Raw genomic sequence first — 109381 nt, 5'->3', positions numbered from 1 at the left:
AGATGAGGGCGCCGGCCACGCCGTCGCCGGGCTCGGTGAGACACGACCACACTGCGGCGGCGTGATGTCGGGCGACGGCCTGGGCGTCCTCGAGCACCGCGGCGGGCACGAGGCCCGCCAGACGACCGCGCCAGGCGGTGAGGTCGGAGCTCATCGCGGCGACGCTCCTCTCTTGAGGTACAGCGCACCGCCGATGTCCGCAGCATTCGGACGGCCCCGACCGGCGAGGTCGGCGAGCGTCCACGCCACCCGGAGGACTCGGTCGTAACCGCGCAGTGTGAGGGAGCCACGGTGCAGCGCGTCGTCAAGCGGGCGCGTGATCGACGGCTCGGGGCGAAGCGGGCCGGATCGGAGCCATGTTCCCTCCACCTCGCTGTTGGTGCGCCAGGGGGTGTCGGACAGGCGGTGACGTGCGCGGTCGCGTGCACCCGAGACTCGCTCGCGCGCCTCGTCCGTCGTCATCCCTGCGACCACGCTCTGCGTCGCGGACACGCGCTGCAACCCGAGTTCGATGTCGATCCGGTCGATGAGGGGACCCGACAGTCTGCCGAGGTAGCGCCGGATGGCGAGCGAAGGGCAGGAGCAGGCACCTCCCGGGACGCCGTAGTTGCCGCAGGGACACGGGTTCGTCGCCACCACGAGTTGGAACCGCGCGGGCAGAACCGCGCGGAAGCCGACCCGGTGGATCTCGATGCGGCCCGACTCGAGGGGCTGGCGGAGGGCGTCCAACGCATGCCCGCTGAACTCTCCCGCTTCGTCGAGGAACAGGACTCCCCCACTCGCTCGAGCGATCGCCCCCGGCTGCAGGATCCGACTCCCCCCGCCGACGAGAGCAACGGCCGACGCGGTGTGATGAGGCGCTTCGAACGGCGGTCGACGACGAAGCGTCGTGACGGGCAGACCTGCGAGCGAGCGGATCGACGCCACTTGCAGGGCCGTCTCGTCGTCGAGGTCGGGCAGGAGGCCTGGCAGACGCTTGGCCAACATCGTCTTCCCCGCCCCCGGCGGGCCGCTCATCAGCAGGTGATGGCCTCCGGCCGCGGCGACGATGAGGGCCTCGACGGCGTCGCGCTGGCCGATCACGTCCGCGAGATCGGGCGTCGCCACCTCATCGGTCTCGACGTCGCCCGGGCCTGCGACCGGCTCGGTCTCGACGTCGGGCACGTCCAGTCCGTGCGCCCGTGCGACATCGCGCAGGCTGACGGCGCCTCGCACCTCGATCCCCTCCACGAGCGCCGCCTCGGCGAGGTTGCCGTGGGGGACGATGACTCGGCGGAAGCCAGCCCGCGCGGCCGCCAGGACGGCCGGGAGGATCCCCGAGACGGGGCGTAGTCTGCCGTCGAGACCCAGTTCGCCCAGGTGGACCGTCTCAGCGAGCGACTGCCGATCCAGCGGGGCCTCGGTCGCCACCGCAGCGATGGCTACGGCGACGTCCAGGGCCGAACCCCGCTTGGGAAGGTTCGCGGGCGACAGGTTCACCGTCACATGACGACGAGGCAGCGCGAGGTCGCTGTTGGCGCAGGCGTTGTGGACCCGCTGCTGCGCTTCGCCGAGCGCCTTGTCCGCCAGACCGATGATGGAGAAGCCGGGGATCTGGTTCGAGAGGTCCGCTTCGACCTCCACGATGTCTCCCACCAGTCCGGTGAGGACGACGGACCACGTACGGCCGAGGCTCATCGGAGGTCCTCCAGGTGCTCCACGACCGCCGACTCGGGATCGGGGCCTGTGACGCCGATCACATCGAGCCGCAGTCGCCTCCCCCGAGCTGCGTCAGGGTGAGCGACGACCCAGGCGGCACCCAGGCGCCAAAGGCGATCCCGCTTCCTCGCATCCACGGCGGCGAAGGGATGGCCGAACCATTCGCCGCGTCGCGTCTTCACCTCGACGACGACGAGGTCCCTTCCGCGGGCGGCGACGATGTCGATCTCGCCGCTGCGGCTTCGCCAGTTCCTGTCGAGGATGCGGTAGCCGTGGGTGCGAAGGTGCCTCGCGGCACGCTCTTCGCCCGCTCGGCCGAGGTCGTCTTTCGCTGCCATTCCCCCACTGTCGAGGGCGCGCGATCCGATTCCCGCTGCCACTGCCAGACCCGTGGAGCCTCGTGACGGAACCCGACCTGGGGAGGAGGCTCAGCCGTCGAGCGACAGCTCTTCAGGGAGCTGGAAATCCCGACGCTGCAGTTCCTCCACGTTCACATCCTTGAAGGTGAGGACGCGGACCGACTTGACGAAACGATCGGCGCGGTAGATGTCCCACACCCAGACGTCGGTCATCGAGATCTCGAAGTAGAAGTCGTGCTCGGTGTCCCGGCGGACCACGTTCACATCGTTGGCGAGGTAGAACCGTCGCTCGGTCTCGATCACGTATTGGAACTGACCGACGACGTCGCGGTACTCCTTGTACAGAGCCAGTTCCAGCTCGCGGTCGTAGTCCTCGAAGACTTCGTCATCCATGGTGATCCCATCCTAGGTGGGCGCTCGGCGCGCGCGGACCTAGAACAGCGTCGGCGCCGACGCGATGGCCCACGACGCCCGGTGATGCGCGCTCAGACCGTGGGTCTCGATGGCTGCGCGATGCTCTGCACTCGCGTACCCCTTGTTCCGCGACCATCCGTAGACGGGGGCGTCTCCGTCGAGTCCGCTCATGTACTCGTCACGTGAGACCTTTGCGATGACGGATGCCGCCGACGCAGAGGCGCAGTCCCGGTCCGCCTTGATGACGGGCCGGACACCGCGACCCACCGCGGAGACGGGGGTGATGTAGTCGTGGTTGCCGTCGAGGATCACCAGGGCGTCGTCGATGTCGACCCCTTGGGCGCCCAGTCCTTCGATCGCCCTCACCGCGGCGAGGCCGAGCGCCCGGATGATGCCGACGTCGTCCACCTCGGCCGCCGACGCCCACCCGACGGCGTGCGCGGGGACCCACGCGCGCGCCCGCTCGGCGATGCCCGCGCGTCGGGGTTCGCCGATGAGCTTGGAGTCACGGAGCCCCTCCGGTATCCGGCGGCGGCAGAAGGCGGCATCCGCTGCCACCGCCCCGACGGCGACCGGTCCTGCCAGCGCGCCCCGACCGACCTCGTCGCACGCGATGACGAGCGAGTGTTCTTTCAGCAGGCGGCGCTCCAAGGTCAGCGTCGGCGCGACCGCCGCCATCACGGCGCCGGGACCCCGCTGAACACCTCGTGGTGGAAGTCGAGCGTCCCGAACCGGTCGAACGGCCAGGTGATGAGGAATGCCCGCCCCACGATGTTGTCGATCGGGACGAAGCCGTGACCGGGCTGATCCTGCTGGTATCGGGAGTCCTGGGAGTTGTCGCGGTTGTCGCCGAGAACCCAGACGGAGCCCTCGGGGACCGTGACGTCGTAGTCGAACTCCTCGGGAGCGGACTGCGAGGGGCCGAGATCGAGGTAGGGGGTCTCGTCGATCGGCACGCCGTTGACCGTGACCTGCCCCAGTGCGTTGCAGCAGACCACGTGATCACCGGGTAGCCCGATGATGCGCTTGATCAAGTGATCCTCGCTGTCGGACGCCGTCAGGCCAACAAGGGATCCCAGCCAGTCCAGCGCAGCCGTCAGCGGGGGCTGCTCGGGCTCGTAGGTCGTCGGAAGCCACCCGCCCGGGTCACGGAAGACCACGACGTCGCCGCGCTCGTACGCACCGAAGCGGGGCGTCAGCTCATCGACGAGGATCCGGTCGCCCTTCAGCAGCGTTCGCTCCATCGAGCCCGACGGGATGTAGAACGACCGCACGAGGAACGTCTTCACCAGGAAGGAGACGAGCACAGCGACCAGCAGGATCACGAGCAGGTCGCGGATGAAAGGCCACGGTCCGCGACGGGGACGCGTGTCGCTGTCGACGGCGGGCGACGAGGAGTCGGTGGTCATGCTGTCCTTCACCGGCGCCGGGGTTCGGCGACCATCCACCAGCGTCGCACATGACAGCTGGACCGGGCATCGAAACACCCGGGAACGACGGATGCCCCGGGACAGTGTCCCGGGGCATCCGTGGAAAAGCGCTCAGCGGTCGCGCTTCTCCTTGATCTTCGCCTTCTTGCCGCGCAGCTCGCGCAGGTAGTACAGCTTCGCGCGACGCACGTCACCGCGGGTGACGACCTCGATGTGGTCGATCACGGGGCTGTGCACCGGGAAGGTACGCTCGACGCCCACCTGGAAGCTGATCTTGCGAACGGTGAACGTCTCGCGGACGCCGTCACCCGAGCGACCGATGACGACACCCTGGAACACCTGGATGCGCGAGCGGTTGCCTTCGGTGATGTTGACGTGGACCTTCACGTTGTCGCCGGCGTTGAAGACGGGGATGTCGGACCGCAGCGAGGCTGCGTCGACGGAGTCGAGGATCTGCATGATCGTCACTTCCTGCGACCGCCCCAGGTCGATCGCGAGAGTTAGAGGAGAAAGGATGCGGTGCCCTGTCGGCGCCGATGAGGCTCCGAACTCCCCCGAGGCAGAGGTCTGTCAGGGCACAAGCGTCCATTCTGCCATGGATGCCGACCCCCTCCAAACGCGCCCGGATCAGACGAAGGGGTCGCGCTTCTCCTCGAGGACGACCACCGAAGGATCGCGACGTCCTGCCGTGGCCGGGGCCGTGTAGCGACGGAGGATCACCGAGGGGCGGGCCTCCTGGAACAGCTGCCGGAGGGAGGACCAGAAGACGGCGAGGTACACGACGGTCGCTGCGATCAGGAGCGGCCAGAACCAGGTCTGGTTGAACAAGCCCACCGCGATCGTCAGGACGTGCCAGAGGCCGACACCGGCGGCATCCCACCATGACACCGTCCGCGTGTGCCGGACGGTCCCTCTGGAGCGGATGAGGAGGGTCAGGAGGAGCTGACCGACGAGTACGGAGGGGATCGCGATCACGAGGACCCAGGCGAGCGCCCATCCACCGGCGTCCGAGACGATCCAGCCCACCAGGAGCCAGAGCGGCAGGATGGCCGCGCTCGGGAGGAGCCAGAAGAAGAATCCACGACGCAGGGGCATCCTCCGATGCTACGCCGACGAGGACCGACCGGCCTCTGCGGGTTCCGGCTACTCGGGCAGGAGGTCGGGGCGACGCATCCTGGTGCGCTCGACCTGCTGATCGCGACGCCACTGCGCGACACGTCCGTGGTGACCGCTCAGCAGGACGTCGGGAACCTCGTACCCTCGCCAAGACGCGGGCTTCGTGTACGAGGGGTATTCGAGCAGCCCGTCCTCGTGCGACTCCTCGACGAGGCTCTCGGGGTTGCCGACAACGCCCGGGACGAGTCGCCCCACGGCTTCGATCATCGCCATGGCCGCGACTTCACCGCCGTTCAGCACGTAGTCTCCGAGGCTCACCAGGCGCACGCGGCCGATGGTCGCGGCGTACGAGAAGACGCGCTCGTCGATACCCTCGTACCGTCCGCAGCCGAAGACGATGTGCGGCTCGTGGCTCCACTCGCGGGCGAGGGACTGCGTGAACCGTTCGCCCGCAGGCGAGGGGAAGACGAAGAGCGGTCCGGATGCCGCATCCTCGGCGTCGTGACCTGCGGCGGCGATCTCATCCAGCGCCAGCGCCCAGGGTTCGGGCTTCATCACCATCCCGGCGCCACCCCCGTAGGGCGTGTCGTCGACGGTGCGGTGACGATCGGTCGTGTGCTCGCGGAGATCGTGGACGCGGATGTCGAGGAGGCCGGCTCCGCGCGCTCGACCGAGCAGCGAGACCTCCAGGACGTCGAAGAACGCGGGGAAGATCGTGACGACGTCGATGCGCACGTCAGGCTCCGCGGACGTCCTCATCGGCGACCTCGTCCGAGGATCCCCCGGAGTGGTCGTCGTCGGCGGGAAGCTCTTCGAACAAGCCTGGCGGCGGGGTGACGATCAGCCGGCCGGCAGCCATGTCCACCTCGGGAACGATGGCCTTCACGAAGGGGACGAGCACCTCGCGGTCGCCGTCCTGCGTCAGCTGGACTCCGAGGAGATCCTGGGCCGGGAAGTGGTCGACACGGACCACTTTGCCGACGACATCGCCGTCACGCACGACGTCGAGCCCAACGAGCTGGTGGTCGTACCAGGCGTCGTCTTCGACGACCGGAGCGGAGGCATCTTGCTCGATCCAGAGGATCGCCCGCACGAGGGACTCGGCCGCGCTGCGGTCGTCGATCCCCTCGAGGAAGACGACGGGGTGCGAGTTCATCCATTTGAACTCGCGGACGGTCACGGTCTTGCCGTGCCAGGGCGAGGACTCCGGGACCTGCAGCGTGAAGACGGCACCGGTGACGAAACGCCCGTCCGGGTCATCCGTGTAGAGCTCGAGCTTGAGGGCCCCCTTGAGACCGTGCGCCTTGACCAGGCGCCCGACACGCAACTGCGTTCGGGCCGACTTCGCCGACATCTCAGTCGTCCGCAACGTCGACGCGGACGCGCGAGCCGTCGGCCAGCGCGGAGATGAGGGTGCGCAGGGCTTTCGCCGTGCGTCCGCCGCGCCCGATCACACGACCCCGATCATCGGGGTGCACACGCACTTCGAGCACCTCACCGCGAGGCGAGGAGCTGGAAGCGATGGTGACGTCATCCGGGTGATCGACGATCCCCTTGACGATGTGTTCGAGCGCGGCGGCCAGCAAGGTCTTACTCGGACTCGGTCGCGTCGGCGGCCTCGGCGTCGGCGGCGGGCGCCTCGGCCTTCTTCTCGGCCTTCGGCTTGACGACCGACTTCTTCGACGAGTCGAGCTCGAAGGGAGCCTTCGGCTCGGCGGTCTTCACGGTCGAGACCGCGTCCTTGTCGCCCTTGAACTTGCCCCAGTCGCCCGTGAGCTTGAGGATGGCGGCGACCTGCTCGGTCGGCTGCGCGCCGACGGAGAGCCAGTACTGCGCGCGCTCCGAGTCGACCTCGATGAACGAGGGCTGCTCGGTGGGGTGGTACTTGCCGATCTCCTCGATCACGCGACCGTCGCGCTTGGTGCGCGAGTCGGCGACGACGATGCGGTAGTACGGCGCACGGATCTTGCCCATGCGCTTCAGACGGATCTTGACAGCCACAATTCTCCTGAATGGTGTTGCGAATGATGATGAACGTCGCCTGGAGCGTGGGGTGCACACCCGGCGGGAGCTCTGCGGTGGACCTCCGAGCCGGATAGAGGGTCGGGCAAGGCGGTCCAACCGTCCATTCTGCCAGATGGAGAGGGATGCCGCGAACCGCCGGATCGGCGTGCCACACTGGGCCGATGACGGTGACCTTCGCCACATCCGCCCGTTCGTCCGTCGGTATCGAATGGGAGATCATGTTGGCCGACAGGTCGACCGGTGATCTCGTGCCGGCGGCCCCCGGCATCCTCGACCAGGTCGAGGAGCAGACGCGGCACGAGCGGCACACGGTCACGGGCGAGCTTCTGACGAACACCATCGAGGTGACGAGCGGAGTCGGCGACACCGTCGCGGCGGCGGTGGACGACATCGGGGATGCGATCGATCTCGTCCGCACCGTCACCGATCCCCTGGGCATCGAGCTCCTGTGCGCCGGCAGCCACCCGTTCGCACGCTGGTACGACCAGCAGGTCACGGACAAGACGCGCTACCACAAGCTCATCGAGCGGACCCAGTGGTGGGGGCGCAACATGATGATCTGGGGCATCCACGTCCACGTCGGGGTGGAGGACGTGTCGAAGGTCTTCCCCATGATCAACGCGCTCTCGGCCTATCTCCCCCACCTCCAGGCGCTGTCCGCCTCGAGTCCGTTCTGGGCCGGCGACCGCACGGGGTACGCGTCCAACCGCGCCCTCGTCTTCCAGCAGCTTCCGACGGCGGGGCTCCCCTGGCCGCTGGAGTCGTGGGCAGAATACGAGGCCTACCTGGGCGACATGGAGCGCACGGGGGTCATGGCAGATGCGACCGAGGTCCGGTGGGACATCCGCCCGGCACCACGGTGGGGCACCATCGAGATCCGCGCGTGCGACGGCATGTCCACGCTCCCCGAACTCGCGGCGGTCGCCGCCCTCGTGCAGGTCCTCGCCGAGCACTTCTCGCGGATGCTCGACGAGGGACGGGCCCTCCCGACGATCCAGCCGTGGTTCGTCCGCGAGAACAAGTGGCGGGCCGCACGCTACGGACTGCAGGCCGACGTCATCATCGACCGCGAGGGGCGGCAGCGCCCCGTCGCCGACCATCTCCGCGAGATCGTCGACTCGCTCTCGCCCATCGCCGCGGAGCTCCACTGCGCGAAGGAATTCGCCGGCGTCGCGCAGATCCTCGACCAGGGCGCGAGCTACGAGCGACAGATCCGGGTGGCGGATGCCGCCGACGGCGACCTGCGCGAGGTGGTGCACCACCTCATCCGGGAATTCCGCGGCGGACCCAGCCTCCGGGACGTCGTCTCGGTCGGCTGAGCCGCTCAGCCCTTGCCGAAGAGCTTCTGGATCTCGGCGAGGTCGGCCTCGCTCGGCTGAGCGGGCGCGCCGAGCCCGAACCCGGAGCCGGATGCCCCGGCGCTCGCCGACGTGATGCCCGCGTTCTCGGCCGCGCGCTTGGCGGGATTGCCGGAGCGCGATCCGCCACCGCTCTTCTGCTTCTTCCCGCGCTTGCTCGAGGCACCCGGCTTGCCGCCGACGGCACCCATCCCCGGCATCGAGGGGACGCCGCCACGAGCCACGGTCTTCATCATCTTGGCCGCCTGATCGAAGCGCTGCACGAGCTGGTTCACGTCGGTGACCGTCATTCCCGAGCCGCGGGCGATGCGGAGGCGACGCGAGCCGTTGAGCACCTTCGGATTGCGGCGCTCTCCCGGCGTCATGGAGCGGATGATCGCCTCGGTCCGGTCGATCTCGCGCTCGTCGAAGTTCTCGATCTGCTGCTTCATCTGCCCCATACCGGGCAGCATCCCGAGCATCTTCTTCATCGAGCCCATCTTGCGGACCTGCTGGAGCTGCTCGAGAAAGTCCTCGAGCGTGAACTGCTCGGTCGCGAGCTTCTCAGCGACGCGCTGCGCCTCCTCCTCGTCGAACGCCTGCTGGGCCTGCTCGATGAGGGTGAGGATGTCGCCGAGGTCGAGGATGCGGCTCGCCATGCGGTCGGGGTGGAAGGGCTCGAGGTCGTCGAGGCCTTCACCCGTCGACGCGAAGATGATGGGGCGACCGGTCACGGAGGCCACAGACAGCGCGGCACCACCGCGTGCGTCGCCGTCGAGCTTGGAGAGCACGACACCGGTGAAGTCGACACCGTCCTGGAACGCCTTGGCCGTGTTCACGGCATCCTGACCGATCATCGCGTCGATGACGAAAAGGACCTCGTCCGGCGAGGTCGCCTTGCGGATGTCGGCGGCCTGCTTCATGAGCTCGGCGTCGACGCCGAGGCGGCCGGCCGTGTCGATGATCACGGTGTCGAACTGCTGACGTCGCGCGTGCTCGACGCCGTCCCGAGCGACCTTGACCGGGTCACCGACGCCGTTGCCCGGCTCGGGCGCGTAGATGGCCGCGCCGGCACGCTCCGCGACGACGGTCAGCTGGTTGACGGCGTTGGGGCGCTGGAGGTCGCACGCGACCAGGAGCGGAGTGTGACCGTCCTTCTCGAGCTGCTTGGCGAGCTTTCCCGCGAACGTCGTCTTACCGGACCCCTGGAGACCGGCCAGCATGATGACCGTGGGGGGCTGCTTGGCGAACTGCAGACGGCGCTGCTGCCCGCCGAGGATGGAGACGAGCTCCTCATTGACGATCTGGACGACCTGCTGAGCCGGGTTCAACGCCCGGCTGACCTCGTCACCGAGTGCGCGCTCGCGCACCTTGCCGGTGAACTCCTTGACGACCTGCAGTGCGACGTCCGCGTCGAGCAGTGCGCGACGGATCTCGCGCACGGTGCCGTCGATGTCGGCGGGCGACAGCTTCCCCTTCGTGCGGAGGTTGCGGAAGGTCTCGGTGAGACGATCGGAGAGCGTGCCGAAGGTAGCCATGATGGATCGAGTTTAGTCGAGAGAGCGGGAGTCCCCCGCCCGGCTGCGCGGGAGAGTGACCTCCGCCACCACCAGGGCGTGCGCCAGCTCCATCGCCAGCGTCGCACGGGGCACCCCGCCGCGCGCCCATCGTTCGATGGCGACCATCACGGCTCCGGCGTACGCCGCGCCGCACACCGCCGCCTCGACCTGATCGGCGCCGTGTGCGATGACGGATGCCGCGACGGCACGCGCGATCCTCGCGTGGCGCACCGCGGCGCCGCGCTCGAGCTCCTCGGTCAGTCCCATGGCCTCGGTGTTGACCAGAGCGAGGGCGAGACTGTCGGGCTCGAAGTCGCGGCACAGCGTCCTGAGAGCAGCGGCCGGGCCGCCGAACGGGACGTCGCCGCGGAGGCGGTCGATGCGCTCGTCCAGGGAGGACCAGAGGATCGCTTCCTTCGACTCGAAGTAGTTGAAGAAGCTGGACCGGCTCACGCCCGCGCGACGGGCGATGTCGGTGATCGAGGTCGCGTCGAAGCCGCGCTCGAGGAAGAGCTCGCAGGCCGCCTCGGACAGGACTCCCCGAGACGACGCGCGGGGCCGGCCGGACGTCATGCGACGAGCCTACCTGGGGCGTATTGTTGCACGCAGGCCAACAACTCCCGAGGAGGCTCACGTGCTCGAGATCCGAACGGTCGGCTTGTCGCCCGACCTCGTGCCCTACCGAGAGGGCTGGGCGTTGCAGCGTGAGTTGCACTCGGAAATCGTCGACGGCCGCCGCGGAGACACCCTGCTGCTCCTTGAGCACGACGCCGTCTACACCGCGGGCGCGCGCACCGCGGCCCACGAGCGGCCGATCGACGGCACGCCCGTCGTGGACGTGGACCGAGGTGGCAAGATCACGTGGCACGGGCCCGGCCAATTGGTGGGTTATCCGCTCGTCCGGCTTACGGAGCCCGTCGACGTCGTGGCTCACGTCCGTCGGCTGGAGGGCATCCTGATCCGCGTGACCCGATCCTTCGGCGTCCCGGGGATGCGCGTGGACGGCCGCAGCGGGGTGTGGGTCGAACACCGGGGAGCCGTCGAGAAGATCGCGGCGATCGGAGTCCGGGTGCAGGCCGGCGTCACGATGCACGGATTCGCCCTCAACTGCGACAACACACTCGAGCCGTTCAGCCGCATCATCCCGTGCGGGATCGCGGACGCCGGCGTCACGACCCTCAGCACGGTCCTCGGTCGGGACCTGACCCCCGCTGAGGTGCTGCCGACCGTCAGTGCGACGTTCGCCGAGGATTTCGGGGCGGAGGTCGCCGCATGAGCGGGTCGGCTTCGCCGGAGGGCCGTCGGATGCTTCGCCTGGAGGTCCGCAACGCGCAGACCCCGATCGAACGCAAGCCCGAGTGGATCCGGACGAAGGCCCGCATGGGCCCCGAATACCAGGCTTTGCAGACGCTGGTGAAGGACGAAGGCCTGCACACCGTCTGCCAGGAGGCGGGCTGTCCGAACATCTTCGAATGCTGGGAGGACCGGGAGGCGACGTTCCTCATCGGCGGCTCCCAGTGCACGCGCCGCTGCGACTTCTGCCAGATCGACACCGGCAAGCCGGCGGACTACGACACGGACGAGCCTCGGCGCGTGGCCGAGAGCGTCAGCCGTATGCGGTTGAGGTACGCCACCGTGACCTGCGTGGCGCGTGACGACCTCCCCGACGGCGGCGCCTGGCTGAACGCCGAGACCGTCCGCCGGATCCACGCGGACAATCCCGGAACTGGGGTCGAACTGCTCGCGACGGACTTCAACGGCGATCCGGGGCTCCTCGACGTCGTGTTCGAGGCTCGGCCGGAGGTCTTCGCCCACAACGTGGAGACGGTGCCGCGCATCTTCAAGCGGATCCGACCGGCGTTCCGGTACGACCGGTCGCTGGGCGTCCTGACCCGGGCACGGGATGCCGGATTGATCACGAAGTCGAACCTGATCCTCGGGATGGGTGAAGAGCGACACGAGATCGAAGAGGCCCTTCGGGATCTCCACGCCGCCGGCACCGACATCATCACGCTGACCCAGTACCTGCGCCCGACGCCCCGACACCTGCCCGTGGACCGTTGGGTCACGCCTCAGGAGTTCGTCGAACTCAGGGAACTCGCCGAGTCGATCGGTTTCCTGGGCGTTCTGGCGGGCCCGCTCGTGAGGTCGTCCTACCGGGCGGGCCGGCTGTGGGCACGATCGATGCGATCGAAGGGGCGGGCGATCCCGGCCGCCCTGGCGCATCTGGCCGCGGAGGCAGATGAGGCCGGCTTCGCCCAGGCGGTGTGACCGCTTCCTCCACATCTGCCTCCAGCGCGACGGTCTCCGCCGGATCGGCGCCGGCAGGACGTCGCGGAGCAGGGCGCCCGTACCTTCATCGGGATGCCGGACCCCGGCATCCCGATGAAGGAGAATCATGCGCACACCTCTCACCGTCACCGCCGCCCTCGGGCTGGCCCTCTCGGCGGCAGTCCTCCCCCACGTGACGGCCTCGGCGCCCACCGCGGAACCACCCGCCGACACCGTGGTCTCGGTCACCGGCGACGCGGAGAACGGCTTCGAGATCCACTACTACGACGGCTCAGCGGAGTACCCGCCCACCGATTCGGAGGCACTCGCCGAGTGCGGTGAGTACGACACCCGCATCGAGCGGGTGCGATGCCGTGTCGAAGTCCGCACGTGGTACCGCGACCTCGCGACGCTGCGGGACGCCCTCGAATGGGCCCACGCGTCGAAGGGGTGACGGGGTCAGTCGGCGCTGGTCACCGACTGCACCGCGCCGGAGACATCGAGGTTCACGAGAAGCACATCGTCGGTCGAGTCGGGGTCGAGCGCGTACTCGAGGACGGCGAACGGATCCTTGCCCCCGTGCTCGTCGGCGAGGATCGTCATGCTCATCAGCTGCAGGGAACGAATGACGTCCATGTGCGTGTCGCCGGAGACGTCCACGAGGAAGTCCTCGATGTCCTCCCCGAGAATCTCCTGCTGTTGCAGGATGAACTCGGTCACCTCGCTCGTCCGGTCGTCGAGCTCGGACACCATCGCGTTACGGGCCCGGAGGTCGATCGACTCGAGCGCGGCGATCATCGCGGCGGCCACGTCGAGGGCGTCGATGGAGACGTCATCCTGATCGGGCGCGGTCAGGTCGACGGTGACCCGCTGATCACCGAAGTCCACGACCTCAGACCAGAAGATCGACCCGTCGGGTCCGGACTCGAGGAGTCCGAAGTAGTCGTGCTCGATCGCCATGTCTCAATGAAACCAGCCTCGGGGCCCGCGCGCGACCGACTCGCTCAATCCACGAGCGCCGAAGCGAACACGTGAGGCGTGAATCCGGTCAGGTCGCCGACCCCCTCACCCTGCCCGAGGAGCTTCACCGGGATACCGGTGCGCTCCTGCACGGCGAGGACGAAGCCACCGCGAGCCGACCCGTCGAGCTTGGTGAGCACCAGGCCTGTGACACCCGCGTGCTCGAGGAACGCCTCAGCCTGCATCAAACCGTTCTGCCCCGTCGTGGCGTCGAGCACGAGCAAGACCTCGCTGATCGGAGCCTGCTTCTCGATCACCCGACGGATCTTCGTGAGCTCGTCCATGAGACCCGCCTTGGTGTGCAGCCGACCCGCCGTGTCGACCAGGACGATCTCGGTCCCGGTGCGGATCGCGTAGTCGATCGTCTGGAACGCGACGGATGCCGGGTCCTGCCCCTCCTGCTGAGGCCGCACGATCGCCGCCCCGCCGCGCTCGGCCCACGTGGCGAGCTGGTCGACGGCCGCAGCGCGGAAGGTGTCGGCTGCGCCGACGACGACGCTTCGGCCGAAGCGCCGGAGGTAGTGGGCGAACTTGCCGATCGTCGTCGTCTTACCGACCCCGTTCACGCCGACCACGAGGACGACGGCCGGACGCTCGCTGAGGCGGAGGGTCGTGTCGAACTTCGCGAAATGCTCCTCGAGGGTCTCGCGCAGCATCCGCTGGAGGTCCTTCGGATCCGTGGTCCGGAACCGTTCCACCTTCTCGCGGAGCTCGTCGACGATGCGCTCCGTGACGTCGGGACCGAAGTCAGCCGTCAGGAGAGCCGTCTCGAGGTCCTCCCACGTGTCGTCATCGATCGTCGGCTTGACGAACAACCCGCGCAGTGCGCGACCAAGGGACCAGGAGCTCTCCGCCATGATCCCAGGCTAGTTGACCGGATCAGCCCTTCTCGCAGGCGATGCCGTCCTTGTCGCGGTCCATCTTCTTGTTGGCGTTGTACAGCGCCGTCGAGAACGTCGGCCGCACCCCGAAGGCCCGCTTCTTCCCGTGGACCTTGTTGTGGGTGACGCCGGCCTTCGCGACACCGCCCCGATGCACCTTGTTGAGCGCCGTACAGTTCTTGTAGGTCTTCACGACGGGCTTCGCCGCCGGGACCATCCGCGCCGCCGTCACCGACGCCGCCGGCCCCGGTGCTGCGACGGCTGCCGCCGCCGGTGCTCCCGCCAGCCCGACGGCCAGAACTGCGATCATCGCCATCCGGCGCACGCTCGTACGAACCTTCATTCCCACCCCTGTCGATCGTGTGGGATACGTCGTGTTCCCCCGCTCACAGGCTACACACAGGACGCGGTCGATCACGCCGTCGCGCGCTCGCGCACCCGCTGTCCCACGACGGCCGAGACGCCGTCCTGCCTCATCGAGACGCCGTAGAGCGCATCAGCGATCTCCATCGTCCGCTTCTGATGAGTGATCACGATCAGCTGGCTCGACTCCCGGAGCTGCTCGAACACCCCGAGCAGTCGACCCAGGTTCGCGTCGTCGAGCGCCGCTTCCACCTCGTCGAGGATGTAGAAGGGACTCGGTCGCGCTTTGAAGATGGCGGTGAGCAGGGCCACGGCGGCGAGAGAACGTTCACCGCCCGAGAGGAGCGAGAGTCGTTCGATCTTCTTCCCGACGGGGCGCACGGCCACATCGATCCCCGTCGTCAAGGGGTTGTCCGGATCGGTCAGGGAGATCGATCCCGTGCCTCCCGGGAAGAGGATGGGGAAGACCTCGCCGAACGCGACCTTCGTGTCCTCGAATGCCGCAAGGAAGATCGTTTGCATCCGCTCGTCGAGCTCCTCGATGATCGTCAGCAGATCCGTCCGGGTACGGACGAGATCGTCGAGCTGAGCAGTGAGGAAGGAGTGCCGCTGCTCGAGCGCCGCGAACTCCTCCAACGCGAGCGGGTTCACGCGTCCGAGCTGCGAGAGCTTGCGTTCCGCCTCCTGGAGTCGGCGTCGCTGAGCGGCCCGATCGAACGATTCAGAGGCCCCCTCGTCCGAGGTGGGGATGGGGACATCCGGACCGTATTCCGCGAGGAGAATACTCTCGTCGAGACCGAGTTCAGACTGGACCCGCTCGAGGAGGCTCTGCACGTGAAGACGCTTCTCGTGCATCTGCAGCTCGAGACCGTGCACCGACTCGGTGACCCGCGACAACCGCTCGCGGACCCCCGCATCCTCCTTGCGGAGCTCCGCCAGTTCCGCCGTCAAGGCCGTTCTCGTCTGCTCCGCACGCTCCAGCTCGACCCGTGCTTGCGCTGTTGATCGATCGATCGAGTCGAGGACGGGCGGCAACGCGGCCACGACCTCCGATGCAACGGCGCGCTGCGCCCGTCGGACCACGGCGCGCCGTGCCGCGGCTTCGGCGGCTGCACGCTCGCGCTCACGCTGGCGCTCGAGCTGGGCGACGCGCGACTCGGCCGCGCGGACACGCTCGCGGAGGGTCTCGACGTCGAGGCGCGTATCCATCTCACGCGTCCGAGCCGACTCGAGCGCGTCGAGCAGGCCGTCGCGAGCCGACGCGTCGAGGATCGGCCGCGGTGACTCCTCGGCGGCGCGATACGCCTCCCCCGCGGCCCGGGCGGCCGTCTCGGCGTCTCGGGCCGCGGCCTCGGCTTGGCGGAGCCCGGCGTCGAGACGTTCGCACTCGGCGGCGGCGGATTCGAGGCGGACGGTGGCCCGGTTCATCTGCTCCGCGTGAGCCGCGAGGGCGGAGTCGTGCTCGCGGAGCGCGGTCAGCGTCTCGCGGGTGCGCTGACGCGCGGCATCCCACCGGGCCTGGGCGTCGGTGAGGGCCTCCCGCAGCGAATCGGCGACCACCGTGACCTCGGTGAGTCTCTCGCTCGCGGCATCCCGCTCGGCGCCGAGTTCGATGCGCGACCGGGACTGTCCGGATCCGGCTTGGACGGTGCTGGCCGTGACGGTCTCGCCTGCGCGCGTCACGACGATCACGTGGACGCCCGAGTCCGCCGCGGTCCGCGCTGCGACGTACGCGTCTTCGAGGTCTGCGGTGATTGCCACCCCCGCGAGGGCGGCGCGAACACCCGAGGGCGCGTCGACCACGTCGGCGGCCCAGGTCCACTCCCCGGGCAGCGCTGGTCGGGGCGCGGCGGCGCCGTCCGCCACCGCGATGTCGACCACGCCGAGGTCGTGCTCGCGGACAGTCTCGACGACGCCTCTGGCGGTCTCGAGGTCGTCCACCAGGACGCCATCGGCAAGCGCACCGAGCGCTGCGGCGACCGCCGCTCCGAAGCCCGGCGTGACCCGGATGGCATCGCTGACGATTCCACGGATGCCGGGGCCTCCGCGGTCGACGACCGCGGCCGCCGCATTCCGTATGTCGAGGGCTCGACCGAGCGCTGCCGTCTCTGCGAGGAGGGACTCCCGTTCGCGTTCGGCGGCGTGTAGCCGTTCGCGGATCCCGCCCACCCCGCTCTCGGCCTCCGTCGCCTCCCGCTGCGCGCGATCGTATGCGGCCGCGAACTCCGCTGCGGAGTCCGCGGGTCCTTCCGACGCGGGCTCGATCTCGTCGAGAGCCGCTTCGGCCTCGTTCCGACGTTGCTCCGCGGCATCGAGCGCGCGCTGCTGACGTTCCACCGCGGCGCGCAGTGCCTCCGCTTTCGATGTGGCGGCCTCGAAACGCCCGCGCAGGGATGCGAGCCGCATGTCGTGTTCCGAGACGAGGGCGCTCTGGGCGGCGATGTCCGTGTCGAGGGCATCAAGCTCGGCGCGGGCGCGGATGACCTCGCGAGCCGCGGCAGCAGCGGCATCCTGCGCAGTGCCCAATCCGGAGCCGATCTCGTCGATCTCCGCGCGCGCCTCGTCGATGACCGCTTGGGTGACCGTCGCGCCGGCCTCGACGGGCTGCGTGTCGTCCTCGAGAAGCGACAGACGCTGTCCGGCCAGCGAATAGAGCCCGCGGAGCCGCTCCTGAACGCGGCCGAGCTCGAACGTGATCGCGCGAGCGCGGTCGACCGCCTCGGCACGCTGGTCGTTCTCGAGCTCTTCGATGCGGCGGCGGAATCCCTCGGCGCGATCCTGCAGCACCAGTCGCTCGGCGTGACGCTCCTGCTCGTTCTGCGAGTGATCGGCCAGTTCGGCGCGGAGCCGCGCGAGCTCGTCCGCGTGCAGTCGTGCCTTCGCGTCGCGGACGACGGCGGCGATCGTCGCGGCTTCACGGGCGATCTCGGCCTGCTTGCCGAGCGGTTTGAGCTGTCGGCGGAGTTCACCGGCGAGGTCGCTGAGCCGCGTGAGATTGGCCTCCATGGCATCGAGCTTGCGGAGGGTCTTCTCCTTGCGGCGGCGATGTTTGAGGATGCCCGCCGCCTCTTCGATGAAGCCACGTCGATCCTCGGGGCTCGCCTGGAGAACCGTGTCGAGGCGCCCCTGACCGACGATGACATGCATCTCACGGCCGAGACCGGAGTCGCTCAGGAGCTCTTGGACGTCGAGAAGCCGGCAGGTCTCGCCGTTGATGGCGTATTCGCTCGACCCGTTCCGGAACAGCGTCCGGCTGATCGTCACCTCGCTGTACTCGATCGGGAGGACACCGTCGGAGTTGTCGATCGTCAACTGCACTTCCGCGCGACCGAGGGGACCACGGGTCGCGGTGCCCGCGAAGATGACGTCCTCCATCTTGCCGCCGCGGAGCGTTTTCGCCCCCTGCTCCCCCATCACCCAGGCGAGCGCGTCGACGACGTTCGACTTACCCGACCCGTTGGGGCCGACGATGCACGTCACCCCGGGCTCGAGGGCGAACGTCGTAGGCTGCGCGAAGGATTTGAACCCCTTGAGCGTCACGCTCTTCAGGTGCATGAGGGGCCTCCGGTGTCGTCGTCGCGTCCACGCTAGCGGACGAATCGTCGCCGTCTCTTGACGGCGCGCCCGGGGCGACGCTAGTGTCGGGGCTCGCGTCAGAAGTCCGAGAAAGGAGGTCCTCGACATGATCATCGACATGATGCCCACTGGAGAAGCGTTCATCGCGTTCCCGTTCGCCTCGGGGACCGTCTCCTTCGGCGCCGCTGCGGACACCCGCGCTCACACCGGCCACTAACCGCCGCCTCACGTGAGCTCCGTCTTCGGACGGAGTGTGCCTCCCTGCCCCCGGACGTTCCGCGTCCTCTCCACCCCGTGTTCGCCGGGCCACCGGCCCCGGACACGGACGTGCTCCTTCGTGCTGCGGCACGATACTCCGCCGCGCTCGCGGCACCTCACTGCAACGATCGAAATGAGATCACCTCATGCGCACTCTCACCGCGCCGCAGCGCACCTCGGCGGTCATCGCCGCGCTGCAGCATCCCACCCCGACGGGCATCACCGCCCGTCAGACGATCATCGACCGACTGGCCTTGCGGCTCGCGTTGGCACTGCTCCTGTGGAGCACCCGTCCCGGCGCCGATCGCGAACAGATCGACTCCCGCCGCCGAGAGCGGCTCGCCCGCGATGCGCGCGAAGCCGAATGGGACCGCCGCCGTGCGCTCCTCGCCCCGCGTCGATGACCCCCTCGGGGGCTGCGACACCGTCGCAGCCCCCGACCACACACCGTCCCGGAAGAAGACCATGACGACCGCACCCTACGAACTCCGTCCCCTTACCGTTCCCGCATCCGTCGATGCGCCCGACGCCGCCGACTTCCTCGCGATGGTCGACGTCCGTAACGAGATCTATCGAGAGATCAGCGACAACGACGACGAAGCCGCGACCGCGGCGCAGCTGTTGCCGCACTTCCAGGAGAACCCCGACAACGACAAGCGCAGCTGGATCGTCATCGTCGGCGACGACGTCGTCGGCCGGGTCATCGTCGACATCCCCGCAGAGGCGGGGTCGCAGGTCGCCTACTGGATCATCGAGCTCCTCGAGCGCGTCCAGGGTCGAGGCATCGGCAGCGAGCTTCTCGGCGTCGTCGAGGACACCGCGCGGAAGGCGGGTCGCACCGTCCTCGAGTCCTGGGCGGAGCATCCCGAACCGCACCCCGGGGCCCCGACGGAACGACTGGCCGCTCCCACCGGCTTCGGGACCATCCCGCTCGATCGTCCGGCGCGCTACTACCGGCGCCACGGCCACACCCTCGAACAGGTCGACCGCAAGAGCATCCTCGAGATCGAGCCGTCGTTGTCGACGGTCACGGCGATGCAGGCAGAGGCGTTGGTTCACGCGGCCGGCTACCGGGTCGAGCAATGGACGCTGCCCGTGCCGGACCGGTACCGGGAGAGCTTCGCGTGGGCGAAGTCCCGCATGTCTACGGATGCTCCGGCCGCCGGCCTCGAGGTGGACGAGGAGGTATGGGATCTCGAACGCCTCGGACGGCACGAGGCTCGCTACCTCGAGGCCGGACAGACCGTGCTGGTCACCGCGGCGGTCCACGAAGCCTCCGGTCAGGTGGTCGCCTTCAACGAGCTGTGTTCCGGCGCGGACCCGACCGCGACAAGCCAGCAGATGGACACCCTGGTGCTCCGCGAACACCGGGGACACCGACTCGGGCAGCTCATCAAGTGCGCCGGGATCCTCCGCTGGCGGGAGATCGCACCCCAGTCACCGAGGATCATCACCTGGAACGCCGAGGAGAACCGTCCCATGCTCAGCATCAACGAGGCGATCGGGTTCGCACCCGCCGCGTACATCGGAGCGTGGAAGAAGGTGTTCGGCTAGCCCCGGCGCTGACACCTGGGGCAGTAGTGGCTCGAGCGGTTGGTGAAGCTCACGCGGACGATCGGTGTGCCGCAGCGGGGACAGGCTTCGCCGGTGCGGCCGTACGCGTTGAGGGAATGGGCGAAGTAGCCCGCCTGCCCGTTGACGTTCACGTACTGTGCGTCGAAGCTGGTCCCCCCTTCGGCGAGGGCTCGGTGCAGCACTGCCCGAACCTCGTCGAGGAGCCTGCGCACCACTCGTGACGAGAGGTCGTCAGCCGAGCGCTCCGGGTGGATCCGCGCCGCCCAGAGCGACTCGTCCGCGTAGATGTTCCCGATGCCGCTCACCACGGTCTGGTCGAGCAGCACCCGTTTGATGGCCGAACGCGTGCGTGCCAACCGGGCACGGAACACGGTCTCCTCGAAAGCGGGGTCGAGGGGGTCCCGCGCGATGTGCGCCACCTGAGTCGGGACCAGGGGTGCCTCGCTCCCCCAGCCGCCGGCCGCGGCGTCAGGTGTGGGGATCAGCCGGTCCAGGGCCAGCGAGCCGAAGGTGCGCTGATCGACGAAGACCACAGCGACATCGGCATGGGTGGGATGCCGGATGTCGAACCGGATCCGTTCGTGGCGGAGCTCCGGCGTCCCCGAGGAGCGCAGCAGCATCTGGCCGCTCATACCGAGGTGACCGACGATCGCCTCGGACTCGGCGCGCCCGTCGGCGTCGCCGAGCGGCATCCACAAGAACTTGCCGCGACGGACGACGGCGTCCACCCTCCGCCCGGTCAGGCGGTGCTCGAAATCTGCTGCACTGCCATCGTGTCGGGTCAGCGATCGCGGATCGAGGACCGTGACGGCCTCGATCCGCGAGCCAGCCAGGGCGGGGGCGAGGCCCGCGCGGACGACCTCGACTTCGGGGAGCTCGGGCACGTCTGCTCAGGACCGAGCCGACAGCTCGCGCCAGACGGCGAGAGCAGCCGCCATCTCGGCCTGCTTCTTGCTGGAGCCGCGGCCGCTTCGTGACACATCGCCGACGGCGACGGTCGCGGTGAACACCCGGTGGTGATCGGGCCCCTCGGCTTCGACGCTGTACGAAGGGACCGGACGCCCGGATCGCGCCGCGAGCTCTTGGAGCGCCGTCTTCGGGTCCATCGCCGCACCGTAACGCTCGGGATCCGCCATCAGCGGCGACACCAGGCGGAGGACGAGTGCGGTGGCCTCCTCGATTCCCGCAGACAGATAGGCGGCGCCGATGAGCGCCTCCGTCGTGTCGGCGAGGATGGAGTCCTTGTCGCGTCCGCCGGTCTGGTCCTCACCGCGGCCGAGCCGCAGATGAGTTCCGAGCCCCATTCCGCGGGCGACCTCCGCCAACGCGACCGTCGACACCACGCTCGCACGACGCTTGGCCAACGACCCTTCGTCGAGGTCGGGGTGCGAGCGGTAGAGATGGACGGTCACCGCCATCCCGAGGATGGAGTCGCCGAGGAACTCCAGACGCTCGTTGTGAGCGATGCCTCCGTGCTCGTAGGCGTACGACCGGTGGGTGAGCGCAAGCGACACAAGCTCGGGGTCGATGTCGACCCCGAGCTTGTGTGTGAGCACCGAGTGATCGGTGGTGGCGTCTGTCACGACGCGCCGATCAGATGTCGGCGACCTTGCGGCCCTTGTATTCGAGGAACAGCTCCGTGCCCTGCGAGTCGGTGACGACCTTCGCCTGGTGGGGACGGCTGTAGACGACCTTGCCGTTCTCGATGGTCTTGACGAGCGTGGGGGCCTCGGCCTTCCACTGCGCGCGACGCGAACGGGTGTTGGAGCGGGAGACCTTCCGCTTCGGGGGGTTACCTGCCATGGTCAGCTCTTCTCTGTGTCGTCGGCGGCGGGGCGTGATGCTTCGCCGTCGTGGTCTGTGGGTGGGGCCGACAAGGCGGCCAGCGCAGTCCAGCGCGGGTCGATCTGAGTCTCCGTGACCGGTGCTTCGGTCAGCTTCTCACCCGTGGACGGATCAAGTCCGGGGCAGTCCGGCTGACACACCGGCTGGAACGGAAGCGACAGGACGATCGCATCCCTGACTCCTGTTTCAAGATCCACGTGGTCGTCTTGAACCTCGAAGTCAGTCGCTTCGTCCCCAGAATACCCGAAGAGCTCCTGAAACTCGACTTCGAGGGGGCGTGTCAGGTCCGTGAGGCACCGGCTGCACTGTCCGTCGTAGGTCGTGGAGATCTCCGCGGTGACGAGGATGCCCTCGTGGACGGATTCCAGACGAGCGTCGACATGGACGTCTTCACCCGCCGGAACCCAGGCGAGTCCCTCGCCCCATTTCTCGGCGACAGGCACCGTCAGCTCGAATTCGCGCATCTCCCCGGGAGCCCGGAGGATGTCGCGGACGGGAAGGACGAAGGGACCGCTCACACGCTTTCTGACCACGGTCGTCCATCGTACGCGTGACGGGGAGCTCCCGGGCCGGATCAGCCTTCGCGAGCACCGGTGTCGAGGAATCGAGCCACCGGCGCGGGCACGAACGGCGACACATCCCCGCCGAGCGATGCCACCTGACGCACGAGCGAACTGGACACCAGGGCGTGAGCGGGGTCGGGCAACAGGAACACGGTCTCGATGTGCGCAAGATGCCGGTTCACGATCGCCATCGGGGTCTCGTAGGCGACGTCGACTTGGGAGCGGATCCCCTTGACCAGGACTCCGGCGCCGACGTCGGTCGCATAGTCGACGAGGAGGCCGACGCTCCAGGCGGCCACGATGACGTCGCCGTCGATGTCGCTCTCGGAGATCGACTGTTCGAGGAGCGACAGTCGCTGAGCGATCGGCAGCATCGCCTCTTTGCCGGGGTTGTGCACGACGAGCACGTGCAACTGGTCGTAGAGGGCTGCGGCGCGCCGGATGACGTCGAGATGCCCGAGCGTCGGCGGGTCGAACGACCCCGGCACCACGGCGATCCGGTTGTTCATGCCGTCGAGCCTAACGACAGAGAGCCCGCGCCGCGCCCCGGCTCAGTTCTTCGCGAGCGCCGCGCGTTCCCGCTGACTCACGCGACCGGCGATCGCCGCAGCGAGTCCAGGGGCTCCGTCGAGGGTCGGGTCGTCGGCGAGAAGACGCTCCGCCTCGGCGCGGGCCGTCGCGATCAGGTCTGCATCGGCGACGACGCGCAGCAGCCGCAGCGACGACCGCACGCCGGATTGCGCGTCACCGAGGACGTCACCCTCGCCGCGCAGCTCGAGATCGACCTCGGCGAGTTCGAAACCGTCCGTCGTCGCGGCGACGGCCTCGACGCGCTGTCGTGCCGGCGTGAACGGGTCGGCCTCGGTGACCAGCAGGCAGAGCCCGGGAACTGAGCCGCGGCCGACACGCCCGCGGAGCTGGTGGAGCTGCGAGACGCCGAATCGATCCGCCTCGAGGATCACCATGGTCGAGGCGTTCGGGACGTCGACACCGACTTCGACCACCGTCGTGGCGACCAGCACGTCGATGTCGCCACGCGCGAAGGCCTGCATGACGGCATCCTTCTCGTCACCGGGCATCTTGCCGTGGAGGATCTCGACGCGGATGTCCCGGTAATCGGGATGCCCCGACAGCAGCGCGGCCGCCTGCACGACTCCCCAGCGCGTCCGGGCGGGCTCCTCGGTCTCGGGACTCTCCTCGTCGGTCGCGTCGGTCGCAGCGTCGATCGCCGGACACACCACGAACGCCTGCCTCCCGAGTCGGACCTCCTCGGCGACGCGCTCCCAGACGCGCGCGAACCACGCGGGCTTCTCCCCCACGGGCGCGACGAAGCTCGAGATCCCGGCGCGGCCCCCGGGCATCGTCCGGATCGTCGACACGTCGAGGTCGCCGAACACGGTCATGGCGACCGTACGGGGGATCGGGGTGGCGGTGAGGACGAGGACGTGCGGCGAACTCCCTTTGGCGCGCAGCGTCTCGCGCTGGTCGACCCCGAAGCGATGCTGCTCGTCGACCACGACGAGTCCGAGATCCGCGAACGTCGTGGACTCGCTCAGCAGCGCGTGGGTTCCCACGACGATGCGCGATTGCCCCGAGGCAACCCGCAGGGCCGCCCGTCGCCGCTCGGCCGCGCCCAGCTGCCCGGTGAGCAACGTGGGCATGAGTTCGGGTGCGAGCTCGGGTCCCAGCATCCGAGCCATGGAACGCACGTGCTGGGCGGCCAGGACCTCCGTCGGGGCGATCAGCGCGGACTGCCCGCCCGACTGGGCGACCTGGAGCATGGCTCGGAGCGCGACGAGGGTCTTGCCGGACCCCACCTCGCCCTGCACGAGGCGGTTCATCGGCCACGGGGCGACGAGGTCCGCGGCGACGCGGTCACCGACGCTCAGCTGGTCGGGTGTGCGCTCGAACGGCAGCCGTGCGTCGAATCGGGCGAGAAGGTCGCCGGGTGGCCGGGCGGTCGCGGACATCATCCGGACGAAGTGACGCTGTTGCAGGAGGGCTGCCTGAAGGACGAACGCCTCGTGCATCCGGAGGGTCTCGCGTGCCGGATCGATCTGGTCGAAGGACTCCGGATCGTGGATGCGGGTCAGCGCCGTGCGGGCGTCGAGAAGGCCCTGAGCGGCGCGGAAGGCGTCGGGGAGAGGCTCGGGCACGCCCGTCAGCGCAGGGAGCACCAGGTCCACGCACTTCTTGACCTGCCAGCTCGAGAAGGTGCTCGTCGCCGGATAGATCGGGATGGGGCGATTCCGCCACGCCTCCGCGGTGAGCCGCGCCGTTCCCTCGTCGTCGAAGAGCTGGTAGTCGGGATGCGTCAACTGCTTCTGACCGCGGTACTCCCCCACCTTGCCGGAGAAGATGCCCTGCCGGCCGGCCGTGAGATCCTTCACGCGCCAGGACTGCCCGAAGAACGTGAGCGACATGGTTCCCTCGCCGTCGCCGATGACGACCTCGACGAGTTCCCCCCGGCGGCCCCGCATCGGCCTCGTCGACGCGGAGCGGACCTCGGCCACGATCGTGACGAGCTCGCCGACCGGAAGAGCGGCGATGTGTGTCAGCTCCCCGCGGTTGGCGTACCGCCTCGGGTAGTGCCCCAGCAACTCCCCCACTGTCGTCATGTGGAAGGCGCGCTTCAGCCCCTTCGCCAGGTTGTCGCCGACCGCCTCGTGCAGGGGCGTGTCGAGCGAGTACGAGGCCATGCGATGAGTCTACGAGCGACCGCCGACGCGGATATCGTGTGGGGGTGACGAGGATCATCGCCGGGGCCGCCGGATCGCTGCCGCTCGCCGTCCCGAGCGCCGGGACGCGGCCGACGAGCGAACGTGTGCGGGAGTCGCTGTTCGGCGCTCTGGAATCCGCGAACCTCATCGAGTCCGCCGCCGTCCTCGATCTCTACGCGGGATCAGGCGCGCTCGGGCTCGAGGCCGTGAGCCGCGGGGCGTCGTCGGCCGACCTCGTCGAGCGGGCGCCGCGCGCGGCATCCGTCATCGAGCGGAACGTCCGAGCCGTCGCCCGCAGTCTCCCGGATCGGCGGGTGACGGTGCACCGGTCCTCCGCGGATGCGTTCCTCCGCGCCGGCGGACCGTCTTTCGACCTCGTGTTCGTGGACCCGCCCTACGACATGACGGATGCCGAGGTGTCCACGACGCTCGCACTCCTGACTCCTCGGCTCACCGACTCCGCGGTCGTCGTCGTCGAACGGGCCACGCGCTCCGGCGAGCCCGATCTGCCCGCAGGCCTCGTCGTGGACCGCGCGAAGAAGTACGGCGACACGACCCTCTGGTGGCTCGCCCCCGCCGATGCCGCGGACGCGGGTCAGCCGAGCGCCGAGTCCCAGTCGGCGTAGGGATCCCAGCCGCCTCGCGTCGAGGGGACGGCGCCCTGCGCGAGGACGGCGGCGTCGCCGCGCACCCGCACGTGGCCGATGACCTCGAAGCCGGTCGGCGTGGACCCGGCCGGGAAGCAGGCGAGGAGAGCGTGGTCCTCGCCGCCCGAGAGTGCGTCGTCATCGAGATCGACATCGATCGACAGTGTCACGCGCGAGGCGTCCGCGATCCGTGAGGCATCGAGCAGGAGCCCGTCGGAGACGTCCATGAGCGCCGTCGCTCCCGCCCGCGCGGCGAGAACGCCGAGTTCGATCGGCGGACGAGGGCGCAACTGCGCGTCGAGGTCGTGCTGCTCGGCAGGCGTGAGGACGTCACGATCGATCGGGACGGGTGTGCCCGCGGCATCCCGGAACCGGTCGAACAGGATCCGAAGGCCCCGCGCCGCCGCGCCCAGCTCACCCGCCACCGCGATCTCGTCTCCGGGACGCGCGCCGGACCGGCGGACGGGCTCCACTCCGTCGAGCACGCCGAGGGCGGTGACGGCGACCGTGAGCGTCTCGGACACGGTGAGGTCGCCCCCCTCGACCGCGCAGCCCGGCGCGAGATCGGCGAGGGCGTCGCGGAAGCCGGACGCCAGAGCCTCGACGAAGGTCGCCGGCAGCCAGTCCGGCAGCGCCAGGGCGACGAGGAGCGCAGTGGGCCTCGCGCCCATCGCAGCGACATCGGCGATGTTCACCGCAGCGGATTTGTAGCCGAGATCGTAGGGCGAGGTCCAGGCGAGGCGGAAGTCGGGCCCGTGTACGAGGGTGTCCGTCGTGGCCACGATCCGCCCGCCAGGAACGGCGAGCACGGCGGCGTCGTCCCCGGGGCCGATCTCGGCACGCGACGCCGGTCCCAGTACACGGAGGATGCGGGCCAGGAGCTCCTTCTCGGACACGTCGCGCACACGGAGCTCACCCATGCGTCCACGGTAGCCTGGAGCGATGCCCCGGACCCGCTCGACCACTGCGCTCGCCCTGCTCGTAGCCGGGGTCGCCGCCTTGTCCGGCTGCTCCTCGACCGTCGCCGTCAAGGCCGCTCCGAACGCCGACGATCCGCGCTGCGCACAGGTGATGGTCCTCCTCCCCGACGTCCTGGGAGATCAGTCGCGCCGCTGGACCGACGCGCAGTCCACCGCGGCGTGGGGCGACCCGACGACCGTCCAGTTCACCTGCGGCACACAGCCGACGGGACCGACGACGCTCCCGTGCTTCACGGTCGACGGCGTCGACTGGGTCGTGGACGACTCGCGCGCGCCGTTGTACCGGATCGCCACCTACGGGCGGACGCCCGCAGCGGAGCTCATCGTCGACTACGACGCCGTCTCGTCGAGCGGTCCCGTCTCGGCGCTCAGCCGATTGATCACGAAGCGGTTCGAGGTCACCGGAAAGTGCGTGGCTCCGACCGAGGGGCAGCCCTGACCCGGTTTACCGCGCCAGTTCGATGAGCTCGGTGATCAGGTCGGGGTAGCTCAGCCCGCTCTGGATCCAGCACGTCGGGAACATCGAGATCGGGGTGAACCCGGGCATCGTGTTCACCTCGTTCACGAAGAACTCGCTGCCGGTGTAGAAGAAGTCGACGCGCGACAGCCCCTGTCCCCCGACCGCCTCGAACGCCTGCGCCGCGACCCGCTGCATCTCGCGCAACTCACCGTCGTGCAGGTCGGCTGGACAGACGAGATCGATCCCGGGAGCGCCGAGGTACTTCGCCTCGAAGTCGTAGAAATCCCGCCCGCTGACGACGATCTCCCCCGCCACGCTGACGCGCGGCTCGGCGCCGTCCCGGCCCTGCAGGACGCCGCACTCCACCTCGCGCCCCGTCACGGCCTGCTCGACGAGAACGCTGGTGTCTTCGGCGAAGGCGGTGTCGAGGGCGGCATCCAGGCCCTCCCATTCGGACACCTTCGACACGCCGACGCTGGACCCGGCGCGGGCCGGCTTCACGAAGACCGGAAGACCGAGGGCACGGATGCGGCGTCGCCACAGGTCATCGTCGCGCTCGAGCGCTGCGCGGGTGACGGTCACCCACGGCACGACGGGAACGCCGGCCGCGCGGAGGACGCTCTTGGTCGTGTGCTTGTCCATGCCGATCGCCGACATGAGCAGGCCCGCTCCGACGTAGGGCAGGTCGAGGAGCTCGAGGAAGCCCTGGACAGTGCCGTCCTCGCCGAAGCGGCCGTGGAGGATGGGGAAGACCACATCGATCTCACCGAGGGACTCGACCGCCCCGTCGGGGCGACGCACCGACAGCGTCCGGTTCGCCGTCGACTCCGGCCAGACGATCCGCGTGCCGTTGTCGACGACCTCGGGGAGCCGCTCGGGATTCAGCGCGAACTTGTCGGGATCGTCGTCCTCGAGGACGTACGCTCCCTCGCGCGTGATCCCGACGGGGATGACGCGGTACCGCTCACGATCGATCGCGCGCAGCACCCCGCCCGCCGTGGCGGAACTTATCGAATGCTCGCTGGAACGCCCTCCGAAGAGCAGAACCACTACCGCCTGAACCATTCTGAGTCCTCTCCTCCGTGGGCTCATCGTCATCCGTTGTGAGGTGCGGTGCGATGTCACGGGGGTTCATCGTGCCGTCGAGCACCATCTTGACCTGCTCGACGATGGGCATCTGGACGCCGGCTTCCTTGGCGAGCTGGAGGACGGGGGCGACGGAGGCGAGGCCTTCGGCCGTCTGGTCCATCTGCTTCACGACCTCCGTGAAGCTGTAGCCCTGTCCGAGCAGGCGGCCGGCGGTGTTGTTGCGGCTGAGGGGCGACTGGCACGTCGCGATCAGGTCGCCGAGTCCGGCGAGTCCCTGCAGCGTCTCGGGCTGCGCCCCCTGGGCGACGGCGAAATCCGTCATCTCGACGAGGCCTCGCGTGATGATCGACGCTTTCGTGTTCTCGCCGTAGCCGACACCGTCGACGATGCCGATCGCCACCGCGATCAAGTTCTTCAGCACCCCGCCGAACTCGGTGCCGATGACGTCCGTGTTGACGAACGTGCGAAAGTAGGTGTTGCGGGCGATGCGCGCAACGGCTTCGGCCGTCTCCTGGCTCGACGACGAGATGACCGCGGCGGTCGGCTGCTCGCGGGCGATCTCGAGGGCGAGATTCGGGCCGGATGCCACGGCGATGCGGTCGGGGTCGCAACGGAGCTCCTGCTCGAGGACCTGACTCATCCTCAGTCCGGTCTTCTTCTCCACGCCCTTCATCAGCGACACGATGGGCGCGTCGCCGGCGGCGAGGATGGGGCGGACGGCCTTGAGGTTCTGACGGAGCGCTTGGCTGGAGATGGCGATGTAGACCTGCGTCGCCCCGTCGAGGGCCTCGGCGAGGTGGTGGGTCGCGGACAGACCGCGCGGCAGGTTGATGCCCGGGAGGTACTGCGAGTTCCGCTTGCCCTCGCGGATCTCGTGAGCGAGCTCGGCGCGTCGCGCCCACATCATGACGTCCGCGCCGCCGTCGGCGAGGACCTTCCCGAACGTCGTTCCCCAGCTTCCGGAACCGAGGACCGCGACCCGGGGAGCCGCGGCGTCGCGGCGCGACGATTCCCTAGGAGTCAAGGCGTCCCGTTTCGTTCTGCCCGTGCTTGGCCGGATTCCAGCGCTCGGCGGGCGGCTCCTCGCCGCGGAGGCGACCGAGGAGGATCGAGATGTCCCGCATGACGGCATCCGTCGCCGCGACGAGCGTGGCGGGGGTCGTGTCGGTGAACGCGGACAGGTCGACGGGAGGACCCACGAGCACGCGCACCCGGCGACGCGGCGGCCACAGCCGCAGGCGCCCGTACCGCGGCAGGATCTCCTGCACACCCCACGTCGCGACGGGGATGACGGGGAGTGTCTCGGCCGCGGCGAGGGCGAGGCGCACGGCGCCCGTCTTGCCCCGCATCGGCCACATGTCGGGGTCGCGGGTCAGCGAACCCTCGGGATACACGATGACGCCGCGCTGCTCGGCGACGAGGGCGTTCGACTGCGCGAGCGTCTGCGTCGCCGCCGCCGAGTTCGAGGCCCGGGCCACGGGGATCATGCCCGTCGCCCGCAAGAGGGCACCCAGGACCGGGACCTTGAACAGACTCTCCTTGGCCATGAACCGGGGCGCCCGGCCCATCCGCCAGGTCGCGACGGCGACGATCACCGGATCGAACTCGCTGTAGTGGTTCGGGGCGAGGACGTAGGCGCCCTCGAGCGGCAGGTTCTCGGCGCCCTCGATCTCGATCTTCGCGAACCATCCCGTGGCGGGGATGACGATCATGGCGGCGGGCCAGAAGACGCTCGGGCGGGTCTTCTCAGCCGACGCGTGACGACGAGGGCTCACCCGGGTCACTCCGTGACGTCGAAGTCGGCGCCGAGGTCCGTCAGCTTCTCGAGGAACTTCTCGTAGCCGCGACGGATGATCCCGATGTTGCGAACGGTCGACTCGCCCTCGGCCGCCAGCGCGGCGATGACGTAGGAGTAGCCGCCGCGGAGGTCCGGGACCACGACGTCGGCACCGTGGAGGGGCGTCGGACCGTTGATGACAGCGGCCTGCTCGAGGGCGCGGCGGGGAACGCGTCGCTCGGAGCTCGCGATGCCGTCGGGGTGCACGACGATGTCGGCGCCCATCTGGACCAGAGCGCGGGTGAAGCCGAGCCGGTTCTCATACACAGTCTCGTGGACGACGGACTCACCCTCGGCCTGCGTCAGGGCCACGATGAGCGGCTGCTGCCAGTCGGTCATGAACCCGGGGTGCACGTCGGTCTCGACCATGACGGGCTTGAGCGGACCGCCGCGGCGGAAGCGGATGCCGTCCTCGGCGATGTCGAAGTCGCCACCGACCTTGCGGAATACGTTGAGGAAGGTCAGCATCTCCTGCTGCTTGGCGCCGCCGACGAAGATGTCGCCGTCGGTGGCCAGGGCGGCGGCGGCCCACGAGGCGGCCTCGTTGCGGTCGAAGATCGCCCGGTGGTCGTAGCCGCGGAGAGATTCGACGCCTTCGATGAAGATCACCCGGTTGGGCTCGTAAGAGATGATCGCGCCCATCTTCTGCAGGACGGCGATCAGGTCCATGATCTCGGGCTCGATGGCCGCGTTCCGAAGCTCGGTCGTCCCCTTCGCCCGGACCGCGGTGAGCAGGACCTGCTCGGTCGCGCCGACGCTCGGGTAGGGCAGCTCGATGTTGGCGCCGTGAAGGCCGCCGGGCGCCGACAGCCGGATGCCGCTCGGGAGCTTGTCGACGATGGCGCCGAACGAGCGGAGCGCGTCGAGGTGGAAGTCGATCGGGCGGTCGCCGATGCGGCATCCGCCGAGGTCGGGGATGAACGCCTGGCCGAGCAGGTGCAGCAGAGGCCCGCAGAAGAGGATCGGGATGCGAGACGCACCGGCGTGGGCGTCGATCTCCTCCATGTGAGCCGAGACCGCTCCGCTCGGGTCGAGCCGGAGGACGCCGTCCTCGAGGTCCTCGACGTGGACGCCGTGGACCTCGAGGAGCGAACGCACGACGTGGACGTCGCTGATGTCCGGCACATCCCGGAGGATGCTGGCGGTCTCACCCAGGAGGGCGGCCACCATCGCCTTCGTTGCGAGGTTCTTCGCCCCCTTCACCTCGACCCGGCCGCGCAACGGTCGTCCGCCGCGGATCCGGAGCGTCTGACCCGTATTACCGCCGCCGGCGGGGGTGGACGCGGAGTCGCTGAGAAGTGTGTTCATGGGTGGGACCTCATTACTGGTGTCGAGGAAGCGTGGTCGGCCCCGTTGTGCGGGGCGCTGGCCGATCAGCGGACGGGGAGCGTCCGCGGCCGCCACGCCTCGCGGCGCGCCTCGAACTGCGCGATCTGATCTTCGCTGCGCAGCGTGAGCCCGATGTCGTCGAGCCCTTCGAGAAGCCGCCACCTAGTGTAATCGTCGATCTCGAACGAGGCCTGGAGGTCGCCGACCGCCACCGTTCGTGTCTCGAGGTCCACGGTGATCTCGCGGCCGGGGTCAGCCTCGAGAGCCGCCCAGATGGCCTCGAGGACGTCTTCGGTGACGACGCCGGTGACGAGGCCCTGCTTGCCGGAGTTGCCGCGGAAGATGTCGGCGAACTTCGTGCTGAGGACGACGCGGAATCCGTAATCGCGAAGAGCCCAGACGGCGTGCTCACGGCTCGACCCCGTCCCGAAGTCCGGGCCGGCGACGAGGACGGACCCGCCGCGGTAGGCATCCTGATTGAGGACGAACGTGGGGTCCTGTCGCCAGTTCGCGAAGAGCGCGTCCTCGAAACCCGTCTTCGTGACGCGCTTCAGGTAGACGGCCGGGATGATCTGGTCCGTGTCGACCGCGGAGCGCTTCAGGGGCACGCCGACGCCGGTGTGGCGGGTGAACTTCTCCATGTCAGGCCTCCGTCAGGGTCAGGGCGTCGAGGTCGCTCGGGCTCGCGAGGCGGCCCAGGACCGCCGTCGCCGCAGCGACCAGCGGCGACACGAGGTGGGTGCGGCCGCCCTTGCCCTGGCGGCCCTCGAAGTTGCGATTGCTCGTGGAGGCGCAGCGCTCCCCCGGGGCGAGCTGGTCGGGGTTCATCCCGAGGCACATCGAGCATCCGGCGAAGCGCCATTCGGCACCGAAGTCCGTGAAAATCTTGTCCAGGCCCTCGGCTTCGGCTTCGAGGCGGACGCGGGCGGAACCCGGGACCACCATGACGCGGACGCCCGGGGCCTTGGTGCGACCCGCCACGATCGATGCGAACTGGCGGAGATCCTCGATGCGGCTGTTCGTGCACGAGCCCATGAAGACGGCATCCACCGCGACGTCCTTCAGGGCGGTGCCCGGCGCGAGATCCATGTACTCCAGAGCCCGCTCCGCGGCCGCGCGTTCGTTCGGGTCGGCCATCTCGGCGGGTTCGGGGATGACGCCGTTCAGCGAGACGCCCTGGCCGGGGTTCGTGCCCCACGTGACGAAGGGTTCGAGCTCGTCGGCAGCGAGGAAGACCTCCGCGTCGTAGACGGCTCCCTCATCGGAGGGCAGCGTCCGCCAGTAGGCGACCGCCTCGTCCCAGTCGGCCCCCTGCGGGGCGTGCGGCTTGTCCTTCACGTACGCGAAGGTAGTCTCGTCCGGCGCGATCATCCCCGCGCGGGCGCCCGCCTCGATCGACATGTTGCAGATCGTCATACGCCCCTCCATCGAGAGGGCGCGGATGGCGGAGCCGCGGAACTCGAGGACGTAGCCCTGCCCGCCGTTCGCGCCGATCTTCGCGATGATCGCGAGGATGATGTCCTTCGCGCTCACGCCGGGCTTCAGGGTGCCCTCGACGGTGATCGCCATGGTCTTGAAAGGCTTGAGCGGCAGCGTCTGCGTCGCGAGGACGTGCTCGACCTCGCTCGTGCCGATGCCGAATGCCATCGCCCCGAACGCGCCGTGGGTCGAGGTGTGGGAGTCGCCGCAGACCACGGTGATGCCCGGCATCGTCAGACCCAGCTGGGGTCCCACGACGTGCACGATCCCCTGCTCCTTGTCGCCCAGCGAGTGCAGGCGGACGCCGAACTCCTCGGCGTTGCGGCGGAGGGTCTCGATCTGCGTGCGGCTCGTGAGGTCGGCGATCGGCTTGTCGATCTCGAGCGTCGGCGTGTTGTGATCCTCCGTCGCGATCGTGAGGTCGAGACGGCGAACCGGTCGTCCCTCCGCGCGGAGACCGTCGAAGGCCTGCGGGCTCGTCACCTCGTGGACGAGGTGCAGGTCGATGTAGATGAGGTCGGGGCTGCCGCCCTCGCCCTTCACGACGAGGTGGTCGTCCCACACCTTCTCAGCGAGGGTCCGGGGACGGTCGGGAATCGTGCTCATGTTGTCTCCTGATGTCGGATGGCGCCCGCGACAGCCTCCGCGACGAGAGAGGGCTCAGAACGAGGTCTCGTCGCGGCCGATAAGGAGTCGAGCGGTCCGCACGGCGTCAGACTATCACCGGCCTCCCGGCGACGTGCGCGACCGCGCCCCGGTCAGGGACGGACGCGCGGCGATCCTCACCGGGCGTCGTCGGAGGGACGCGTCTCGACCGTGGGAGGGGTCCCCTGTTCAGCGGCGACGTCCTCCGCGTGGCGGACGGGCGTCGGCCCGGTTGCGGGGAGCGGTTCCCGCAGCCCCTCGCGGCGCGCCGCGATGAGACTGGCGATCGTCGCGACCGCCATCGAACCGACGATGACCCCGAGAGACACCCAGGTGGAGATCTCCGGAGCCCACTCCACGTGCTCCCCGCCGTTGATGAACGGCAGCTCGTTCTCGTGGAGGGCGTGGAGGACGAGCTTGACGCCGATGAACGCCAGGATGAACGCGATGCCGAAGTGCAGGTACTTCAGCCGGTCCAGGAGTCCGCCGAGCAGGAAGTAGAGCTGGCGGAGCCCCATCAGCGCGAAGATGTTCGCCGTGAAGACGATGAAGGCGCTCTGCGTGATGCCGAAGATCGCCGGAATCGAGTCGATCGCGAACAGCAGATCTGTCATGCCGAGAGCCGCGAACACGATGATCATCGGCGTGAAGACCTTCTTGCCGTCGATCACCGTCCGCACCTTCGCACCGTCGTACTCCTCGGACACCTTCATCCGGCGCCGGAGGAGCCTGACGAGGAAGCTCTCCTTCTTCTCCTCGTCCTCGTCGTCCTCACCGTCGAAGGCCTGCTTCCAGGCCGTGTAGATGAGGAAGGCGCCGAACAGGTAGAAGACCCAGCTGAACTGCTCGATGATGGCGGCGCCCAGCAGGATGAAGATGCCCCGTAGGACGAGCGCGATGATGATCCCGACCATCAGCACCTTCTGCTGCGCCGCCCGCGGCACCGAGAACTGGCTCATGATCAGCACGAACACGAAGAGGTTGTCGATGGAGAGGCTGTACTCGGTCAGCCAGCCCGCGACGAACTGCCCGGCGTACTCCCCGTTCGTGACGACGAGCATCAGGAGCGCGAAGAGGAGGGCGAGCGCCACGTAGAACACGACCCAGAGGGTGGATTCCTTCGTCGACGGGACGTGCGGGCGCTTGATGATCAGCAGCAGGTCGGCGACGAGGATGAGCGTCAGACCGACGAGCGAGCCGACCTCGAACCAGAGGGGGAGCTCCATGGGGGCCTTTCGTGCGGGGGCGACCCTAAGAGTACCTTTCGAGTTGTCTGAGACGATCCCTCACGCGGCGACACTCCCCCATCGACAGGACGAACGAGGATGCCATGGCCGACCCGCTCGCACGGCGTGACGCGGACCTGGTGGCAGCCGCCGCACGGGGCGACCAGCAGGCCTTCCGCGAGCTGTATCGCGCCTACGCGCGGCCCGTGTACTGGCTCGCCCATGGGCTCCTGGGCGACACATCGGATGCGGAGGACGTCATGCAGGAGACCTTCCTGGTCGCGTGGCGACGCCTGCCGACGCTCGATCTCGTGAGCGATTCGCTCCTTCCGTGGCTCGTGACGATCTGCCGGTTCCAGAGTGCGAATCGGATGCGGCGACAGCGGCGCGACCGGCTGAACACCGACGCGGGGGTCGATGAGACCATCCCCGGCACGGTCGACGTCGAGGATCAGGTCATCGGCTCGGCGTTGGCGGAGCGCGTCGTCGCGGAACTCGGGACCCTGTCGCCGCTCGATCAGCAGATCTTCCGCTTGTGCGCCACCGAGGGATACGCCTACGCGGCGGCGGCCGAAGAACTGGGGATCTCGCACGCCGTCGTCCGCAACCGCCTCTCGCGGGTCCGCGCCCGCCTGCGCACGGCCCTGGGAACGGAGGGATCATGACCACGGACGACATCGCACTGCCGGAACTGACCCGATCGCGTCAGGACGACATCGAGAGGGCGCTGTTCGCCGAGATCGCTGCGACGGAGAGCAGCACCCGCAACGGTGCGACGCGGCGTCGTCGACGCGGATGGGCCTACGCCGCCGCAGCGGCTGCCGTCCTCGTCGTCGCCGGGTTCGTCGGCCCGGCCCTCGGGAGCGGCGCCGGCGCCGGATCCTTCGCCGACGGCGCCGCGTCGCAGGAGTCGATGGCACGACCGGATGCCGAGGGCACCGAGATGAGCGGTGGCCTGCAGGATCTCGGCGACGCCGGCGCGGCCGCAGCCCCCGTCGACGAGCGAGCCGTGATCGCCCGCGCCGAGGCGCGCCTCGAGGCCGACGACCCCGCCGATGCCGCCGATGAGATCGGGGCGAGAGCCCAGGCATCCAGGGGGTACGTCGAGTCCTTGACCGTCAGCGACGCGGCGACGGATGACGCTGCAGCCACCGGGGATGCCCGCATCACGGTGCGCATCCCCGCGACGGGCCTCACGGACTTCCTCCGCGACCTCGACGACCTGGGCGCCGTCCGAGCCACCGACATCTCACGGGACGACGTCACGGCCGAGACAACAGACCTCCGCGCCCGGATCGCGTCGCTCGAGACGTCCGTGGAGCGCCTCCGCGGACTGATCTCGGATGCCGCCAGCACGGCGGACGTCCTGGCGGCCGAGGAGGCACTCGCCCAGCGTCAGGCGGATCTCGACGCCTTGCGCGCACGGGAGAAGACCCTCGCCGACGATGTCGCGCTCTCGAGCGCGACCATCACGATCTCGCGCCCCGGCCAGGCGGTGGCCGCCGAGCCGGACGGCTTCGGTGACGGGGTCGCCACCGGCTGGAACGCCCTGCTCGTGACGCTCAACGGGGTCGTGATCGGCCTGGGGTTCCTCCTCCCCTGGCTCGCCGTCGCTGCGGTGGTCGTCCTCATCGTCCGGGTGGCGCGGGGTGCGCGCCGGCGGCGACGCACCGACGCCACCGCCGACGACGCCTGAGAACGCATCGGAAACGACGAAACCCCCGACCTGTCGGTCGAGGGTTTCGTCATGTGGTGACCCCAGCGGGATTCGAACCCGCGTTACCGCCGTGAGAGGGCGGCGTACTAGGCCGCTATACGATGGGGCCGCACTTTTCCGTTCCCTCCCTGCGGAGGCAACCGTTCAATTATGCACGACGTTCACAGTCGCGCAAAATCGGCGCGCCCTTGCCAACCTCGCGGCGTCGTGGGTTGACTGGACGCATGCGCGTTACGAAGCACGAACATGCCTGCCTCCGTCTCGACAGCGAGGGCAAGACCCTCCTGATCGACCCCGGTTCCTTCACCCTCCCCCTCGACGACCTCGGCACCCTGGTCGGCGTCGTCCTCACGCACGAGCACCCCGATCACTGGACACCCGCGCAGCTCGACGCGATCCGTTCGCAGGCGCCGGCAGTGCCGGTGTTCGGCCCGGCCGGCGTCGCGGCTGCGGCATCCGACTACGACGTCACCACGGTCGGCGTCGGGGACGAGGTCGAGGTCGGCCCGTTCCGGATGCGGTTCTTCGGCGGGACGCACTCCGTGATCCACGAGTCGATCCCCGTCATCGACAACCTGGGTGTGCTCGTCAACGACGAGTTCTACTACCCCGGTGACTCCTACGCCGTCCCCGAGGGCGTCGATGTCGGCCTCCTCGCCGCACCCGTCGGGGCGCCCTGGCTGAAGATCGGCGAGGCGATCGACTACGTCCTCGCGGTGAAGCCTCGTCGTGCGTTCGGAACTCACGACATGACGCTGTCGCGCGCGGGTCTCGCGATGCACCGCGACCGCCTCAAGTGGGCGACCGAGCAGAACGGCGGCGAGTTCCTGGAGCTCGAGCCGGGCGAGTCCGCCGACACCTGAGCACCTCGACAGAATGACGGATGCCGCGGGGCTTTCGCTCCGCGGCATCCGTCATTTGTGAGGGTCGAGACTCACTCGGCGTCGTGGTCCGTCTCGATGAAGGCGACGAGCTTGTCGAGCGCCTCGTCGGCGCCCTCGCCCTCGGCCTTGAGCGTGACGACGGTGCCCTGCGTGGCACCCAGACCCATGAGGGTGAGGATGCTGCCGGCGTTCTGGTCAGGACCGCCGGGGACGGCGATCGTGACGGGCACACCCGTCTCCTTGACCGCCTGCACGAAGAGCTTGGCGGGGCGGGCGTGCAGTCCGGAGCTGCTCGCGACGGTTGCGGTCCGTTCGGCCATGGTGATTCTTCCTCCTTGAGTCGGTATGACGAGACTATGCCGTGACGGCCACAGCGGGCGCATCGACCTCGAGGGGGCGACGGCGCGCGTAGCGCTTGAGCAGGACCACGGCGACCGCGCTGACAACGGTGCCGACGGCGATCGACAGCAGCCACAGCCAGAAGTTGTCGATGGCGAAGAAGACGAAAACGCCGCCGTGCGGGGCACGCGATGTGACGCCGAAGAACATCGACAGCGCGCCCGTCACGGCGCCGCCCAGCATCGCCGAGGGGATGACGCGGAACACGTCGGCCGCGGCGAACGGGATGGCACCCTCCGAGATGAACGCGGCACCGAGTAGCCACGCCGCCTTGCCGTTCTCACGCTCCGGGGCGGTGAAGAGCCCGCGTCCGAGGACGGTCGAGGCGAGCGCCATCGCGAGGGGCGGGACCATTCCGGCTGCCATGACGGCGGCCATGATCTGGAGGTAGCGCTCGTCGCCGGCGATGCCCTGCGCGAGGTTCGCCGTGGCGAAGCCGTAGGCGACCTTGTTGAGCGGCCCACCGAGGTCGAAGCACATCATGAGCCCGAGGATGACGCCGAGCAGGATGACGCCGGCGCCGGAGAGTCCGGACAGCCAGTCGTTGAGGAGCTTCGTCAGCGCCGCGATCGGACCGCCGAAGACGAACAGCAGCAGCCCCGACGCGAAGATCGAGCCGAGCAAGGGGATGATGACGACCGGCATGAGGCCACGCAGCCAGCGAGGGACCGACAGGCGGTTGAGCCACCACGCGGCGAGACCGGCGAGCAGACCGCCGACGATGGCGCCGATGAAGCCCGCACCCATGAAGGTGGCCGCGGCACCGGCGACGAAACCGGGGGCGATACCCGGCCGGTCCGCCAGGCCGTACGCGATGTAACCGGCCAGGGCGGGGACCAGGAACGCGAACGACAGCTGACCGATCTGGAATGCGGCGGCGCCGAGGTAGTAGACGAGACCCTCGGGCGGCAGGTTCCAGAGGGTGAAGTTCTGGAGCGTGAAGATCGCGTTGTTGACGGTGTGACCGTCCGCGGTGTTCGCGATCTCGTACCCGGCGAGGGCGAATCCGAGGGCGATCAGCAGACCGCCACCGGCGACGAACGGGATCATGTAGCTCACACCGGTGAGCAGCGCCCTGCGGATGGCGCCGCCGAGCGAGGTCGGCGCGGCTTCGCTGGCGGTCGCGGCACCCGACGCGGCGGGAACGCGGGGAGCGTTCGGGTTCTTCGCGGCGGCGACGGCTTCGCGGAGCATCTGAGCAGGCTGCTCGATGCCGCGCTTCACACCGGAACGGACCACGGGCTTGCCGGCGAACCGCGCCTGCTCGCGGACGTCGACGTCGACGGCGAAGATGACGGCGTCGGCCTCGTCGATGATCCGCTGGTCGATGGCCTTGTAGCCGCTCGAGCCCTGCGGCTCGACGGTCAGGTCGACGCCTTCCTTCTGACCGGTCGCCGTGAGTGCGTCCGCCGCCATGAAGGTGTGGGCGATACCCGTGGCGCAGGCCGTGACGGCGACGATTCGCGCCGGGCGCCCGTCGATCATCAGTCCGTCGTCGGTGGCCGACGCGGACGGGCCAGCGGCGCGAGCCTCGGCGCGCGAAGCGGGTGCCGGTGCATCGGCGGCTGCGGCGGCCGGAGCGTCCGAGATCGCGTCGCGGACGATCGCAACGACCTCGTCGGCGGTCGTCGCGGCGCGAAGACCGGCGGTGAAGTCGTCGCGCATGAGGCTGCGCGCGAGCTTCGAGAGCACGGCGAGGTGCTCCTCGGCCGCGGTGTCGGGAGCCGCGATGAGGAAGACGAGGTCCGCCCCGCCGTCCTCAGCGCCGAAGTCGACACCCGGGTTCAGCCTCGCGAAGGCGAGCGATGCCTGGGTGACGGCGGCGCTCTTCGCGTGCGGGATCGCGATGCCGCCGGGCAGGCCGGTCTCGTCCTTCTCCTCGCGGGCCCAGGCGTCGGCGGCGAGTCGAGCCGCATCCGTGGCCCTTCCCTGCGCGGCGACGCGCTGCGCAAGCGCGTCGATGACGGCGCGCTTGTCGGCGCCGAGCGGCTCGTCGATACTGACGAGTTCCGCGGTGATGATCTCAGTCACGGTGACCTCCAGTGGTCGGGTTGTCCTGCTGCAGGAGTCGTCGGACCGGCACCTCGCCGGTCGACAGGTCGTTCGGGGTCGGGGGTTGCGTGCCGGGCAGGGCCGCGGCGGCGGATCCGTAGCGGATGCCGGAGCGCAGCCGCTCCTCGGGCGCGGCGCCGGCCGTCTCGGCCAGCAGGTAGCCGGCGAGGGAGCTGTCGCCTGCGCCCACCGTGCTGCGGACGCGGGTCGGCGGCGGCGTACCGTGCCAGGACCCGCCGTCGGTGACGAGGACGGCACCGTCACCACCGAGGGTGACGAGTGCGGCGCCTACCCGCGCGGGCACGAGGTCGGCGGCGATCGCGGCGACGGCGTCGGCGAGGGCGACCGTGGTGTCGAGGTCTCGCCCCGCGAGCTCGACGAGTTCCTCGTCGTTCGGCTTGACGAGGTCGGGGTGTCCCGAGGCGACGGCGGCCGCGAGCGCCGGTCCCGAGGTGTCGACGGCGATGCGAGGAGCCGCGGCGCCCCACGCCGAACGGACGGCCTCGATGACGGTGACGTAGTAGTCGTCCGGCAGTCCCGGGGCGAGCGAGCCCGCGAGGACGAGCCAGGAGGCGCCCTGCGTGGCGGCGACGACCGCGGCGGTGAGGGCCGCGGCATCCGCTTCGGTGAACGCCGCACCCGGCAGGTTGAGCTTCGTCGTCGTACCGGCCTCGTCGGCGATCGTGACGTTGGCGCGGGTGGCGCCGTCATGCGGAACGATCCTGGCGGGGATGCCGGTGGCTGCCAACGCGACGGCGAAGGGGTCGGCTGCGTCGAGCGGTAGGACCGCGAGAGTGGGGCGGGATGCCGCGGCCACGACGCGTGCGACGTTGATGCCCTTGCCGCCCGCATCCTCCCGTGCGCCGAGCGCCGCCTGCACCTCGCCGACGCGCAGCGGCTCGCCGAGGGCGATGGTGCGATCGAGCGAGGGGTTCGTGGTCAGGGTGACGATCATGCGAGCTGGACCTCCACATCGGCCTCGCGCAGGGCGCCCGCGAGATCTCCCGTGGGCGCGGTGTCGGTCAGGAGGACGTCGACGTCCGAGAGCGACGCGAACGACACGAGCAGCTCGGCGTCGAACTTGTCCCCGTCGGCGACGACCACGACGCGACGCGCGGAAGCGACGATCGCGCGCTTCACGGCCGCCTCGTCGGGGTCGGGGGTGCTGAGGCCGAACCCTGCCGCGACGCCGTTCGTCCCGATGAAGGCGATGTCCGGCCGCAAGCGTCCGATCGCCTCGACCGTCTGGGCCCCGACGGCCGCGGCGGTGAGTCCGCGGACCCGTCCGCCGATGGCGGTCAGTCCGATCCCCTGCGCACCGGCCAGGATGTGGGCGACGGACATGGAGTGGGTGACGACTTCGAGGTCGCCCGCGGGGTGGGGCCCGGTCGCGAGAAGCTGAGCAATGGCGCCCGTCGTGGTGCCGGCATCCAGGTACAGAGCACCGTCGAGCTCCTCGCCGAGCAGGTCCACGGCGGCGCGGGCGATGGTCTGCTTGGAGCCGCTCCGCTGCGCCGCGCGCTCCGCGACGGAGGCCTCGGCAGTGCTGGCCCGGGTGCGGTGGACCGCTCCGCCGTGGACGCGTCGGACCACCCCGGACCGCTCGAGGGCTGCCAGATCACGGCGGACCGTCTCGGTCGTGACCCCGAAGCGATCGGCGAGGTCGACCACGGCGACACGACCGTCAGTGGCGATCAGCTGCTCGATCTGCTGCTGGCGCTCCGTTGCGTACATGTGGTCCTCCTCGAACAAGACCACACGTTACAACAGAAACCAACACGAAACAAGAATGGGATACAGCACGACGTGGAGGAAGGCTCAGGCCTCGCTCATGGCGAGGACCTCGCGCTGACCACGGGCAGCGAGCGCGGCGGCACGAGCGGCGATGCGGCGCTCCTGCTCGGCCTGGCCGGCGTCGATGGTCTCCTGGTCGAGCGGGACGCTCTCGACCTTGTTCACACCGTTGTACTTCTCCATGTAGGCGTCGAGCTCGGGGCCGGACTCCCACGACGTGATGAGGCAGTACCGAGGCGCGTCGCCCGGGTGGTAGGCGGCGTGCCAGAGACGCTGCGTGTCGATGACGAGCTGCGCCCCGGCGGGAAGGGCGATGCGGGTCTCGCCGTTCGGGTCGGTGCGGTTGTCGCGAAGGACGAAGAAGCTGTCCTTGTCATCGGTGAGGTTGAAGAAGCTGCGGACGACCCAGCCGGTGCCGTCGGGGTTCAGCCGGTTGTTGTCGTCCTGGTGCAGGTTGTACAGCGCGTCGGCGTACGTGTTCGGCTGCAGCTCGATGATGCGGCAGCGTCCGACGTTCGAGCCGGGCTCGAGGGCGCGCTCGGTGAGTGTGGGCGCCTTCTCGGTCTGCGACGGGATCCAGACGCCGTCCTTGTCGGTGCGCGGCGGCTGGTGGTTCCAGAAGCCGTTGCACTCGATCTCACCCTTGGCGGACGCGAGCGGCGCGAACCGGGTGTCGCCGGAGGACTTCCAGTCGACGTACTCGATGTCGAGCCATTCCTTGGGATCGATTTCCTTGCCGTACATGTCGAGGACGACGTATCCGGTCTCCTCGAGCAGAGCACTCTTGATGTAACCCATGCGGATCAACCTTTCTGTCGGACGAGCGAAGTTTTTACAGGCCCGACTTAGGTCAGCCTACCTAGCGGCTCTGAGACCGTCAGTAGACTCGACCGGGGAAATTCGAGGAGCGATTCGAGGAACATGAGCAGCGCCACGAACGTCGATGCGACCGCCGTCAACACGATCGAGTGGCTCTCCGCCTCGGACACCACGATCGTCGTGCCGGTGTACCAGCGGCAGTACCGATGGGACATCGGAGGGTGCGAGCAGCTCCTCGGCGACATCCGCGCCGTCGCCGCCAGCGAGGACGGTCAGACGCACTTCATCGGGTCGATCCTGTCGACGGCGAGCACCACGGTCGATGACGACGCTCATCTCGTCCTCATCGACGGACAGCAGCGGGTGACGACACTGATGCTGCTCATCGCCGCTCTTCATCACACGCTCCGCACCGATGATCCGGCACTCGCGAAGGAGCTCGAAGCCGTCCTCGTGCGCCGCGACGATCCCCTCCGGACGAAGCTCCGTCCGCACCGGGCATGGGCGGACGTCTTCGAGAGCGTGGTCCTCGACCGCCGCTCCCCCGCCCACACCGACCGTGCGTCACGGTTCGACGACAACTACGCGTTCTTCCGCAGCCAGATCCGTCCCGACGAAGCGGCGGGCATCTGGCGCGGTCTGCGCAAACTCGAGCACGTGTCGATCACCCTGGGCGTAGGCGCCAACGCCCAGCAGATCTTCGAGAGCCTCAACTCGACGGGTGAGCCCCTCCGCGACCACGAACTCATCCACAACTACGTCCTCATGGGACTCTCGCACGCCGAGCAGAGCGAGATCGAGAACGAGTACTGGCTCCCCCTCGAAGCGAACACCGGCGAGCAGATCGGCGCGTTCTGGAGGGACTACCTCGTCATGCTGACCGGCCGCGAGGTCCTCGTCGAAGGCGAGCGCGGTGTCTACGACGCGTTCCGGCACGAGTTCCCCCGCCTCGACCGCGCCGCCCTCCTCGAGAACGCGACGCAGTGGCGGGAACTGTCGGAGATCTATCGGCTCCTGCTCGAACCCGCCACGGCGACGGATGCCGCCATCGCCCGCCACTTCGGGGCGGTCAACGTCCTCGGTCGCGGCATGTACCCCATCGCGATGCGTCTGTACCGCGACCACCTGCGGGGTGAGCTGTCGGCATCCGATCTTTCCCTGGCTCTCACCCACGTCGAGTCGCTCCTGCTGCGCCGGACCGTCGTCGGCCTGCCGATCGACCGTCTCGTCGCCCGGTTCTGCCGGGCCGCGGACGAGGGCATGGAGTCCCTCGTCCTCGCGATCGCGCGCATCACGCCGTCCGATGAGCGCACGCGGGTCGGCCTCCGCTACGGCGAGCTGCCGCACGCGGCCTTCGTCCTCGAGCGACTCGCGGGGATCGACGCCGATGCGGGCCTCGTCCTCGATCACGTGCTGCCCGCGGCTCCCTCAGACGACTGGAGCGGCGACGGGGTCGGCCGATGGGCGGATCTCACCGACGACGAGCAGAACGCGCACCGGGCGCTCGTGAACACCCTCGGGAACCTCACGCTCCTCGAGGAGGACCTCGCGGACCGCGTGTTCGACGCGTCGTTCCCCGCGAAGCGCACGGCGTACGCGACGAGCTCGCTCCCGCTGACCCGTGAGGTCGCGGATTCCGCGGCGTGGTCGACGGCGCAGATCGCCGCGCGCACCGAGCAGTTGACCGCCCGTTTCATGGATGCCTGGCGCCGCCCCGCCGTCGTGGGCATCGACGACGACAACCTCACGCCGATCCTCGACGCCAAGAAGCGCCGCGGGTGGCCCCGTGGGTGGCAGCGGGAGTTCGACTACGTCGAGTACCGCGGCGAGCACTGGGACGTCCGGGACGTCCGCTACCTGTTCAACCGCGTCTTCGCCCGACTGTGGGCGGACTCGCGTCAGAGCGTCGTGGATTACAGCGCCCGCCAGGGCGGCCCGGTGTATCCCGAGATGGCGTGGAACGGCCAGTGGGACGAGCTGGGCGAGGGTCAGTACCTTTACCTCGGGTGGGATTCCAAGTACATGCTCTCCGCGGTCCAGGGCGTGCTCGAAGAGGCCGGCTGGGCGTCGGAGGTCTTCGTGAAGTACTCCTACATCGGCGACGCGATGCGCTGAGACTCAATCGCCGTCGGCGCCGCCATCCGCCTCGGGTGCGGGATCGACCGGGATCTCGATCCAGGTCGCCGTCACGGGTGCCTGCGACAGCAGGTCGGGCGTCCACCCGCCGAGCGCCGGGCCCTCACCGAGACGGTCGACCGGGTTCATCGGCTCCAGAGGTTCGGAGGGAAGACCGCCCCATTCCGACGGTTCTTCGGGTCGCTGCGTGAAGAGTCCCATGGGACCATTGTGCGCCTGCACGGCGAGCCGCGACAGCTCTCGCAGGAAAAGCAAAACCCCCGCCGGAGCGGGGGTTTTTCATCTTGCTGGGGTACCTGGACTCGAACCAAGAACAACGGAACCAGAAACCGCCGTGTTGCCAATTACACCATACCCCACTGGATCCGGCCGGAACCGTTCCGAGGGTCAAGCTTAGCCCACGGCGCGGTCCCGGCCAAACCGAGGCATCAGCCGCGTGTCGCCCTCAGCTTCTCGAGGCGGGCGATCGACACGTCCTTGCCCAGGAGCTCCATCGACTCGAACAGCGGCGGCGAGACACGCCGGCCGCTGAGCGCGACGCGGGCAGGGCCGTACGCGACACGAGGCTTGAGCCCCAGTCCGTCGATGAGCGAGCCCGCGAGCGCCGCTTGGATGGCCTCCGCGTGGAACGCGTCGGCGGGCACACCCTCGAGAGCCTGGATGGATGCGGCGAGGACCTCCGCCGCGTTGGCGGGAAGCCCCTTGAGAGCGTCCTCGTCGTACGTCTCGACGTCGCGGAACAGGAAGCCGAGAAGGCCCGGTGCCTCACCGAGCATCTGCATGCGCTCCTGGACGAGCGGTGCGGCCTTGGCGAGCATCTCGCGCTGCGCGTCGGTGGGAGGCGTGCTGACGACGCCGGCGCCGACAAGGTAGGGCACCAGACGTGACGCGAAGTCGTCGGGCTCCAGCATCCGGATGTGGTCGCCGTTGATGGACTCGGCCTTCTTCTGGTCGAAACGGGCCGGGTTGGGGTTGACGTTCACGATGTCGAACGCCTCGATCAGCTCCTGACGCGTGAACACGTCGCGGTCGGAGGCGATGGACCAACCGAGGAGCGACAGGTAGTTGAGCAGACCCTCGTGGATGAAGCCCTTCTCGCGCTGCAGGAAGAGGTCGGCCTTCGGGTCGCGCTTGGAGAGCTTCTTGGTGCCCTCCTCCCCCAGCACCAGCGGCATGTGCGCGAAGCGCGGCACGAAGTCCGTCACGCCGGCGTCGATCAGTGCGCCGTACAGGGCGAGCTGGCGCGCCGTCGAGGGCATCAGGTCTTCGCCGCGGAGAACATGGGTGATTCCCATGAGCGCGTCGTCGACGGGGTTGGTAAACGTGTAGAGCGGGATGCCGCCGGCGCGGACCACCACGAAGTCGGGGAACGACCCGGCGGGGAAAGTGACCTCGCCGCGGATGAGGTCGACGTAGGTCACGTCCTCCTCGGGCACGCGCAGGCGCCAGGCGGGCTCGCGTCCCTCGGCGCGGAAGGCGGCCTTCTGCTCGTCGGTGAGCGTGCGGTCGTAGTTGTCGTACCCGAGCTGCTTCGCGCGGCCCGCCGCGGTGTTCCGCGCGTCGATCTCCTCGGCCGTCGAGTAAGACTCGTAGACGGCGCCCGAGGCGATGAGCTTGTCGAGGACCTCGCGGTAGATGTCGTGGCGCTGCGACTGGCGGTACGGCTCGTGCGGTCCACCCTTCTCCACGCCCTCGTCCCAGTCGATCTCGAGCCAGGTGAGCGCGTCGACGAGCTGACGGTAGCTCTCCTCGCTGTCGCGTGCCGCGTCGGTGTCCTCGACGCGGAAGATCATCTTGCCTCCGGTGTGCCGCGCGTACGCCCAGTTGAACAGGGCGGTGCGGACCATCCCGACGTGCGGGAGGCCGGTCGGCGAGGGGCAGAAGCGGACGCGGACGTCCGAGCCGGAAGCGGTCGTGGTGAGGGGGTGCGGTGCAGTCGACATCACCGTCCAGTCTACGGCCGCGCCTTCGACCGGCCCGCTCGGTCAGCGACGCGCGTAGGGAGAGAGCACGGTGATCGCGATGACGACCGCGAGAGCAACGAGCGCGAGCCCGCCGTACCCGATGAGACTGAGGATGCCGCCGGCCAGCACGGACCCGATGGCCGCCGACAGCGTCATCGCCGTGTCGCTGCGCCCCTGCCGGCGAGGCCGGAGCTCGGTAGGCGTGGCCTCGGTCAGCAGCGCCGCGCCGCCCACCGTCGCCGCGCTCCACCCGAGTCCCAGGAGAAGGAGAGCGATGAGCACCGCGGTGGGCGAGTTCGGAGCGATCGCCGCGGTGACGAGCGACGCGGCGAGGATCGCCTGTCCGAGGAGGATCGTCTGCAGCCGACCCCAGCGATCCGCGAGGATGCCGAAGACCGGCGACAGGCCGTACATCCCGAACACGTGCAGGGCGATGGTGACGCCGACGATCGTGGTCACGTTCCGAGGGTCGAGGTGCGACAGGTGGACGGGGGTCATGGCCATGACCGACGCCATCGTCACGTGCGAGCCGGCCACGGCGAACACCGCGTAGCGGGCCACGATCGGTCGGTCCACTTCCACGACGCGGGTCGCACCGGCATCCCTCGTGCGAGCGAGCTGCTGCGCGACCTTCAGGGGGTCGGGCCGGAGGGCGACGAGGTAGAGGATGAGGGCGAGCGTCTGCGCGACGATCGAGAACGCGTACGAGCCGGTGAGGGGCGGCATCCCGAGCCACTGACCGACCGCCTCGCCGGGCGTCAGCATGAGCGGGCCGACGACCCCGCCCACGGTCGTCGCCCACACCACGGTGCCGAGGTCGCGTCCGCGACGCCCCTGCCCCGAGAGGTCGGTCGCCGCGAACCGGGACTGCAGGTTGCCCGCATTGCCGGCACCGATGAGGATGACGCCGACGAGGAGCAACGGGAAGAGGCGGAGCGCCGCCGCGGTGATGACGACCGCGATCCCGACGAGGGCCAGCAGGTTCCCGAGGGTCAGCGCACGCCGTCGCCCCTGCGCCGAGGCGAGTCGTGCGAGCGGGATCGCGCACAGGGCGGCACCGAGGGTGACGGATGCCGTCGCGAACCCCGACAGCGACTCCTCACCCGACAGGTCTGCCGCCAGCAGCGCCCCCAGTGAGACCGTCGAGCCGAAGGCGACGCCGCCGAGGACCTGCCCCGCGGCGAGGACGCCGACCGTCCGCCGCTGGATGCGGGCGACGTCGGTCGTCGAGAGGGTGGGGTCTGTCCCGTCAGGCATTCCGCGCCGTGTTGCGCAGGATGCCGAGACCTGTGATCTCGACCTCGAGCACGTCACCGGCGTGGAACTCGCCGATCCCCGCCGGCGTGCCGGTGAGGATCACATCGCCCGGGAGGAGCGTGAAGGCCGCCGACGCGTAGGCGATGATGTCCGGCACGGAGTGCACCATGTCGGAGATCGGACCGTCCTGACGGACCTCGCCGTTCACCCGGGAGACGATGCGCGCGCCGCCGTCGAGGTCGAACTCGGTCTCGATGATCGGACCCAGCGGGCAGAAGGTGTCGAAGCCCTTGGCACGCGACCATTGACCGTCGGAGCGCTGCAGGTCGCGCGCCGTGATGTCGTTGCCGATCGTGTAGCCGAAGACGTAGTCGAGGGCCTTCTCCGCGGGGACGTTCTTGGCGACGCGGCCGATGACCACCGCGAGCTCGCCCTCGTAATCGGTGCGCTCGGACTGCGGCGGGCGGACGACGGCGTCATCGGGACCGATGACCGACGTGTTCGGCTTCAGGAACAGCAGGGGCTCGCCGGGGGCCTCACCGCCCATCTCGGCGGCGTGGTCCCGGTAGTTCTTGCCGACGCAGACCACTTTGGAGCGTGGGATGGACGGGGCGAGGAGGGTGATCTCGGCGAGAGGGATCCGATCCCCCGTCGTCTCGAACCCGGCGAACATCGGGTCACCGGCGAGCTCGACGACCTCCTTCTCGTCGATGATCCCGTAGCGGATGGCCTCGTTGCGGCGGTAACGGACGATGCGCACGGTTCAGCCGTCCAGCCGCGTCAGCCAGCCGTGCACGTCTTCGGCGCGACCGTACTGGATGTCGGTGAGGTGCTGACGGAGCTCGAGCGCGAGAGTGCCCGTGGGCTGGACATCCTCGAACCCGGACGCCTTCAGCGCTCCGATCGGGGTGACGACGGCGGCGGTTCCGCACGCGAACACCTCGACGATGTCACCCGAGGCGACGCCCTCGCGCCAATCGGTCAGCGAGACGGGACGGCGCTCGACGCGGTGCCCGCGGTCCTCCGCGAGCTGCAGGATCGAGTTGCGGGTGATGCCGGCGAGGATCGATTCGGACTCGGGCGTCACGAGCGTCCCGTCCTTCATGACGAACACGACGTTCATGCCGCCGAGTTCTTCGACGTTGCCGTCCTCGTCCAGGAACACGACCTGGTCGCAGCCTTTCTCGTAGGCCTCGGCCTGAGGCAGGAGGCTCGCGGCGTAGTTGCCGCCGGTCTTCGCCGCTCCCGTGCCGCCCTTGCCGGCACGCGCGTAGTCCTCGCTCAGCCAGATCTTGACGGGGGTGACACCGCCCTTGAAGTAGGCGCCCGCGGGGCTGGCGATCACGTAGTAGGCGACCTTCTCGGCCGGGCGGACCCCGAGGAAGGCCTCCTTGGCGAACATGAACGGACGCAGGTACAGGCTCTGGTCGTCACCGGACGGAACCCAGGCGCCGTCGACGGCGATCAGCTCGCGGAGCGACTGCAGGAAGTACTCGGCGGGGAGCTCGGGCAGAGCCATCCGTCGTGCCGACCGCTGCAGGCGCGCGGCGTTCTCGTCGGGCCGGAACGTGTGGATGGAGCCGTCCGCGTGGCGGTACGCCTTGATGCCCTCGAAGATCTCCTGGCCGTAATGCAGCACGGCGGCCGCCGGCGACAGCGAGATGGGTCCGTAGGGCGAGACGCGCGGGCGGTGCCAGCCGCCCTTCGACGACCAGCAGATGTCGACCATGTGGTCAGTGAAGTTCGTGCCGAACCCGGGGTTCGCGAGGATCTCCTCGCGGGCGGACGGCGACGCCGCAGCCAGGTTCTTCGTCACCGAGAAGGTGAGGGGGGCGGCGGTCGAGTCGGTGAGGGTCATGTCTTTCCTGTTCCTCGCGCGGTGTCTGCGCGACGCGCATCCCCTCAGATTACGCCCGGAGGCGTGCGGTGATGGCGTCGCCGACCTGCGCGGTCGTGCGGGCGGAGCCGTCCCTCGCCTCGATGTCCTCTCGGGCCGCGCGGGTGACGCGCTGGGCCTCGTCACTCAGCCCGAGGTGCTCGAGCAGGAGGGCGACGGAGAGGATCGCGGCGGTGGGATCGGCGATCTGTTGTCCGGCGATGTCGGGCGCGGAACCGTGCACGGGCTCGAACATCGACGGGAACGCGCCGTCGGGGTTGATGTTCCCCGAAGCGGCGAGGCCGATGCCTCCGGTGACGGCGCCGGCCAAGTCGGTCAGGATGTCGCCGAAGAGGTTGTCGGTGACGATCACGCCGAAGCGGCCCGGGTTCGTGACCAGGAAGATCGTCGCCGCGTCGACGTGCAGGTAGTCTACGGCGACGCCGGGATACTCCTGCGCGACCTCGTCGACGATCCGCTTCCACATCCCACCCGCGTGGACCAGCACGTTCGTCTTGTGGACGAGGGTGAGCTTCTGGCGACGCTTCTCGGCCTGCGCGAAGGCGAACCGGACGACCCGTTCGATGCCGAACGCCGTGTTGACCGACGTCTCGTTCGCGATCTCGTGCGGGGTCCCCGTGCGGATGGAACCGCCGTTGCCGACGTACGGCCCCTCGGTCCCCTCACGGACGACGACGAAGTCGATGTCTCCGGGATCAGCGAGCGGTCCGGACGCCCCCGGGTACAACACCGACGGGCGGAGGTTGACGTAGTGGTCCAGGGCGAATCGGAGCTTGAGGAGGAGGCCCCGCTCGATGTTCGCGTCCTTCAGGCGCGGGTCGCCCGGCATCCCGCCGACGGCCCCGAGGAGGATCGCGTCGTGCGACGCGATGGCAGCGAGGTCCTCGTCGGTGAGCGTGTCGCCCGTCTCGAGGTAGCGCGCGGCGCCCAGCGAGAATCGGGTCTTCTCGAAGGCGACATCGGCACCGTCCGTCACGGCGTCGAGGACCTTCTCGGCCTCTGCGACGACCTCCGGACCGATGCCGTCTCCGGGGATGACGGCCAGCTTCACGACGCGCGACATCGCTCTCCTCGTTGTCGGGGTGGACCGCGCGTCGTCAGTGCTCGACGTGCGCGGTGCGGGTCCCCTTCAGCGTAGTGGCCGCGATCACGGCGGCGCAGACGACCAGCACCGCCCCGATGATCGAGGTGACTCCGACGCCGGAATCGAAAGCGGATGCCGCGGCCTCGAGCACGCGCTCGCCGAGACCCGCCGGCAGCCCGTCGGCGGCGGTGACCGCTCCGCCCAGGGTCTCGCGCGCCGCTGCCGCCGTCTCAGCGGGCACCCCGTCGGGCAGCACGATCCCGGAACGGTACAGCGCGGTGAGGATGCCGCCCAGCACCGCCGTGCCGAGAACGGCCCCGAGCTCGTAGGCCGTCTCGGACACGGCACTCGCCGCGCCCGCCTTGGCCGGCGGAGCCGTCGCCAGGATCAGCTCGTTCGACACGGTCTCGGCCGCGCCGATACCGAGGCCGAGCAGCCCGAAGGCGGCGATGAGCGTGCCGAGGGCCGCGACATCCGTCGACATCGCGATGATGAGATACGCGGCGACAGACAGCGACAGCGCCACCGGCACGACGACGCGCGGCGATACCCGGCGCGAGATAGGGACGACCGTGAGCCCTGAGACGATCATCAACACGAGCCCGGGGACGAGCGCGAGGCCCGCCTGCAGCGGGCTCAGTCCGACGATGAGCTGCAGGTGCTGCGTCACGAAGTACAGGAACCCGACGAGGGCGACGACGCTCAAGAGGTTGACGAGGAGCGCGCCGGTGAACGCGCCCGTCCGGAACAGTCGCATGTCGAGCATCGGCGCGTCGGACCGGAGCTGACGACGCACGAAGATCAGCCCGAACGCCAGACCCGCGACCACGAGGACGACCGGCAGGATGCCCGGACCGTGAACGGCGAACTCCTTGATGGCGTAAACGATCGGCACCATGGTCGCCATGCTGAGGGCGATGCTGACGGGGTCGATGCGGCCCGGCTTCGGGTCACGACTCTCGGGGACCAGGATCGGCGCAAGGACGAGCAGCGGGATCAGGACAGGGACCGCGAGGAGGAACACCGACCCCCACGCGAAGTGCTCCAGCAGGAGTCCTCCGACGATGGGTCCGAGAGCGGAGCCCGCAGAGAACATCGACGCCCAGACCGCGATCGCGAGTCGGCGCTGGTCGCGGTCGGTGAAGATGCTCCGCAGCAGCGACATCGTCGACGGCATGAGCATGGCACCGAAGAACCCCATGGCGGCGCGGGCGGCGATCAGGAGCTCGGCCGACGGGGCGAAGGCAGCGACGGCGGAGATGCCCGCGAAGCCGGTCGCTCCGATCATGAGCAGCCGGCGGCGTCCGAATCGGTCCCCGAGGGATCCCATCGTGACGAGGAGCCCTGCCAGGACGAGCGGATAGACGTCGATGATCCAGAGCTGCTGCGCGCTCGTCGGAGTCAGGTCGCGTGCGATCTCGGGCAGCGCGAAGCTCAACACCGTGTTGTCCACCGACACCAGCAGCACGGGCAGCATGAGCACCGCCAGCGCAGCCCAGCCGCGCCACCCCTGTCGCACACCCGCCGCGTCGGCGACGCGGATCTCTTCCGTCAACGTCATGATTTATACACCGTCCAGCCGGTATAGTAACAGAGTCGACCGACGAGAGGGAAGAGACGTGAGCAGACCACCGCGGGCGCGAGAGAGCGTGCTGGACGCGTTCGAGGCCGCCTTGATCGACGGCGGTGCCCGCGGCGCGACGATGGATGCCGTCGCCGCAGCGGCGGGCGTCTCGAAGGGCGGTCTGCTCTACCACTACGCCTCGAAGGAAGCGCTCGAGTCGGCGCTCATCGAGCGGATGCGGCGCCTCGTCGACCTGGACGTCGAGGAGATGCTCCGCTCCCCCGACGGGATCGTGGCGGTGTTCGTCCGCACGTCCGTGCAGTCCGCCACCCCGCTCGACCGCGCGATCGTCGCCACGTCACGCCTGGCGCAGTCGGGCCACGACGCGGCATCCGTCGCCCTCCGTGACGCGCGACGCGTCTGGGAGGATGCGCTCCGTCCTCACACCCGCGACGAGAGCGCACTGCAGCTCGTCCTGCTCGTGAGCGACGGGCTCTACTTCAACAGCGCGCTCGCCACGCAGGGCGTCCCGGGACCCATCCCGCAGGGCGACGACCTCGACGCGCTCATCGCGCTCGTCGAGCGCGCGGCACGCTGACCCGCTCCCCTGTCACGAACGACCGCCGCACGCGGCGTGATGCGACAGGGGAACGAGGGATGCCGGTGCGTCAGACCTCGGTGAGCTCGATCTGGCGGAACAGGTCGGCCTGGACCGAAGCGCGGAGCTCGTCGAGCATCGGCTCGGGGATCGGCGAATCGACGGTCAGGACCGACAGTGCGCGGCCGCTCGCGTCGGGCCGCGCGACCTGGAGCCCCGCGATGTTGATGCCCGCTTCGCCGAGCTTCTGACCATAGATCGCGACGATGCCGGGCCGGTCGGCGTAGCGCATCACGACGTGGTACCGGTTGATCGGCACCTCGACCTCGTAGCCGTTGATGCCGACGACCTTCGGCACCATGCGCGTGCCCGCGAGGGTGCCCTCCACGGTGAGCACCGTGCCGTCGGACAGCGTGCCGCGGAGGATCGTGATGTTCCGGTATAGCGGGCTCTCGGACTCGACGATCAGTCGGGTCTCGATGCCGCGCTGCTCGGCGAACAGCGGCGCGTTCACGTAGGAGACGTTCTCGCTCACGATGTTCGTGAAGATGCCCTTCAGCGCCGCCAGGCGGTAGACGCTGACGTCGTAGTCGGCGAGCTCTCCGCGGACCTCGATGTCGAGGCTCGTGAGGGCGCTGGGCGCGAGCCCCGTGAAGATCTGACCCAGCTGCTCGACGAGCGCGATGCCGGGACGCACGAACGGGTCGATCACGCCGCCGGCGACGTTCACGGCGTCCGGGACCAGGTCGCCTTCGAGCGCGAGCTTGACGGACTTCGCGACCGAGACACCCGCCTTCTCCTGAGCCTCTTCGGTCGAGGCGCCCAGGTGGGGCGTGACGATGACGTTCGGCAGGGACAGCAGGGGGAACGCCGTGCCGTCCTCCTTCGGCGGCTCGCTCGTGAAGACATCGAGTCCTGCGCCGGCGATCTGGCCGGTGCTGAGCGCCGTGTGCAGCGCCTCTTCGTCGATGAGACCACCGCGGGCGACGTTCACGACGTACGCCGTGTCCTTCATCATCTCGAACTGCGCGGCGCCGATCATGCCGGTCGTCTCGGGGGTCTTCGGCATGTGGATCGTGACGAAGTCGCTGGTCTTCAGCAGCTCGTCGAGCCCGAGGAGCTGCACGCCCAGCTGCTGCGCGCGGGTCGGCGTGACGTAGGGGTCGTACGCGACGACCGAGACGCCGAACGCCTGCAGTCGAGAGGCGATGAGGGCGCCGATGCGGCCGAGGCCGATGATGCCGACCGTCTTCTCGAACAGCTCGGTGCCCGTGAAGGAGGAGCGCTTCCACGCGCCGGCCGCGAGCGAGGCGTGGGCCGCCGGGATGTGGCGCGCGAGGCTCAGGATGTGACCGACGGTGAGTTCGGCCGCGGAGATGATGTTCGACGTCGGGGCGTTGACCACCATGACGCCCGCGCTCGTGGCGGACTTGATGTCGACGTTGTCGAGACCGACGCCGGCACGGGCGATGACCTTGAGCGACGGAGCCGCGGCGATCGCCTCGGCATCCATCTTCGTTGCGGAACGGATGAGGACGGCGTCCGCATCGGCGAGGGCCGGGAGGAGGGCGGCACGGTCGGCACCGTCCACGGATCGGACGTCGAAATCGGGGCCCAGGGCCTCGATCGTGGCGGGAGAGAGTTCTTCGGCGATCAGGACGACAGGCTTGGGCACGGCAGACCTTCGGGTACGCGAGTGTGGATCGCCACGCGGCCGGCCGGGCTGGGACCGACGACGGTACGCGGCACGGCCAGCCTAGCGAATCCGACCGCACGGCCCCGACCGTGTGACGGACCTCAGGAGCCGAACAGCGAGTTGCCGTTCGTGATCGCGAACGTGAGGACGTTGAGCCAGAAGACGCCGACCAGCCCGAGCCCCACGAGCAGGATCGCGGCGAGGTGCAGCAGCGGGCGCCGACGGCCGAGGACCACCCCCGCGACGAAGACGATGATCGGGAAGACGACCGGGAAGAGGAGGAAGGCCCAGCCGGCGCCGGTGAGGCCCTCGACCGCGGTGGCCTGCGCGACGAGGAAGGCCACAGCGGTCCACACGGCGTAGGCGTAGAAGAGCCCGAACACGCCGGCGACCGTGGCCCGCAGCGCCGACGGTGAGCGGCGAACGGTGGGGGAAGACGTCGTCACGGGGTCACACTCCGCTCACGAAGGGCCAGGGCACGAGCAGGAACGCACCGACGATGAGCCACACGAAGCGCACCCACGTCGCCGAGGCGCGCGTGAGGAGCATCGACACCCCGAACCAGAGGACGGGAGCCGCGACCGCCGCCCATTGCGCCGGGACGACAGCCCAGGGCGCGAGGAACGCGGAGATCACGAGCGCCGTACGAGCGCCACCCAGCGCCCAGCCGACGGTGTACAGCAGGTAGATCCCGCCGAGGAGACCGAGCGTGACGAGCGCGACGTTCCCGAGGGATGCCGGTGGTCCCGCCTCGGCGCGGTCCTCCCCCGACCCCTTCTCCCCTGCCGGAGGCACAGGATCCTGCTCGGCCGCCGGAGCCGCCGGCTGCGGCGCACTCCCCCTCCCGACCGCGCGGAAGCCGGGCGGCAGGGACGTCTCGCTCCGCTCGGGGCGGGGTGGACGGGTCGGCGAATCGTCGCCCTCCCAGCGGAAGGCGTCCTCGTCGTCTCGGGGCTCGGAAGGCACGGATCGAGTCTACCGACGCCGAAGGCCCGACCCCTTGTAAGGGCCGGGCCTCCGTGGCTCATATCAAGCCGGTCTCGGCGGATGCGCCGAGGGCGGGATGCCGAGGGTCAGCGCGCGGCGGAGCCTTCGGTGTAGTCCGAGTCCTGCTGCTTCCACGCGAAGAGGGCGCGCAGGTCCTTGCCGACGGCCTCGATCGGGTGTGCGGCGGCCTTGGCACGGAGCTCTTGGAACTCCACGGCGCCGTTGTCCTGGTCGTCGATGAAGCGCTTGGCGAAGGCACCCGACTGGATGTCGCCGAGGACGGCCTTCATGTTCTCCTTGACGCTCGGGTCGATGACGCGCGGGCCAGAGACGTAGTCGCCGTACTCCGCCGTGTCGGAGACCGACCAACGCTGCTTGGCGATGCCGCCCTCCCACATGAGGTCGACGATGAGCTTCAGCTCGTGGAGCACCTCGAAGTAGGCGATCTCGGGCTGGTAGCCCGCTTCGGAGAGAGTCTCGAAGCCGTACTGGACCAGCTGCGACACGCCACCGCAGAGGACGGCCTGCTCGCCGAACAGGTCGGTCTCGGTCTCTTCGGTGAAGGTCGTCTTGATGACGCCCGCACGGGTTCCGCCGATGGCCTTCGCGTACGAGAGGGCGACGCTCCAGGCCTGGCCCGAGGCATCCTTCTCGACGGCGATGATGTCGGGGATGCCGCGGCCCGCGACGAACTCGCGGCGCACCGTGTGGCCGGGGGCCTTCGGGGCGACGAGGATGACGTCGACGTCGTCGGGGACCTCGATGTAGCCGAAGCGCACGTTGAAGCCGTGCGCGAAGGCGAGCGTCTTGCCGGCCGCGAGGTGAGGCTTGATCTCGTCGTTGAAGATGCCGCGCTGGTGCTGGTCGGGCGCGAGGATCATGATGAGGTCGGCCCACTCGGCGGCATCCGCGACGGACTTCACCTCGAAGCCGTCCTCTTCGGCCTTCGGAGCGGACTTCGAGCCGTCCTTGAGGGCGATGACGACCTCGACGCCGGAGTCGCGGAGGTTCTGGGCGTGGGCGTGGCCCTGCGAGCCGTACCCGACGATGGCGACCTTCTTGCCCTGGATGAGCGAGATGTCGGCGTCGGCGTCGTAGAGGATCTCAGCCATGTTCGTGTGTGTCTCCTTGTAGATGTCGGTAGAGAAGTTGTGGGGTCAGCCGCGCAGGACGCGCTCGGTGATGCTCTTGCCGCCGCGGCCGATGGCGACCATGCCGGACTGCGCGAGCTCCTTCACACCAAAGGGCTCGAGCGCCCTGAGGAAGGCGTCGACCTTGCCGCGATCGCCGGTGACCTCGACCACGAGGGCGTCGGTCGCATAGTCGACGACGGACGCGCGGAAGAGGTTGACGACCTCGATGACGTTCGAGCGCGTCTGGTTGTCGGCGCGGACCTTGACGAGCATGTGCTCGCGCTGGACCGAGGTCGAGTAGTCGAGCTCGACGATCTTGATGACGTTCACGAGCTTGTTCAGCTGCTTCGTCACCTGCTCGAGCGGCAGCTCCTCGACGTCGACGACGACCGTGATGCGGGAGAGCCCCGGCACCTCGGTGACGCCCACGGCGAGCGAGTCGATGTTGAAGCCACGGCGGGCGAACAGGCCCGCCACGCGCGTCAGCAGACCGGGCTTGTCCTCCACGAGGAGGCTCAGGACGTGCTTGCTCATCGTCAGTCCCCCTGCTCGAATGCCGGCGCGTGTTCGCGCGCGTACTGGATGTAGCTGTTGCTGACGCCCTGCGGCACCATCGGCCACACCATCGCGTCGGCGCTCACGACGAAGTCGATGACGACGGGACGGTCGTTGGTCTCCAGCGCCAGCTGGATGGCGGCATCCACGTCCTCGGCCTTCTCGACCCGGATGCCGAGGCAGCCGTACGCCTCGGCGAGCTTCACGAAGTCCGGGATGCGGATGCTGTCGTGACCCGTGTTGAGGTCGGTGTTCGAGTGGCGCCCGTCGTAGAAGAGCGTCTGCCACTGGCGCACCATGCCGAGGGACGAGTTGTTGATGATCGCGACCTTGATCGGGATGTTGTTGATCGCGCAGGTGGCGAGTTCCTGATTGGTCATCTGGAAGCAGCCGTCGCCGTCGATCGCCCACACCGCACGGTCGGGCTGGGCGACCTTCGCACCCATCGCGGCGGGGACGGCGTAGCCCATCGTCCCGGCGCCGCCGGAGTTCAGCCACGCGTTGGGCCGCTCGTAGCCGATGAACTGCGCGGCCCACATCTGGTGCTGACCGACACCCGAGGCGAACACGCCCTCGGGTCCGGTGATCTCGCCGATGCGCTGGATCACGTGCTGCGGCGACATCAGACCGTCCGTCGTCGGCGCGTAGCCGAGCGGGAACTCGGTCCGGAGGCCGTCGAGGTACGACCACCACTCCGAGATGTCCGACCCCTCGACTCCGGCGAACGCGGCATCGAGGTCGACGAGGACGTCCTTCAGGTCGCCCACGATCGGAACGTCTGCGGCGCGGATCTTGCCGATCTCGGCGGGGTCGATGTCGACGTGGATCACCTTGGCGTCGGGGGCGAACAGCGCCGCCTTGCCGGTGACGCGGTCGTCGAACCGTGCGCCGAGTGCGATGAGCAGGTCGGATTCCTGGAGCGCGAGGACGGCCGGAACCGTGCCGTGCATGCCCGGCATGCCGAGCTGCTGCGGGTGGGAGTCGGGGAACGCTCCCCGTGCCATGAGGGTCGTGACGACAGGGGCTCCGGTGGCCTCCGCGAAACGGCGGAGCTCAGCGGCAGCTCCCGCGCGGACCACGCCGCCGCCGACGTACAGGACGGGCTTCTTGGCCTCGGAGATGAGCTGCGCCGCCGCCTGGATCTGCTTGCCATGGGCCTTCGTCACCGGTCGGTACCCGGGGAGGTCGACCTTCGGCGGCCAGATGAACGGCGCCTTGGCCTGCTGCGCGTCCTTCGTGATGTCGACGAGGACGGGGCCCGGGCGACCGGTTGAGGCGATCTCGAACGCCGCGGCGATCGCGCCGGGGATCTCGGCGGGGTCCTTCACCAGGAACGAGTGCTTCGTGATCGGCATGGTGATGCCCACGATGTCGGCCTCCTGGAAGGCATCCGTCCCCATCAGGGTCGAGTACACCTGCCCGGTGATGCAGACGATCGGCATCGAGTCCATGTAGGCGTCCGCGATCGCGGTGACGAGGTTGGTCGCGCCCGGACCGGAGGTCGCAATCGCCACGCCGACACGACCGGATGCCGCCGCGTACCCCTCGGCGGCGTGACCGGCGCCCTGCTCGTGACGGACCAGGATGTGGCGGAGGTCCGTGGAGTCCATCAGGGGGTCGTAGACCTCGATGATGGCTCCACCCGGGAGGCCGAAGACGTCGGTGACGCCCAGGAGCTCCAGTGAGCGGACGACGGCCTGCGCTCCGGTGAGCACGGGGTGGGACGCGCCTCCGGCGGGTGGCCGGGGCACAGCGGCAACGGTGTCAGAAGACATGAGAGAGACCTCTGTGGTGATGGATGACGAGTGTGTGGGGCCTAGCCCGTCGTCGCGCCCTCCGCAGCGGAGCGCACGAGCTTCGAGTACTTGGCCAACACGCCACGGGTATAGCGCGGGGGAAGGGGCTCCCAGCCCTCACGGCGGGAGTTCAGCTCAGCTTCGTCGACGAGTAGGTCGAGAGAACGAGCCGCGATATCGACCCGTATCAGATCACCATCGCGCACGAAGGCGATGGGACCAGCGTCCACCGCTTCGGGTGCTATGTGGCCGATGCACAGGCCGGTTGTGCCGCCTGAGAATCGTCCGTCCGTCAACAGTAGTACATCTTTTCCGAGGCCAGCGCCCTTGATGGCGGCGGTCACCGCGAGCATCTCGCGCATGCCCGGACCGCCCTTGGGCCCCTCGTATCGGATGACGACGACGTCGCCGGCGGCGATGCGTCCCTCCTCGAGGGCGTCCATCGCGGCGCGCTCGCGTTCGAACACCCGGGCGGGTCCCTCGAAGACGGCGGCATCGAACCCCGCGGTCTTCACAACGGCACCTTCGGGCGCCATCGAGCCGTGCAGGATCGTGATGCCGCCGGTCGCGTGGATCGGGTCGTCGAAGGTGTGGATGACGGTGCCGTCGATCGGGTCCGGGTCGAGGTCGCGCAGGTTCTCGGCGAGCGTCTTGCCCGTGACGGTGAGCGCATCGCCGTGCAGGAGGCCCTCGTCGAGCATGGCCTTCATGATGACCGGGATGCCGCCGTGCCGGTCGACGTCGTTCATGACGTAGGTGCCGAAGGGCTTCATGTCGGCCACGTGCGGGACCTTGTCGCCGATGCGGTTGAAGTCGTGGAGCGTCAGGTCGACCTCGGCCTCGCGGGCGATGGCGAGCAGGTGCAGGACGACGTTCGTCGAACCGCCGAGGGCCATCGCGAGCGCGATCGCGTTCTCGAACGACTCCTTCGTGAGGATGTCGCGGGTCGTGATGCCCTGGCGGAGGAGATTGACGACGGCCTCACCGGAGCGGTGGGCGAAGTAGTCGCGGCGGCGGTCGGCGGAGGGCGGCGCCGCGGAACCGGGAAGGCTGAGCCCCAGAGCCTCGGCGACAGATGCCATCGTGTTGGCGGTGTACATGCCGCCGCACGCGCCCTCACCAGGGGCGATCGCGCACTCGATGCGCTTGAGGTCGGCCTCGCTCATCTTGCCGGCCAGGCACGCCCCGACCGCCTCGAACGAGTCGATAATCGTGACGTCCTTCTCGGTGCCGTCGCTGAGCTTGACCCAGCCCGGCGCGATCGAGCCCGCGTAGAGGAACACGCTCGAGAGGTCGAGGCGGGCGGAGGCCATGAGCATGCCGGGGATCGACTTGTCGCAGCCGGCGAGCAGGACGGAGCCATCGAGGCGCTCGGCCATCATGACCGTCTCGACCGAGTCGGCGATGACCTCACGGCTCACAAGGGAGAAGTGCATGCCCTCGTGGCCCATGGAGATGCCGTCCGAGACCGAGATGGTGCCGAACTGGAGGGGGTAACCGCCTCCGGCGTGCACGCCTTCTTTGGCTCCCTGCGCGAGCCGGTCGAGGCTCAGGTTGCAGGGCGTGATCTCGTTCCAGCTCGAGGCGATGCCGATCTGGGGCTTGTCCCAGTCCTCGTCGCCCATGCCGACCGCGCGGAGCATTCCGCGGGACGTCGTGGCTTCGATGCCGTCGGTGACCGCGCGACTGCGGGGCTTGATGTCGATGTTCTCGTCGGGAGAGGGCATCCTCGAAGTCTATTGCCGCGAAGCGACGCGCTCGTGTGCGACAGTCGACAGCACTGCGGCGAGTTCTTCGATGTCTGCCACACGGACGGATGCCGCGGTCTCCCCCGCACCGACACGGATGCCGAGATCGTCGGGTCCGAGCGAGCGGAGGGCGTCCTCATCGGTCAGGTCGTCCCCGGCGAAGACGACGGCGGTCGCGCCGACGACCTCGCGGAGGTGGGCGACGGCGGCATCCTTCCCGGCGTCGGTGAACGCGTATTCGACGATGTCGTGGCCCTGACGCCGGCGCCAGTGTGGGGCGGCATCCGCCATCAGCGCATCGACGGATGCCCGGAGCCGCTCCGCAGCGGTCGCGTCGGTCACGGTCCGCAGGTGCACCCCGAAGCCGAACGTCTTGGGCTCGATCCAGGAGCCGGGGGCTCCCTCGGCCAGCTTCTCGACGTCAGCTCGCAGCCGGTCCCGCACCTCGACGTCGGCGGGGTCCAGGGCCTCGTCCACGGGCGCGCCGGGGATGAGGTACTCGGCACCGTGCGAGCCGGCCAGCAGAATCGGCGAGTCGTCGGAGTGCTCGGCGATGATCCGCAGGTCGCCGAGCGACCGGCCCGATACGAACGCCACGGCGGTGTCGGGCGCCGCGAGCAGTGCCTCGACGGCGGAGCGGGCCGCCGGAGCCATCCGCGCGCTCATCGGGTCGTCGACGAGCGGCGACAGGGTTCCGTCGAAGTCCAGCGCGACCAGCAGCCGATGGGTACGCACGATGTCGGTGAGATCGGTCACGGGTGTTCCTTCCGGGCGGCGTTCAGATCCGAGATGAACCTCTCCGACCATTTCGCGACGTCGTTCTCACGGACCCGACGGCGAAGAGCCCGCATCCGGCGGTCCTTCTCCTTCTGCGGCATGTCGATCGCCTGCATGATGGCGTCCTTCAGTCCGGTGATGTCGTGCGGATTCACCTTGATGGCCTGCGTGAGCTCGTCGGCCGCCCCGGTGAACTCGCTGAGCACCAGCGCCCCGCCGCCGTCGACGCGACTCGCGACGTATTCCTTGGCGACAAGGTTCATGCCGTCGCGGAGAGCCGTGACCAGCATGACGTCCGCCGCGAGGAAGAGCGCGACCATCTCCTCGCGCGGGTACGAGTGGTGGAGGTATTGGATCGCGCTGTAGCCGAGTTCATCGGCATCGCCGTTGATGCGCCCGACGGTGAGCTCGATCTCGTCGCGGAGCTCCATGTAGGTCTGCACGCGCTCGCGGCTGGGACTCGCGACCTGGACGAGGATGACGTCGTGCACCGACAGGCGGCCGTCCGCCAGCAGTTCGCCGTACGCCTTCAGCCGGTGTCGGATGCCCTTCGTGTAGTCGAGCCGGTCGACGCCCAGCAGGATCGCCTTCGGGTTGCCGAGACTCGAGCGGATCTCCTCAGCCCGAGCCCGGATGTCGGGACGCTTCGCGAGCTCCTCGTACTCGGCCGCGTCGATCGAGATCGGATAGGCGCGGGCGACGGCGGTCCTGACGCCCCCGTCTTCCGTCGGGACGGCGATCGCGCCGGCCTTGGTGTCGAACCCCAATTGGCGGCGCACGGCACGAGCGAAGTTCCCGGCATCCGCCACCCGCTGGAAGCCGATGACGTCCGCACCGAGCAGGCCCTCGAGGACTTGGCGTCGCCACGGCAGCTGCGCGTACAGGCCGTATGCGGGGAACGGAATGTGGTGGAAGTAGCCGATGGTCAGGTCGGGACGGAGCTCGCGGAGGAGCTTCGGGACGAGTTGCAACTGGTAGTCGTGGACCCAGACCGTCGCGCCCTCGGCGGCGTGGGTCGACGCGGCCTCCGCGAATCGCTTGTTGACCCTGACGTAGGCGTCCCACCACGTGCGGTGATACGTCGGCGCCGCGATGACGTCGTGGTAGAGCGGCCAGATCGTGTCGTTCGAGAAGCCCTCGTAGTAGAGCTGCATGTCGTCGGCCGACAGCGTGACGGGGACGAGCTGGAGGCCGTCGAACTCGAACGGCTCGAGCTCCATGTCCGCTTGTCCCGGCCAGCCGACCCAGGCACCGTGGGTGCTCCGCATCACGGGATCGAGCGCCGTCACGAGGCCGCCGGGCGAGCGCCGCCAGGGTTCGTTCTCGTCGTCCGTCCGGTCGACCGGAAGGCGGTTGGACACGACGACGAAGTCAGAAGCCACGGTCACGGTGTTCCTCTCGATGGATGACTTCAGGCTAACAACCGCCACGGCATGCGTCGGGCGCACTAGCGTGGGTGGTATGCGCAAATACCTGTTCGGAACCGGTCTTCTCTCGGCCCTCACAGGAGGCGTCACTCTCTTGCGCTCCGCGCGCAGCCCCGAGCCGTTCACCTGGCGCACCGCGCTCGCCTGGCTCAGCTGGGGCATCACCCTCGCTCTCGCGGTCGGATCGGTCGTCGACACCCGTCGCGCGTCGCGCGGCAAGCTCATCCCGATGGACTCGCCGCGCGACGGCGAGAAGAAGAAGCTGCTGAAGCGCCGCCTCTCGCGCTGATCTTCCGTTAGCGGGTCAGGATGAGCGCCTCGCCCTGACCGCCACCGCCGCACAGGCCCACCGCGGCCGTGCCACTCCCCCGTCGCTGGAGCTCACGCACGGCGTGGACGACGAGGCGCGCACCGGACGCTCCGATCGGATGCCCGATGGCGATCCCGCCACCGTGGACGTTGACGATCGACTCGTCGATGCCGAGTTCCCGCTGGGATTGGGCGACGACGGCGCCGAACGCCTCGTTTATCTCGACCAGGTCCAGAGCGGATGCCGCGATGCCCTGACGACCGAGGGCCTGCGCGATCGCGCGCGCGGGCTGGGAGTGCAGGGAGTTGTCGGGTCCAGCCACCTGACCCGCCGCACCGACCGTCGCGAGGATCGCCCACCCCTCCGCTTCGGCGCGGGACCGCGTGGTCACGACGACCGCGGCGGCGCCGTCGGAGATCGGCGAGGCGTTGCCTGCCGTGATGTCGCCGTCGGTGGAGAACGCGGGGCGCAGCCGGGCCAGGGTCTCGACGGTGGTGTCCGGGCGGACGCCTTCATCCGCGACCACGCGGACCGGGTCGCCTCGCCGCTGCGGCACCTCGACGGGGACGATCTCGTCGTCGAAGACACCCTGCTCGGCTGCGGCGGCGGCACGCTGGTGGGACAGCGCGGCGACGTGGTCCTGCGCCTCGCGCGTGAGCCCGAGCGCGGGGTTGTGCTGCTCGGTCGACAGACCCATCGAGATCCCGTCCGCGGCGTCGGTGAGACCGTCGAACGCCATGTGGTCGAGCACCTCGACCGAGCCGTACGTCCAGCCGTCGCGTGAGCCGGTGAGGAGGTGGGGCGCGCGCGACATCGACTCCATCCCGCCGGCGACGACGACCGCGGCATCCCCGGAAGCGACCAGCCGCTTCGCATCGATGATGGCGGTGAGTCCCGACAGGCAGACCTTGTTGACAGCGGATGCCGGGACGTCCCACCCGATGCCGGCGCCGAGAGCCGCCTGCCTCGCCGGATTCTGGCCCGACCCGGCCGGGAGCACCTGGCCCATGATCACGGCGTCGACCGCGGTGGGATCCACTCCGCTGCGCTCCAGCGCACCGCGGATCGCGATGGCCCCCAGCTGCGGGGCGGACAGGGACGACAGGGCGCCCATGAGCTTGCCCTGCGGCGTCCGGGCGGCACCGACGATCACGATCTCTTCACTCATGACTCCACCTTCGCATCGCTCGGGACGATCAGTTCGGGCTCCGTCGCCTCGCGGACCTCGGACACCCTCACTCCGGGCGCCGTCTCGACGAGAACGAGCCCGCGCGGCGTGACGTCGATGACAGCGAGGTCGGTGATGATGCGATCGACCACCCCGCGGCCCGTGAGGGGAAGCGAGCACTCGGCGACGATCTTCGGCGACCCGTCGCGAGCGACGTGCTCCATCAGGACGATGACGCTTCCGGCACCGTGGACGAGGTCCATGGCCCCGCCGGGCCCCTTGACCATCTTCCCCGGGATCATCCAGTTCGCCAGGTCTCCGGCGGCGGACACCTGCATCGCACCGAGGATGGCGGCGTCGATCTTGCCGCCCCGGATCATGCCGAAGCTGAGCGCGGAGTCGAAGAAGGCCGCTCCCGGAAGGGTCGTCACCGTCTCCTTGCCCGCATTGATCAGGTCGGGGTCGACGTCGGCCTCCCGCGGGTACGGACCGACGCCGAGGATCCCGTTCTCGGATTGGAGGACGACGGTGACGCCTTCCGGGACGTGGTTGGGCACGAGGGTGGGCAACCCGATGCCGAGGTTCACATAGGAGCCGTCGCTGAGCTCCGCGGCAGCACGGGCCGCCATCTCATTCCTGGTCAGCGCCATGTCACTGCCCTTCCGCCGTGATCGTCCGTCGTTCGATGCGCTTCTCGATGCCGGTGCCGACCTCCACGACCCGATGCACGTAGACGCCCGGGAGGTGAACGGCATCCGGATCGAGCTCGCCCGGCTCGACGAGCTCCTCGACCTGCGCGATGCACACCCGCCCGGCCATGGCGGCGAGCGGGTTGAAGTTGCGGGCCGCTTTGGCGAAGACGAGGTTGCCGTGCCGGTCGCCGCGGCGCGCGTGGACGAGCGAGAAGTCGGTCGTGATGGCCTCCTCGAGGACGAACTCCTTCGCGGAGCCGGCCACATCGAAGACCCTGACGTCCTTCGGTGCGGACGCCACAGCCACCCCGCCGGCGCCGTCGTAGCGGCGCGGCAAGCCGCCCTCGGCGACTTGCGTCCCGACTCCGGTCTGGGTGTAGAACGCGGCGATGCCGGCGCCGCCCGCGCGGAGCTTCTCGGCCAGCGTGCCCTGCGGCGTCAACTCGAGTTCGAGCTCGCCGGAGAGGAACTGGCGCTCGAACTCCTTGTTCTCGCCGACGTAGGAGGAGGTCATCTTGCGGATGCGATGTGCGCGCAGCAGCACGCCGAGCCCCCAGTCGTCCACGCCGCAGTTGTTCGAGACCACCGAGAGGTTGGCCGTCCCCTGTTCGAGGAGGGCTTCGATCAGGGCGGTCGGATTGCCGGAGAGACCGAATCCGCCGACGGCGATGCTCGCTCCGTCCGGGATGTCCGAGACCGCCTCAGCCGGTCCAGCCACGCGTTTGTCGATCACTGCGCACTCCTTCGTGTCGTCTCCTTCGAGCATCGCCCGCACCCGCGTCACCGGTCGAGGATGTCGTTGCCATGTGGACCGCTCGACCCGTAGTGTCCACGATGTGGAACGACCCACGGCATCCGTCCCCGGCGCACAGGCGATCGCCCGTGCCGCGCTCCTCCTGCGACTCGTGAGCGCAGCCGGCATGACCGGCAAAGGACTTCGCGAACTGGCCGCGGACGCGGGGCTCACCCGGACGACGGCGCACCGGCTGCTCTCGGCCCTGCGCGCGGAGGGGCTCGTCGACCAGGACGACCGCACCGCCCGCTGGCTCGCCGGCCCGGAGCTGTTCCTCATGGGGGCGGCAGCCGCACCTCGCTACGACATCACCCACATCGCCGCGGACATCGTGCGCTCCCTTGCGGTGAAGACCGAGGAGAGCGCGTTCCTCTCCGTTCGACGCGGCGACGAAACGGTCTGCCTCGTGCGGGAGGAAGGATCTTTCCCCATCCGGTCCTTCGTCCTGAGCGAGGGTGTCCGCTTCCCGTTGGGCGTCGCATCCGCGGGCCTCGCGATCCTGTCCTTCCTTCCGCAGGGCGACATCGACGCGTATCTCGACCGCCATCCCGACCTGCCGGGACGATGGGGCGGTGCCCACGATGCGGCAGCGCTCCAGATGCGCATCGCCGAGACGCGTGACCGGGGCTACGCCGTCAATCCGGGGCTCATCGTCCCCGGTTCGTGGGGCATCGGTGCGGCCGTCTTCGACCACGCCGGACACCCCTCATGGGCGCTGAGCCTGACCGGCGTCGAGTTCCGCTTCGGCCCCGATCGGCTCGCCGACCTCGGGCGCCTACTCCTGGCCCACGCGCATCAGCTGACGACGCGCGTCCAGGCGGCGCGGCGGGCGTGAGGCGCCTCAGAGCCCGGCCGACTCCAGCCAGCGGAGCCAGACCTCGCTCACGGTCGGGTAGGCCGGGACGGCGTGCCACAGTCGGTGCAGCGGGACCTCGCCGACGATCGCGATCGTGGCGGCGTGCAGGAGTTCGGCGACGTCCGGGCCGACGAAGGTGGCACCCACGAGCACTCCGCGCTCGGCGTCGATGACGGCCCTCGACATCCCCTCGTACCGGTCCGAATGCGTGCTCGCCCCGGCGACCCACGACAGGTCGTAATCGACGATCTTCACGTCGATGCCGGCCGCCCGAGCGGATGCCTCGGTGTGCCCAACGGCGGCGACCTCGGGCTCGGTGAACACGACCTGCGGGACGGCGGCGTGGTCGGCCGTCGCCGCGAGGGGACCCCACGGGGAGGTGTCGACATCCGTCGAGGCCGCGCGCCGGGCGATGACATCACCGGCGATCCTCGCCTGATACTTGCCCTGATGCGTGAGCAGGGCGCGGTGGTTGACGTCGCCGACGGCGTACAGCCAATCGCTCCCGGGGACCCGCAGCGTGTCGTCGACCTCGATCCAGGCGCCCGCCTTCTGGCCGATGACGTCGAGACCGACATCCTCGGTCCGGGGCACGCGCCCCGTCGCGACGAGGATCTCCTCGGCGCGGACCGACGACCCGTCGTCCAGCGACACGGTCACGCCGCCGTCCGAGCGCTCGACGCCCGTCACGCCGACCCCGGTGCGGACGGTCGCGCCGGCCGAGGTAAGCGACTTCTGCACGGCTTCGCCGGCGAAGCCCTCGAGCCCGCTGAGGAGCGACGACCGGGCGATCACCGTGACGTCCGTTCCGAAGGCGGTGAACGCCGTCGCCATCTCGACGCCGACGACGCCCCCGCCGAGCACGACGAGGGATGAGGGAACGTCAGTCACGCCGGTGGCCTCGCGGCTCGTCCACGGCGCGGCATCCCGAAGACCGGGGATGTCGGGAAGGAGTGCGGCCGACCCGGTGCACACGGCGACCGCGTGGCGTGCCCGCAGGACCGTCGTCGAGCCGTCGGCCGCTTCGACCGTTACCTCCCTCTCGGCAGACAGTCGGCCGTGGCCCCGCACGAGATCGATGCCCGCGCCCTGCAGCCACTCGACCTGGGAGGTGTCCTGATAGTCGTGCACCATGCGATCGCGCCTCGCGAGGACGGCCGCGACGTCGACGCCGCCGTTCACCGCCTCGGCCGCTCCCGCGACGTCCCGAGCCGCGCGCAGTGCGGCGGGTGCGCGCAGAAGCGCCTTCGACGGCATGCACGCCCAATACGAGCACTCGCCGCCGACGAGCTCGCTCTCGACGATCGCGGCGGTCAACCCGCCGCGGACGGCCCGGTCCGCGACGTTCTCGCCGACGGGGCCGGCTCCGATGACGATGAGGTCGTACTCGCGTGTGCTCATGCCGACACCGTAGCGAGCGCCCGGCCGTAATGTCCCGCCCTTGCCATACCCGGGGAAAGACGTCAATGGACGCCGGAGACTGCCGGGATGTCGGGGGTCTGTGGTTTGCTGAAGCACCGGCCGAAAGGACGCCCATGGCCATCGAATTCCGATCCGTCACCAAGCGCTTCGGCGACGGCCCCGCCGCCGTCGACGACGTCTCGCTCGAGATGCCCGCGCGCAAGACCACGGTCCTGGTCGGATCCTCGGGCTGCGGCAAGACCACGCTGCTGCGGATGATCAACCGCCTGATCGAACCGACGTCCGGTGACATCATGATCGACGGCGAGTCGATCCGCTCCCGTGACGCCGTCCAGCTGCGGCGCAGCATCGGGTACGTCCTGCAGAACGCCGGACTCCTGCCCCACTACACGGTGGCCGACAACATCGCGACCGTGCCCGTGCTCACCGGCCAGACCCGCGCGACCGCGCGTCGGCGCGCGATGGAGTTGATGGAGGTCGTCGGCCTCGACACCGCGTTCGCCGATCGCTACCCCGCTCAGCTCTCCGGCGGCCAGCAGCAGCGCGTCGGCGTCGCACGTGCGCTCGCTGCGGACCCCAACATCCTGCTCATGGACGAGCCGTTCGGCGCCGTCGACCCCATCGTCCGCAAGGAACTGCAGGCCGAGGTCATCCGACTGCAGCGAGAACTCGACAAGACGATCGTGTTCGTGACCCACGACATCGACGAAGCCTTCCTGCTGGGTGACCAGGTGGTCATCCTGCAGAAGGGCGCCCGGATCGCCCAGCACGGAACGCCCTCGGAGATCATCGAAGCCCCCGCCGACGAGTTCGTCGCGAGCTTCATCGGCGCCGATCGCGGCGCGCGTGCCTTCCACGCGAAGCAGACCGACCGCGGGACGGTGCTCGTGGACGGATCCGGTCGGACCCAAGGCGTCCTCCTGCCGGGGTCGCCGGAGGACGAGGGGTGACGGCTCCATGAACTGGGTCGTCGAGAACCTCGACCTGATCGGGCAACTCACGCTCGCCCACCTGCGGCAGAGCGCCATCGCGATCGTGCTCGGTTTCGTCCTCGCGATCCCGCTCGGCTGGGCGGCGTTCCGATTCACGCGCCTGCGCGGCACACTCCTGGGCGTGGTGGGCATCCTCTACACGATCCCCTCGTTCGGTCTGTTCGCCCTCATCAGCGCGACGACGGGCATCGGCCTCCTGTCGGAGACCAACCTGGTCGTCGCGCTCACGATCTACGCCGTGGCGATCATGACGCGTTCCGTCACCGACGGTCTCGCGTCGGTGGATGGCGCGGTCCGCAGCGCCGCGGTGGCCGTCGGCTTCGGGCCGGTCAGGCGATTCTGGACGGTCGACTTCCCCCTCGCCGGGCCGGTCATGCTGGCGGGTCTGCGCGTGACGGCGGTGTCGACCATCTCCCTGGCCACCGTCGGAGCCCTCATCGGTGTGCAGAACCTGGGATACCTCTTCACGAACGGGTCGCAGCGACGCATCATCCCCGAGGTGCTGGCGGGCGTCCTCGCCGTCGTCGTCATCGCCCTCGTGATCGATCTGGCGCTCGTCCTCGCGGGACGCGCGCTGATGCCGTGGACCCGACGGATCCGCGTGCCGCGGCAACGCGCCCGTGCGGCGGAGGTGACGGCATGAACGTCTTCCTCGACGCGTTCGCGTGGATCTTCTCCCCCGACCGCACCACCGGGTACCTCCCCCTCTGGGAGGCGATCCTGCAGCACCTCGGTTTCACCTTCGGGTCGGTCGCGATCGCGGCGGTCATCGCCATCCCCGCCGGGTGGGCGATCGGTCACACCGGGAAGGGCCGCGAGATCGCGGTGTTCCTGTCCGGCGCCGCCCGCTCCCTGCCATCCCTCGGTCTCGTCGTCCTGCTCTACCTGGTGATCGGCGTCAACTTCAAGGAGCAGGCCGCGGTCGTCGCCTTCGTCCTCCTCGCGATCCCCTCGATCCTCGCCGGCGCGTACGCCGGTATCGAGGCGATCAACCGCTCCACCGTCGAGGCGGGCCGCGCCGTCGGGATGACTCCGATGCAGATCCTGTGGAAGATCGAAGTCCCCCTCGGTCTGCCGCTTCTCATCGGCGGCATCCGCTCCGCAGTCCTGCAGGTCGTGGCCACCGTCACCATCGCCGCGTACGTGGGGCTCGGCGGACTGGGGTTCGCCCTCATCCAGGGCATCCAGACCCGCAACGCCGCACAGATCCTCGGCGCCTCGATCGTCGTCGTCATCCTCGCCCTCGTCCTGGACGGCGCGTTCGCACTGTTCCAGCGCATCGTCGTTCCCCGCGGCGTCGCCGTGCAAAACTCTTCCCCCACGCGTCGTCGCACCCGGCGCGCCCCCGTCCCGGCCACCTGAGACCGGGCATCCTGACCACCACCCCATCCGGAGGCATCCATGTCCATCACACGCACCCGCATCCTTCCCGTCGTCGGCCTCGCCGCCGCGGCCGTTTTCGCGCTGTCCGCCTGCGGCTCGAGCGATTCCCTCCAGGGCAGCGGTTCGAGCGGCAACGAGGGCGGCGGCGAGCAGTCCAAGACGATCGTCGTCGGCTCGCAGTCCTACCCGTCGAACGAGATCATCGCCGAGATCTACTCCCAGGTGCTGGAGAAGGACGGCTTCTCCGTCGAGCGGAAATTCGCCATCGGCCAGCGCGACGCCTACATGCCGTCGCTCGAGGACGGGTCCATCGACCTCTTCCCCGAATACACCGGCAGCCTGCTGCAGTACTACGACAAGTCGGCCACCGCCGGGTCGTCCGACGAGGTCTACGACGCAATGGTGAAGGTCCTTCCGGACAACCTGAAGGCTCTCGACTACTCGCCGGCGACCGACCAGGATTCCTACAACGTGACGGCCGCCTTCGCGAAAGAGAACAACCTCACCGAGATCGGCGACCTGGCCAGCATCAAGGACCTGACGTTCGGCGGCGCCCCCGAGCTCGAGCAGCGGCCGTACTTCACCGACCTGAAGAAGGTCTACGGCGTCGACGCCAAGTTCGAGGCGACGGCCGACACGACCGTCGACGAGCTCGTCGCGGGGAACATCCAGGTCGCCAACGTCTACAGCGCGGACCCGCGGATCAAGACGGAGGATCTCGTCACGCTGGAGGACCCGAAGGGACTGTTCCTCGCTGCGAACGTCGTGCCGATCGCGAACGCCGACAAGGCCGACGAGATCGCGGATGCGATCAACAAGGTCAGCGAGGCGATGAGCCCCGAGGAGCTCGTCGCGATGAATGTCGAGTCCACTGTCGACCAGCGTTCGAGCGCTGACATCGCCAAGAAGTGGATCGCCGACAACCTCGGCTGACACATGACAGCTCTGGGCCCGCAGCCCACCGTCGAATCCGTCACCGTCGTCATCCCCGTGAAGGACGACGCCGACGGACTCCGGCGGTGCCTGCGGGCCCTTGCGCTGCAGACCCGTCGGCCCGATGAGATCGTCGTGGTCGACAACGGCTCGTCGGACGATTCGGCCGGTGTCGCGCGCGAGGGCGGGACGCGGGTCGTCTCCTGCGACCAGCCCGGCATTCCCGCAGCGGCGGCAGCCGGGTACGACTCCGCGGAGGGCGACCTCATCCTCCGCCTCGACGCGGACTGCATCCCGGCGGCGACCTGGGTGGAGGTCATGAGCGCACAAGCCCGCGAGCGCCCCGAGGTGGATGTCTTCGCGGGCGCTGCTCGGTTCATCGACGGCCCGCGCTTCCTCCGGTCGCCGTTGGCGGTCGCCTACCTCGGCGCCTACGCCGCCGTCCTCACGCCGACCCTCGGACACCTCCCCCTCTTCGGGTCCAACCTCGCCATGCGCCGGTCAGCCTGGCGGCGGGTGAGCACGGTCGTCCACCGCACGGACCCCGAAATCCACGACGACCTCGATCTCTCGTTCCATCTCGGAAGGGAACATCGGATCCGGTTCGTGCCCTCAGCGGCGATGGGCATCTCGATGCGCCCCTTCGCGTCTGCATCCGCTTTCCGCCGCCGTGTGCGCCGCGGCATCCGAACCGTCGTCCGGCATTGGCCGGAGGAGTTCGCACCGATCCGGTGGGCGCGGTCCGCACGTCGACGCGCGGACCGCCGCAGCACAGCATCGAGGATGTCGGCATGAACCCCGTCCTCGGCGAGGTGGAGGGCGATCTCCTGCACGTGGCGACGCTGAACGTGCGCAGGCCGCTCCCGCGCGGGCTCTCCCGCGGTGCCGATCGATGGGAGCGGCGCCGCCCCGCGCTCCTGGCGTCGCTCTCGAGGGAATCGCCCTCGGTGATCAGCCTGCAGGAGGTGCTTCCAGGTCCCGCTCGCGACATCGCCCGGGCATTAGGAGGCGAGTACGGGCGCATCGGCGTGGGACGCGGACGCGGCGGACGCGGCGAGGGGTGCCCGATCTTCTTCGATCGATCGCGGCTCGAGCTCATCGATCATCAGCAGCTCGCCCTATCGGCCTCGCCCGAGGTCGCCGGTTCCCGGTCGTGGGGCAACCCGCTGCCTCGGGCGATGGTGATCGGAGTCTTCCGGGACCGACTTGCACGAGCGTCCTTTGCCGTGATCAACACGCACCTGGATCCGTTCTCGTCGCGGTCTCGCGTCCGCGCCGCCGAGCAGATCCGTCAGGTGGTGCGACGGCGAGGGCTCCCCACCGTCGTGATGGGTGACATGAACGCAGCCGATGGTTCGCGCGCGCTGGAGGCCCTCACCCGCGGCGACCTGCTGACGGATGCCTGGACCACGGCAGCCGAACGCGTGACCCCGCCCTGGGGCACGTACAGCGGGTACCGCCCGCCTGTGCGCGGGGGTGAGCGCATCGACTGGATCCTGACGACTCCGGACGTCGCCGTGGAACGCGTAGGCATCGACGCCCGCCTGGAGGACGGCGTGGCCGGATCGGACCACCTCCCGGTCCATGCCGCCATCGAGGTACCGCGATGAGATCCGAATTCTTGCGGCCGCCGCGATCCTCCGCCGAGTGGGCGGCCGACGGTATCCGCGTCTTGGGCCTGCTGAGTGTGGCAGCGGCTTTTCTCTGGTGGACCCCGACGGACGCCGGGATCCTGGCGCTCGCTCTGCCCGCCCTCCTCGTGCCCCGAGCGATCGGCGCACGGCCCGGTCTCGATGTCCTGTACGGCGTCACGGTCACCGTCGCGGCATGGAGCAACGTCCTGGACCTGTACCGTTCCATCGCGTGGTGGGACATCGCCGTCCACTTCGTGGCCACCGGTGTGATCGCGACCATCGCCTTCCTCGTCCTCCGGCGCTTCGAGGTCGTTCCGGCACGCGCCGACCGGCGATCGAGCGTCGTCCTCGTCCCGACGATCGGCCTCGCGATCAGCGCGCTGTGGGAGATGGTCGAGTGGGCCGGCAAGACGTTCCTCGCGCCGGACATCTTCGTCACCTATCAAGACACCATCGGGGACATGGCCGTCGGCGGGCTCGGTTCTCTCGTCGCCGGCATCCTGATCATCCGAATCCCCATCGAGAGGACCGCGCTCGTCGCGGCAGACAGGAAGGAACAATCATGGCGGACCTGAAGAAAGGCGATCGCGTCAGCTGGAACACGTCGCAGGGACGCACCCAGGGCAAGATCACGGAACGCAAGACGAGGGACTTCACCTTCGACGGGCAGGACTTCACCGCGTCGACGGATGAGCCTGCATTCATCGTCGAGTCGGAGAAGACGGGCGCGAAAGCCGCCCACAAGGGTTCGGCCCTGAACAAGCTGTCGTCCTGAAGGGACGCCGCACACCCCGCTGCCGTCCTTCTCACCGGATCCGGCGAGGGTGTGCGGCGCGGCGCGCGGCATCCGCTCATCCCGCAGGGCGCAGAATCTACGCATGCCCATCGTCGACAACGCCGTGTACGTCCACGGCCGCCGTATCCAGGACCCCTCGAATCTGAGCGAGACGTTCGAGCACATGCGCGATCACAACGGCATGGCGTGGATCGGCCTGTACCGCCCCACTGAGGCGGAGGTGGCCGCCGTGGCGGCCGAGTTCTCGCTGCACCCGCTCGCCGTAGAGGACGCTCTCGCCGGCCACCAGCGGGCGAAGCTCGAGCGTTACGGCGACGTGTTGTTCGCGGTGCTCCGTCCGGCCCAGTACGACGACGGGAAGGAGTCCGTGGTGTTCGGCGAGCTTCACGTCTTCGTGGGCCCGGACTTCGTGGTCACGGTCCGACACGCCGACTCCCCCGACCTCGCGCGGGTCCGCGGCCGCATGGAGGAGCAGCCCGATCTGCTGGGCATGGGACCCGAGGCGATTCTTTACGCGATCCTCGATCAGGTCGTCGACGAGTACGCGCCGGTGATCGCGGGCGTCGAGAACGACATCGACGAGATCGAGGAAACGCTCTTCGGCGGCGATGACGCCGGTCTGTCGCAGCGCATCTACGCGCTCGCCCGCGAAGTCATCGCCCTCCACAAGTCCACTCTGCCGCTCGATGACATGCTGCAACGACTGCTGCAGGGCTCGGACAAGTACGGTGTCGACATCGAGCTTCAGCGGTCGCTGCGGGACGTGTTGGACCACGTCATCCGCGTCAACGAACGGATCGCCGCCTTCCGTTCCATCCTCGACAACGCCCTGACGGTGCATTCGACGCTCGTCACGCAGCGGCAGACCGACACCTCGCTCGAGCAGAACGAGCAGGTCAAGAAGATCTCGGGGTGGGCGGCGATCCTCTTCGGACCGACCCTCGTCGGCACGATCTACGGCATGAACTTCGACAACATGCCCGAGCTCCACTGGACGTTCGGATACCCCATGGCCCTCGGCCTTATGGTCGCGAGCTCGGTCGTCCTGTACGTCGTCTTCAAGCGCAAACACTGGCTCTGAGCGCGCCGAGGGGCCCGGAAAGCAGAAGGCCCCGATCACTGGCGAGAGTGATCGGGACCGTCCGTGCACCCCCCGGGACTCGAACCCGGAACCCACTGATTAAGAGTCAGTTGCTCTGCCGATTGAGCTAGAGGTGCGTGATTCGAAGAACTCGAACCGAGGGACAACACTAGCATCACGATCGCGCACTGCGCCAATCGAGGCCCTCAGGCACACGCCGTATCCTGGACAGCGTGACGCCCCCTCCCTCTTCGACGCCCTGGCTCGCGCCGTACGACGGTGACCTCCGCGACGATCTCGCCTTCGCGCTCCGCCTCGCGGATGCCGCGGACAGCGCATCGATGGAACGCTTCGACGCCCCCGACCTCGAGGTCAGCACGAAGGCCGACGCGACGCACGTCACCGAGGCCGATCTGGCGACGGAGCGAGCGATCCGCGATCTCCTCGCACGCGAGCGTCCCGAGGACGGGATCCTCGGCGAGGAGTACGGCACGAGCGGAGACACCCGCCGCCAGTGGATCATCGACCCGATCGACGGCACCGCGAACTACCTCAAGGGCATCCCCATGTGGGCCACTCTCATCGCCCTTGTGGTCGACGGCGTTCCCCGGGTCGGGGTCGTCAGCCAACCGGCGATCTCGCGTCGATGGTGGGCCGCCACAGGTGCCGGCGCGTGGACCCGGGGCACCGACGGCACGACGAGGCGCATCCGCTCGTCGGACGTCGCGACCGCCGAGGAGGCGAGCATCAGCTTCCAGAGCATCGGTCAGTGGGATGCCGCGGGCCGCACAGACTCCCTCCTCCGTCTCACGCGGGCCGTGTGGCGCGACCGGGGGTACGGAGACGCCTGGCCCTACATGCTTCTGGCGGAGGGCCGTCTCGAGATGGTCGCGGAGTTCGACGTCCGCGAGTACGACATCGCCGCCCACGTGCCGATCGTCCTCGAGGCGGGTGGCCGCTTCACCGACATCGACGGCGGGGAGCGTCTGGACGCGCGCTCGTCGCTGGCGACCAACGGCATCCTCCATGACACGTTCCTCGGGATGTTGCGGACGTGAGGTCGCACCTCTCGCACCGGAAGCGGACGGCGGTCGCCGTGCTCATCGCGGCCGTCGTGGCGGTGACGACGGCGTGCACTCCGACGTCAGGCCCGGGTGGTGATCCGAGCGGCGCTGCGGCACCCGGGGCATCCGCGTCGACACCGTCCTCTGCGGCCACGATCGTCCCCGAGGACGTCACGTGCGAGAACATGCTCTCCTCGGACACCATCGACACCTTCACGTCGACGGGCTGGACGGTTCGCGAGGACCCGTTCGTGATCCTCGACCTCGAACTCCCGAAGGGGATCTCCTGCACGTGGGGAGACTTCGCCTCGCCGACGAACGATGATCTGGTGCTCTTCGGATGGTCGCCGATCAGCGAGGCCGACGCGTCCGCGACCCAGGCGGCGCTGCAGGCCGAGGGATGGATCCGAAAGGACGATCCTCGGGGCGTGCTGATCACCGAGGATCCCGCGGGCGCCCTCCGCGTGGATGACGACGGGTACGGGATGACCTACCTCTTCCGCAACGGCTGGGTGGAGGTCTCGGACACGAGACAGGGCCTCGACCTGATCGACCTCGGCTGAAGAGACGACGAAGCCCCCGCATCCGCGAACGGACCGGGGGCTTCTGCTCCGTGACAACGGTTCGTGGAGATGGGGGGAATCGAACCCCCGTCCATCGCTGAGAGACGGCGTCTTCTCCGGGCGCAGTCTGTAGATGGCGTTCTGCTCGGCCCCGACCCTTAGTACAGACACTTGAGTCGACGAGCCCAGCCTGAGAAAGTCCCGCGTGACGCTCAGGCGACGCCACGCAGCGAGATCCCTTAAATGACGCCAGGGACCATGAGGGGATCACTCACGGACTGACGGACTCGAGCTGGCTGCTTACGCAGCGAGGGCGAAGTCGGACTGCTTCTTATTGGCAGTTATTGGTTCGCAGAGATCGTTTACGAGATAACCCTGCATCCTCGGCCCGCTTCTCGCAGAGTCACAGGCGATGTCGAAACCGATCATCCCCGAGACACCTGGCGGTGTGTGGACCGTTGTCACTCTGTGGAGTTGTCAACACTCGGATGCCGGAGCGTCCGAGCATCCCAGACTACCACCGACGAGGGCGGTGTCACCCGCGGAGGAAGTACTCGACCGCCAACGGGGCGACCTCGAGCGCCCCCGCCTCCTCCACCGTGACCCACCGGATCTCGGCGATCTCGGCAGCCGCAGCGGGTTCCTGACCGGCGATCGAGACGTCGAACACGTCGGCGACGACCACGTGGCCGGGTTCGTTGGCCGCGGCGGCGTGAAACACGCCGAGCGATCGGAGTGCATCCACCGACACGATCACTCCCAGCTCTTCCGCGAGCTCCCGCACGAGCGTCTCGTCCGGCGTCTCGCCGGGCTCAGGCTTGCCGCCGGGCTGCATGAACGCGGTCGTCCCGGCTTTGCGCACGAGGAGCAATCGACCCGTGTCATCCCGGATGACCGCGGCCGAGACGCGGATGGACGGTACGGATGCGGCGTCAAGCGGGGTCACGCGAGAACGCTAACAGGCGACCCGACGTACAATCTCATGTGCTTCCCGACATCTCCCCCGACGACCAGGGGATCGATCCCGCCGACCTCGCCACGACGCTCCGCGTCCTCTCAGAGCTGTCGTCGCTCCCCCGGACGCACCCCGATTTCATCACCGTCCGTCAGGCGACCGCCGCGATGTTCAAGGCGGCGAAGAAGGAGCGCCGTCGCGAGATCCGCGCCGCGATCGCCGACGCCGACCGCGCCGTCGTGCACGCCACGGCGACGGGCGCCCCCGACCGCATCGACGACGAGACGCGCGGCATCCCGATCGCGACACGCACCGCCGCGCCGATCGCGGGCGTCCTGCAGAAGGCGCGCGGCTGCTACATCTGCAAGGAGCCGTACACGGTCGTGGACGCCTTCTACCATCAGCTCTGCCCCGAGTGCGCGGCCCTCAGCCACGCCAAGCGTGACGCACGCACCGATCTCACCGGACGACGCGCACTGCTGACGGGCGGACGCGCCAAGATCGGCATGTACATCGCTCTTCGGCTCCTCCGCGACGGCGCCCACACGACGATCACGACCCGCTTCCCCCGCGACGCCGTGCGGCGCTTCCGCGCCCTGCCGGACTCGCCGGAGTGGATCGATCGGCTGAAGATCGTCGGGATCGACCTGCGCGACCCGGCCCAGGTGATCGCCCTCGCCGACGACGTCGCCGCATCCGGACCGCTCGACATCCTGATCAACAACGCGACGCAGACCGTCCGGCGCTCCCCCGGCGCCTACCAGCCGCTGGTCGACGCCGAGCTGGCGCCCCTTCCCGACGGTCCCCTCCCGGCGCTCGTCACCTTCGGGCACACGAACGACCGGCACCCCGAGGCCCTCGAGCGCTCTGTGAGCGCCCACCCGATCCTCGCGGCGGCCGCGGACCGCGCCGACACCCTGACCCGCGAGGCGATGGCCGCCGGATCGACCTCGCTCGACCGGCTTGCCGCGGGAACCGCGATCGACGCCGGCGGACTGATCCCCGACCTCGACCACTCGAACTCGTGGGTTCAGCGGGTGGAGGAGGTCGATCCGCTCGAGATGCTCGAAGTGCAGTTGGCCAACACCACGGCACCCTTCCTCCTCGTCTCCAAGCTCCGCCCTTCGATGTCTGCGAGCCCTGCACGCCGCACCTACATCGTGAACGTGAGCGCGATGGAGGGCGTCTTCGAGCGCGGATACAAGGGTCCGGGGCATCCGCACACCAACATGGCCAAGGCCGCCGTCAACATGCTGACCCGCACCAGTGCGCGCGAGATGTTCGAATCGGACGGCATCCTGATGACGAGCGTCGACACCGGCTGGATCACCGACGAGCGCCCCCACCCGACCAAGGTCCGTCTCGCCGAGGAGGGCTTCCACGCCCCGCTGGACCTCGTCGACGGCGCTGCGCGCGTCTACGACCCGATCGTGCGCGGAGAAGCGGGCGAGGACGTCTTCGGGGTGTTCCTCAAGGACTACGCCCCCAGCCGATGGTGACGCGGTTCCCAGCCCCGGGGACCCGCGTCGTGGTGCGCTACCTGTTGCCCGATGGCCGCGCGACCGACGCGCTGGGCGAGCTGATCTCGATCGATGTGGATCTCGTGGTCGTCGACGGCAAGCGCGGCGTGGAACGCATCCCCCGAGCAGCCGTCATCGCGGCGAAGGCCGTTCCCCCGCCGCCGGAACCCCGACGCCGGACCGGGATCGCCTGAGCGTCACTCGCCGAGGCGGTTGCGGCCGCGCATGGCCCGCTCAGCCTCGCGCTTGTCTTCGCGTTCGCGGATCGTCTGCCGCTTCTCGAACTCGCGCTTGCCCTTCGCAACGGCGATCTCGACCTTGGCGCGACCGTCCGAGAAGTAGAGCTTCAGGGGGACGAGCGTGTAGCCGCCTGCGGAGATCGCGTGCGAGAGCTTGACGATCTCCTCCTTGTGCAGCAGGAGCTTGCGCGTGCGCTTGGTCGAGTGGTTCGTCCAATGGCCCTGCGAGTACTCCGGGATGTGCACGGCGTCGAGCCACGCCTGTCCCCCGTCGATGAACGCGTAGCCGTCGCTGAGGTTCGCGCGCCCCTGCCGGAGCGACTTGACCTCCGTGCCGGTGAGCACGAGGCCCGCCTCGTAGGTCTTCTCGATGGCGTACTCGTGGCGCGCGCGACGGTTGGTCGCGATGACCTGTTCCCCGCGTTCCCTGGGCATGATGACTCCTCGACATGACGGCGCTCCGCGCGCAGCCGGTCTGCCAGTCTAACGGAGCCGGGTCGCCGCGTGGGCAGGGCTCAGGTGCGCAGCCATCTGCGGATCGCGAAGCTCGCCGACAGTGCAGCGAGGACGAGCCCCAGTCCGACGATCACCGGGATGACCAGGAGCGCGTCGCGTCCGTCGATCCAGGTGGTCACGAAGTCGATCTCGTTCACGAGGTACCCTCGGACGCCGTACTGCACCCCCAGCCAGATCGTCACGCTCGCGAGCGCCGAGCCGAGGAGGGCCGCGAACACGCCTTCGAGGATGAAGGGGGTCTGGATGAACCGATTGGATGCCCCGACGAGACGCATGATGCCGAGTTCTTTGCGTCTGGCATATGCGGACAGCCGGATGGTGGTGGCGATCAGGAGGACCGCCGCGACCAGCATCAGCCCGGCGATGGCGACGGCGAAGTAGGTCGCGATGGTCAGCGCCGAGAAGAGCGGCTGCAGGTACTCCATCTGGTCCTTCACCTGCTCGACACCGTCCATACCGCTGAACGCTTCGTCGATGACTTCCGTCTGAGTGGGGTCGACGAGGTTGACCCAGTAGGTCTCGTTGAGCTGGGCCGGGGTGATGAAGTCCTTGTAGTCCTCGCCCATGAGGTCGAGCACGTTCTGATAGGCCTCGTCCCGGGTCTCGAAGCGGACGCTCCGGACGATGCCGTCGAGGGCGGGGCTCTTGAGCTTGTCGGCCACGGCCGCGAGCTGGTCCTTGGAGGCCTCGCCGCCGCTGCACGTCGTCTGCGTCGAGCCGTCCCGGCACATGAAGACCGCGACCTGGGCGCGCTCCGCCCAGTACCCCTGCATCTTCGCGATCTGCATCTGCATCAGCATCGCGGCACCGACGAACGTGAGCGAGACGAAGGTGACGAGGATGACCGAGATCACCATCGAGGCATTGCGGCGAAGCCCGGTGAGCGCTTCACCGAGGACGAGACGAGCTCTCATGCGGTGGGCCCCACTTCGTCCTCGTCGCGGCGTCCGAGCCCGAGTCGGTCGGCCGCCCCCAGTCCATCGATACCCGCGAGGTCGATCTCGGCAGGCGAGATCGGGATGCCGCGGGTGCCGGTGTCGGGCTCCGATGCGGCTGCCGGGGCCGCGGCATCCTGCGTCTGCTGTTCGTTCGGAGGCGAGTCCGCAACCGGCGGGTCGTTCACGACCGGGACAGCGGGGAGCACCGCGTCGGGCTGAGGCGCCGGGGGCTCCACGACCTCCGGCAGCGGCTCGACGGCTCCGGTGTCGCCCGAGGAGACGATCTGCTTCTGCAGCTCGAGGACCGCCGTCAGCGCCGCGGTCGCCGCAGCGCCCTTGACGGTCTCCGGCCGGAGGACGGGAAGACTCGAAGTGTCACCGTAGCCACCACCGCGCTCGTCGCGGACGATGACGCCGCCGCGGAGCTCGATGACGCGGCGCTGCATCTGGTCGACGAAGCCGGCTTCGTGGGTGGCCATGACGACCGTCGTCCCGCCGGCGTTGATGCGAGCGAGCAGCTGCATGATGTCGATCGAAGTGCCGGGGTCGAGGTTTCCGGTCGGCTCGTCAGCCAGGAGGATCTGGGGGCGGTTGACGATCGCGCGCGCGATGGCGACGCGCTGCTGCTCACCGCCGGAGAGTTCGTGCGGAAGGCGCTTCTCCTTGCCGTCGAGACCGACGAGGGCGAGCGCCTCGGGCACCGACTGCTGGATGAACGCGCGGCTGGACCCGATGACCTGAAGCGAGAAGGCGACGTTCTGGAACACCGTCTTGTTGGGGAGCAGGCGGAAGTCCTGGAACACCGACCCGATGTGGCGGCGGAAGTACGGGACCTTGCGGGTGCTCAAACCCCGCACGTCGCGCCCGAGGACGACGACGCGTCCGTCGGAGGCCGTGTCCTCTCGGAGGATGAGACGCAGGCACGAGGACTTCCCCGAGCCGGAGGCGCCGACGAGGAACACGAACTCACCGCGCTGCACATCGAATTCGACGTCGCTGAGGGCGGGTTTGCTCGTACCGCGGTAACGCTTGGAGACCTTTTCGAACCGGATCATGGCCAGATGAGCCTAAGCGCGATGCCCGTGGCATCCGTCAGCGACACTCCCGGGCACTCAGGGGGCTGACAGGGTTCCCCGCACGATGGAGTCCCCCGAGTGTCCCGGATCGCCGTCGACGTTCTCCTGCGAGATGTCGACGACGTTGAACTTCGAGAGGTCGATGTCATCGGGGATGTCGAACGTCCCGGACGAGCCGTCCAGGATGCCGAGACTCACCAGGTCGCTGGCGTCGCCCGTCAGGAGCCAGACCTCGCGGTAGCCGTTCTCGGGCACGGATGCGTCGAGGTCGACACTCACGCGGTCGTGCCCGTCCACGCGTTCGAGGAGAGCCTCCCCCACAGCGCCCGACCACGACGGGAACCCGTCCAGTCGAGCCTCGGAGATCACCTGCGGACGCGGCACGATGCCCCCGGACGCCCACACGGCGGTCACGATCGTGACGACCGCCGCGACGGCACCGGCGAGGACGAAGAACACCGGGCGCCGACTCATCCGCCGTCGTCTCGGTGCGACGTGCGGGCGAGCGGGGACGACGGATGCCTCTCGCGGGTGAGCCGCGGGCTCGGCCGTGTCGTCCGGCAGGGAGAGCTCGGAACGGATGGACTCCCACACGCGATCGGGAGGCGTCAACAGGGCTTCACCCTCGCCGGCGGCGCGGCCGGCGACGACGGCGCGCGCGAAGGAGGCGACCTCCGCCGCGCAGTCGGTACAGGCATCCAGGTGGCGGCGGTCCTCTTCGGACGCCTGCTCACCCATCGCGAGGAGGGCGGCGACCTCGGGGTCAAGATGTGACATGGTGCGCCTCCAATCGGCTTCGCAGACGGGTGAGACTTCGGCGGATGTGACTCTTCACGGTACCCAGCGGCATCCCGAGCCGTTCGGAGATCTGCTGATGGGTGAGGTCCTCGTAGAACGCGAGGGCGAGCACCGCACGGGCGTCGGGTTCGAGCTGGGCCACCTCGTCGGCGACGAGCATCGCATCCGAGAGGTCGTGCTCGACCGTGGACTCGGGCACGACCGACTTGAGGGCCTCCTCGATGCGCGCCGCGCGCGCACGGGCCTCATGGGCGTCGGCGATGCGGCGCCGGGCGATCGTGATGAGCCACGCGCCCAGCGGTGCCCGGCCCGGCCGGAACGACGAGCGCGAGGTCCAGGCCGACACGAAGGTCCGCTGCGTGACGTCCTCCGCCTCGGCGGTGTCGCCCAGAGAGCGCACCGCCAGGGTGTAGACGATCCTCGACCAGCGGTCGTACATGGCCTTCACCGCCGTCTCGTCGCCGGTCGCGAACCTCTCCGCGAGCTGCATGTCGTCGTCTACGGCCTGCTCCTTCCGTGCAGCGAGCCGGGGCTCGGTGGTCAGACTCATGACCGGGCCCGTGCAATGAGCACCACGTTATCGCTGTAGGTCCGGGTCTGCTGGTCGAAATCACCACCGCAGGTGATCACGGCGAGCATGCGGGGTCCGTCGCGGGTGAACAGCCGGTCGACCGGAAGCTCGGCCCGAGGGATGTAGGTCACGGCCTCGGTGACGTAGTCGGTGGCGGCACCGTCGGCATCCGTCACCGTGACGACGTCACCGGCACGGGCTTCGCGGAGCTTCGCCAGCGGACCGATGCCGAACTCCCGGTCGTCGACGTGCGCGGCGATCACCGTGGTCCCTGCGTCATCGGTCGGCGCGGCACCGAAGCGGTACCACCCGGCTGTCGACGGCCGCTCCGGGATCTGCATCTCGCCGCCGGCTTGGACGCCGACGGGCTCGACCGGCATGTCGACGCCCAGAGCGTCCAGCCTGAGGCGCTCGGGCGCAGGCACCGGGTCGAGGGCTACCGGGGTGGCCGGTGCGACCGGGACGGAGACCTCCGGCGTGGGGGTCGCCGGAGTCGGGGAGACCGTCCCGGTCGCACCGGTGCCGGTCCCGGAGGAGGGATCCGCCTCCGGGACCGGCGCGCAGGCCGCGAGCATCATGACCGTCAAGACGACGGTGGGCGGGAGCAGGCGGCGCATGTCGGTGACCTCAGCGGCGAGCCTTGGCGGCTCGGGTCGCGTAGACGCCACCGGCGAGCAGCCCGGCGATGAGCGCGGCACCGCCGGCGAACACCCAGCCATTCGTACCGTTCTCGGCGACCAGCCCGGCCGAGCCGGTGTTGACCCCACCGGGGCCCGAGTGCAGGCCGTCGATCGTCTGCGTCGCGAGCGCGAGGTTGCCGGCCTCAGCCGATCCCCACGCGTAGACGACCGTCAGCTCGCCCTCCGCGACGTCGACGTCTGCCGGCCCGATGACAGGGTCGGTCGTGCCGGCGAGGGCGACGGACGCGCTGACCGTTCCGGCGGGCAGGTCGAGCGACTCCTCGTTCGGGTTCTCGAGCCCGCTGATGACCGCTTCCCCACCGGCCAGCACATCGACGGCCGGGGCGGCGGCGACGTGCCGGACCGTGAGCCGGCCTTCGCCGGCGGCGGTCTTCGACGTGTCGTTGGTGAAGAGGTTCGCCGCGGGCTGGCCTGCGGCGTCGAGGTGCGCGACCGCGGTGTAGTTCTTTCCCGCCTCGAGAGTGAGGTCGATGGGTCCGAGGACGGGCGCGGAGTCATCCGTCGCGTCCGCCGCCGTCAGGGCGACCGAGTAGGTGCCGCCGGGCAGCTGCAGCGGACCACCGAGGTCGCCGGGCTGGAAGTCATCGATCGTCAGCTTGCCGTCGACATAAACGTCGACCGGGGTGTCGGGGATCGCGTGCAGCACCGCGAGGTCTGCATCGTCCGACGTCGCGGCCGATGCGGGGACGAAAGCGGCGAAGGCCACGGCGGCACCGAGAGCCACGCCCGCAGAGAGTGTCTTGCGCATGAGGAACTCCTTCTGATCCGGCGCGAGCTGTTCGCGCTGTCACAGAGGTATTCCGGCTGTTCACCCCATATGGATGCAGGTGGATGAAAAATCTTTCAGCCCACCCGGCGTGGATCAGTCGTCGTCTTTGCGCTTGCGCCAGCGGATGCCGGCCGCGATGAACCCGTCGAGGTCTCCGTCGAAAACGACGGCGGGGTTTCCGACCTCGTGGCCGGTCCGAAGGTCCTTGACGAGCTGCTGACCGTAGAGGAAGTAGGAGCGCATCTGGTCGCCCCAGCTCGCCGTGATCGTACCGGCGAGTTCCTTCTTCTTCGCCGCCTCCTCCTCCTTCTGGAGGAGCATGAGCCGCGTCTGCAGCACGCGCATGGCTGCGGCGCGGTTCTGGATCTGGCTCTTCTCGTTCTGCATCGAGACGACGATGCCGCTCGGGAGGTGCGTGAGGCGGACCGCGGAGTCCGTCGTGTTGACCGACTGACCACCGGGGCCCGACGAGCGGAAGACGTCGACGCGGATGTCACCTTCGGGGATGTCGACCTCCTGGGCCTCCTCCATCACCGGGATCACCTCGACGGCGGCGAAGCTCGTCTGACGCTTATCGGCTGAGCCGAACGGGCTGATGCGGGCGAGACGGTGCGTGCCGGCTTCGACCGACAGCGTTCCGTACGCGTAGGGGGCGTCGACTTCGAACGTCGCGGACTTGATGCCCGCGCCCTCGGCGAAGGACGTGTCCATCACCTTGACGGGGTACTTGTGGCGCTCGGCCCACCGCAGGTACATGCGCATGAGCATCTCGGCGAAGTCGGTGGCGTCGTCGCCGCCGGCACCCGAGCGGATCGTGACGACCGCGCCGCGATCGTCGTACTCGCCGTCGAGGAGCGTCTGCACCTCGAGCTGGCTGATGACCTTCTCGAGGTCGACGATCTCGCGGCGAGCCTCTTCGGCGGATTCCTCGTCGTCCATCTCCTGGGCGAGCTCGACGAGCACCTCGACGTCGTCGAGTCGCTGCTCGACCTCGGTGACGCGCTTCAGCTCGGACTGACGGTGGCTCAGGGCGCTGGTGACCTTCTGCGCCTTCTCCACGTCGTCCCAGAGATCGGGAGCGCCCGCCTCGTCGGAGAGACGGGCGATCTCGGCGGTGAGCGCGTCGACATCGACGACCGCCTTGATCTCACCGAAGGTGGAACGGAGGGCCTGGATCTGCACAGACGGATCGAATTCAAGCATGACACTCCAGAGTAACGTGGATGGCGATGACCGACCGACCCGACTCCCCCACTGCCCGGGAGGTGCTCTGGCGTTTCGGACCCATGGTCTACGCGCCGACCGTCCTCTTCGCCATCGGCGAGGGAGCGGTGCTCCCCCTCATCCCGATCCTCGCAAGCAACCTGGGGGCGGATGTCGCCCTGTCGGCCCTCATCGCCTCGTTGCTGGTCGTCGGGCAGCTGGTCGGCAATCTGCCCGCGGGCTGGGCGGTCGCCCGGTTCGGCGAGCGGGTGACGATGATCGCCGCAGGCTCTCTTGCACTCGTCGTCTCGCTGACCGCCGCCCTGGTGCCGTCCCTGCCGGTGTTCGCCGGTGCGGTGTTCCTCATCGGCTCCTGCGCCGCCGCGTTCGGCCTGGCGCGCCACTCCTTCATGACCACCCGTGTGCCGGTCATGTTCCGCGCTCGCGCGCTGTCGCTTCTGGGCGGGACGTTCCGCCTCGGGATGTTCACGGGTCCCTTCATCGCGGCGGCACTCATCGGACTGTTCGGCGACGAGCGGTCGACGATCTGGTTCTTCGCCGTCTGCCTCGTCGCCCTCATCGTGCTGGTGACCTTCGGACCCGACCCCGAGAAGCAGTTCGTCGCCGAGACGGTCCGCAGCCACGAGGCCGAAGACTCCGGTGAACCCGTGACCGGCTCGATCCCCATCGCCGAGCGGGCGGGCGTGTTCCGCACGATGTGGCTGCACCGTCGGGTGCTGTCGCGTGTCGGACTGGCTGCGGCGAGCCTCTCGGCGGTCCGGTCCGCACGTCAGGTCGTCCTGCCGTTGTGGGGCGTATCGATCGGGCTGGACGCTCAGTCGATCGCCCTCGTCGTCGGCATCTCCGGCGCGCTCGACTTCGCCCTCTTCTACGCGAGCGGGCAGGTGATGGACCGGTTCGGACGACTCTGGGCCGCACTTCCGGCGATGGTCCTGATGGGGAGCGGCTTCCTCGCCCTCTCGGTCACGCACGACGGCGCGAGTGCCGAGATGTGGTTCGCGATGTTCGCGGCGGTGCTGGGCGTGGGCAACGGCCTGTCCAGCGGCATCCTGCTGACGATCGGTGCAGATCTCGCACCGAAGGATGATCCGGCGCCCTTCCTCGGGTCGTGGCGCACATTGACGGATGCCGGCGGTGCCACCACCCCGCTGATCGTCACGGGCATCACGGCCGTCTCGTCGCTGTCGTTCGCGGCGGGGGCCGTCGGCGTCATCGGGCTGCTCGGAGCCCTCGCCTTCATCCGCTGGCTGCCGCGGTTCCTCCCGCACGTGAACCGCTGACCGCTCGCCCTTCTCGTCCGCAACTTGGGTACAGACCTCGAGAGCGTCATCCAATCGGTCGACGACAAGGGCCAGCGACCATGAGCGCGTGGAACACGAACCGTTCGTCGAACCTCCAGCAGCTCGTCGACATCGCCACAGACCCCGCCGACATCGTCAACGTGCCATGACGGGCCGTCCCTTCGAGATCGCCGTGCGCCGCGGGGAGGAGACCGTTCCGGCGACCATCGGCTGGCGGCGCGAGGGGTGGCGGTACGCCGTCACGATCTCGAGCGCCCGGTTCGACACGATCGACGAGATCGCCGACGACGCGTTCGAGGCGCTCTGCCGTGTACGCGGACACCTCGAACCGCTCGGGTGGCGCATCAGTGTCGTGGGCGCGCAGATGGATGTGTGGCCGAGCGGGATGGTGCGCGACCAGGGCGGTGGGCTCCGCGCCTACCGCGTCGGAACGGACCGGATCGGTGATCTCGTCGACGTCTTCGAGCCGGCCGACCCGGAGACCGTGACGACCGTCGAGGCGCAGCGAGCCGAAGCCGATCGGCGGTTCGAGCTCATCCGGAACGCGGACGCGCACTGACATCCGGACTCCCGCGGCCGCATGCGGCTCAGTCGAGCGCCGTCCGGCTCGTGGCGGTCGCGTCGAGCACCACCCCGGCGGGAACGAAGAGCGAGGATATCGGCGGATGCCACGTCGTCGACACCGTCACTCGCGCGGATACTCCGTCCGGTGAGCCCGCGGTCACGAGCGTCACGTCGTCTTCGACCGCGACGATCGCCCCAGCCTGTTCCCGCACCCCTTCATCGGTGAGCTGCGCGCGCGGCTGATCAGCCACGACGTCGAGCGTGAACCCGTCCGCGCCCGCGAGAGCCGCGGCATCCGCTGCGGCCTGCGTGCGCTTGTGCGCGAGGTACAGACTCGTGGCGTCCACCGAGACGAACACGAGGACGAGCGCGAGAAGCGCGTAGCCGATCGTGAGCAGGAGCACGCTTCCTTCTTCGTCGCGGCGGATCATCCGTCTCTCCAGTAGCGCGAGACCTTCTGGACCGACGACGACTCGACGCCCACACGGGCCGCCTGGTCGAGGCCGAGGACCGGCGGCACGAGAGGCAACGGGACGGACGAGGCGACGGTCACCCGGACGATCGCGCCTGCGGCCGGGCACGACGCAGCAGTTCCGACGCACGAGACGTCGACAGCGAGCGAGTCCCTCGGGATGTCGTACTCGCGCGCCAGGGCGTCCAAGATGGTCGCGGCACGGTCGTCGGCGTCCTCCGCGCTTTCGGCGGATGCCACGGCCCGCGCCACGTGCCTCGACGCCGCTTCGACTCCCAGCGCGTGCGACTGGATGAGCCCGAGGGTCACGACGAGATAGACGATGGGGACGAGCAGGACGACGCCGCCGACGATGAACTCCAGTGCCGCGGACCCGCGCTCGTCCTCCGCGAAACGCTCAGTCGAAGCTCTCGGCCGGAGCATGGACGGTCACCTCCCACCCGTGCGGAACGCCGAGGAGGCCGACGAGCGGGAGCGCGGTCGTCACCGTCACGGAAACGGTGTCGTATCCCAGACCCCGTGAATCCGTCGCCGTCACGCTTTCCAGGAAATCCCCGCCCACGGTGCGCTCGACGATGTCGCGCGTGCGGGCCGCTCCCGCTTGCGTGTCGACGTCGGCCAGGGCGGCGTAATAGGCGCCCTCGACAGCAGCATCGTGCACGACGTTCCGGACGTAGACGGCGAGCCCCAGCTGCAGGACACCGAGGGTCAGGACGGTCAGCAACACGCCGACGAGCACGAACTCGACCGGAGTCGAGCCGCGTTCATCGGAGAGCAGCCGCCGCATCCTTCGCCCTCAGAAGCTGGAGACCTGGTCGATCGCCTGCTGGAACAGCTGCGACAGGGCAGGTCCCGCGAGCGCCCAGATCACGACGACCAGGCCGGCGGTCATGAGGGTGATCAGCACCCAGCCGGGGACGTCGCCGCGTTCGTCATCGCGGAGGCGGGTGAGGACGGCACCCCACGCGGTGCGGAGTCTCGCCAGAGAGGGACGGATCATGATGTTCTCCTTTCGGATCAGGTGGTCAGCCGACCCCGAGGCGCAGCATGACGATGCCGGGGAAGACCGCGAACAGGACGCTCATGGGGAGGAGGAGGAAGACGATCGGGAAGAGCATCGCGATCTCCTTCTTCCCTGCCTGCTCGATGAGCGATCGTTTGGCGTCCTCGCGCGCGTCGCCGGCCTGTGCCTGCAGCACACCCGCCAAGGGGGCGCCGCGGTCGATCGCCGCGACGAGGTGCTCGATCGCACGGGAGAGCGTGGGAACGTCGAGGCGCCGCCCGAGATCGAGGAGCGCGTCGGACAGGTTCGAGCCGGTGCCGCTGTCGAGGACCGCGCGGCGGATCTCGACCGTGAGCTCGCCGGTGCCGATCTCCCCCACCCGCCTGAGTGCGTCGCGCAGACCCTCGCCCGCCGCGAGGCAGAGGGACAGGAACTCGAGAAGTGTCGGGAGCTCCTCCTCGACGCGCGCACGCCTGCGGCGGGCCGCGGACGTGAGCCGCAAATCGAGCACCGCGGCGGCCGAGAGCGCCAGGACGGGCGGCAGGAGCGCGGACCCGGGAGTGAGCCGGCCGGCGAGGGCGAGGACGACCAGCACGACCCCGCCGAAGAGACCACCGAGGAGGACCCAGGTGAGCTGGCGGGCGCGGAATGCCGCGGCATCCTGCGTCCACCCGGCCTGACGGAGACGGTGCTCGAGTCGCGCGGCGCCGCCGAAAGAGGAGATGACACGGTCCCGGCGGGTGCGCCAGTCGCCGCGGGCGGATGCCAAAGGGGTGAGGCCCCGCGGATCGGCGATGTCGCGCAGATACGGTGCGATCCGACGTGAGAGCGTCGGCGCCGACAGACGCGGGATCCGGGTTGAGACCAGGACGAGGCCGGCTGCGAAAGCGCCCCCGAGCACGATGGCGAGCGCGAGTTCGGTCAGCCCGCTCATGCGAACCACCGCCGCGGCTCCGGGAGGCGGCCGATGCCGACCATGAGGCGGAAGGCGACGACGGACACCGCCGCTCCCAGGAGGATGACCGCGACGCCTTCCGGACTGCTGTATGCGGCGGCGCCCTCGGGGCGCAGCGCGAGCAGACCGAGGATCACCCATGGCGCGACGACACCGAGAACCGCAGCGCCGCGGATCCAGGACTGCCGGGCTTCGATCTCGGCCCGGAGCGCGGCCTCGGCGCGCACGGACGCCGAGAGGGCGCGGAGGACGCTCGTGAGCTCCGTGCCTCCGACCTGGCGCGCCATCCGCAGGGCTTCGATGATGCGGTCGGCGACGGGGTCGGCGAGCCGCGCCTTCAGGCGGAGAGCGCTCGAATCGAAGTGACCGGAGGCCGACACGTCCGAGGAGAACGCGCTGAACGCGGGACGCAGCGACGGCGGACCGACCTCCCCCAGCGCCGACACCGCGTCGGGCAGGGACATGCCCGAGCGGACGGAGGCGACGAGGAGGTCGCACACATCCGGCCACATCTGACGGCGGCTCTTCTGCAGTCGCCGCGCGCGCCCGCGGAGCCATCCCGCAGGCGCGAAGAATCCGGCCACCGCGGCGACGGCGGCGAAGGCGGGGAGGGCGGTGACCAACCAGATGACCGCCCCCGCGACGGCGGCGGCGGCCAGACTGATCGAGGCGAGGTGACCCGTCGTCGCGTGGCCGAATCCCGCGGCTTGCAGGAGCCGGGCGACGGTGCCATCGCGCTGCGGCGCCTCTGCACGGCGCGCACGCGGAGGCCAGAGCCAGGGTGCGAGCGTGAGCAGGATGCCGGCGGCCAGGGTGAGCCCCAGGATGGTCGTCACACGCCTTCACCCCCGAACACGCGACGCGTCTCGACGGCGCCGTCGACGACCCGCCCGGTGGGCGCGATGATCTCGACGACGGCTCGCCGACCGGCGGCATCCCGTCGGCAATGCACGACCAGGCCGACGGACGCGGCGATGGCCGGCAGGAGGAAGTCGCGGTCGATGTTGCGACCGGCCAGGAGCGGCAGCGATGCCAGCTTGCGCAGCGCGTCGCCCGCGGAGTTCGCGTGGATCGTCGCCGCGCCGGGCACGCCGGTGTTCAGGGCGAGCAGCAGATCGAGCGCCTCGGCATCGCGGACCTCTCCCACGACCAGGCGGTCGGGCCGCATACGGAGAGCCTCCTTGACCAAGCGGCGGAGCGACACTTCACCGGTTCCCTCGAGGCTCGGCTGACGACCTTGGAGGGCGACGAGGTCGGGAGCCTGGGCGTTGAGCTCGAACGTCTCCTCGACCGTGACGATGCGGTCATCGGCAGGAGCGGACGCGATGAGCGCGCCGAGTAGGGTCGTCTTCCCTGCGTGCGTGGCTCCGGAGACGATGACGCTCGTGCCGTCGCGCATCGCGGCTCGCAGCACCGAGGCCGCCTCGGGGCGGACCGACCCGGCTGCGACCAGATCGTCCAGGGTGCGGAAGCGGGTGAGGAACTTCCGGATGTTGACGGCCCAGTGCCGACGGGTGATATCGGGGATAACGACGTGCAGACGCGAGCCGTCGGGCAGCGACGCATCGACGAAGGGCTGGCTGAGGTCGACACGGCGGCCGGTCGCGTGCAGCATCCGTTCGACGAGATCACGCACCGCCGTGTCGCTGAGCACGATCGGAGCCCGCTCACTCCGCCCTTCTCGCGCGATGAAGACCTTGTCGGGGGCGTTGATCCAGATCTCCTCGATATCGGGGTCGTCCAACAGCGCCTGGAGGGGGCCGTACCCGGCGACGGTCGAGAGGATGTCGCGGACGGACGCCGCTTCGTCCTCGATGACGTCGACTCCCCGCGCGAGGGCGAAGTCGTTGTGACGGCGCACCTCGGCCCGGGCGATCCGGGCCGCGCGGTCGGGGTCTCGGGAAGGATCGACGTCCTCGCTGCGCAAGCGTTCCCGCACCCGCTCCGCGACCGCGGCGAGACCGCGGGTCGGCGCAAGGGGGGACGCGATGCTCATGGCCTGGGATCATCGCAATCCCCCGCACCTCGGCGTGGGAGTTATCCACACCGCCGGGAGGCCTCAGAGATCGAGGAGAGCGAGCGCGACGCTCACCAGACTGTCCTTCGTGAGGCGGCCGTCCTGCCCCCAGCGCGAGTCGCTGATGACGATGTCGACGCCGGGCACCAGGACAGAGCCCGTTCCCCCGCCGACGGCGGCGGAATCGGCGTCCATCCAGAGCCCCACGCCGCCGACCTTCTCGAGACGCGGGTCGTCGAAGTACATGTCCATGCCGAGGCCGGCAGCCTCATCCGCATCGGGCACCTCGTCCATGCCCTCCGAGATGTCCACGGTGAAGGATTGGATGTCGGAGAGCTCGCTGACCGCGTCCGCAGGGGTCACCCAGGCGCAACCGATGGCGTCCGGTTGGACGTAGGAGTTCTCCTGGTCGAGCGGGATGCCGTCGATGTAGTCGCCGACGACGGCGGCGACCTGATCGCAGCTCGAGATGCCGGGAAGATCCCGGACGGCCGCCGTCCCGCCGTCGCCCGCAGCGGCGGGTGCGGTCGGCCTTGCGGATCCCTCGCCGGAGACGGCGGGGGCGGCGGGCGCGCATCCGGCGAGGAAGCCGGCGAGGGCGAGGAGCGGGATCACGGGGATGAGAGATCGAGGCGCAGCCACGCGACAGAGGTTACCGATTCGGGGGTTATCCCTCCCAGGTCCCTCCCACCCGGCGCCCTAGACTGAAGCCACCAGCGGGAGTGGTGAAATCGGCAGACACGCAGGATTTAGGTTCCTGTGCCTTCGGGCGTGGGGGTTCAAGTCCCCCCTTCCGCACGAGGCACCGTCGTGTCTCACACCTTGCGCCCATTCCGCCGGCCGGCCAGCCGTCGCGACCTGAAGGACCTCCGTGCACCCCTTCGCACTGATCCCCTGGCTGGATCCCGAGACCATCATCAACGCCGCAGGTCCGTGGGCGCTCGTCGTGGTCTGCTTCATCATCTTTGCCGAGACCGGCCTGCTCGTCGGGTTCCTCCTCCCGGGCGACACCCTCCTGATCATGGCGGGGCTCCTGTCCAACCCGGTGACGCACGCCCCCAACGGCGTCTTCGGCATCAACGTGTGGATCGTGGGCCTGCTCATCGGCCTCTCGGCCTTCCTCGGCGGCGAAGTGGGGTACCTCATCGGGCGCAAGGGCGGCCCCGCGGTCTTCGAACGCAAGGAATCCGGACTCTTCAGCCGGAGCAACGTCGATCGCACGAACGCCTTCTTCGAGCGCTACGGCGGCGTCACCGTCATCCTCGCTCGCTTCGTGCCGATCGTCCGCACCTTCGCGCCGGTCGCTGCAGGCGTCGGCAAGATGGCGTGGCACAAGTACTCGCTCTACAACCTGATCGGTGCGGTCATCTGGGGCTTCGGCCTCACCGTCATCGGTTACCTCGTCAGCCTCATCCCCGGCGTCGGCGAGTTCGTCGCCTCGTACATCGACGTGATCCTCCTCGCGGCCGTCGCCGGGACCCTCGTCTTCATCGTTTGGCACTACTTCGCCGAGAAGCGCAAGGTCAAGCGAGAGATGGCGGCCGGCTCGGACGGCGTCATCGACCCGAAGGAAGCACGCGACCTCGTCCTCGAGCCCGAGGCGTTCGACGAGAAGCAGGACGGCTCCCGCGGGGACGCTCCCCGGCTCTGATCAGGACGCCTTCTTCTTCGCGGGCTTCTTCTTCGCCGGCGCCGACCCCGTGTCGGCGCCGGCGTCCTTTTTCGCGGGGTCCGACCCCGACCGCGCGGCACGGCTCTTCTCGACGCTGGCCCGGAGGGCCGCCATCAGGTCGATGACCTCGCCGCCCTCGGCATCCGTCTTCTCCCCGAAGGTCTCGGTGGTGTCGAACGCCTCACCCTTGTCGAGCTTCGCCTCGATGAGGGTGCGCAGTTCCTTCTGATAGTCGTCGGTGAACTCGGTCGGATCGAAGTCGCTCGAGAAGCTGTCGACGAGGGATGCCGAGAGCTCAAGCTCCTTGCTCGAGATCTTCACCGGCTCGTCGAGCACGGGGAAGGATGCCTCGCGCACCTCGTCCGCCCACAGGAGCGTCTGCAGCACGAGGACGTCGCCGCGCACGCGGAGTGCCGCGAGTCGCGTCTTCTGCCGCAGCGCGAACCGCACGATCGCCGTGCGATCGGTCTGCTCGAGCGTCTGACGCAGCAGGACGTACGCCTTCGGACTCTTCGAGTCGGGTTCGAGGTAGTAGGCCTTGTCGAGGGTGAGCAGATCGATCTGCTCGGTGGGGACGAACTCGACGACCTCGATCTCGCGACTGCGCTCGCTGGGCAGCGCCGCGAAGTCATCGGAGGTGAGGACGACGGTGCGCTCGCCGTCGTCGTAGGCCTTGTCGATGTCGGAGTACGGCACGACCTCGCCGTCTATCTCGCAGATGCGCTGATACCGGATGCGGCCGCCGTCGGCCGCGTGAACCTGGTGGAGGGACACGTCGTGGTCCTCCGTCGCCGAGTACACCTTGACGGGCACATTGACGAGTCCGAAGGTCAGCGCGCCTTTCCAGATCGATCTCATGCCCCCAGTAGACACCCGCGCTGCGGTGGCGTCATAGGGCTTGCGCACTAATCTGGCCCCATGCCAGCCGCACCGCAGGAGGTCGTCGTCGACGGCCGCAGGCTGCGGTTGACCAACCTCGAGAAGGTGATGTACCCCGAGACGGGGACCACCAAAGGCGAGGTCATCGACTATCTGACGCGGATCGCTCCGGCGATGCTGCCGCACCTCGATGGTCGACCGGTCACCCGCATCCGCTGGCCAGACGGCACCGGCGAAGGCTCGTTCTTCGCGAAGCACCTCGAGGCGGGCGCGCCGTCGTGGGTCGCCCGGAGGCCCATCGAGCATTCGACCGGGGCGAAGGACTATCCGCTCGTCGACGGGGTCCCGACCCTTGTCTACCTCGCACAGGTCGCGTCGATCGAGCTGCACGTGCCGCAGTGGCGCTTCGACGCGGACGGGGCGAGACGGAACCCCGACCGTCTCGTGCTCGACCTCGATCCTGGCCCCGGCATCGGCCTCGCCGAGTGCGCCGAGGTCGCGCGGTGGGCGCGCGCGATCCTCACCGATCTGGGGATGGAGCCGCTTCCCGTGACGAGCGGCAGCAAGGGCATCCACCTCTACTCCCCGCTCGATGGCAGCCGGACCAGCGACGAGATCAGCGCCTTCGCGAAGGAGCTCGCCCGGGCGCTCGAGGCCGACCATCCCGACCTCGTCGTGAGTCAGATGTCGAAGGCGGCCCGGCCCGGCAAGGTGTTCCTCGACTGGAGCCAGAACAACGGCAAGAAGACGACCATCGCGCCCTACTCGCTCCGTGGACGCGAGCGGCCCACGGTCGCTGCTCCCCGCACGTGGGCAGAACTCGACGACCCCGACCTGCGGCAGCTGCTCGTCGACGAGGTGCTCGATCGGGTCGCCGAGGGCGGCGACCTCCTCGCCGCACTCGCACCGACGGATGCCGGTCCTCTGCGCTCCTACATCGCGAAGCGGACGGCCGCGAAGACGCCGGAGCCGGTCCCCCACTCGCCCGCGGGCTCCGCCGTCCCCGCGGGCTCCCGGTTCGTGATCCAGGAGCACCACGCTCGGCGGCTGCACTACGACCTGCGACTCGAGCACGACGGCGTTCTCGTCAGCTGGGCGGTGCCGCGCGGCATCCCGGAGTCGCCCTCGACCAACCACCTCGCCGTCATGACCGAGCCGCATCCGATGGAATACCTCGAGTTCTCCGGCGACATTCCCGCCGGGGAATACGGTGCGGGCTCGATGTCAATCTGGGACTCGGGCACGTTCGAGCTCGAGAAATGGCGCGCCGACGAGGTGATCTTCACTGCCACCGGGCGCGGCGACGGGCCGCTCGGAACCGCGAGGCTCGCCCTCATCCGCACGAGCGGCGACGGTGAGAAGTCGCAATGGCTGCTGCACCGCATGAAGGCGAACGCCCCGGGGCCTGCCGCCACCACGCCGTCATCCGCACCCGCACCGATGCTCGCGACGTCGTCGAACGCGGCGCTCGCCCGGCATGCGGCCACCCGCTGGGGTCCGTGGGTCGAATTCAAGTGGGACGGCGTCCGCGCCCTCGGGATCTGGGACGGCCAACGACTGAAGCTCCGCGCGCGCAGCGGCGCCGACATCACCGCGCGGTATCCCGAACTGACCGGCGGCGACCCCGGGTTCGGCGCCGCCCCCTGCGTCGTCGACGGCGAGATCGTCGCGCTCGACGATCGGAACCGGCCGAGCTTCTCGCTGCTCCAGCACCGCATGCACCTCACGAAGGCCGGCGAGATCGACCGCGAGTCGGCCCGGATCCCCGTGCAGTTCCTGCTGTTCGACGTCCTCGAGGTCGACGGGACGGATGCCGCTCCACTCCCTCTGTCGCAACGACGAGAGCTGCTGGAGGGCGTCGCCGAGGGCACGATCGATCCCATCGTCGTACCTCCCGTCGCGAGCGACGTGGACGATGCCCTCGCGACGGCGCAGCAGCTCGGACTCGAGGGCGTCGTCGTGAAGGACCCCGCGTCCACCTACCGCCGGGGGGTGCGCAGCGAGCAGTGGCTCAAGGTCAAACTGACCCTGATGCAGGAGGTCGTGATCGGAGGCATCCGACCGGGCAAAGGCGGCCGCACCGGCGAGATCGGTTCGCTGCTCATGGGAATCCCCACCGACGGCGGGCTGCGCTACATCGGTCGCGTCGGGTCCGGTTTCAGCGAAGCGACGCTCGCACGTCTGGATGCCGAGCTCTCACCCCTCCGCACCGCCGAGAACCCTTTCGTCGATATCGGTCGTGCCGAGGCATCCGATGCGCTGTGGGTCAGGCCTGAGCTCGTCGGCGAGGTGGAGTACGCCGAGGCGACGCCGAGTGGGACCCTCCGTCATGCCCGTTGGCGAGGGCTCCGCCCAGACAAGGCTCCGACGGACGTCCGCGCTGAGGGCTGACGACCACCGTCGCCGGTTCTCGACTCAGGCGTGGGCTTCGTGCTCGACATGCCCCGCCGGTTCGAGCTGGAACGTCGAGTGCTCCACGTCGAAGTGGCGTGCGAGGCAGGACTGCAGCTGGGACAGAAGCGCACCGGCGCGATCATCCGCGAAGTAGTCCGTCGCGACGACGACGTGCGCCGTGAAGACCGGCGCGCCGCGCGTGAGCTGCCAGACGTGGACGTCGTGCACGTCCACGACCCCCTCGGTGCCGAGGATGTGGTCGCGGATGTCGGTGACCTTCGTCCCCGCCGGTGCACGCTCCCCCAGCACGGCGAACACCTCTTTCAACAGGGTGATGGCGCGCGGCACGATGAGGGCGGCGATGACCAGCGAGGCCACGGCGTCAGCCGGCATCCATCCCGTCACCCAGATGACGCCGGCCGCGATGATCACGACCACCGACCCGAGCAGGTCGCCGAGGACCTCGAGGTAGGCGCCGCGCACGTTGATGCTCGTGCGCTGCGCGACGCTCAGGACGTAGAGCGAGACGCCGTTGGCGATGAGGCCGATGACGGCGACGACGAGCATCGGCAGGCCCTGCACTTCGGCGTCCGCGGGTCGCATCAGTCGACCGACGGCTTCGACCGCGATCCACGCTCCGAGGGCGATGAGGATCACGGCGTTCAGCAGCGCGCCGAATACCTCGGCGCGCTGATAGCCGTAGGTCTGCCGCTCGTCCGCGGGGCGCGCCGCGACCGACGCGGCGATGAGCGCGATCACGAGTCCCGAGCTGTCGGTGAGCATGTGACCGGCGTCGGCGAGGAGGGCCAGCGACCCGGTCAGGATCGCACCGACGAGCTGGACGACGAGCACCGTCGCGGTGATCCCCAGGGAGACCGCGAGCAGACGCCGCGGGTGTCCTCCCCGGATGCCGGTGGGTGCGTGATCGTGCATACCTACGAGGTTAGGACGGCACGCCGGGGCGGGCGGCCTCATCCCGCAACTCGGGAATGAGTCCGATTCTCAGCCTCAGCGGAAGAGCCCGCGCGGCGTCACAGTGCCGTCAGCAGGGGGCCGAGCGCGTCGAACGCCCGCGCTCGGTGTGACGACGCGTTCTTCTCCGCCGGCGTGAGCTCCGCCGCGGAACGGCCCGCGGCGTCGTCCGGCAGGAACACGGGGTCGTAGCCGAAGCCGTTCTCTCCGGTCGGTGCGGTCGCGAGACGACCGGGCCAGACTCCGGTCACGACGTGCTCCTCGCCACCGGGGACGACGAGCGCGATCGTCGAGACGAACTGCGCCGTCCGGTGCGGATCGGCGATGTCGGCGAGCTGATCGAGCAGGAGCTCGTAGTTCGCGACGCCGTCCTTCTTGTGCCCCGCCCAGTACGCGGAGAACACCCCGGGGGACCCGCCCAGCACATCGACGGCGATCCCGGAGTCGTCCGCCATCGCCGGGAGGCCGGTGTGGGCGGCCGCGGCGCGCGCCTTGATCAGGGCGTTCTGCGCGAACGTCACACCGTCCTCGACGGGCTCTGGGCCGTCGTATCCGACGACCTCGAGATCGGGACGGGTCGACGCGACGATCGCTCCGAACTCCTCGACCTTGTGCGCGTTGTGCGTGGCGAGGACGATGCGGCGCGTCGTCACGCGAGCTCCTGCGCCAGCGCGGCGAGCTGCGCCTCGCGGAGGTCGCCGCAGCCGTTCACGCCGAGCTCGAGGAGGGCGTCGAGCTCGCGCTTGTCGAAGGGCGCACCCTCGGCGGTGCCCTGGACCTCGACGAACAGGCCTCGACCGGTCACGACGACGTTCATGTCGGTCTCGGCGCGGACGTCCTCGACGTAGGCGAGGTCGAGCATCGGCTCGCCGTCGATGATGCCCACCGACACTGCTGCGACGGAGTCGTGCAGGGCCTTGGCGTTCTTGCCGACGAAGCCCTTCGCGCGACCCCACTCGATCGCGTCTGCCAGGGCCACATACGCGCCCGTGATCGCGGCGGTGCGGGTGCCGCCATCGGCCTGCAGGACGTCGCAGTCGATGACGATGGTGTTTTCGCCGAGGGCCTTCGTGTCGACGACGGCCCGGAGCGCACGGCCGATGAGGCGCGAGATCTCGTGAGTGCGACCGCCGACCTTGCCCTTGATCGACTCGCGGTCGTTGCGGGAGTTGGTCGCGCGCGGGAGCATCGCGTACTCGGCGGTGACCCACCCCTTGCCCTTGCCGGTCAGCCAGCGCGGGACGCCGTTGGTGAAGGATGCCGTACACAGCACCTTCGTGCCGCCGAAGGAGATCAGCGCAGACCCTTCGGCGTGCGCACTCCAGCCGCGCTCGATCGTGATGGGGCGGAGCTGGTCGACGGCACGGCCGTCGGCGCGGGTGGTCTCGGTCATGGGGTCCCCTTCGGTAGGTCGATGGCACCGGTCTGGACGAGACGCACGGCGCTGACGCCGCGTCCCATCAGCCGGTCGGCGAGTCGGAGGAAGTCGTCGGCGGAATCGCCGGTCGCCTCGTAGACGTGGGTCGCGGTCGCGTCGTGCCCGGCGAGCAGGTCGCGCGAGACGAGCTGGCGGTAGACGTCCTTGGCGGTCTCGGTGTCGCTCGAGACGAGCGACACATCGGGACCCATGACGTAACTGATCGCGCCCTCGAGGAACGGGTAGTGCGTGCATCCGAGCACGACGGTGTCGACGCCGGCATGGCGAAGGGGCGCGAGGTACTCCTCCGCGACCCGGAGGACATCCGGGGAGTCGGTCACCCCCGCCTCCACGAAGTCGACGAAACGCGGGCACGCCTGAGCGAACACGCTGAGGCGCTCGTTGACGCCGAGCATGTCCTGGTAGACACCGGATCCGATCGTCCCCGCCGTCCCGATCACGCCGATGCGGCCGTTGCGCGTGGTGGAGATCGCGGTTCGGACCGCGGGACCGATGACCTCGACGACGGGCACGTCGTACCGTTCGCGGGCATCGCGAAGGAGGGCAGCGGATGCGGTGTTGCAGGCGATGACCAGCATCTTCACGCCCTGGTCGACGAGGGTGTCGAGCACCTCGAGACCGTACCGGCGGACGTCCGCGATGGGCTTCGGCCCGTAGGGCGAATGCGCCGTGTCGCCGATGTAGAGGATGGATTCCCGCGGCAGGAGCTGCGAGACGGCACGGGCGACCGTGAGCCCGCCCACTCCGGAGTCGAAGATCCCGATCGGTGCGTCCGTCACGATCGACCAGCCTAGTCTCGGTCAGGCCCTCGTCCGCGCCTGGATAGAGTGACCGCATGGGCATGTCCACAGCATTGCTGACCGACCGCTACGAGCTCACGATGCTGGATGCCGCCCTGCGCGACGGCACCGCGAGCCGGCGCTGCGTCTTCGAACTGTTCGGGAGACGCCTGCCCGGCGGCCGTCGTTTCGGCGTCGTCGCCGGCACGGGCCGGCTGCTGTCGGAGATCGCCGACTTCCGTTTCGACGATGCCGAGCTCGCCTACCTCCGCGACAACGACATCGTGAGCCCGGCCACGGTCCGCTACCTCGAGGGGTACCGGTTCGGCGGAACCATCAGCGGCTATCGCGAAGGTGAGCTGTACTTCCCCGGCTCCCCCATCCTCACGGTCGAGGGCACGTTCGCCGAAGCCGTAATCCTCGAGACCCTGGCCCTCAGCATCCTCAACCACGACTCGGCCGTCGCCACGGCCGCGGCCCGCATGAGCATCGCCGCCGGTGACCGCCCCCTCGCAGAGATGGGCTCGCGCCGCGCCGCCGAGCGCTCCGCCGTCGCGGCGGCCCGCGCCGCCTACATCGCGGGGTTCTCCGCCACGAGCAACCTCGAGGCCGGCCGCTCCTGGGGCATCCCCACCATGGGAACTGCCGCCCACGCGTGGACCCTGCTGCACGACAGCGAGGAGGACGCATTCCGCAGCCAGATCGACGCGCTCGGAACCGACACCACCCTCCTCGTGGACACGTACGACATCCGCCAGGGCGTGGAGACCGCGATCCGCGTCGCCGGCACCGGGCTCGGCGGCGTCCGACTGGACTCCGGCGACCTTCCTACCGTCGCCGCCTCGGTCCGCCGGCAGCTCGACGAACTCGGGGCGACCGAGACCAAGATCACCGTGACGAGCGATCTCGACGAGTTCGCGATCGCGGCACTGGCGGCATCCCCCGTCGACGCCTACGGCGTCGGTACCTCCGTCGTCACCGGGTCGGGTACGCCGACGGCCGGCATGGTCTACAAGTTGGTCGCCCGCCAGGGTGTCGACGGCGGCTGGGTCCCGGTCGCGAAGGCCTCCACGTCGAAGGCGTCCATCGGAGGCCGGAAGGCCGCGTTCCGGCGACGGGCGGACGGTGTCGCGACGGCCGAGGTCGTCGCCGTCGCCGACGGGTTCGACGAGGTGGACCCACCTTCCGCGCACCCCGACGCCCGGCCGCTGCAGACCGTGCTCGTCGATCACGGTGACGCGGATGCCGCCCACCTGGGCGCCGACGGTGTCACCGCTGCTCGGGCCCACCACCTGCGCGTGCGGGAAGAACTCCCGGTCATGGCGCTGGCGCTCAGTCGCGCCGATCCTGCCCTGCCGACCGTTTACGAGGTCAGCGAGGCGTAGATCTCCTTGCACGTCGGGCAGACCGGGAACTTCTCCGGGTCGCGACCCGGCGTCCACTTCTTGCCGCAAAGTGCGCGCACGGGCTTGCCCGTGATGGCCGACTCTAGGATCTTGTCCTTCTTGACGTAGTGCGAGAACCGCTCATGGTCGCCGGGCTCGATCGCCTCCTCGCGGATGAGCTCCTCGAGCTCACGGTCGAGTGTGGCGAGGCCGCCCTGATCCGGGCTGTCGATCGGCGTGCTCATTCCCCCGAGTGTACTGCGACGCGGCGCCGCGTGGTCGGGTCAGAGCGTCTCGGCGAATTCCATGGTGCGGCTGGTGCGACGCTCGAAGAGGGCCCCGCCGATGGCCACGCCGACGACGAGGACCGCCGCCCCGACGCCGACACCGCTCCAGAAGGACGTCCACGCCTCATCCTCGTCGCCGGCGAGGGACAGCCACCCCCACCAGAGCGCCGGCGCGGAGAGCAGGATCGCACCGAGCAGGACGAGCGCCTGCGTCGTCGAGCCGCCCGTGCGCTGAGGCTGCTCGAACGGTCCCTCCCCCGGTCGTGAGACCGCGTACGGGGCGGCCACCGAGGAGATGGAGCTCAGACCCAAGCCTGTGGCGAACAGGCTCACGCACACTCCGACGAGCGCCGGCAGCACGGCCCATCGCCCGTGGATCCAGATCGACGCGGTGATCGCCAACGCCAGGAGCGGGACACCCACCAGGACGATGGGGACGAGGCGTCCGAGACGGTCGGCGACGCCGCGGACTCCGGCCGAGATGTGCAGCCACACGCCCGTCGAGTCGTAGGCGAGGTCGTTGTGCACGAGCCAGCCCAGGAACAAGGCGAGGATCGGGGGTGGGATCAGCGCGACGGTCTGCAGAGGGACGCCCACCACCAGGAGGGGTGTCACGATGAGGACCGAGGCGACCGGGACGACGATGACATTCGCGAGGTAGCGAGGATCGGAGAACCAGTAGACGATGCTGCGGGCGGCGATGGCTCCGCCCGGCGTGCCGGGCATGACGGCGAACCAGCCGAGTCCGCGACGTTCCCCGACCGGCACGACGCGCTCGGTCGAGGTCATGAGAGTCCGGACGAGCAGCTGCCACAGCGCCGCAAGGGCGAGGAGTGTGCCGACCGCGACGAGCATCGATGCGACGAGTTCGCCTCCGCTGCGGACCGCGATGGCGGATGCCGCACCGAACGGGGTGACGGCGAGCACCTGCGCCGCCTCCGTCAGTTGGGACGGCAGTCCGCCGGACCACTCCAGTGAGAACGCGAAGGCGGCGACCGGGATCGCGACGACACCAGCCGCCGTCACCATCAGGCCGGTGAGCTGCGGTGACCGCCGGTCGCGGAGGGCCACGGCCGACACCGCCATCGCGCACCGGGCCGCGAGCACGGAGGTTCCGACGAGCAGGAGCGCTGCCAGAACGGCGAGACCGGCCGGCGAGCCGTGGCCGGTCCACGCCGCGATCATCGCCGCCGCGACCGCGACGACGACCAGACCCGGGATGCCGAGCGGCGATGCGAGCGCGACCGACCAGGCCACCCGTCCCGGCTCTTCCCCCGTGACCACGAACCGACGCGGATCGAGCGGGTCCTCGACGCCGCTGAACAGTGGAATCAAGAAGAAGCCCGCGACCAGGAGGGAGCTTCCCACCACCGTGAGCGTCGCCGCCTCGCCGTCGGGAACACGGTCGAGTCGGATGAGGGCCACGCAGACGGCCGCCACCGCGAGGGCGAGGACAGCGAAGCCCGCGAGCCGTCGCAGCAGGACCAGGGGCCGCGCGTTGAGCGCGCCGACCAGCAGCGCGAGCCTCAGTCGGAGTACGTGTGCAACCACTCCAGCCCCTCCACGTCGCTGAGGCCGCCGGAGAGCTGCATGAAGCGCTCCGCGAGGGTGTGATCCCCGCGCACCTCGTCGACGGTGCCCTGCGCCAGCACCTGACCCGAGACGATGACCGCCACCCCGTCGCAGACGCGCTCGACGAGCTCCATGCCGTGACTCGAGAGGACGACCGTGCCGCCTCGGGCGACATAGGCGGAGAGGATGTCGAGGATGACCTCGCTCGAGACCGGATCGACCGCTTCGAAGGGCTCGTCGAGCACCAGCAGACGGGGGGCGTGGATCATCGCCCCCGCGAGCATGATCTTCTTCGTCATGCCGGCGGAGTAGTCGGAGACGGGACGGGCGAGGGCGGCCGTGAGGTCGAACGCCCGGCCGAGGTCTTCGGTGCGTTCGGCGACGACGGCTCCGCGAAGACCGCGGAGGACCCCGTAGTAGTGGAGGAGCTGTCGCCCCGTGAGCCGCTCGAAGGTGCGGAGTCGATCGGGCAGGACCCCCATGAGCGCCTTGGCGCCCCGGGGGTCGCGTCGCAGATCGATCCCGCCGACCTCGATGGTCCCCCCATCGGGACGCAGGAGGCCCGCGATCATCGAAAGGGTCGTCGTCTTACCCGCACCGTTGGGCCCCACGATCCCGTAGAAGCTCCCCGCGGCGATCTCGAGGTCCACCGCATCCACCGCGCGCGTGCGGCCGAACGACTTCGAGACATCCGTCATCCGCAGGGCGGGCGTCGGCCGCGTCGTCTCTTCGGAGGCCTCGGTCTCGACCTCCGCATTCATCTGCGGCATAACGGCGGTCGCGGGCGCTTCCGGAGCGAGCTCCTCCGCCTCCTCGACCTCGAACGCGACGGTGGGAGCGTCCGCGTCCGTCGGGCCGGGACCTTCCTGGGGGTCGACCGTCACGTCCGACGGCTCTTCGACCTCTGCGGCATCCGCAGGCACAGAGACAACAGCGACATTCGAAACCTCGATGACCTCGGTCTCCTCCGGGACTTCGATCACCTCCGGATGCGTTTCCGCGGGCGACTCGGGCTCAGGCTCGATGACGGGCTCGGGCTCGCCCTCCGGCTCGGGTTCGGGCATCGGCTCGGGCTCGGCTTCCCTCACCGGCTCGGGCTCCGCCTCGGCGACCGGCTCTGTCTCGGGGATCGGGTCCGGGTCGCCGGCAGCGACATCCGTTCCCTCATCGAGGTCCTGCGGCTCCTGGTCGGCGACGATCGGCTCTTCGAAGCGTGCCGCCGCAACGGATGCCGGGATCTCGGGCTTCGGGGGAACCTCGGGAGCGTCGGCATCCACAGGCGTCCCCGGCAGCTCGGCGGCGGGAACCTCGGGCGGCGGCGGGACGGCGGTGCCGGCGCCGGACACGGGCGCCTTTTTGCGGGGCGGTCGTGTCTTGGGAGGCGTCACGGGATAAACCTATCAAGCCGGCGTGCGCCGCTCCTGAGGGAGTGTCACGTTGTGTGAGTTATCACGAATGCGCAACGTCGGACCTGGATACGGGCCCTTTTCAGGCACCCCGGATAGCATTGACCCGGCACGAAGATGTGTCTTTCCGATGAACGGACATTGACCACATCGTCAGGAGCACCACGTGACCAAGATCGTCATTCTCGCAGCCGGCATGGGCTCGCGGCTCGGCCGCAGCCTGCCCAAGCCGCTGACGACCCTGAACGACGGCCGCAGCATCATGGGGCAGCAGCACGACAACATCCACGCTGCATTCGGACCTGCCGCCCCCATCACGACGGTCGTCGGCTACCGCGCCGAGACCATCGTCGAGGCGTTCCCGGACGTCGACTACGTCTACAACGACCGCTACGACCAGACGAACACGTCGAAGAGCCTTCTTCGCGCGCTCAAGGCCACGGGCAAGTCGGGCGTGCTGTGGATGAACGGCGACGTCGTTTTCGACCCCCGCGTACTCGGGCGCGCGCTCGCCCTGGTCGAGGCCGAGCAGTCCTTCGTGACCGTCAACACCTCGAAGGTGAGCGACGAAGAGGTCAAGTACACCGTCGACGCGGAAGGCAACATCGCCGAACTGTCGAAGACGGTCGTCGGCGGCCTCGGCGAAGCCGTCGGGATCAACTACATCTCCCGTGCCGACAAGCCCGCGCTCATCGCGCAGCTCGGCAACGTCGACAACCAGGACTACTTCGAGCGTGGACTCGAGCTCGCCGTGGCCGAGAACGGCCTGAAGCTGCGCCCTCTCGACATCTCCGATCTCTACGCCGTCGAGGTGGACTTCGCCGAAGACCTCGAGCGGGCCAACTTCTACGTCTGACGCGCCGCGCGAGCGGCCGAGGGCCGCGAGCACACACATGACCGACGTTCCCCGCATCCACTCGCTCCCCGATGACGCCGCCTGGGTGGGGGGTCTCCCGCCGGTCGGCTCGCCGGAGCACCCCTGGCTCATCCGCGTCCTCGATCGGGTGCTCGCTGTCCAGCAACCGGCGGTCGGAGCGCACCTCCACGCGATCCGGTCACGTCATCCGGAGGCGACGCCCGCCGACGTCATCCGGATACTGGAACGGCGCTACCTGGCAGCCGTGACCACCGGTGGGGCCGCTGTCGGAGCGACTGCCGTCGTCCCCGGCATCGGCACGGCGGTCACCCTGGCGCTCAGCGGAGCCGAGACCGTCGGATTCCTCGAGACGACCGCGCTGTTCGCGCAGTCCCTGGCGGAGGTGCACGGCTTCCGCGTCACCGATCCCGACCGCGCCCGCGCTCTCGTGCTCACGCTCATGGCGGGCAAGGAGGGCGTCGATCTCGTCAGCCAGTTCGCCGGCCAGGTGCGGGGCGTCGGCCCAGGACGCGACGCCTACTGGGGCAAGCTGGTGACCACCTCGCTGCCGAAGGCCATGGTCGGCCCCCTCATCGATCGGCTCAAAGCCTCCTTCATCCGACGGTTCGCCGCGCAGGGCGGTGCGTCGCTCATCGGACGGGCGCTCCCGTTCGGCGTCGGGGCGGTCGTGGGGGGCAGCGGCAACCACATCCTCGGCCGCCGCGTCGTCGTGGGCGCCCGAAGCGCCTTCGGCCCGCCGCCCCTCGCCTTCCCGAGCGAACTCGCCCCCCGTCCTCGCGACGCCGTGCGCCCGCCGTCGGTCCGACGCGGTCTCCGCGGCCGACGTCGGCGTGGAGACGGCGGCGCCGGGGCCCCGGACAACGAGTAGCGTGGCCGCGTGCTCCCCCTTCTCGTCACGTTGTTGATCCTGAACGCCGCCTTCAACGTGATCGTCTGGCCGACGTTCTACCGCCGTGTCTCCCGCGATCCGCGGGCACGTGACGCGAACGGTCGTCCCACGAGGTTCCTCACCGTCCATGCGATCCTCATCGGAGCGGCGCTGCTGCTCGCGGCGGCATCCCTCGTCGCCGCCATCGTCGCGGCGACCGGCACGGGGAACTGACGACGTCCGGTCCTGCACACGGCCCCGCCCCGGCGCAAGTGGTGTGGGGCTCTGTTCGACAGTGACTACCGTTGTCGAGTGGTCACGACTCCCCCGAAGCAGCCGACAGGCCGAATCCAGAGCCTCGACGGGCTGCGCGGGGTCGCCGCGCTGGTCGTCCTCCTGCACCACTGGCTGCTGATCGCGGAACCCCTCCTCGAGGGAACCGTCAGCTGGGCGGTCATCTCCGAGTCCCCGGTGAAGCTCCTCACCGCCGGCAATGAGGCGGTCCTCGTCTTCTTCGTGCTGTCGGGTCTCGTCGTCGTCCTCCCGGTGTTCCGAGAGAACTTCTCCTGGATGGGCTTCCTCTCGGCTCGCGTCGTCCGCCTCTACGGGCCGGTGATCGCCTCGCTGGCGCTGAGTGCCCTCCTCATCTTCCTCGTCCCCCGCGATCGCTCCGCGATGCCAGCCGGATCATGGATGGCCGAGACGCACGCCGAGTCGGTATCGGTCGGTTCCTTCCTCGCGCAGGCATCGCTCGTGCCGCGCCAGTACCCGCTCAACAATCCCCTGTGGTCGTTGCACTGGGAACTGCTGTACTCGATCGTCCTGCCCCTGGCGACGGCGCTCGCCCTCCTCGTGCGGCGTCACGCGCTCGCAGCGGTGATCGTCTGCTGCGGCCTGAGCGTCGCTGGTCGCATCTTCGAGCAGAGCGAGCTGCTCTACTTCCCGGTTTTCATCGTCGGCACGATCATGGCGGCGCGGATGCCGGATCTGCTGGCGTGGGTGGAGCGTCCGCGGCCCCGATGGTTCATGCCCCTGTTCACGCTGGTGAGCGTCGCGATGCTCATCGCGAGCTGGCTGGCCCGGCCGATCGTGCCCAGCGGGACAGACCTCAGCACCGTGCTCTGGGCCTTCGCGGCTCCGGGTGCCGCGGGCATCGTCCTGGTGGCGCTCGCCTGGGGCCCGGCCATCCGACTGTTCGAGACGCGACCCATCCAATGGCTCGGGAAGATCTCGTTCAGTCTCTACCTCGTGCACGTGCCGGTGCTCGCGACCCTCGCATTCGCCTTCGGTTCGGAGGCCTGGCTGCTCGTCGGAGTGCTCGGGATCCCGATCAGCCTCCTAGTCGCCTGGGGGTTCTACGAGGGAGTCGAAGCTAGAATGCATACGTTGGCGCGACGCGTCCACCGAGCTGTCGCGGCGCGAGCGCGTCGCCGGGCGGGTGAAGTCGCGCCCTGATCTGCCGTCGACGAGAGCACAGCACACCTACATGCGTTCGCCCCTTCCGCCTGCCGTCACCCGCGCCGTCCGCTGGGCCCTCACCCGCGCGAAGCGCATCCCGACGTCCGAGCAGATCGCGTGGGCTCGCTCGCTCCCGATCCGTCGCCGCACCGTCGTCTACGAGTCGTTCGCCGGCAACGGCGCCCTCTGCAACCCCGAGGCGATCTTCCGCGCGCTCCTGGCGGACCCGGAGTTCGCCGACCTGACGCACATCTGGGCGATCAGTGACACGGATGCCGCAGCCGCCGTGCGTGCCGAGTTCGCCGGTTCGTCGAACGTCGTGGTCGTCCGCCGCGGCAGCGGCGCCTATTGGCGGGCCCTCTCGACCGCGGGCTACCTCGTCAACAACGCCACGTTCCCGCCGGCGTTCAGCAAGCGCACGGGTCAGGTCTACCTGAACACCTGGCACGGCACACCGTTGAAGCTGATGGGGTTCGACATGCCCGGCGGCGCGCGCGAGTCGGCGAACACGCTTCGCAACCTGCTGAACGCCGACTACCTGCTCGCTGCCAACCCCTTCATGGCCGAGACCATGTACGAAGACGCCTACCAGCTGCGGAACGTCTATCGCGGATCGATCATCGAGGAGGGCTACCCGCGCATCGATCGGCAGTGGATGTCGGACGCCGAACGCGCGCAGCGCGTCGCCGAACTGGGCTGCGCGCTCGGGACGGACCTGACCGGGAAGCGGATCGTCCTGTTCGCGCCCACCTGGCGCGGATCGTCTTTCCAGGCGCCGGACGCCGACCTCGCGCACCTCGCCGAGCAGGTCGCCGGCATGCAGCGAGAGCTGGGCGACGACACGACCGTCCTCCTCAAGACGCACCAGGTGGTGCACCGCGCGGCGACGCGGATCCCCGCTCTGAAGCGTCTCCTCGTCCCCAACACCACGGCGACGAATGTCCTGCTCGGACTCGCGGACGCCCTCGTCACGGACTATTCGTCGATCTTCTTCGACTACCTCGCCACGGGCCGTCCCGTGGGCTTCCTCGTCCCGGACGGCGACGACTACTCGGCCGTCCGCGGCACCTACATGCCGCTCGACGAGCTGCCAGGCCCCGTC

120 protein-coding genes, 4 tRNA genes and 1 other RNA gene (2 of these 125 running past the window's edge) are annotated in these 109381 nt (G+C 69.3%); 39 read left to right on the top strand and 86 right to left on the bottom strand.

The annotated features are described in order from the left end of the window. From dprA to rpsP, 12 genes are all read right to left on the bottom strand, one after another. Positions 1 to 154, bottom strand: partial view of a DNA-processing protein DprA gene (gene dprA, locus Q9S78_RS10895; protein ID WP_116229043.1) — the start only. It extends 1013 nt beyond the left edge of the window; 154 of the gene's 1167 nt are visible here — the first part of the coding sequence; its start codon is at positions 152 to 154; the stop codon falls past the left edge of the window. Then, entirely contained in the window at positions 151 to 1677 is a 1527-nt protein-coding gene (locus Q9S78_RS10890) for a YifB family Mg chelatase-like AAA ATPase (RefSeq protein WP_311870208.1), read from the bottom strand. Before Q9S78_RS10890 ends, dprA begins: the two co-directional genes overlap by 4 nt. Continuing rightward, positions 1674 to 2036, bottom strand: coding sequence for a YraN family protein (locus Q9S78_RS10885; protein ID WP_116229041.1), 363 nt, complete (start codon positions 2034 to 2036; stop codon positions 1674 to 1676). The genes Q9S78_RS10890 and Q9S78_RS10885 overlap by 4 nt, the downstream gene beginning before the upstream one ends. A 90-nt stretch (positions 2037 to 2126) precedes the next feature. Further along, positions 2127 to 2450 carry a DUF2469 domain-containing protein gene (locus Q9S78_RS10880; protein WP_018188038.1) on the bottom strand — a complete coding sequence of 108 codons (324 nt, stop codon included), beginning with the start codon at positions 2448 to 2450 and terminating at the stop codon, positions 2127 to 2129. A gap of 39 nt (positions 2451 to 2489) precedes the next feature. Then, positions 2490 to 3149 carry a ribonuclease HII gene (gene rnhB / locus Q9S78_RS10875; protein ID WP_116229040.1) on the bottom strand — a complete coding sequence of 220 codons (660 nt, stop codon included), beginning with the start codon at positions 3147 to 3149 and terminating at the stop codon, positions 2490 to 2492. Further along, entirely contained in the window at positions 3149 to 3880 is a 732-nt protein-coding gene (gene lepB, locus Q9S78_RS10870) for a signal peptidase I (RefSeq protein WP_181900457.1), read from the bottom strand. Before lepB ends, rnhB begins: the two co-directional genes overlap by 1 nt. Positions 3881 to 4012: 132 nt before the next feature. Next, positions 4013 to 4360, bottom strand: coding sequence for a 50S ribosomal protein L19 (gene rplS, locus Q9S78_RS10865; RefSeq protein WP_018188041.1), 348 nt, complete (start codon positions 4358 to 4360; stop codon positions 4013 to 4015). Between the two features lie 168 nt (positions 4361 to 4528). Continuing rightward, a complete protein-coding gene (locus tag Q9S78_RS10860; protein ID WP_116229038.1) occupies positions 4529 to 4996 on the bottom strand; it encodes an MFS transporter permease in 468 nt (155 codons plus the stop codon). 48 nt (positions 4997 to 5044) lie between these two features. Further along, positions 5045 to 5752, bottom strand: coding sequence for a tRNA (guanosine(37)-N1)-methyltransferase TrmD (gene trmD / locus Q9S78_RS10855; protein ID WP_311870703.1), 708 nt, complete (start codon positions 5750 to 5752; stop codon positions 5045 to 5047). Between the two features lies 1 nt (position 5753). Continuing rightward, positions 5754 to 6371 carry a ribosome maturation factor RimM gene (gene rimM, locus Q9S78_RS10850; RefSeq protein WP_116229036.1) on the bottom strand — a complete coding sequence of 206 codons (618 nt, stop codon included), beginning with the start codon at positions 6369 to 6371 and terminating at the stop codon, positions 5754 to 5756. A gap of 1 nt (position 6372) precedes the next feature. Further along, positions 6373 to 6603: an RNA-binding protein gene (locus Q9S78_RS10845; RefSeq protein ID WP_018188045.1), complete on the bottom strand. Its 231-nt coding sequence runs from the start codon at positions 6601 to 6603 to the stop codon at positions 6373 to 6375. Between the two features lie 4 nt (positions 6604 to 6607). Continuing rightward, the gene (rpsP, locus tag Q9S78_RS10840) at positions 6608 to 7018 is read right to left on the bottom strand and encodes a 30S ribosomal protein S16 (RefSeq protein ID WP_020097209.1); all 411 of its coding nucleotides are present in this window, start codon (positions 7016 to 7018) and stop codon (positions 6608 to 6610) included. Positions 7019 to 7203: 185 nt separating this feature from the next. Here rpsP and Q9S78_RS10835 point away from each other — a divergent pair, with 185 nt between their 5' ends. Continuing rightward, entirely contained in the window at positions 7204 to 8361 is a 1158-nt protein-coding gene (locus Q9S78_RS10835) for a glutamate--cysteine ligase (RefSeq protein ID WP_116229035.1), read from the top strand. A 5-nt stretch (positions 8362 to 8366) separates the two neighbouring features. Here Q9S78_RS10835 and ffh read toward each other — a convergent pair whose 3' ends face one another. Beyond that, positions 8367 to 9917 (bottom strand): signal recognition particle protein, encoded by a 1551-nt coding sequence (gene ffh / locus Q9S78_RS10830; protein ID WP_116229034.1) that lies wholly within the window; start codon positions 9915 to 9917, stop codon positions 8367 to 8369. Positions 9918 to 9929: 12 nt separating this feature from the next. Continuing rightward, positions 9930 to 10511, bottom strand: a complete 582-nt coding sequence (locus Q9S78_RS10825) for a TetR/AcrR family transcriptional regulator (RefSeq protein WP_311870207.1) — start codon at positions 10509 to 10511, stop codon at positions 9930 to 9932. 61 nt (positions 10512 to 10572) lie between these two features. Here Q9S78_RS10825 and lipB point away from each other — a divergent pair, with 61 nt between their 5' ends. The 3 genes from lipB to Q9S78_RS10810 all read left to right on the top strand — a co-directional run bounded on the left by lipB (position 10573) and on the right by Q9S78_RS10810 (position 12663). Then, entirely contained in the window at positions 10573 to 11214 is a 642-nt protein-coding gene (lipB, locus tag Q9S78_RS10820; RefSeq protein ID WP_116229032.1) for a lipoyl(octanoyl) transferase LipB, read from the top strand. Beyond that, positions 11211 to 12209 carry a lipoyl synthase gene (lipA, locus tag Q9S78_RS10815; protein ID WP_181900456.1) on the top strand — a complete coding sequence of 333 codons (999 nt, stop codon included), beginning with the start codon at positions 11211 to 11213 and terminating at the stop codon, positions 12207 to 12209. The genes lipB and lipA overlap by 4 nt, the downstream gene beginning before the upstream one ends. Positions 12210 to 12336: 127 nt before the next feature. Further along, complete coding sequence (locus tag Q9S78_RS10810; protein ID WP_018188052.1) at positions 12337 to 12663, top strand: hypothetical protein; 327 nt, start codon at positions 12337 to 12339, stop codon at positions 12661 to 12663. Positions 12664 to 12668: 5 nt separating this feature from the next. On the opposite strand, the gene Q9S78_RS10805 is transcribed toward Q9S78_RS10810, so the two are convergent. The 4 genes from Q9S78_RS10805 to smc all read right to left on the bottom strand — a co-directional run bounded on the left by Q9S78_RS10805 (position 12669) and on the right by smc (position 18028). Next, a complete protein-coding gene (locus Q9S78_RS10805; RefSeq protein ID WP_018188053.1) occupies positions 12669 to 13169 on the bottom strand; it encodes a DUF2004 domain-containing protein in 501 nt (166 codons plus the stop codon). Positions 13170 to 13213: 44 nt separating this feature from the next. Next, on the bottom strand, positions 13214 to 14086 hold the full coding sequence (gene ftsY, locus Q9S78_RS10800) for a signal recognition particle-docking protein FtsY (RefSeq protein WP_116229029.1): 873 nt from the start codon (positions 14084 to 14086) through the stop codon (positions 13214 to 13216). Positions 14087 to 14108: 22 nt separating this feature from the next. After that, entirely contained in the window at positions 14109 to 14426 is a 318-nt protein-coding gene (locus Q9S78_RS10795) for an excalibur calcium-binding domain-containing protein (RefSeq protein ID WP_311870206.1), read from the bottom strand. A gap of 98 nt (positions 14427 to 14524) precedes the next feature. Beyond that, positions 14525 to 18028, bottom strand: coding sequence for a chromosome segregation protein SMC (smc, locus tag Q9S78_RS10790; protein WP_311870205.1), 3504 nt, complete (start codon positions 18026 to 18028; stop codon positions 14525 to 14527). Positions 18029 to 18453: 425 nt separating this feature from the next. Here smc and Q9S78_RS10785 point away from each other — a divergent pair, with 425 nt between their 5' ends. Together Q9S78_RS10785 and Q9S78_RS10780 are read left to right on the top strand one after the other, a co-directional pair. Next, positions 18454 to 18711: a hypothetical protein gene (locus Q9S78_RS10785; protein WP_018188058.1), complete on the top strand. Its 258-nt coding sequence runs from the start codon at positions 18454 to 18456 to the stop codon at positions 18709 to 18711. 61 nt (positions 18712 to 18772) lie between these two features. Further along, positions 18773 to 19861: a GNAT family N-acetyltransferase gene (locus Q9S78_RS10780; RefSeq protein ID WP_311856845.1), complete on the top strand. Its 1089-nt coding sequence runs from the start codon at positions 18773 to 18775 to the stop codon at positions 19859 to 19861. Here the strand turns inward: Q9S78_RS10780 and mutM are convergent. Genes mutM through Q9S78_RS10750 form a run of 6 tightly spaced genes read right to left on the bottom strand, consistent with a single transcriptional unit; the run spans position 19858 to position 24989 of the window. After that, on the bottom strand, positions 19858 to 20766 hold the full coding sequence (gene mutM, locus Q9S78_RS10775; RefSeq protein ID WP_116229026.1) for a bifunctional DNA-formamidopyrimidine glycosylase/DNA-(apurinic or apyrimidinic site) lyase: 909 nt from the start codon (positions 20764 to 20766) through the stop codon (positions 19858 to 19860). The two genes, Q9S78_RS10780 and mutM, sit on opposite strands and share 4 nt — an antisense overlap. 6 nt (positions 20767 to 20772) lie before the next feature. After that, the gene (rnc, locus tag Q9S78_RS10770) at positions 20773 to 21465 is read right to left on the bottom strand and encodes a ribonuclease III (RefSeq protein ID WP_020097200.1); all 693 of its coding nucleotides are present in this window, start codon (positions 21463 to 21465) and stop codon (positions 20773 to 20775) included. Positions 21466 to 21475: 10 nt separating this feature from the next. Beyond that, positions 21476 to 21685: a 50S ribosomal protein L32 gene (gene rpmF, locus Q9S78_RS10765; RefSeq protein WP_018188062.1), complete on the bottom strand. Its 210-nt coding sequence runs from the start codon at positions 21683 to 21685 to the stop codon at positions 21476 to 21478. Positions 21686 to 21687: 2 nt separating this feature from the next. Continuing rightward, positions 21688 to 22245, bottom strand: a complete 558-nt coding sequence (locus Q9S78_RS10760) for a YceD family protein (protein WP_018188063.1) — start codon at positions 22243 to 22245, stop codon at positions 21688 to 21690. A 56-nt stretch (positions 22246 to 22301) separates the two neighbouring features. Next, the gene (coaD, locus tag Q9S78_RS10755; RefSeq protein WP_018188064.1) at positions 22302 to 22799 is read right to left on the bottom strand and encodes a pantetheine-phosphate adenylyltransferase; all 498 of its coding nucleotides are present in this window, start codon (positions 22797 to 22799) and stop codon (positions 22302 to 22304) included. Positions 22800 to 22841: 42 nt separating this feature from the next. Continuing rightward, entirely contained in the window at positions 22842 to 24989 is a 2148-nt protein-coding gene (locus Q9S78_RS10750) for an ATP-dependent DNA helicase RecG (RefSeq protein WP_311856849.1), read from the bottom strand. Positions 24990 to 25027: 38 nt separating this feature from the next. Between Q9S78_RS10750 and rsmD the strand changes: the two genes are divergently transcribed. Then, positions 25028 to 25636 (top strand): 16S rRNA (guanine(966)-N(2))-methyltransferase RsmD, encoded by a 609-nt coding sequence (rsmD, locus tag Q9S78_RS10745; protein WP_311856850.1) that lies wholly within the window; start codon positions 25028 to 25030, stop codon positions 25634 to 25636. Here rsmD and thiL read toward each other — a convergent pair. Next, a complete protein-coding gene (gene thiL / locus Q9S78_RS10740) occupies positions 25606 to 26577 on the bottom strand; it encodes a thiamine-phosphate kinase (protein ID WP_311870204.1) in 972 nt (323 codons plus the stop codon). The genes rsmD and thiL overlap by 31 nt on opposite strands. A 22-nt stretch (positions 26578 to 26599) precedes the next feature. Here thiL and Q9S78_RS10735 point away from each other — a divergent pair, with 22 nt between their 5' ends. Beyond that, complete coding sequence (locus Q9S78_RS10735; protein ID WP_311856852.1) at positions 26600 to 27076, top strand: DUF3515 family protein; 477 nt, start codon at positions 26600 to 26602, stop codon at positions 27074 to 27076. Positions 27077 to 27082: 6 nt separating this feature from the next. Here the strand turns inward: Q9S78_RS10735 and Q9S78_RS10730 are convergent, their stop codons facing one another. The 7 genes from Q9S78_RS10730 to Q9S78_RS10700 all read right to left on the bottom strand — a co-directional run bounded on the left by Q9S78_RS10730 (position 27083) and on the right by Q9S78_RS10700 (position 34702). Next, positions 27083 to 28162 (bottom strand): D-alanine--D-alanine ligase family protein, encoded by a 1080-nt coding sequence (locus Q9S78_RS10730; RefSeq protein ID WP_081630828.1) that lies wholly within the window; start codon positions 28160 to 28162, stop codon positions 27083 to 27085. Further along, positions 28062 to 29210 (bottom strand): NAD(P)H-dependent glycerol-3-phosphate dehydrogenase, encoded by a 1149-nt coding sequence (locus tag Q9S78_RS10725; RefSeq protein ID WP_020097193.1) that lies wholly within the window; start codon positions 29208 to 29210, stop codon positions 28062 to 28064. Before Q9S78_RS10725 ends, Q9S78_RS10730 begins: the two co-directional genes overlap by 101 nt. Then, positions 29200 to 29970: a lysophospholipid acyltransferase family protein gene (locus tag Q9S78_RS10720; RefSeq protein WP_018188071.1), complete on the bottom strand. Its 771-nt coding sequence runs from the start codon at positions 29968 to 29970 to the stop codon at positions 29200 to 29202. The genes Q9S78_RS10725 and Q9S78_RS10720 overlap by 11 nt, the downstream gene beginning before the upstream one ends. After that, complete coding sequence (gene murA / locus Q9S78_RS10715) at positions 29967 to 31331, bottom strand: UDP-N-acetylglucosamine 1-carboxyvinyltransferase (protein WP_018188072.1); 1365 nt, start codon at positions 31329 to 31331, stop codon at positions 29967 to 29969. Before murA ends, Q9S78_RS10720 begins: the two co-directional genes overlap by 4 nt. A gap of 65 nt (positions 31332 to 31396) precedes the next feature. Then, positions 31397 to 31993 carry a 3-isopropylmalate dehydratase small subunit gene (leuD, locus tag Q9S78_RS10710; RefSeq protein WP_311856858.1) on the bottom strand — a complete coding sequence of 199 codons (597 nt, stop codon included), beginning with the start codon at positions 31991 to 31993 and terminating at the stop codon, positions 31397 to 31399. A gap of 1 nt (position 31994) precedes the next feature. Next, positions 31995 to 33437, bottom strand: a complete 1443-nt coding sequence (gene leuC / locus Q9S78_RS10705) for a 3-isopropylmalate dehydratase large subunit (RefSeq protein ID WP_311870203.1) — start codon at positions 33435 to 33437, stop codon at positions 31995 to 31997. Between the two features lie 176 nt (positions 33438 to 33613). After that, positions 33614 to 34702 carry a TerC family protein gene (locus Q9S78_RS10700; RefSeq protein ID WP_018188075.1) on the bottom strand — a complete coding sequence of 363 codons (1089 nt, stop codon included), beginning with the start codon at positions 34700 to 34702 and terminating at the stop codon, positions 33614 to 33616. A 104-nt stretch (positions 34703 to 34806) separates the two neighbouring features. Between Q9S78_RS10700 and Q9S78_RS10695 the strand changes: the two genes are divergently transcribed. Both Q9S78_RS10695 and Q9S78_RS10690 read left to right on the top strand, forming a co-directional pair. Continuing rightward, positions 34807 to 35367 carry an RNA polymerase sigma factor gene (locus Q9S78_RS10695; RefSeq protein WP_311870202.1) on the top strand — a complete coding sequence of 187 codons (561 nt, stop codon included), beginning with the start codon at positions 34807 to 34809 and terminating at the stop codon, positions 35365 to 35367. After that, positions 35364 to 36398, top strand: a complete 1035-nt coding sequence (locus Q9S78_RS10690) for a DUF4349 domain-containing protein (protein WP_311870201.1) — start codon at positions 35364 to 35366, stop codon at positions 36396 to 36398. The genes Q9S78_RS10695 and Q9S78_RS10690 overlap by 4 nt, the downstream gene beginning before the upstream one ends. A 54-nt stretch (positions 36399 to 36452) precedes the next feature. Here the strand turns inward: Q9S78_RS10690 and Q9S78_RS10685 are convergent. Next, positions 36453 to 36528 (bottom strand) — tRNA-Glu (locus tag Q9S78_RS10685). A gap of 115 nt (positions 36529 to 36643) precedes the next feature. On the opposite strand from Q9S78_RS10685, the gene Q9S78_RS10680 reads away from it, so the two are divergent. Then, positions 36644 to 37282 carry an MBL fold metallo-hydrolase gene (locus tag Q9S78_RS10680; RefSeq protein WP_311870200.1) on the top strand — a complete coding sequence of 213 codons (639 nt, stop codon included), beginning with the start codon at positions 36644 to 36646 and terminating at the stop codon, positions 37280 to 37282. A gap of 71 nt (positions 37283 to 37353) precedes the next feature. Here the strand turns inward: Q9S78_RS10680 and Q9S78_RS10675 are convergent, their stop codons facing one another. From Q9S78_RS10675 to Q9S78_RS10655, 5 genes are all read right to left on the bottom strand, one after another. Next, positions 37354 to 37623: an HPr family phosphocarrier protein gene (locus tag Q9S78_RS10675; RefSeq protein WP_018188079.1), complete on the bottom strand. Its 270-nt coding sequence runs from the start codon at positions 37621 to 37623 to the stop codon at positions 37354 to 37356. A 34-nt stretch (positions 37624 to 37657) separates the two neighbouring features. Beyond that, entirely contained in the window at positions 37658 to 39733 is a 2076-nt protein-coding gene (locus Q9S78_RS10670) for a PTS fructose transporter subunit IIABC (RefSeq protein ID WP_311870199.1), read from the bottom strand. After that, complete coding sequence (locus tag Q9S78_RS10665) at positions 39726 to 40709, bottom strand: 1-phosphofructokinase family hexose kinase (protein ID WP_311870198.1); 984 nt, start codon at positions 40707 to 40709, stop codon at positions 39726 to 39728. Before Q9S78_RS10665 ends, Q9S78_RS10670 begins: the two co-directional genes overlap by 8 nt. After that, positions 40706 to 41488 (bottom strand): DeoR/GlpR family DNA-binding transcription regulator, encoded by a 783-nt coding sequence (locus Q9S78_RS10660; protein ID WP_311870197.1) that lies wholly within the window; start codon positions 41486 to 41488, stop codon positions 40706 to 40708. Before Q9S78_RS10660 ends, Q9S78_RS10665 begins: the two co-directional genes overlap by 4 nt. Before the next feature lie 84 nt (positions 41489 to 41572). Next, entirely contained in the window at positions 41573 to 42346 is a 774-nt protein-coding gene (locus Q9S78_RS10655; RefSeq protein WP_018188083.1) for a hypothetical protein, read from the bottom strand. 123 nt (positions 42347 to 42469) lie between these two features. Between Q9S78_RS10655 and Q9S78_RS10650 the strand changes: the two genes are divergently transcribed. Next, positions 42470 to 44482 (top strand): DUF262 domain-containing protein, encoded by a 2013-nt coding sequence (locus Q9S78_RS10650; RefSeq protein WP_311870196.1) that lies wholly within the window; start codon positions 42470 to 42472, stop codon positions 44480 to 44482. A gap of 3 nt (positions 44483 to 44485) precedes the next feature. On the opposite strand, the gene Q9S78_RS10645 is transcribed toward Q9S78_RS10650, so the two are convergent. From Q9S78_RS10645 to Q9S78_RS10610, 8 genes are all read right to left on the bottom strand, one after another. Then, positions 44486 to 44704: a hypothetical protein gene (locus tag Q9S78_RS10645; protein ID WP_311870195.1), complete on the bottom strand. Its 219-nt coding sequence runs from the start codon at positions 44702 to 44704 to the stop codon at positions 44486 to 44488. Between the two features lie 86 nt (positions 44705 to 44790). After that, a tRNA-Gln gene (locus Q9S78_RS10640) sits at positions 44791 to 44862 on the bottom strand. A gap of 69 nt (positions 44863 to 44931) precedes the next feature. Next, positions 44932 to 46446, bottom strand: coding sequence for a glutamate--tRNA ligase (gene gltX, locus Q9S78_RS10635; RefSeq protein WP_311870194.1), 1515 nt, complete (start codon positions 46444 to 46446; stop codon positions 44932 to 44934). Positions 46447 to 46488: 42 nt separating this feature from the next. Then, positions 46489 to 47724 carry an MFS transporter gene (locus Q9S78_RS10630; RefSeq protein WP_311870193.1) on the bottom strand — a complete coding sequence of 412 codons (1236 nt, stop codon included), beginning with the start codon at positions 47722 to 47724 and terminating at the stop codon, positions 46489 to 46491. After that, positions 47717 to 48484: a fumarylacetoacetate hydrolase family protein gene (locus Q9S78_RS10625; protein WP_116229008.1), complete on the bottom strand. Its 768-nt coding sequence runs from the start codon at positions 48482 to 48484 to the stop codon at positions 47717 to 47719. The genes Q9S78_RS10630 and Q9S78_RS10625 overlap by 8 nt, the downstream gene beginning before the upstream one ends. A 3-nt stretch (positions 48485 to 48487) precedes the next feature. Next, a complete protein-coding gene (locus tag Q9S78_RS10620; RefSeq protein ID WP_020097180.1) occupies positions 48488 to 49582 on the bottom strand; it encodes a branched-chain amino acid aminotransferase in 1095 nt (364 codons plus the stop codon). Positions 49583 to 49631: 49 nt separating this feature from the next. Beyond that, a complete protein-coding gene (locus Q9S78_RS10615; RefSeq protein WP_311870192.1) occupies positions 49632 to 50684 on the bottom strand; it encodes a 3-isopropylmalate dehydrogenase in 1053 nt (350 codons plus the stop codon). A gap of 34 nt (positions 50685 to 50718) precedes the next feature. Continuing rightward, positions 50719 to 52266, bottom strand: coding sequence for an MFS transporter (locus Q9S78_RS10610; RefSeq protein WP_311870191.1), 1548 nt, complete (start codon positions 52264 to 52266; stop codon positions 50719 to 50721). Positions 52267 to 52324: 58 nt separating this feature from the next. Between Q9S78_RS10610 and Q9S78_RS10605 the strand changes: the two genes are divergently transcribed. Then, positions 52325 to 52867, top strand: coding sequence for a TetR/AcrR family transcriptional regulator (locus tag Q9S78_RS10605; protein ID WP_311870190.1), 543 nt, complete (start codon positions 52325 to 52327; stop codon positions 52865 to 52867). Positions 52868 to 52937: 70 nt separating this feature from the next. On the opposite strand, the gene serA is transcribed toward Q9S78_RS10605, so the two are convergent. The 9 genes from serA to Q9S78_RS10560 all read right to left on the bottom strand — a co-directional run bounded on the left by serA (position 52938) and on the right by Q9S78_RS10560 (position 62947). Then, a complete protein-coding gene (gene serA, locus Q9S78_RS10600) occupies positions 52938 to 54542 on the bottom strand; it encodes a phosphoglycerate dehydrogenase (protein WP_311870189.1) in 1605 nt (534 codons plus the stop codon). Positions 54543 to 54664: 122 nt separating this feature from the next. Continuing rightward, a complete protein-coding gene (locus Q9S78_RS10595) occupies positions 54665 to 55009 on the bottom strand; it encodes a hypothetical protein (protein ID WP_311870188.1) in 345 nt (114 codons plus the stop codon). A gap of 4 nt (positions 55010 to 55013) precedes the next feature. After that, positions 55014 to 55529, bottom strand: coding sequence for a hypothetical protein (locus Q9S78_RS10590; protein ID WP_028497385.1), 516 nt, complete (start codon positions 55527 to 55529; stop codon positions 55014 to 55016). Positions 55530 to 55636: 107 nt separating this feature from the next. Beyond that, a complete protein-coding gene (gene ilvC, locus Q9S78_RS10585) occupies positions 55637 to 56662 on the bottom strand; it encodes a ketol-acid reductoisomerase (RefSeq protein ID WP_020097175.1) in 1026 nt (341 codons plus the stop codon). A gap of 45 nt (positions 56663 to 56707) precedes the next feature. After that, positions 56708 to 57217: an acetolactate synthase small subunit gene (gene ilvN, locus Q9S78_RS10580; protein ID WP_018188098.1), complete on the bottom strand. Its 510-nt coding sequence runs from the start codon at positions 57215 to 57217 to the stop codon at positions 56708 to 56710. 2 nt (positions 57218 to 57219) lie between these two features. Further along, positions 57220 to 59013: an acetolactate synthase large subunit gene (locus tag Q9S78_RS10575; RefSeq protein WP_026302972.1), complete on the bottom strand. Its 1794-nt coding sequence runs from the start codon at positions 59011 to 59013 to the stop codon at positions 57220 to 57222. 41 nt (positions 59014 to 59054) lie between these two features. Next, positions 59055 to 60761 (bottom strand): dihydroxy-acid dehydratase, encoded by a 1707-nt coding sequence (gene ilvD / locus Q9S78_RS10570; protein WP_018188100.1) that lies wholly within the window; start codon positions 60759 to 60761, stop codon positions 59055 to 59057. A gap of 9 nt (positions 60762 to 60770) precedes the next feature. Beyond that, positions 60771 to 61538, bottom strand: coding sequence for a trehalose-phosphatase (otsB, locus tag Q9S78_RS10565; RefSeq protein WP_311870187.1), 768 nt, complete (start codon positions 61536 to 61538; stop codon positions 60771 to 60773). Continuing rightward, positions 61535 to 62947, bottom strand: coding sequence for an alpha,alpha-trehalose-phosphate synthase (UDP-forming) (locus tag Q9S78_RS10560; protein WP_311856885.1), 1413 nt, complete (start codon positions 62945 to 62947; stop codon positions 61535 to 61537). The genes otsB and Q9S78_RS10560 overlap by 4 nt, the downstream gene beginning before the upstream one ends. 73 nt (positions 62948 to 63020) lie before the next feature. Between Q9S78_RS10560 and Q9S78_RS10555 the strand changes: the two genes are divergently transcribed. Then, positions 63021 to 63275, top strand: coding sequence for a hypothetical protein (locus tag Q9S78_RS10555; RefSeq protein WP_018188103.1), 255 nt, complete (start codon positions 63021 to 63023; stop codon positions 63273 to 63275). A gap of 7 nt (positions 63276 to 63282) precedes the next feature. Here Q9S78_RS10555 and Q9S78_RS10550 read toward each other — a convergent pair whose 3' ends face one another. The 3 genes from Q9S78_RS10550 to Q9S78_RS10540 are packed head-to-tail and all read right to left on the bottom strand — an operon-like array spanning position 63283 to position 65922. Continuing rightward, complete coding sequence (locus Q9S78_RS10550) at positions 63283 to 64464, bottom strand: acetyl-CoA C-acetyltransferase (protein ID WP_311870186.1); 1182 nt, start codon at positions 64462 to 64464, stop codon at positions 63283 to 63285. Beyond that, a complete protein-coding gene (locus Q9S78_RS10545; protein ID WP_311870185.1) occupies positions 64461 to 65114 on the bottom strand; it encodes a CoA transferase subunit B in 654 nt (217 codons plus the stop codon). Before Q9S78_RS10545 ends, Q9S78_RS10550 begins: the two co-directional genes overlap by 4 nt. A 1-nt stretch (position 65115) precedes the next feature. Then, entirely contained in the window at positions 65116 to 65922 is an 807-nt protein-coding gene (locus Q9S78_RS10540; protein ID WP_020097170.1) for a CoA transferase subunit A, read from the bottom strand. Between the two features lie 70 nt (positions 65923 to 65992). Between Q9S78_RS10540 and Q9S78_RS10535 the strand changes: the two genes are divergently transcribed. Continuing rightward, complete coding sequence (locus Q9S78_RS10535) at positions 65993 to 66784, top strand: IclR family transcriptional regulator (RefSeq protein ID WP_311870184.1); 792 nt, start codon at positions 65993 to 65995, stop codon at positions 66782 to 66784. Positions 66785 to 66790: 6 nt separating this feature from the next. Here Q9S78_RS10535 and Q9S78_RS10530 read toward each other — a convergent pair whose 3' ends face one another. Continuing rightward, positions 66791 to 68206 carry a dihydrolipoyl dehydrogenase family protein gene (locus Q9S78_RS10530; RefSeq protein ID WP_311870183.1) on the bottom strand — a complete coding sequence of 472 codons (1416 nt, stop codon included), beginning with the start codon at positions 68204 to 68206 and terminating at the stop codon, positions 66791 to 66793. 134 nt (positions 68207 to 68340) lie between these two features. Here Q9S78_RS10530 and Q9S78_RS10525 point away from each other — a divergent pair, with 134 nt between their 5' ends. The 9 genes from Q9S78_RS10525 (at position 68341) to corA (ending at position 75046) form a co-directional block, all read left to right on the top strand. Next, positions 68341 to 69177: an ABC transporter ATP-binding protein gene (locus Q9S78_RS10525; protein WP_018188109.1), complete on the top strand. Its 837-nt coding sequence runs from the start codon at positions 68341 to 68343 to the stop codon at positions 69175 to 69177. Between the two features lie 7 nt (positions 69178 to 69184). Next, positions 69185 to 69862, top strand: a complete 678-nt coding sequence (locus tag Q9S78_RS10520) for an ABC transporter permease (RefSeq protein WP_311870182.1) — start codon at positions 69185 to 69187, stop codon at positions 69860 to 69862. After that, entirely contained in the window at positions 69859 to 70581 is a 723-nt protein-coding gene (locus tag Q9S78_RS10515; RefSeq protein WP_018188111.1) for an ABC transporter permease, read from the top strand. Before Q9S78_RS10520 ends, Q9S78_RS10515 begins: the two co-directional genes overlap by 4 nt. Positions 70582 to 70620: 39 nt before the next feature. Beyond that, complete coding sequence (locus tag Q9S78_RS10510; RefSeq protein WP_020097167.1) at positions 70621 to 71535, top strand: ABC transporter substrate-binding protein; 915 nt, start codon at positions 70621 to 70623, stop codon at positions 71533 to 71535. A 3-nt stretch (positions 71536 to 71538) separates the two neighbouring features. Beyond that, on the top strand, positions 71539 to 72330 hold the full coding sequence (locus Q9S78_RS10505) for a glycosyltransferase family 2 protein (protein WP_018188113.1): 792 nt from the start codon (positions 71539 to 71541) through the stop codon (positions 72328 to 72330). Continuing rightward, a complete protein-coding gene (locus tag Q9S78_RS10500; protein WP_311870181.1) occupies positions 72327 to 73145 on the top strand; it encodes an endonuclease/exonuclease/phosphatase family protein in 819 nt (272 codons plus the stop codon). Before Q9S78_RS10505 ends, Q9S78_RS10500 begins: the two co-directional genes overlap by 4 nt. Next, entirely contained in the window at positions 73142 to 73744 is a 603-nt protein-coding gene (locus Q9S78_RS10495) for a DUF2238 domain-containing protein (protein WP_020097164.1), read from the top strand. Before Q9S78_RS10500 ends, Q9S78_RS10495 begins: the two co-directional genes overlap by 4 nt. Next, positions 73732 to 73944, top strand: coding sequence for a hypervirulence associated TUDOR domain-containing protein (locus tag Q9S78_RS10490; RefSeq protein WP_018188116.1), 213 nt, complete (start codon positions 73732 to 73734; stop codon positions 73942 to 73944). The genes Q9S78_RS10495 and Q9S78_RS10490 overlap by 13 nt, the downstream gene beginning before the upstream one ends. Before the next feature lie 103 nt (positions 73945 to 74047). After that, on the top strand, positions 74048 to 75046 hold the full coding sequence (gene corA / locus Q9S78_RS10485; protein WP_311870180.1) for a magnesium/cobalt transporter CorA: 999 nt from the start codon (positions 74048 to 74050) through the stop codon (positions 75044 to 75046). A gap of 64 nt (positions 75047 to 75110) precedes the next feature. On the opposite strand, the gene Q9S78_RS10480 is transcribed toward corA, so the two are convergent. Next, positions 75111 to 75183: transfer RNA gene (locus Q9S78_RS10480), tRNA-Lys, on the bottom strand. Between the two features lie 96 nt (positions 75184 to 75279). Between Q9S78_RS10480 and Q9S78_RS10475 the strand changes: the two genes are divergently transcribed. Both Q9S78_RS10475 and Q9S78_RS10470 read left to right on the top strand, forming a co-directional pair. Continuing rightward, positions 75280 to 76104, top strand: a complete 825-nt coding sequence (locus tag Q9S78_RS10475; protein ID WP_311870179.1) for an inositol monophosphatase family protein — start codon at positions 75280 to 75282, stop codon at positions 76102 to 76104. Beyond that, complete coding sequence (locus Q9S78_RS10470) at positions 76101 to 76673, top strand: hypothetical protein (RefSeq protein ID WP_311870178.1); 573 nt, start codon at positions 76101 to 76103, stop codon at positions 76671 to 76673. The genes Q9S78_RS10475 and Q9S78_RS10470 overlap by 4 nt, the downstream gene beginning before the upstream one ends. Before the next feature lie 61 nt (positions 76674 to 76734). Here Q9S78_RS10470 and ssrA read toward each other — a convergent pair. Continuing rightward, positions 76735 to 77106: a transfer-messenger RNA gene (gene ssrA, locus Q9S78_RS10465) on the bottom strand. A gap of 102 nt (positions 77107 to 77208) precedes the next feature. Further along, entirely contained in the window at positions 77209 to 77619 is a 411-nt protein-coding gene (locus Q9S78_RS10460) for an NUDIX hydrolase (protein WP_311870177.1), read from the bottom strand. 38 nt (positions 77620 to 77657) lie between these two features. On the opposite strand from Q9S78_RS10460, the gene Q9S78_RS10455 reads away from it, so the two are divergent. After that, the gene (locus Q9S78_RS10455; RefSeq protein WP_018188121.1) at positions 77658 to 79127 is read left to right on the top strand and encodes an SDR family NAD(P)-dependent oxidoreductase; all 1470 of its coding nucleotides are present in this window, start codon (positions 77658 to 77660) and stop codon (positions 79125 to 79127) included. Beyond that, entirely contained in the window at positions 79121 to 79342 is a 222-nt protein-coding gene (locus Q9S78_RS10450) for a putative acetyltransferase (RefSeq protein WP_311870176.1), read from the top strand. The genes Q9S78_RS10455 and Q9S78_RS10450 overlap by 7 nt, the downstream gene beginning before the upstream one ends. A gap of 3 nt (positions 79343 to 79345) precedes the next feature. Here the strand turns inward: Q9S78_RS10450 and smpB are convergent, their stop codons facing one another. The 8 genes from smpB to prfB form a co-directional block, all read right to left on the bottom strand. After that, entirely contained in the window at positions 79346 to 79822 is a 477-nt protein-coding gene (smpB, locus tag Q9S78_RS10445; protein ID WP_311870175.1) for an SsrA-binding protein SmpB, read from the bottom strand. 80 nt (positions 79823 to 79902) lie between these two features. Further along, positions 79903 to 80817 carry a permease-like cell division protein FtsX gene (ftsX, locus tag Q9S78_RS10440; RefSeq protein ID WP_020097157.1) on the bottom strand — a complete coding sequence of 305 codons (915 nt, stop codon included), beginning with the start codon at positions 80815 to 80817 and terminating at the stop codon, positions 79903 to 79905. Further along, the gene (gene ftsE / locus Q9S78_RS10435) at positions 80814 to 81896 is read right to left on the bottom strand and encodes a cell division ATP-binding protein FtsE (protein WP_311870174.1); all 1083 of its coding nucleotides are present in this window, start codon (positions 81894 to 81896) and stop codon (positions 80814 to 80816) included. Before ftsE ends, ftsX begins: the two co-directional genes overlap by 4 nt. A gap of 57 nt (positions 81897 to 81953) precedes the next feature. Next, the gene (locus Q9S78_RS10430) at positions 81954 to 82694 is read right to left on the bottom strand and encodes an anti-sigma factor (protein WP_311870173.1); all 741 of its coding nucleotides are present in this window, start codon (positions 82692 to 82694) and stop codon (positions 81954 to 81956) included. Continuing rightward, positions 82681 to 83265, bottom strand: a complete 585-nt coding sequence (locus Q9S78_RS10425; protein WP_311870172.1) for an RNA polymerase sigma factor — start codon at positions 83263 to 83265, stop codon at positions 82681 to 82683. The genes Q9S78_RS10430 and Q9S78_RS10425 overlap by 14 nt, the downstream gene beginning before the upstream one ends. Further along, the gene (locus tag Q9S78_RS10420) at positions 83262 to 83903 is read right to left on the bottom strand and encodes a class F sortase (protein WP_311870171.1); all 642 of its coding nucleotides are present in this window, start codon (positions 83901 to 83903) and stop codon (positions 83262 to 83264) included. Before Q9S78_RS10420 ends, Q9S78_RS10425 begins: the two co-directional genes overlap by 4 nt. Before the next feature lie 10 nt (positions 83904 to 83913). Beyond that, positions 83914 to 84735, bottom strand: coding sequence for a DUF4397 domain-containing protein (locus Q9S78_RS10415; protein ID WP_018188129.1), 822 nt, complete (start codon positions 84733 to 84735; stop codon positions 83914 to 83916). 114 nt (positions 84736 to 84849) lie between these two features. Then, positions 84850 to 85959, bottom strand: a complete 1110-nt coding sequence (gene prfB / locus Q9S78_RS10410; protein WP_020665420.1) for a peptide chain release factor 2 — start codon at positions 85957 to 85959, stop codon at positions 84850 to 84852. Positions 85960 to 85985: 26 nt separating this feature from the next. Between prfB and Q9S78_RS10405 the strand changes: the two genes are divergently transcribed. Further along, positions 85986 to 87260: an MFS transporter gene (locus Q9S78_RS10405; protein ID WP_116229329.1), complete on the top strand. Its 1275-nt coding sequence runs from the start codon at positions 85986 to 85988 to the stop codon at positions 87258 to 87260. Positions 87261 to 87426: 166 nt separating this feature from the next. Beyond that, on the top strand, positions 87427 to 87840 hold the full coding sequence (locus Q9S78_RS10400; RefSeq protein ID WP_311856915.1) for a hypothetical protein: 414 nt from the start codon (positions 87427 to 87429) through the stop codon (positions 87838 to 87840). A 28-nt stretch (positions 87841 to 87868) separates the two neighbouring features. On the opposite strand, the gene Q9S78_RS10395 is transcribed toward Q9S78_RS10400, so the two are convergent. From Q9S78_RS10395 to Q9S78_RS10360, 8 genes are all read right to left on the bottom strand, one after another. Next, positions 87869 to 88276, bottom strand: a complete 408-nt coding sequence (locus Q9S78_RS10395; RefSeq protein WP_018188134.1) for a pilus assembly protein TadG-related protein — start codon at positions 88274 to 88276, stop codon at positions 87869 to 87871. Beyond that, a complete protein-coding gene (locus Q9S78_RS10390) occupies positions 88273 to 88740 on the bottom strand; it encodes a TadE/TadG family type IV pilus assembly protein (protein WP_020097149.1) in 468 nt (155 codons plus the stop codon). Before Q9S78_RS10390 ends, Q9S78_RS10395 begins: the two co-directional genes overlap by 4 nt. Beyond that, positions 88715 to 89104: a TadE/TadG family type IV pilus assembly protein gene (locus tag Q9S78_RS10385; RefSeq protein ID WP_018188136.1), complete on the bottom strand. Its 390-nt coding sequence runs from the start codon at positions 89102 to 89104 to the stop codon at positions 88715 to 88717. The genes Q9S78_RS10390 and Q9S78_RS10385 overlap by 26 nt, the downstream gene beginning before the upstream one ends. Before the next feature lie 9 nt (positions 89105 to 89113). Further along, complete coding sequence (locus Q9S78_RS10380) at positions 89114 to 89317, bottom strand: hypothetical protein (RefSeq protein ID WP_018188137.1); 204 nt, start codon at positions 89315 to 89317, stop codon at positions 89114 to 89116. Between the two features lie 25 nt (positions 89318 to 89342). Next, a complete protein-coding gene (locus Q9S78_RS10375) occupies positions 89343 to 90254 on the bottom strand; it encodes a type II secretion system F family protein (protein WP_116228984.1) in 912 nt (303 codons plus the stop codon). Further along, positions 90251 to 91111, bottom strand: a complete 861-nt coding sequence (locus Q9S78_RS10370; protein ID WP_116228983.1) for a type II secretion system F family protein — start codon at positions 91109 to 91111, stop codon at positions 90251 to 90253. The genes Q9S78_RS10375 and Q9S78_RS10370 overlap by 4 nt, the downstream gene beginning before the upstream one ends. Beyond that, entirely contained in the window at positions 91108 to 92271 is a 1164-nt protein-coding gene (locus Q9S78_RS10365) for an ATPase, T2SS/T4P/T4SS family (RefSeq protein WP_116228982.1), read from the bottom strand. Before Q9S78_RS10365 ends, Q9S78_RS10370 begins: the two co-directional genes overlap by 4 nt. 63 nt (positions 92272 to 92334) lie before the next feature. Next, a complete protein-coding gene (locus Q9S78_RS10360) occupies positions 92335 to 92934 on the bottom strand; it encodes a hypothetical protein (protein ID WP_311870170.1) in 600 nt (199 codons plus the stop codon). Positions 92935 to 93008: 74 nt separating this feature from the next. Between Q9S78_RS10360 and Q9S78_RS10355 the strand changes: the two genes are divergently transcribed. Together Q9S78_RS10355 and Q9S78_RS10350 are read left to right on the top strand one after the other, a co-directional pair. Continuing rightward, positions 93009 to 93090, top strand: a tRNA-Leu gene (locus tag Q9S78_RS10355). A gap of 73 nt (positions 93091 to 93163) precedes the next feature. Beyond that, complete coding sequence (locus Q9S78_RS10350) at positions 93164 to 93943, top strand: DedA family protein (protein WP_018188216.1); 780 nt, start codon at positions 93164 to 93166, stop codon at positions 93941 to 93943. On the opposite strand, the gene ku is transcribed toward Q9S78_RS10350, so the two are convergent. Continuing rightward, positions 93944 to 94822: a non-homologous end joining protein Ku gene (ku, locus tag Q9S78_RS10345; protein WP_116228980.1), complete on the bottom strand. Its 879-nt coding sequence runs from the start codon at positions 94820 to 94822 to the stop codon at positions 93944 to 93946. A 60-nt stretch (positions 94823 to 94882) separates the two neighbouring features. Here ku and Q9S78_RS10340 point away from each other — a divergent pair, with 60 nt between their 5' ends. Then, positions 94883 to 97234, top strand: coding sequence for an ATP-dependent DNA ligase (locus Q9S78_RS10340; RefSeq protein WP_311870169.1), 2352 nt, complete (start codon positions 94883 to 94885; stop codon positions 97232 to 97234). Between the two features lie 24 nt (positions 97235 to 97258). Here Q9S78_RS10340 and Q9S78_RS10335 read toward each other — a convergent pair whose 3' ends face one another. The 4 genes from Q9S78_RS10335 to murI all read right to left on the bottom strand — a co-directional run bounded on the left by Q9S78_RS10335 (position 97259) and on the right by murI (position 100426). After that, the gene (locus Q9S78_RS10335) at positions 97259 to 98170 is read right to left on the bottom strand and encodes a cation diffusion facilitator family transporter (protein WP_311870168.1); all 912 of its coding nucleotides are present in this window, start codon (positions 98168 to 98170) and stop codon (positions 97259 to 97261) included. A gap of 98 nt (positions 98171 to 98268) precedes the next feature. Next, positions 98269 to 98862, bottom strand: a complete 594-nt coding sequence (gene rdgB / locus Q9S78_RS10330) for an RdgB/HAM1 family non-canonical purine NTP pyrophosphatase (RefSeq protein ID WP_018188220.1) — start codon at positions 98860 to 98862, stop codon at positions 98269 to 98271. Next, positions 98859 to 99602 carry a ribonuclease PH gene (gene rph / locus Q9S78_RS10325; RefSeq protein ID WP_018188221.1) on the bottom strand — a complete coding sequence of 248 codons (744 nt, stop codon included), beginning with the start codon at positions 99600 to 99602 and terminating at the stop codon, positions 98859 to 98861. The genes rdgB and rph overlap by 4 nt, the downstream gene beginning before the upstream one ends. Continuing rightward, a complete protein-coding gene (gene murI / locus Q9S78_RS10320; RefSeq protein WP_020097139.1) occupies positions 99599 to 100426 on the bottom strand; it encodes a glutamate racemase in 828 nt (275 codons plus the stop codon). The genes rph and murI overlap by 4 nt, the downstream gene beginning before the upstream one ends. Positions 100427 to 100482: 56 nt before the next feature. Here murI and Q9S78_RS10315 point away from each other — a divergent pair, with 56 nt between their 5' ends. Next, positions 100483 to 101811 carry a nicotinate phosphoribosyltransferase gene (locus Q9S78_RS10315; protein ID WP_311870167.1) on the top strand — a complete coding sequence of 443 codons (1329 nt, stop codon included), beginning with the start codon at positions 100483 to 100485 and terminating at the stop codon, positions 101809 to 101811. On the opposite strand, the gene Q9S78_RS10310 is transcribed toward Q9S78_RS10315, so the two are convergent. Genes Q9S78_RS10310 through Q9S78_RS10300 form a run of 3 tightly spaced genes read right to left on the bottom strand, consistent with a single transcriptional unit; the run spans position 101790 to position 105058 of the window. Next, positions 101790 to 102056 (bottom strand): DUF3039 domain-containing protein, encoded by a 267-nt coding sequence (locus Q9S78_RS10310; protein ID WP_018188224.1) that lies wholly within the window; start codon positions 102054 to 102056, stop codon positions 101790 to 101792. The genes Q9S78_RS10315 and Q9S78_RS10310 overlap by 22 nt on opposite strands. 39 nt (positions 102057 to 102095) lie before the next feature. Further along, positions 102096 to 103649, bottom strand: coding sequence for a hypothetical protein (locus tag Q9S78_RS10305; protein WP_311870166.1), 1554 nt, complete (start codon positions 103647 to 103649; stop codon positions 102096 to 102098). After that, the gene (locus Q9S78_RS10300) at positions 103625 to 105058 is read right to left on the bottom strand and encodes an ABC transporter ATP-binding protein (RefSeq protein ID WP_311870165.1); all 1434 of its coding nucleotides are present in this window, start codon (positions 105056 to 105058) and stop codon (positions 103625 to 103627) included. Before Q9S78_RS10300 ends, Q9S78_RS10305 begins: the two co-directional genes overlap by 25 nt. Before the next feature lie 184 nt (positions 105059 to 105242). Here Q9S78_RS10300 and Q9S78_RS10295 point away from each other — a divergent pair, with 184 nt between their 5' ends. From Q9S78_RS10295 to Q9S78_RS10275, 5 genes are all read left to right on the top strand, one after another. Further along, positions 105243 to 105932 carry a phosphocholine cytidylyltransferase family protein gene (locus Q9S78_RS10295; RefSeq protein WP_018188227.1) on the top strand — a complete coding sequence of 230 codons (690 nt, stop codon included), beginning with the start codon at positions 105243 to 105245 and terminating at the stop codon, positions 105930 to 105932. A 37-nt stretch (positions 105933 to 105969) separates the two neighbouring features. Then, positions 105970 to 106821 carry a hypothetical protein gene (locus tag Q9S78_RS10290; protein WP_311870164.1) on the top strand — a complete coding sequence of 284 codons (852 nt, stop codon included), beginning with the start codon at positions 105970 to 105972 and terminating at the stop codon, positions 106819 to 106821. 9 nt (positions 106822 to 106830) lie between these two features. Further along, entirely contained in the window at positions 106831 to 107055 is a 225-nt protein-coding gene (locus tag Q9S78_RS10285) for an SCO4848 family membrane protein (protein WP_018188229.1), read from the top strand. A 78-nt stretch (positions 107056 to 107133) separates the two neighbouring features. Next, a complete protein-coding gene (locus Q9S78_RS10280) occupies positions 107134 to 108276 on the top strand; it encodes an acyltransferase family protein (protein ID WP_018188230.1) in 1143 nt (380 codons plus the stop codon). Positions 108277 to 108307: 31 nt separating this feature from the next. After that, positions 108308 to 109381, top strand: the start of a protein-coding gene (locus Q9S78_RS10275) for a CDP-glycerol glycerophosphotransferase family protein (protein WP_311870163.1). The gene runs 1449 nt beyond the window's last position; only the first 1074 of its 2523 coding nucleotides appear in the window; the start codon lies at positions 108308 to 108310; its stop codon lies beyond the right edge, outside the window.

Origin of the sequence: Microbacterium aquilitoris (assembly GCF_031932285.1) — a bacterium.
In the GTDB taxonomy this organism is placed as follows: domain Bacteria; phylum Actinomycetota; class Actinomycetes; order Actinomycetales; family Microbacteriaceae; genus Microbacterium; species Microbacterium aquilitoris.
The sequence above is the reverse complement of the archived record's forward strand: the minus strand, read 5'-3'. Positions and strand labels throughout refer to the sequence as shown.

Bases quoted from the DNA above. Each gene is read 5' to 3' on its own strand.
- Q9S78_RS10890 (WP_311870208.1), bottom strand. From the start codon at position 1,677: ATGAGCCTCGGCCGTACGTGGTCCGTCGTCCTCACCGGACTGGTGGGA.
- Q9S78_RS10885 (WP_116229041.1), bottom strand. From the start codon at position 2,036: ATGGCAGCGAAAGACGACCTCGGCCGAGCGGGCGAAGAGCGTGCCGCG.
- Q9S78_RS10880 (WP_018188038.1), bottom strand. From the start codon at position 2,450: ATGGATGACGAAGTCTTCGAGGACTACGACCGCGAGCTGGAACTGGCT.
- rnhB (WP_116229040.1), bottom strand. From the start codon at position 3,149: ATGGCGGCGGTCGCGCCGACGCTGACCTTGGAGCGCCGCCTGCTGAAA.
- lepB (WP_181900457.1), bottom strand. From the start codon at position 3,880: ATGACCACCGACTCCTCGTCGCCCGCCGTCGACAGCGACACGCGTCCC.
- rplS (WP_018188041.1), bottom strand. From the start codon at position 4,360: ATGCAGATCCTCGACTCCGTCGACGCAGCCTCGCTGCGGTCCGACATC.
- Q9S78_RS10860 (WP_116229038.1), bottom strand. From the start codon at position 4,996: ATGCCCCTGCGTCGTGGATTCTTCTTCTGGCTCCTCCCGAGCGCGGCC.
- rimM (WP_116229036.1), bottom strand. From the start codon at position 6,371: ATGTCGGCGAAGTCGGCCCGAACGCAGTTGCGTGTCGGGCGCCTGGTC.
- Q9S78_RS10835 (WP_116229035.1), top strand. From the start codon at position 7,204: ATGACGGTGACCTTCGCCACATCCGCCCGTTCGTCCGTCGGTATCGAA.
- ffh (WP_116229034.1), bottom strand. From the start codon at position 9,917: ATGGCTACCTTCGGCACGCTCTCCGATCGTCTCACCGAGACCTTCCGC.
- Q9S78_RS10825 (WP_311870207.1), bottom strand. From the start codon at position 10,511: ATGACGTCCGGCCGGCCCCGCGCGTCGTCTCGGGGAGTCCTGTCCGAG.
- lipA (WP_181900456.1), top strand. From the start codon at position 11,211: ATGAGCGGGTCGGCTTCGCCGGAGGGCCGTCGGATGCTTCGCCTGGAG.
- Q9S78_RS10810 (WP_018188052.1), top strand. From the start codon at position 12,337: ATGCGCACACCTCTCACCGTCACCGCCGCCCTCGGGCTGGCCCTCTCG.
- Q9S78_RS10805 (WP_018188053.1), bottom strand. From the start codon at position 13,169: ATGGCGATCGAGCACGACTACTTCGGACTCCTCGAGTCCGGACCCGAC.
- ftsY (WP_116229029.1), bottom strand. From the start codon at position 14,086: ATGGCGGAGAGCTCCTGGTCCCTTGGTCGCGCACTGCGCGGGTTGTTC.
- Q9S78_RS10795 (WP_311870206.1), bottom strand. From the start codon at position 14,426: ATGGCGATGATCGCAGTTCTGGCCGTCGGGCTGGCGGGAGCACCGGCG.
- smc (WP_311870205.1), bottom strand. From the start codon at position 18,028: ATGCACCTGAAGAGCGTGACGCTCAAGGGGTTCAAATCCTTCGCGCAG.
- Q9S78_RS10785 (WP_018188058.1), top strand. From the start codon at position 18,454: ATGCGCACTCTCACCGCGCCGCAGCGCACCTCGGCGGTCATCGCCGCG.
- Q9S78_RS10780 (WP_311856845.1), top strand. From the start codon at position 18,773: ATGACGACCGCACCCTACGAACTCCGTCCCCTTACCGTTCCCGCATCC.
- rpmF (WP_018188062.1), bottom strand. From the start codon at position 21,685: ATGGCAGGTAACCCCCCGAAGCGGAAGGTCTCCCGCTCCAACACCCGT.
- coaD (WP_018188064.1), bottom strand. From the start codon at position 22,799: ATGAACAACCGGATCGCCGTGGTGCCGGGGTCGTTCGACCCGCCGACG.
- Q9S78_RS10750 (WP_311856849.1), bottom strand. From the start codon at position 24,989: ATGGCCTCGTACTCGCTCGACACGCCCCTGCACGAGGCGGTCGGCGAC.
- thiL (WP_311870204.1), bottom strand. From the start codon at position 26,577: ATGGGTGAGCTCCGTGTGCGCGACGTGTCCGAGAAGGAGCTCCTGGCC.
- Q9S78_RS10735 (WP_311856852.1), top strand. From the start codon at position 26,600: ATGCCCCGGACCCGCTCGACCACTGCGCTCGCCCTGCTCGTAGCCGGG.
- Q9S78_RS10730 (WP_081630828.1), bottom strand. From the start codon at position 28,162: ATGGTTCAGGCGGTAGTGGTTCTGCTCTTCGGAGGGCGTTCCAGCGAG.
- murA (WP_018188072.1), bottom strand. From the start codon at position 31,331: ATGAACACACTTCTCAGCGACTCCGCGTCCACCCCCGCCGGCGGCGGT.
- leuD (WP_311856858.1), bottom strand. From the start codon at position 31,993: ATGGAGAAGTTCACCCGCCACACCGGCGTCGGCGTGCCCCTGAAGCGC.
- leuC (WP_311870203.1), bottom strand. From the start codon at position 33,437: ATGAGCACGATTCCCGACCGTCCCCGGACCCTCGCTGAGAAGGTGTGG.
- Q9S78_RS10700 (WP_018188075.1), bottom strand. From the start codon at position 34,702: ATGGAGCTCCCCCTCTGGTTCGAGGTCGGCTCGCTCGTCGGTCTGACG.
- Q9S78_RS10695 (WP_311870202.1), top strand. From the start codon at position 34,807: ATGGCCGACCCGCTCGCACGGCGTGACGCGGACCTGGTGGCAGCCGCC.
- Q9S78_RS10690 (WP_311870201.1), top strand. From the start codon at position 35,364: ATGACCACGGACGACATCGCACTGCCGGAACTGACCCGATCGCGTCAG.
- Q9S78_RS10680 (WP_311870200.1), top strand. From the start codon at position 36,644: ATGCGCGTTACGAAGCACGAACATGCCTGCCTCCGTCTCGACAGCGAG.
- Q9S78_RS10675 (WP_018188079.1), bottom strand. From the start codon at position 37,623: ATGGCCGAACGGACCGCAACCGTCGCGAGCAGCTCCGGACTGCACGCC.
- Q9S78_RS10665 (WP_311870198.1), bottom strand. From the start codon at position 40,709: ATGATCGTCACCCTGACCACGAACCCCTCGCTCGATCGCACCATCGCC.
- Q9S78_RS10660 (WP_311870197.1), bottom strand. From the start codon at position 41,488: ATGTACGCAACGGAGCGCCAGCAGCAGATCGAGCAGCTGATCGCCACT.
- Q9S78_RS10655 (WP_018188083.1), bottom strand. From the start codon at position 42,346: ATGGGTTACATCAAGAGTGCTCTGCTCGAGGAGACCGGATACGTCGTC.
- Q9S78_RS10650 (WP_311870196.1), top strand. From the start codon at position 42,470: ATGAGCAGCGCCACGAACGTCGATGCGACCGCCGTCAACACGATCGAG.
- Q9S78_RS10645 (WP_311870195.1), bottom strand. From the start codon at position 44,704: ATGGGACTCTTCACGCAGCGACCCGAAGAACCGTCGGAATGGGGCGGT.
- gltX (WP_311870194.1), bottom strand. From the start codon at position 46,446: ATGTCGACTGCACCGCACCCCCTCACCACGACCGCTTCCGGCTCGGAC.
- Q9S78_RS10630 (WP_311870193.1), bottom strand. From the start codon at position 47,724: ATGCCTGACGGGACAGACCCCACCCTCTCGACGACCGACGTCGCCCGC.
- Q9S78_RS10620 (WP_020097180.1), bottom strand. From the start codon at position 49,582: ATGACCCTCACCGACTCGACCGCCGCCCCCCTCACCTTCTCGGTGACG.
- Q9S78_RS10615 (WP_311870192.1), bottom strand. From the start codon at position 50,684: ATGTCGCGCGTCGTGAAGCTGGCCGTCATCCCCGGAGACGGCATCGGT.
- Q9S78_RS10610 (WP_311870191.1), bottom strand. From the start codon at position 52,266: ATGACGTTGACGGAAGAGATCCGCGTCGCCGACGCGGCGGGTGTGCGA.
- ilvC (WP_020097175.1), bottom strand. From the start codon at position 56,662: ATGGCTGAGATCCTCTACGACGCCGACGCCGACATCTCGCTCATCCAG.
- ilvN (WP_018188098.1), bottom strand. From the start codon at position 57,217: ATGAGCAAGCACGTCCTGAGCCTCCTCGTGGAGGACAAGCCCGGTCTG.
- Q9S78_RS10575 (WP_026302972.1), bottom strand. From the start codon at position 59,013: ATGTCTTCTGACACCGTTGCCGCTGTGCCCCGGCCACCCGCCGGAGGC.
- ilvD (WP_018188100.1), bottom strand. From the start codon at position 60,761: ATGCCCTCTCCCGACGAGAACATCGACATCAAGCCCCGCAGTCGCGCG.
- Q9S78_RS10555 (WP_018188103.1), top strand. From the start codon at position 63,021: ATGCGCAAATACCTGTTCGGAACCGGTCTTCTCTCGGCCCTCACAGGA.
- Q9S78_RS10550 (WP_311870186.1), bottom strand. From the start codon at position 64,464: ATGAGTGAAGAGATCGTGATCGTCGGTGCCGCCCGGACGCCGCAGGGC.
- Q9S78_RS10545 (WP_311870185.1), bottom strand. From the start codon at position 65,114: ATGGCGCTGACCAGGAATGAGATGGCGGCCCGTGCTGCCGCGGAGCTC.
- Q9S78_RS10540 (WP_020097170.1), bottom strand. From the start codon at position 65,922: ATGCTCGAAGGAGACGACACGAAGGAGTGCGCAGTGATCGACAAACGC.
- Q9S78_RS10530 (WP_311870183.1), bottom strand. From the start codon at position 68,206: ATGAGCACACGCGAGTACGACCTCATCGTCATCGGAGCCGGCCCCGTC.
- Q9S78_RS10525 (WP_018188109.1), top strand. From the start codon at position 68,341: ATGGCCATCGAATTCCGATCCGTCACCAAGCGCTTCGGCGACGGCCCC.
- Q9S78_RS10520 (WP_311870182.1), top strand. From the start codon at position 69,185: ATGAACTGGGTCGTCGAGAACCTCGACCTGATCGGGCAACTCACGCTC.
- Q9S78_RS10515 (WP_018188111.1), top strand. From the start codon at position 69,859: ATGAACGTCTTCCTCGACGCGTTCGCGTGGATCTTCTCCCCCGACCGC.
- Q9S78_RS10510 (WP_020097167.1), top strand. From the start codon at position 70,621: ATGTCCATCACACGCACCCGCATCCTTCCCGTCGTCGGCCTCGCCGCC.
- Q9S78_RS10505 (WP_018188113.1), top strand. From the start codon at position 71,539: ATGACAGCTCTGGGCCCGCAGCCCACCGTCGAATCCGTCACCGTCGTC.
- Q9S78_RS10500 (WP_311870181.1), top strand. From the start codon at position 72,327: ATGAACCCCGTCCTCGGCGAGGTGGAGGGCGATCTCCTGCACGTGGCG.
- Q9S78_RS10495 (WP_020097164.1), top strand. From the start codon at position 73,142: ATGAGATCCGAATTCTTGCGGCCGCCGCGATCCTCCGCCGAGTGGGCG.
- Q9S78_RS10490 (WP_018188116.1), top strand. From the start codon at position 73,732: ATGGCGGACCTGAAGAAAGGCGATCGCGTCAGCTGGAACACGTCGCAG.
- corA (WP_311870180.1), top strand. From the start codon at position 74,048: ATGCCCATCGTCGACAACGCCGTGTACGTCCACGGCCGCCGTATCCAG.
- Q9S78_RS10450 (WP_311870176.1), top strand. From the start codon at position 79,121: ATGGTGACGCGGTTCCCAGCCCCGGGGACCCGCGTCGTGGTGCGCTAC.
- smpB (WP_311870175.1), bottom strand. From the start codon at position 79,822: ATGCCCAGGGAACGCGGGGAACAGGTCATCGCGACCAACCGTCGCGCG.
- ftsX (WP_020097157.1), bottom strand. From the start codon at position 80,817: ATGAGAGCTCGTCTCGTCCTCGGTGAAGCGCTCACCGGGCTTCGCCGC.
- ftsE (WP_311870174.1), bottom strand. From the start codon at position 81,896: ATGATCCGGTTCGAAAAGGTCTCCAAGCGTTACCGCGGTACGAGCAAA.
- Q9S78_RS10430 (WP_311870173.1), bottom strand. From the start codon at position 82,694: ATGTCACATCTTGACCCCGAGGTCGCCGCCCTCCTCGCGATGGGTGAG.
- Q9S78_RS10425 (WP_311870172.1), bottom strand. From the start codon at position 83,265: ATGAGTCTGACCACCGAGCCCCGGCTCGCTGCACGGAAGGAGCAGGCC.
- Q9S78_RS10420 (WP_311870171.1), bottom strand. From the start codon at position 83,903: ATGCGCCGCCTGCTCCCGCCCACCGTCGTCTTGACGGTCATGATGCTC.
- Q9S78_RS10415 (WP_018188129.1), bottom strand. From the start codon at position 84,735: ATGCGCAAGACACTCTCTGCGGGCGTGGCTCTCGGTGCCGCCGTGGCC.
- prfB (WP_020665420.1), bottom strand. From the start codon at position 85,959: ATGCTTGAATTCGATCCGTCTGTGCAGATCCAGGCCCTCCGTTCCACC.
- Q9S78_RS10405 (WP_116229329.1), top strand. From the start codon at position 85,986: ATGACCGACCGACCCGACTCCCCCACTGCCCGGGAGGTGCTCTGGCGT.
- Q9S78_RS10400 (WP_311856915.1), top strand. From the start codon at position 87,427: ATGACGGGCCGTCCCTTCGAGATCGCCGTGCGCCGCGGGGAGGAGACC.
- Q9S78_RS10395 (WP_018188134.1), bottom strand. From the start codon at position 88,276: ATGATCCGCCGCGACGAAGAAGGAAGCGTGCTCCTGCTCACGATCGGC.
- Q9S78_RS10390 (WP_020097149.1), bottom strand. From the start codon at position 88,740: ATGCTCCGGCCGAGAGCTTCGACTGAGCGTTTCGCGGAGGACGAGCGC.
- Q9S78_RS10385 (WP_018188136.1), bottom strand. From the start codon at position 89,104: ATGCGGCGGCTGCTCTCCGATGAACGCGGCTCGACTCCGGTCGAGTTC.
- Q9S78_RS10380 (WP_018188137.1), bottom strand. From the start codon at position 89,317: ATGATCCGTCCCTCTCTGGCGAGACTCCGCACCGCGTGGGGTGCCGTC.
- Q9S78_RS10375 (WP_116228984.1), bottom strand. From the start codon at position 90,254: ATGAGCGGGCTGACCGAACTCGCGCTCGCCATCGTGCTCGGGGGCGCT.
- Q9S78_RS10365 (WP_116228982.1), bottom strand. From the start codon at position 92,271: ATGAGCATCGCGTCCCCCCTTGCGCCGACCCGCGGTCTCGCCGCGGTC.
- ku (WP_116228980.1), bottom strand. From the start codon at position 94,822: ATGAGATCGATCTGGAAAGGCGCGCTGACCTTCGGACTCGTCAATGTG.
- Q9S78_RS10340 (WP_311870169.1), top strand. From the start codon at position 94,883: ATGCCAGCCGCACCGCAGGAGGTCGTCGTCGACGGCCGCAGGCTGCGG.
- Q9S78_RS10335 (WP_311870168.1), bottom strand. From the start codon at position 98,170: ATGCACGATCACGCACCCACCGGCATCCGGGGAGGACACCCGCGGCGT.
- rph (WP_018188221.1), bottom strand. From the start codon at position 99,602: ATGACCGAGACCACCCGCGCCGACGGCCGTGCCGTCGACCAGCTCCGC.
- Q9S78_RS10315 (WP_311870167.1), top strand. From the start codon at position 100,483: ATGGGCATGTCCACAGCATTGCTGACCGACCGCTACGAGCTCACGATG.
- Q9S78_RS10310 (WP_018188224.1), bottom strand. From the start codon at position 102,056: ATGAGCACGCCGATCGACAGCCCGGATCAGGGCGGCCTCGCCACACTC.
- Q9S78_RS10290 (WP_311870164.1), top strand. From the start codon at position 105,970: ATGACCGACGTTCCCCGCATCCACTCGCTCCCCGATGACGCCGCCTGG.